The 114949-nt window shown below is 61.6% G+C and carries 104 protein-coding genes and 2 pseudogenes; 74 read left to right on the top strand and 32 right to left on the bottom strand.

Annotated elements, in window-relative coordinates:
• The first annotated feature begins 133 nt into the window (after positions 1-133).
• The gene (locus L0U84_RS36650; RefSeq protein WP_233859805.1) at positions 134-1537 is read left to right on the top strand and encodes a replication initiation protein; all 1404 of its coding nucleotides are present in this window, start codon (positions 134-136) and stop codon (positions 1535-1537) included.
• A 128-nt stretch (positions 1538-1665) separates the two neighbouring features.
• On the opposite strand, the gene L0U84_RS36645 is transcribed toward L0U84_RS36650, so the two are convergent.
• Both L0U84_RS36645 and L0U84_RS36640 read right to left on the bottom strand, forming a co-directional pair.
• Positions 1666-3162 (bottom strand): GntP family permease, encoded by a 1497-nt coding sequence (locus L0U84_RS36645; RefSeq protein ID WP_233857841.1) that lies wholly within the window; start codon positions 3160-3162, stop codon positions 1666-1668.
• Between the two features lie 2 nt (positions 3163-3164).
• On the bottom strand, positions 3165-4208 hold the full coding sequence (locus L0U84_RS36640; RefSeq protein ID WP_233857839.1) for a patatin-like phospholipase family protein: 1044 nt from the start codon (positions 4206-4208) through the stop codon (positions 3165-3167).
• 610 nt (positions 4209-4818) lie between these two features.
• Between L0U84_RS36640 and L0U84_RS36635 the strand changes: the two genes are divergently transcribed.
• The 8 genes from L0U84_RS36635 to L0U84_RS36605 all read left to right on the top strand — a co-directional run bounded on the left by L0U84_RS36635 (position 4819) and on the right by L0U84_RS36605 (position 12051).
• Entirely contained in the window at positions 4819-5190 is a 372-nt protein-coding gene (locus tag L0U84_RS36635; protein WP_233857837.1) for a GFA family protein, read from the top strand.
• On the top strand, positions 5187-5309 hold the full coding sequence (locus tag L0U84_RS43920) for a hypothetical protein (protein ID WP_267940127.1): 123 nt from the start codon (positions 5187-5189) through the stop codon (positions 5307-5309). Before L0U84_RS36635 ends, L0U84_RS43920 begins: the two co-directional genes overlap by 4 nt.
• A 7-nt stretch (positions 5310-5316) precedes the next feature.
• On the top strand, positions 5317-6057 hold the full coding sequence (locus L0U84_RS36630) for a response regulator (RefSeq protein WP_233857835.1): 741 nt from the start codon (positions 5317-5319) through the stop codon (positions 6055-6057).
• Positions 6054-7397: an ATP-binding protein gene (locus L0U84_RS36625; protein ID WP_233857833.1), complete on the top strand. Its 1344-nt coding sequence runs from the start codon at positions 6054-6056 to the stop codon at positions 7395-7397. Before L0U84_RS36630 ends, L0U84_RS36625 begins: the two co-directional genes overlap by 4 nt.
• Before the next feature lie 707 nt (positions 7398-8104).
• The gene (locus tag L0U84_RS36620) at positions 8105-9526 is read left to right on the top strand and encodes a basic amino acid/polyamine antiporter (protein WP_233857831.1); all 1422 of its coding nucleotides are present in this window, start codon (positions 8105-8107) and stop codon (positions 9524-9526) included.
• A 50-nt stretch (positions 9527-9576) separates the two neighbouring features.
• Entirely contained in the window at positions 9577-10836 is a 1260-nt protein-coding gene (arcA, locus tag L0U84_RS36615; protein ID WP_233857829.1) for an arginine deiminase, read from the top strand.
• Positions 10837-11106: 270 nt separating this feature from the next.
• Positions 11107-11421, top strand: a complete 315-nt coding sequence (locus L0U84_RS36610) for a Na+/H+ antiporter NhaC family protein (protein WP_233857827.1) — start codon at positions 11107-11109, stop codon at positions 11419-11421.
• Positions 11422-11712: 291 nt separating this feature from the next.
• Complete coding sequence (locus tag L0U84_RS36605; protein ID WP_233857825.1) at positions 11713-12051, top strand: RcnB family protein; 339 nt, start codon at positions 11713-11715, stop codon at positions 12049-12051.
• Positions 12052-12154: 103 nt separating this feature from the next.
• Here L0U84_RS36605 and L0U84_RS36600 read toward each other — a convergent pair whose 3' ends face one another.
• The 4 genes from L0U84_RS36600 to L0U84_RS36585 form a co-directional block, all read right to left on the bottom strand.
• Positions 12155-13411, bottom strand: coding sequence for an MFS transporter (locus L0U84_RS36600; RefSeq protein WP_233857823.1), 1257 nt, complete (start codon positions 13409-13411; stop codon positions 12155-12157).
• Positions 13408-13971: a GAF domain-containing protein gene (locus L0U84_RS36595; protein WP_233857821.1), complete on the bottom strand. Its 564-nt coding sequence runs from the start codon at positions 13969-13971 to the stop codon at positions 13408-13410. The genes L0U84_RS36600 and L0U84_RS36595 overlap by 4 nt, the downstream gene beginning before the upstream one ends.
• Positions 13972-14009: 38 nt before the next feature.
• Positions 14010-15437, bottom strand: a complete 1428-nt coding sequence (locus tag L0U84_RS36590) for an MFS transporter (RefSeq protein ID WP_233857819.1) — start codon at positions 15435-15437, stop codon at positions 14010-14012.
• 69 nt (positions 15438-15506) lie between these two features.
• Positions 15507-17291 (bottom strand): gamma-glutamyltransferase family protein, encoded by a 1785-nt coding sequence (locus L0U84_RS36585; RefSeq protein ID WP_233857817.1) that lies wholly within the window; start codon positions 17289-17291, stop codon positions 15507-15509.
• Positions 17292-17511: 220 nt separating this feature from the next.
• Here L0U84_RS36585 and L0U84_RS36580 point away from each other — a divergent pair, with 220 nt between their 5' ends.
• The gene (locus tag L0U84_RS36580; RefSeq protein WP_233857815.1) at positions 17512-18189 is read left to right on the top strand and encodes a FadR/GntR family transcriptional regulator; all 678 of its coding nucleotides are present in this window, start codon (positions 17512-17514) and stop codon (positions 18187-18189) included.
• Positions 18190-18192: 3 nt separating this feature from the next.
• Here L0U84_RS36580 and L0U84_RS36575 read toward each other — a convergent pair whose 3' ends face one another.
• The 3 genes from L0U84_RS36575 to L0U84_RS36565 all read right to left on the bottom strand — a co-directional run bounded on the left by L0U84_RS36575 (position 18193) and on the right by L0U84_RS36565 (position 20472).
• Positions 18193-19518 (bottom strand): type II toxin-antitoxin system HipA family toxin, encoded by a 1326-nt coding sequence (locus L0U84_RS36575; RefSeq protein WP_233857814.1) that lies wholly within the window; start codon positions 19516-19518, stop codon positions 18193-18195.
• A 2-nt stretch (positions 19519-19520) separates the two neighbouring features.
• The gene (locus L0U84_RS36570) at positions 19521-20072 is read right to left on the bottom strand and encodes a helix-turn-helix transcriptional regulator (RefSeq protein WP_233857812.1); all 552 of its coding nucleotides are present in this window, start codon (positions 20070-20072) and stop codon (positions 19521-19523) included.
• A gap of 100 nt (positions 20073-20172) precedes the next feature.
• Positions 20173-20472, bottom strand: a complete 300-nt coding sequence (locus tag L0U84_RS36565; RefSeq protein WP_233857810.1) for a hypothetical protein — start codon at positions 20470-20472, stop codon at positions 20173-20175.
• Between the two features lie 513 nt (positions 20473-20985).
• Here L0U84_RS36565 and L0U84_RS36560 point away from each other — a divergent pair.
• The 3 genes from L0U84_RS36560 to L0U84_RS36550 all read left to right on the top strand — a co-directional run bounded on the left by L0U84_RS36560 (position 20986) and on the right by L0U84_RS36550 (position 23628).
• The gene (locus L0U84_RS36560) at positions 20986-21363 is read left to right on the top strand and encodes a hypothetical protein (protein WP_233857808.1); all 378 of its coding nucleotides are present in this window, start codon (positions 20986-20988) and stop codon (positions 21361-21363) included.
• 11 nt (positions 21364-21374) lie between these two features.
• Positions 21375-21590, top strand: a complete 216-nt coding sequence (locus L0U84_RS36555; RefSeq protein WP_129958011.1) for a YMGG-like glycine zipper-containing protein — start codon at positions 21375-21377, stop codon at positions 21588-21590.
• A gap of 472 nt (positions 21591-22062) precedes the next feature.
• The gene (locus L0U84_RS36550; RefSeq protein WP_233857806.1) at positions 22063-23628 is read left to right on the top strand and encodes an alpha/beta hydrolase; all 1566 of its coding nucleotides are present in this window, start codon (positions 22063-22065) and stop codon (positions 23626-23628) included.
• A gap of 113 nt (positions 23629-23741) precedes the next feature.
• Here L0U84_RS36550 and L0U84_RS36545 read toward each other — a convergent pair whose 3' ends face one another.
• Positions 23742-24926 (bottom strand): endo-1,4-beta-xylanase, encoded by a 1185-nt coding sequence (locus L0U84_RS36545; protein ID WP_233857804.1) that lies wholly within the window; start codon positions 24924-24926, stop codon positions 23742-23744.
• A 338-nt stretch (positions 24927-25264) separates the two neighbouring features.
• On the bottom strand, positions 25265-25573 hold the full coding sequence (locus L0U84_RS36540) for a BON domain-containing protein (RefSeq protein ID WP_129958008.1): 309 nt from the start codon (positions 25571-25573) through the stop codon (positions 25265-25267).
• A gap of 844 nt (positions 25574-26417) precedes the next feature.
• Between L0U84_RS36540 and L0U84_RS36535 the strand changes: the two genes are divergently transcribed.
• From L0U84_RS36535 to L0U84_RS36495, 9 genes are all read left to right on the top strand, one after another.
• Positions 26418-27572, top strand: a complete 1155-nt coding sequence (locus L0U84_RS36535; RefSeq protein ID WP_233857802.1) for a porin — start codon at positions 26418-26420, stop codon at positions 27570-27572.
• Between the two features lie 199 nt (positions 27573-27771).
• The gene (locus tag L0U84_RS36530) at positions 27772-28863 is read left to right on the top strand and encodes a LacI family DNA-binding transcriptional regulator (RefSeq protein WP_233857800.1); all 1092 of its coding nucleotides are present in this window, start codon (positions 27772-27774) and stop codon (positions 28861-28863) included.
• 204 nt (positions 28864-29067) lie between these two features.
• A complete protein-coding gene (locus tag L0U84_RS36525; RefSeq protein WP_233857797.1) occupies positions 29068-30315 on the top strand; it encodes an ABC transporter substrate-binding protein in 1248 nt (415 codons plus the stop codon).
• A 129-nt stretch (positions 30316-30444) separates the two neighbouring features.
• A complete protein-coding gene (locus tag L0U84_RS36520; RefSeq protein ID WP_129958004.1) occupies positions 30445-31479 on the top strand; it encodes a carbohydrate ABC transporter permease in 1035 nt (344 codons plus the stop codon).
• A complete protein-coding gene (locus L0U84_RS36515) occupies positions 31476-32306 on the top strand; it encodes a carbohydrate ABC transporter permease (protein ID WP_129958003.1) in 831 nt (276 codons plus the stop codon). Before L0U84_RS36520 ends, L0U84_RS36515 begins: the two co-directional genes overlap by 4 nt.
• Positions 32307-32364: 58 nt before the next feature.
• The gene (locus tag L0U84_RS36510; protein ID WP_233857795.1) at positions 32365-33702 is read left to right on the top strand and encodes a GH1 family beta-glucosidase; all 1338 of its coding nucleotides are present in this window, start codon (positions 32365-32367) and stop codon (positions 33700-33702) included.
• A gap of 112 nt (positions 33703-33814) precedes the next feature.
• A complete protein-coding gene (locus L0U84_RS36505; protein ID WP_233857793.1) occupies positions 33815-34945 on the top strand; it encodes an ABC transporter ATP-binding protein in 1131 nt (376 codons plus the stop codon).
• Positions 34946-35803: 858 nt separating this feature from the next.
• Entirely contained in the window at positions 35804-36034 is a 231-nt protein-coding gene (locus L0U84_RS36500) for a type II toxin-antitoxin system Phd/YefM family antitoxin (RefSeq protein WP_129957999.1), read from the top strand.
• Entirely contained in the window at positions 36034-36423 is a 390-nt protein-coding gene (locus L0U84_RS36495) for a type II toxin-antitoxin system VapC family toxin (protein ID WP_233857791.1), read from the top strand. Before L0U84_RS36500 ends, L0U84_RS36495 begins: the two co-directional genes overlap by 1 nt.
• Here L0U84_RS36495 and L0U84_RS36490 read toward each other — a convergent pair.
• The gene (locus L0U84_RS36490) at positions 36402-37451 is read right to left on the bottom strand and encodes a LacI family DNA-binding transcriptional regulator (RefSeq protein ID WP_184045177.1); all 1050 of its coding nucleotides are present in this window, start codon (positions 37449-37451) and stop codon (positions 36402-36404) included. The genes L0U84_RS36495 and L0U84_RS36490 overlap by 22 nt on opposite strands.
• 335 nt (positions 37452-37786) lie before the next feature.
• On the opposite strand from L0U84_RS36490, the gene L0U84_RS36485 reads away from it, so the two are divergent.
• From L0U84_RS36485 to L0U84_RS36435, 11 genes are all read left to right on the top strand, one after another.
• Complete coding sequence (locus tag L0U84_RS36485; protein WP_233857787.1) at positions 37787-39019, top strand: extracellular solute-binding protein; 1233 nt, start codon at positions 37787-37789, stop codon at positions 39017-39019.
• Positions 39020-39079: 60 nt separating this feature from the next.
• Positions 39080-39997: a carbohydrate ABC transporter permease gene (locus L0U84_RS36480; protein WP_233857785.1), complete on the top strand. Its 918-nt coding sequence runs from the start codon at positions 39080-39082 to the stop codon at positions 39995-39997.
• A 3-nt stretch (positions 39998-40000) separates the two neighbouring features.
• On the top strand, positions 40001-40831 hold the full coding sequence (locus L0U84_RS36475; protein WP_233857783.1) for a carbohydrate ABC transporter permease: 831 nt from the start codon (positions 40001-40003) through the stop codon (positions 40829-40831).
• Positions 40832-40900: 69 nt separating this feature from the next.
• Positions 40901-42031, top strand: a complete 1131-nt coding sequence (locus L0U84_RS36470) for an ABC transporter ATP-binding protein (RefSeq protein ID WP_233857781.1) — start codon at positions 40901-40903, stop codon at positions 42029-42031.
• A 284-nt stretch (positions 42032-42315) separates the two neighbouring features.
• Positions 42316-44721 (top strand): glycoside hydrolase family 3 N-terminal domain-containing protein, encoded by a 2406-nt coding sequence (locus tag L0U84_RS36465; protein ID WP_233857772.1) that lies wholly within the window; start codon positions 42316-42318, stop codon positions 44719-44721.
• A gap of 65 nt (positions 44722-44786) precedes the next feature.
• On the top strand, positions 44787-45554 hold the full coding sequence (locus L0U84_RS36460; protein WP_233857770.1) for an SDR family NAD(P)-dependent oxidoreductase: 768 nt from the start codon (positions 44787-44789) through the stop codon (positions 45552-45554).
• The gene (locus L0U84_RS36455) at positions 45551-46435 is read left to right on the top strand and encodes an SMP-30/gluconolactonase/LRE family protein (RefSeq protein WP_233857769.1); all 885 of its coding nucleotides are present in this window, start codon (positions 45551-45553) and stop codon (positions 46433-46435) included. Before L0U84_RS36460 ends, L0U84_RS36455 begins: the two co-directional genes overlap by 4 nt.
• A gap of 156 nt (positions 46436-46591) precedes the next feature.
• Positions 46592-47587, top strand: a complete 996-nt coding sequence (locus L0U84_RS36450; RefSeq protein WP_442794129.1) for a LacI family DNA-binding transcriptional regulator — start codon at positions 46592-46594, stop codon at positions 47585-47587.
• A 349-nt stretch (positions 47588-47936) separates the two neighbouring features.
• Positions 47937-49721: an IlvD/Edd family dehydratase gene (locus tag L0U84_RS36445; RefSeq protein ID WP_233857765.1), complete on the top strand. Its 1785-nt coding sequence runs from the start codon at positions 47937-47939 to the stop codon at positions 49719-49721.
• An 83-nt stretch (positions 49722-49804) separates the two neighbouring features.
• Positions 49805-50992 carry a fumarylacetoacetate hydrolase family protein gene (locus tag L0U84_RS36440; RefSeq protein WP_233857763.1) on the top strand — a complete coding sequence of 396 codons (1188 nt, stop codon included), beginning with the start codon at positions 49805-49807 and terminating at the stop codon, positions 50990-50992.
• A 39-nt stretch (positions 50993-51031) separates the two neighbouring features.
• Positions 51032-52474: an aldehyde dehydrogenase family protein gene (locus L0U84_RS36435; RefSeq protein ID WP_233857761.1), complete on the top strand. Its 1443-nt coding sequence runs from the start codon at positions 51032-51034 to the stop codon at positions 52472-52474.
• A gap of 153 nt (positions 52475-52627) precedes the next feature.
• On the opposite strand, the gene L0U84_RS36430 is transcribed toward L0U84_RS36435, so the two are convergent.
• From L0U84_RS36430 to L0U84_RS36420, 3 genes are all read right to left on the bottom strand, one after another.
• Complete coding sequence (locus tag L0U84_RS36430) at positions 52628-52894, bottom strand: DUF4148 domain-containing protein (RefSeq protein ID WP_233857759.1); 267 nt, start codon at positions 52892-52894, stop codon at positions 52628-52630.
• A 200-nt stretch (positions 52895-53094) separates the two neighbouring features.
• Positions 53095-53928, bottom strand: coding sequence for a DUF2182 domain-containing protein (locus L0U84_RS36425; RefSeq protein ID WP_233857757.1), 834 nt, complete (start codon positions 53926-53928; stop codon positions 53095-53097).
• Positions 53925-54689, bottom strand: coding sequence for a DUF899 domain-containing protein (locus L0U84_RS36420; RefSeq protein ID WP_233857755.1), 765 nt, complete (start codon positions 54687-54689; stop codon positions 53925-53927). Before L0U84_RS36420 ends, L0U84_RS36425 begins: the two co-directional genes overlap by 4 nt.
• A gap of 167 nt (positions 54690-54856) precedes the next feature.
• Here L0U84_RS36420 and L0U84_RS36415 point away from each other — a divergent pair, with 167 nt between their 5' ends.
• Positions 54857-56086, top strand: a complete 1230-nt coding sequence (locus tag L0U84_RS36415; protein ID WP_233857753.1) for a helix-turn-helix domain-containing protein — start codon at positions 54857-54859, stop codon at positions 56084-56086.
• A 14-nt stretch (positions 56087-56100) separates the two neighbouring features.
• A complete protein-coding gene (locus L0U84_RS36410) occupies positions 56101-56775 on the top strand; it encodes a Vgb family protein (protein WP_233857746.1) in 675 nt (224 codons plus the stop codon).
• A gap of 32 nt (positions 56776-56807) precedes the next feature.
• Here the strand turns inward: L0U84_RS36410 and L0U84_RS36405 are convergent, their stop codons facing one another.
• Genes L0U84_RS36405 through L0U84_RS36375 form a run of 7 tightly spaced genes read right to left on the bottom strand, consistent with a single transcriptional unit; the run spans position 56808 to position 62363 of the window.
• Positions 56808-59903 carry a proton-conducting transporter transmembrane domain-containing protein gene (locus L0U84_RS36405; RefSeq protein ID WP_233857744.1) on the bottom strand — a complete coding sequence of 1032 codons (3096 nt, stop codon included), beginning with the start codon at positions 59901-59903 and terminating at the stop codon, positions 56808-56810.
• Positions 59897-60271, bottom strand: coding sequence for a sodium:proton antiporter (locus tag L0U84_RS36400; protein WP_233857742.1), 375 nt, complete (start codon positions 60269-60271; stop codon positions 59897-59899). The genes L0U84_RS36405 and L0U84_RS36400 overlap by 7 nt, the downstream gene beginning before the upstream one ends.
• Before the next feature lie 16 nt (positions 60272-60287).
• A complete protein-coding gene (locus L0U84_RS36395; RefSeq protein ID WP_233857739.1) occupies positions 60288-60992 on the bottom strand; it encodes a Na(+)/H(+) antiporter subunit B in 705 nt (234 codons plus the stop codon).
• On the bottom strand, positions 60989-61333 hold the full coding sequence (gene mnhG / locus L0U84_RS36390; protein ID WP_233857737.1) for a monovalent cation/H(+) antiporter subunit G: 345 nt from the start codon (positions 61331-61333) through the stop codon (positions 60989-60991). Before mnhG ends, L0U84_RS36395 begins: the two co-directional genes overlap by 4 nt.
• A 3-nt stretch (positions 61334-61336) precedes the next feature.
• Positions 61337-61579 (bottom strand): hydrogenase subunit MbhD domain-containing protein, encoded by a 243-nt coding sequence (locus L0U84_RS36385; protein ID WP_008918956.1) that lies wholly within the window; start codon positions 61577-61579, stop codon positions 61337-61339.
• A gap of 3 nt (positions 61580-61582) precedes the next feature.
• Positions 61583-61843 carry a monovalent cation/H+ antiporter complex subunit F gene (locus L0U84_RS36380; RefSeq protein WP_233857735.1) on the bottom strand — a complete coding sequence of 87 codons (261 nt, stop codon included), beginning with the start codon at positions 61841-61843 and terminating at the stop codon, positions 61583-61585.
• Positions 61836-62363 carry a Na+/H+ antiporter subunit E gene (locus tag L0U84_RS36375; protein WP_233857733.1) on the bottom strand — a complete coding sequence of 176 codons (528 nt, stop codon included), beginning with the start codon at positions 62361-62363 and terminating at the stop codon, positions 61836-61838. The genes L0U84_RS36380 and L0U84_RS36375 overlap by 8 nt, the downstream gene beginning before the upstream one ends.
• Here L0U84_RS36375 and L0U84_RS36370 point away from each other — a divergent pair.
• From L0U84_RS36370 to L0U84_RS36360, 3 genes are all read left to right on the top strand, one after another.
• A complete protein-coding gene (locus L0U84_RS36370; protein WP_233857731.1) occupies positions 62350-62595 on the top strand; it encodes a hypothetical protein in 246 nt (81 codons plus the stop codon). The two genes, L0U84_RS36375 and L0U84_RS36370, sit on opposite strands and share 14 nt — an antisense overlap.
• 323 nt (positions 62596-62918) lie before the next feature.
• Positions 62919-63701 carry an ABC transporter substrate-binding protein gene (locus tag L0U84_RS36365; RefSeq protein WP_233857729.1) on the top strand — a complete coding sequence of 261 codons (783 nt, stop codon included), beginning with the start codon at positions 62919-62921 and terminating at the stop codon, positions 63699-63701.
• A 212-nt stretch (positions 63702-63913) separates the two neighbouring features.
• Positions 63914-64240: a DUF190 domain-containing protein gene (locus L0U84_RS36360; RefSeq protein ID WP_233859802.1), complete on the top strand. Its 327-nt coding sequence runs from the start codon at positions 63914-63916 to the stop codon at positions 64238-64240.
• A gap of 39 nt (positions 64241-64279) precedes the next feature.
• On the opposite strand, the gene L0U84_RS36355 is transcribed toward L0U84_RS36360, so the two are convergent.
• Both L0U84_RS36355 and L0U84_RS36350 read right to left on the bottom strand, forming a co-directional pair.
• On the bottom strand, positions 64280-65710 hold the full coding sequence (locus tag L0U84_RS36355) for a DUF2252 domain-containing protein (RefSeq protein ID WP_233857727.1): 1431 nt from the start codon (positions 65708-65710) through the stop codon (positions 64280-64282).
• A gap of 158 nt (positions 65711-65868) precedes the next feature.
• A complete protein-coding gene (locus L0U84_RS36350; RefSeq protein ID WP_233857725.1) occupies positions 65869-66297 on the bottom strand; it encodes a VOC family protein in 429 nt (142 codons plus the stop codon).
• 191 nt (positions 66298-66488) lie between these two features.
• On the opposite strand from L0U84_RS36350, the gene L0U84_RS36345 reads away from it, so the two are divergent.
• The 5 genes from L0U84_RS36345 (at position 66489) to ggt (ending at position 71420) form a co-directional block, all read left to right on the top strand.
• Positions 66489-67172 (top strand): GntR family transcriptional regulator, encoded by a 684-nt coding sequence (locus tag L0U84_RS36345; protein WP_129957973.1) that lies wholly within the window; start codon positions 66489-66491, stop codon positions 67170-67172.
• Positions 67173-67258: 86 nt separating this feature from the next.
• Entirely contained in the window at positions 67259-68080 is an 822-nt protein-coding gene (locus L0U84_RS36340; protein ID WP_233857723.1) for an ABC transporter substrate-binding protein, read from the top strand.
• A 13-nt stretch (positions 68081-68093) separates the two neighbouring features.
• On the top strand, positions 68094-68861 hold the full coding sequence (locus L0U84_RS36335; protein WP_233857715.1) for an amino acid ABC transporter permease: 768 nt from the start codon (positions 68094-68096) through the stop codon (positions 68859-68861).
• Between the two features lies 1 nt (position 68862).
• Entirely contained in the window at positions 68863-69675 is an 813-nt protein-coding gene (locus tag L0U84_RS36330; RefSeq protein WP_326491233.1) for an amino acid ABC transporter ATP-binding protein, read from the top strand.
• 152 nt (positions 69676-69827) lie between these two features.
• The gene (gene ggt, locus L0U84_RS36325; RefSeq protein WP_233857713.1) at positions 69828-71420 is read left to right on the top strand and encodes a gamma-glutamyltransferase; all 1593 of its coding nucleotides are present in this window, start codon (positions 69828-69830) and stop codon (positions 71418-71420) included.
• A gap of 77 nt (positions 71421-71497) precedes the next feature.
• Here ggt and L0U84_RS36320 read toward each other — a convergent pair whose 3' ends face one another.
• Positions 71498-71950, bottom strand: coding sequence for an SRPBCC family protein (locus tag L0U84_RS36320; RefSeq protein ID WP_233857705.1), 453 nt, complete (start codon positions 71948-71950; stop codon positions 71498-71500).
• A 106-nt stretch (positions 71951-72056) separates the two neighbouring features.
• Here L0U84_RS36320 and L0U84_RS36315 point away from each other — a divergent pair, with 106 nt between their 5' ends.
• The gene (locus L0U84_RS36315) at positions 72057-73082 is read left to right on the top strand and encodes an MFS transporter (RefSeq protein ID WP_233857703.1); all 1026 of its coding nucleotides are present in this window, start codon (positions 72057-72059) and stop codon (positions 73080-73082) included.
• Between the two features lie 150 nt (positions 73083-73232).
• Here the strand turns inward: L0U84_RS36315 and L0U84_RS36310 are convergent, their stop codons facing one another.
• Positions 73233-74288, bottom strand: a complete 1056-nt coding sequence (locus L0U84_RS36310) for a LacI family DNA-binding transcriptional regulator (RefSeq protein WP_233857701.1) — start codon at positions 74286-74288, stop codon at positions 73233-73235.
• Between the two features lie 230 nt (positions 74289-74518).
• Between L0U84_RS36310 and L0U84_RS36305 the strand changes: the two genes are divergently transcribed.
• The 11 genes from L0U84_RS36305 to tal all read left to right on the top strand — a co-directional run bounded on the left by L0U84_RS36305 (position 74519) and on the right by tal (position 87163).
• The gene (locus L0U84_RS36305; RefSeq protein WP_233857699.1) at positions 74519-75511 is read left to right on the top strand and encodes a substrate-binding domain-containing protein; all 993 of its coding nucleotides are present in this window, start codon (positions 74519-74521) and stop codon (positions 75509-75511) included.
• 118 nt (positions 75512-75629) lie between these two features.
• On the top strand, positions 75630-77198 hold the full coding sequence (locus L0U84_RS36300; protein WP_233857697.1) for a sugar ABC transporter ATP-binding protein: 1569 nt from the start codon (positions 75630-75632) through the stop codon (positions 77196-77198).
• On the top strand, positions 77191-78207 hold the full coding sequence (locus tag L0U84_RS36295; RefSeq protein WP_233857695.1) for an ABC transporter permease: 1017 nt from the start codon (positions 77191-77193) through the stop codon (positions 78205-78207). The genes L0U84_RS36300 and L0U84_RS36295 overlap by 8 nt, the downstream gene beginning before the upstream one ends.
• On the top strand, positions 78204-79235 hold the full coding sequence (locus L0U84_RS36290; protein ID WP_233857694.1) for an ABC transporter permease: 1032 nt from the start codon (positions 78204-78206) through the stop codon (positions 79233-79235). Before L0U84_RS36295 ends, L0U84_RS36290 begins: the two co-directional genes overlap by 4 nt.
• Positions 79232-80107: a sugar phosphate isomerase/epimerase family protein gene (locus tag L0U84_RS36285; RefSeq protein ID WP_233857692.1), complete on the top strand. Its 876-nt coding sequence runs from the start codon at positions 79232-79234 to the stop codon at positions 80105-80107. The genes L0U84_RS36290 and L0U84_RS36285 overlap by 4 nt, the downstream gene beginning before the upstream one ends.
• Positions 80108-80257: 150 nt before the next feature.
• Positions 80258-80878: a nucleoside/nucleotide kinase family protein gene (locus tag L0U84_RS36280; protein ID WP_233857690.1), complete on the top strand. Its 621-nt coding sequence runs from the start codon at positions 80258-80260 to the stop codon at positions 80876-80878.
• Between the two features lie 90 nt (positions 80879-80968).
• Complete coding sequence (locus tag L0U84_RS36275) at positions 80969-81946, top strand: hypothetical protein (protein WP_233857688.1); 978 nt, start codon at positions 80969-80971, stop codon at positions 81944-81946.
• A 141-nt stretch (positions 81947-82087) separates the two neighbouring features.
• Complete coding sequence (gene zwf / locus L0U84_RS36270) at positions 82088-83554, top strand: glucose-6-phosphate dehydrogenase (RefSeq protein WP_233857685.1); 1467 nt, start codon at positions 82088-82090, stop codon at positions 83552-83554.
• 11 nt (positions 83555-83565) lie between these two features.
• Positions 83566-84048, top strand: a complete 483-nt coding sequence (locus L0U84_RS36265) for a hypothetical protein (protein WP_233857683.1) — start codon at positions 83566-83568, stop codon at positions 84046-84048.
• Between the two features lie 16 nt (positions 84049-84064).
• Positions 84065-86095: a transketolase gene (gene tkt / locus L0U84_RS36260; protein WP_233857682.1), complete on the top strand. Its 2031-nt coding sequence runs from the start codon at positions 84065-84067 to the stop codon at positions 86093-86095.
• A gap of 117 nt (positions 86096-86212) precedes the next feature.
• Positions 86213-87163 carry a transaldolase gene (gene tal, locus L0U84_RS36255; protein ID WP_233857680.1) on the top strand — a complete coding sequence of 317 codons (951 nt, stop codon included), beginning with the start codon at positions 86213-86215 and terminating at the stop codon, positions 87161-87163.
• Between the two features lie 232 nt (positions 87164-87395).
• Here tal and L0U84_RS36250 read toward each other — a convergent pair whose 3' ends face one another.
• The 3 genes from L0U84_RS36250 to L0U84_RS36240 all read right to left on the bottom strand — a co-directional run bounded on the left by L0U84_RS36250 (position 87396) and on the right by L0U84_RS36240 (position 89498).
• Entirely contained in the window at positions 87396-87818 is a 423-nt protein-coding gene (locus L0U84_RS36250) for a hypothetical protein (RefSeq protein WP_233857678.1), read from the bottom strand.
• Between the two features lie 245 nt (positions 87819-88063).
• The gene (locus L0U84_RS36245; protein ID WP_233857676.1) at positions 88064-89194 is read right to left on the bottom strand and encodes a WD40/YVTN/BNR-like repeat-containing protein; all 1131 of its coding nucleotides are present in this window, start codon (positions 89192-89194) and stop codon (positions 88064-88066) included.
• A gap of 34 nt (positions 89195-89228) precedes the next feature.
• The gene (locus L0U84_RS36240; protein WP_233857674.1) at positions 89229-89498 is read right to left on the bottom strand and encodes a MoaD/ThiS family protein; all 270 of its coding nucleotides are present in this window, start codon (positions 89496-89498) and stop codon (positions 89229-89231) included.
• Positions 89499-89962: 464 nt separating this feature from the next.
• Between L0U84_RS36240 and L0U84_RS36235 the strand changes: the two genes are divergently transcribed.
• From L0U84_RS36235 to L0U84_RS36225, 3 genes are all read left to right on the top strand, one after another.
• Positions 89963-90439: a hypothetical protein gene (locus tag L0U84_RS36235; RefSeq protein WP_233857672.1), complete on the top strand. Its 477-nt coding sequence runs from the start codon at positions 89963-89965 to the stop codon at positions 90437-90439.
• Between the two features lie 959 nt (positions 90440-91398).
• A complete protein-coding gene (locus tag L0U84_RS36230) occupies positions 91399-94818 on the top strand; it encodes an adenylate/guanylate cyclase domain-containing protein (RefSeq protein WP_233857670.1) in 3420 nt (1139 codons plus the stop codon).
• A gap of 90 nt (positions 94819-94908) precedes the next feature.
• Positions 94909-96060: a branched-chain amino acid ABC transporter substrate-binding protein gene (locus L0U84_RS36225; RefSeq protein ID WP_233857668.1), complete on the top strand. Its 1152-nt coding sequence runs from the start codon at positions 94909-94911 to the stop codon at positions 96058-96060.
• 48 nt (positions 96061-96108) lie between these two features.
• On the opposite strand, the gene L0U84_RS36220 is transcribed toward L0U84_RS36225, so the two are convergent.
• Positions 96109-96795, bottom strand: a complete 687-nt coding sequence (locus L0U84_RS36220) for a TetR/AcrR family transcriptional regulator (RefSeq protein WP_233857661.1) — start codon at positions 96793-96795, stop codon at positions 96109-96111.
• A gap of 182 nt (positions 96796-96977) precedes the next feature.
• Here L0U84_RS36220 and L0U84_RS36215 point away from each other — a divergent pair, with 182 nt between their 5' ends.
• From L0U84_RS36215 to L0U84_RS36150, 14 genes are all read left to right on the top strand, one after another.
• Positions 96978-98492 (top strand): acyl CoA:acetate/3-ketoacid CoA transferase, encoded by a 1515-nt coding sequence (locus L0U84_RS36215; RefSeq protein WP_233857659.1) that lies wholly within the window; start codon positions 96978-96980, stop codon positions 98490-98492.
• Positions 98493-98528: 36 nt separating this feature from the next.
• Complete coding sequence (locus tag L0U84_RS36210; RefSeq protein WP_233857657.1) at positions 98529-99311, top strand: enoyl-CoA hydratase/isomerase family protein; 783 nt, start codon at positions 98529-98531, stop codon at positions 99309-99311.
• 22 nt (positions 99312-99333) lie between these two features.
• On the top strand, positions 99334-100002 hold the full coding sequence (locus L0U84_RS36205; protein ID WP_233857656.1) for an amino acid ABC transporter permease: 669 nt from the start codon (positions 99334-99336) through the stop codon (positions 100000-100002).
• A gap of 10 nt (positions 100003-100012) precedes the next feature.
• Complete coding sequence (locus L0U84_RS36200) at positions 100013-100660, top strand: amino acid ABC transporter permease (RefSeq protein ID WP_442794128.1); 648 nt, start codon at positions 100013-100015, stop codon at positions 100658-100660.
• Between the two features lie 62 nt (positions 100661-100722).
• A complete protein-coding gene (locus L0U84_RS36195) occupies positions 100723-101559 on the top strand; it encodes a transporter substrate-binding domain-containing protein (RefSeq protein WP_233857652.1) in 837 nt (278 codons plus the stop codon).
• 46 nt (positions 101560-101605) lie between these two features.
• Positions 101606-102343, top strand: a complete 738-nt coding sequence (locus tag L0U84_RS36190; protein WP_326491232.1) for an amino acid ABC transporter ATP-binding protein — start codon at positions 101606-101608, stop codon at positions 102341-102343.
• Positions 102344-102514: 171 nt separating this feature from the next.
• Positions 102515-103648 carry a porin gene (locus L0U84_RS36185; protein WP_233857650.1) on the top strand — a complete coding sequence of 378 codons (1134 nt, stop codon included), beginning with the start codon at positions 102515-102517 and terminating at the stop codon, positions 103646-103648.
• A 209-nt stretch (positions 103649-103857) separates the two neighbouring features.
• Entirely contained in the window at positions 103858-105939 is a 2082-nt protein-coding gene (locus L0U84_RS36180; RefSeq protein ID WP_233857648.1) for a hydantoinase/oxoprolinase family protein, read from the top strand.
• A gap of 18 nt (positions 105940-105957) precedes the next feature.
• A complete protein-coding gene (locus L0U84_RS36175) occupies positions 105958-107679 on the top strand; it encodes a hydantoinase B/oxoprolinase family protein (RefSeq protein ID WP_233857646.1) in 1722 nt (573 codons plus the stop codon).
• A gap of 11 nt (positions 107680-107690) precedes the next feature.
• A complete protein-coding gene (locus L0U84_RS36170) occupies positions 107691-108539 on the top strand; it encodes a sugar phosphate isomerase/epimerase family protein (protein WP_233857644.1) in 849 nt (282 codons plus the stop codon).
• Complete coding sequence (locus L0U84_RS36165) at positions 108539-109012, top strand: RidA family protein (protein ID WP_233857642.1); 474 nt, start codon at positions 108539-108541, stop codon at positions 109010-109012. Before L0U84_RS36170 ends, L0U84_RS36165 begins: the two co-directional genes overlap by 1 nt.
• 227 nt (positions 109013-109239) lie before the next feature.
• Positions 109240-110022 carry an SDR family NAD(P)-dependent oxidoreductase gene (locus tag L0U84_RS36160; protein WP_233857636.1) on the top strand — a complete coding sequence of 261 codons (783 nt, stop codon included), beginning with the start codon at positions 109240-109242 and terminating at the stop codon, positions 110020-110022.
• Positions 110023-110322: 300 nt separating this feature from the next.
• Positions 110323-110508, top strand: coding sequence for a hypothetical protein (locus L0U84_RS36155; protein ID WP_233857634.1), 186 nt, complete (start codon positions 110323-110325; stop codon positions 110506-110508).
• A 211-nt stretch (positions 110509-110719) separates the two neighbouring features.
• A complete protein-coding gene (locus L0U84_RS36150; protein ID WP_233857632.1) occupies positions 110720-111484 on the top strand; it encodes a GntR family transcriptional regulator in 765 nt (254 codons plus the stop codon).
• A 281-nt stretch (positions 111485-111765) separates the two neighbouring features.
• Here L0U84_RS36150 and L0U84_RS36145 read toward each other — a convergent pair.
• Positions 111766-111920 (bottom strand): annotated as a pseudogene (locus L0U84_RS36145) (DDE-type integrase/transposase/recombinase); the annotation flags it as partial.
• Positions 111921-111984: 64 nt separating this feature from the next.
• Here L0U84_RS36145 and L0U84_RS36140 point away from each other — a divergent pair.
• Both L0U84_RS36140 and L0U84_RS36135 read left to right on the top strand, forming a co-directional pair.
• Complete coding sequence (locus L0U84_RS36140) at positions 111985-112626, top strand: plasmid pRiA4b ORF-3 family protein (RefSeq protein WP_233857630.1); 642 nt, start codon at positions 111985-111987, stop codon at positions 112624-112626.
• A 13-nt stretch (positions 112627-112639) separates the two neighbouring features.
• Positions 112640-113415, top strand: a pseudogene (locus L0U84_RS36135) (ISKra4 family transposase); the annotation flags it as partial.
• Between the two features lie 81 nt (positions 113416-113496).
• On the opposite strand, the gene L0U84_RS36130 reads toward L0U84_RS36135, so the two are convergent.
• A complete protein-coding gene (locus tag L0U84_RS36130) occupies positions 113497-114648 on the bottom strand; it encodes a branched-chain amino acid ABC transporter substrate-binding protein (RefSeq protein WP_233857628.1) in 1152 nt (383 codons plus the stop codon).
• Between the last annotated feature and the right edge of the window lie 301 nt (positions 114649-114949).

The following is a 114949-nucleotide window of genomic DNA, read 5'->3' as shown; positions in this document are numbered from 1 at the left end:
TCTGTGTGCGAAATCGCTGAATCGAAGCGAAAACCGACTCCGCGCTACGGCCGTTCTGATGGTGAGGTTCTGTGTGTTGACAGCTCACCACCACCTGCTTACAGTCCCGTGAGCGAAAAAGTGGATGAAGAACATGGGCGCGGACAATCCGGAAGAGAGCAGGTCGAAAGCGACGTCACGCCAGATGGCGCTCGCACTGTTCGAAGACATGTTCGATCAGGGATTGCGCATCAACGAGGCCAATCGTGAGATCGGTTATCAGCGCAACGATTTCTTTACCGAAATCGTCAATATGGGCCTGCCGGCACGGCGCTTTCTTGATGCCGCGTACTTCATCGTCGCGCAGGAGCCCGAGCAGCGCGATCAGTACGACGTCGAACTCAACTACTTCAAGTGGCTGATGCGATACGACAGTCGCAACCTGAAGCATTTGCGCACGATTGCCGACGAAGCCCAGAACGCCAAAGTTCGCGTGACGAATACGCCCGCGGACCGTGATCCCAGTGAAGACGATCTGTGGGTGCAGGTTCAGTTGATCGGCATGGTCGGCTTTCATCGCGGACGTATGCGTTTCGACGTTCATCCGCGGCTCGTGCCACACATCCGCGATCCGCAGAAATCGCACTGGCTGAGCTTGCGCATTTCCACCGCGTTTACGCGCAGCCTCGCGCGCGCGATCTACGACAAGGTTTTGCCCAACGTGCCCGCGGGACGCACCGATTGGATCCAGCTCGAGGAGATGCGCAACTGGCCCGGCAAGATGGGCGCGAACGCCGCCATCTTCAAATACTTCAAGCGCGACTGGCTCGAGCCGGCGGTCCGCGAGATCAATGAAGTGTCTGACGTCGAGATGTCCTACGAGACGCGGACTGCTTCCACGACGTCGAAGAAAATCGACCGCATCCGCTTCCTGCTCAAGCGCAAGGACACAGCTGACGCGGTACTTGCGAGCCTTGCCGACGCGAGCCATCTGTACAAGATTCTCACCGACGAATTCGGGCTGTCGACCAAGCAGTTCAGCGAGATTTCGGAGAACCGCGAACTCTGGACCGACGAACGCATCCAGCAGGCCGTCGAATACACGCGTTTCAGGATCAAGCGCGGCCAGGTCAAGAAGAGTCCCGCGGGCTATCTGATGCGCGCGCTACGCGACAACTGGAAGATCTCCGACGCCGAGCGCACGATGGTCGACGTGCAGGCCAAACTCCTCGCCGACGAAGCGCAGGAACAGGCGGTCAATACCGAAACGAGAAAGACCGTGGCGCACAGCATCGCGACGCGCGAAGAAGAAGTGCGCGCACGCATGAACGAAGATTCGCGCAAGGGCCGCGACCATTTCAACGCCTCGGATGCGAAGACGCGCAAGGAACTGATGCATGCGTGGACGACGTCGCGCGAAGGCAAGCTGATGCTGCGTCGGATGAAGCTCGAAGCGTCGACGGTCACCGAAGATGCGATCTTCGCGAACACGGAGCTGGTCTGGTATCTGGGGCAGTTCGTGTTCGGCCGGATGAACGCGGCGCGCGCGGCCGCGTGAAGTGAGCCGGAAAACACCAGCAAAGCGGCCCAAACCCTGCCGACCGGCAAATAAAGAAACGGGGTCTTGCGCTGACGCACAGCAACGTCAGTACAAGACCCCTTGATACTTCAGAACGCTCAAAGCGCTCAGAACGAGCCGAGCAGAGAGCCCAGCACGATCACCACCACCAGCGCGAGCAACGCGCCGAGAATCCCGACGACCACGATGTCGCGATAGCTTTCGCGGTGGTTCGAGCCGCATACGGCCAGAAGCGTCACGACCGCGCCGTTATGCGGCAGGCTGTCGAGAGTGCCGGAGGAGATCACGGCCACCCGATGCAGCAGCGCGGGGTCGATGCCGTATTGCGCCGCCAGTTGCAGATAGGTGCTGCCGAGCGCGTCGAGCGCGATGGTGAGACCGCCGGAGGCCGACCCGGTCAATGCTGCGAGCAGATTGGTCGCGACCGCGAGCGATACGAGCGGACCACCGCCGATGCCGAGTACCCATTCGCGCACGAGCGCGAACGCGGGCAGCGCTGCGATCACCGCGCCGTAGCCGACCAGACTGCCGACGCTGAGCACCGGCAGCACCGATGCATTCGCGCCCGCGTCGATCGTCTCGCGCAGCGCCGGCAAGCGACGCCGATTGAGCAGCACGAGCACGACGATCGCGACGGTGAGCGCGACGCACACGCCCCACACACCGCCGACCGCCGCAAGCGACGTCTCGCCCCAACGGACGTCGGCCAGGTAGTCGGCGTCGATGCGCGGCAGCACGATCACGTTCATCAAGAAGTTCGTCAACACGACGAGCACGAGCGGCGCGACCGCCACGCCGAACGACGGCATAGCCTCGCTGATGTGCCCGCGCTTCGCTTCTTCCGGATCGAAACTCTGCGATACGCTCGCGCGCTCGCGCACGAGGTTGTCGCTGGCCGGCGCGCTGGTGGATTTCACCGCCGTGCCGGGTCCGTCGAATCCTTCATTGGCCGCCTTCGCGCGCGATTGCTGCAAGGACAACCACCAGAGCCCGAACGCGACCATCACGATACTCGCGATGATGCCGAGCCCCGGCGCCGCGAACGGCGTCGTACCAAAGAACGGCATCGGGATCGCGTTCTGGATCGCCGGTGTGCCGGGCAGCGCGGACATCGTGAACGTCGACGTGCCGAGCGCGATCGCGGCCGGCATCAGACGGCGCGGAATATTGGCCGCCTGGAAGAGGGCGGTGGCCATCGGCGCGAGCACGAAGAACGCGACGAAGAGGCTGACACCGCCATAGGTGACGAGCGCGCCACCGATCACGACGGCGAGAATCGCCCGATGCGCGCCCAGCTTCTGCGTCATGTAACTGGCGATCGCCTTCACCGAGCCGCTGTCTTCCATCAGCTTGCCGAACAGCGCGCCGAGCAGAAACAACGGAAAGAACTGCGCGAGAAAACGCGCGGCGCTCAGCATGAAGGTCTGGGTCCAGTGCGCGAGAACCGGCTCGCCCGAAATCGCGGCGGCCAGCATCGCGGCGAACGGCGCGAGCAGCAGCACGGTCCAGCCGCGATACGCGAAGCCGATCAGCAGCGCGAGACTCGCGAGCATGCCAAAAAGCCCGAGACCGATCGCGAGCGGTGACAGGGTGATGACGTCCATGGTCAGACTCCGTCGAGCAGCGCGTCGAGATCCAGCGAGGAGCGCACGCCGATCGAATCGGCGTGCTCGGCGAGGAACGCATCCGCCGCACGTCGGCCTTCGTCGCGCAGCATCGTCAGAAAGCTCCACTCGGCGTTCAGCTTCGACGAGTAGCCGAGTTCGGTCATCAACTCGCTCGAGATCCGATGGATGCGCATCTCCGCCCAATGGCGGCCTTCGTCGCTGCCGGCGTCCGCCGCGCGGCGCAGTAGCGCGATCATGCGCAACTCTTTGAGCAGCGGTGCGTTGAAGGCGACCTCGTTCAGGCGGCTGATGATGTCGCGTGCCGTGCGCGGTGTTTCATTGCGCTCGACGGGATTGACCTGGATCAGCAGCGTATCGCTCGACGAGCATTCGCGCACCAGCGGCGTGATCGTCGGATTGCCGGCATAGCCGCCGTCCCAGTAGTCTTCACCGTCGATCTGCACCGCCTGGAACAGCGTGGGCAGGCAGCCGGACGCGAGTAGCACGTCGGGCGTCAGGTCGGCATTGCGAAACACGCGCGCCTGGCCCGTGCGCACCCGCGTCGCGGTAATGAACAGCTTGATCGGCGCGTCGCGCAGATGCGCGAAATCGATCGAGTCCTCCAGAATCTTCGCCAGCGGATGCACGCCGCGCGGATTCAGATCGTATGGCGAAAATACCCGTGCCGCGAGGTCCATCGCAATGAACAGCGGCGAGTAGTCTAGTGTCCAGCGGCCCATCAACACGTCGAACGGGCTGCGGCGAAACGGGCTGTACACCGATGCTTCGAATACCCGCCGCCAGAACGCTTCGAGCGCGGCGCGCGCGCCGGCCGCGCCGTCGACCTGGTAGCCGCTCACCAGCACCGCGGCGTTCATCGCGCCGGCCGAAGTGCCCGATATACCTTCGATCTGCAGCCACGACTCTTCGAGCAAACGGTCGAGGACGCCCCATGTGAAAGCGCCGTGCGAACCGCCGCCTTGCAACGCAAGGTCGATGAGGGCGGTTTCGCGGTGGGCGGGTTGGTTTTTTGTTGCAGCCAAGACGACTCCGGTAGTGAGGAGTGCTCCATTCCGCGAGCTGACGCCGCATGCACGGCGGACGATTGAATGCTGGCCAATGCTTTGAACTACCGAATGACGTGCGGCGTGTTTCAAAAGACAAACATCGCACTGCACCATGGGTATTGGAAGTGGCCCGTGATTAAAAGTCAAGCGTATTCAACTTGATTCACCGAGCTTACGAGCGGTGTATGTGCGGCGCCATTGCCCACTGGCTTACACCGCACGGTTGTGGTTGGCAATGCCGGTCGATCCGACCAGATATATAAAGCCGCCTGGTCATGCCGAGGTCAAAATCAGCGTGTAGAGCGCCCGGCCGGCGTGCCCCGCCGCGCCCCTTACCTATTCATGTGCAAGCGGAGTATCTTTGCAGGGAGAACACGACAATGCGGCGGCATCGAAGTCGCCCGTGCTATTCGCTTGCGCGTGCCGCTTAAATGCTAATTCGCGCATTTATTTTTGCTGTTTCGCCTTGCGCTAATCGCGGCTTATTGCAATGTAATGTATCGTCTCGGCGGCCGGATACATTACGACATAATTCGACTGATGAACCAGGCTATAAAGCAGGCATCGTCAAATCACGGAGAGCATCATGAGCGCCGAGTTGCTGCAAGGTTCCTGTCACTGCGGGGCCGTCAAGTTCGAAGTTCGCACCGAAATCGTTCCGGCCGGCCGTTGCAACTGTAGCCTGTGCCGCCGCAAGGGCGCGCTGATGACACCGCTCTTTCCCGCCAGTCAGTTGAAGATTCTGAGTGGCGAGGATTCGCTGACGCTGTACCAATTCAACACCAAGGTCGCCAAACACTACTTCTGCAAGCATTGCGGCATCTATCCTTTTCATCAGACGCGCAGGGATCCGCAGCAATGGCGCGTCAATATCGGCTGCCTGGACGGGGTCGATCCTTATGCGCTCGAAGCCAGCGTGGCCGACGGCGCGAGTCTTTCCGTGCTGGAGGACGCATGAAACGCCTCTTTGCCATCGTCGTGTTCGTCGCGGGTGGCTTCGCCGCCGAACTCGCGCATCCGTTGCAGTGTTCATTGGTCCAATCGAGCGGCGTGCAACTCAAACGCCGCAGCAGATGATCCGTCGATGGAAACCTCCGACCACGTACTGATCGTCGATGACGATCGCGGCATCCGCGAACTGCTTGCGGGATACCTCGAGAAAAACGGCGTGCGCGTCACGCTCGCGGCCAATGGCCGCCAGATGCGCAGCGCGCTCGAGAACGGCGCGCCCGACCTGATCGTGCTCGACCTGATGCTGCCCGGCGAAGATGGCCTCGCGTTGTGCCGCGAGCTGCGCGCGGGCAAATTCCGCACGGTGCCGATCCTGATGCTGACGGCGCGCAGCGAGGAAGCGGACCGGATCGTCGGCCTCGAAATGGGCGCCGACGATTACCTGACCAAGCCGTTCGCCGCGCGCGAGCTGCTCGCGCGAATCCGCTCGGTGCTGCGCCGCGCGCGCATGCTGCCGCCCGGCATGGAGGTGACCGAATCGGCGCCGATGCTGTGCTTCGGCGACTGGCGGCTCGACACGACCGCGCGCCATCTGCTCGACGCGGACGGCACCGAAGTCGCGCTGAGCGGCGCGGAATATCGTCTGTTGCGCGTGTTTCTCGATCATCCGCAGCGCGTGCTCACACGCGACCAGCTGCTGAACCTGACCCAGGGGCGCCAGGCCGATCCGTTCGACCGTTCGATCGATCTGATGGTGAGCCGCCTGCGTCAGCGCCTGCGCGACGGTGCGCGCGAGCCGCGCTACATCAAGACGTTGCGCAGCGAGGGCTATGTGTTCTCGGCGGCGGTCACCGCGATCGGAGATCCGGAATGAACGTATCTGCGTCACCGTCGCTGCTGCGCTGGCCCCATTGGCCGCGCACGCTGTTCGCGCGGCTCGCGGTGATCCTGTTCGTCGGGCTCGCGCTCGCGCAGTCGCTGTCGTTCTGGCTCACGATGACCGAGCGCGACCAGACCATGACCAACATCATGATGGGCTACATCGAGCGCGAGGTGGCGAGCTCGGTCGCGCTGCTCGATCATCTGCCGCCCGACGAGCGCGCCCAGTGGCTGCCGCGGCTCGCGCGGCGCAGCTATGAGTTCGTGCTCGGCCCGGGCGTGCCCGGCGCACCCGTCGACGCGAGCCTGTCGGAGCGCGTCGCGCAATCGATCGGCGAGGGCATCGGCAAGCGATATCCGTTGACCGTCAACGCGGTGCCCGGCGATCGCGAGCGTCTGCAGGTGCACCTGAAACTGAGCGACGGCTCGCCGCTCACAATCGACCTGCGGCCGATGCCCGGCGCTCCGTTGTCGCGCTGGCTGCCACTCGTGCTGGCGCTGCAGCTGCTCGTGCTCGCTGCCTGCTGCTGGCTCGCGGTGCGGCTCGCGACGCGCCCGCTCAATCAGCTCGCCGTCGCGGCCGACACGCTCGGCCCCGACCTGAAGGCCGAGCGTCTACCCGAAGCCGGTCCGTCCGAAGTGGCGCGCGCCGCGCGCGCGTTCAACGCGATGCAGGACCGGATCGCCACGTACATGACCGAACGGATGCAGATTCTCGCGGCGATCTCGCACGATCTGCAGACGCCGATCACGCGCATGCGTCTGCGCGTCGACACGATGGACGACGACAGCGAGGCCGCGAAGCTGCGCCAGGATCTGCAGGAAATGGAAGCGCTGGTCAAGGAAGGCGTCGCGTATGCGCGCACGATGCATGGCACGACCGAGGTGCCGCGCCGCATCGATCCCGATGCGCTGTTCGACAGCCTCGTCTGCGATTACGTCGATGCGGGTCAGCAGGTGTCGCTGCAGGGCCAGTTCGGCCAGTCGCTGACGATGCGTCCGCAGGCGTTGAAGCGTATCGTCGGCAATCTGGTCGATAACGCGCTGAGGTACGCCGGCGCCGCGCAGATCGATATCGGCGCGTTGCACGATGGCGAGGCTACCGTGTCGGTGCTCGATCGCGGTCCTGGTATTCCGGCCGAGTCGCTGGAGACGGTGTTCGAGCCGTTCGTTCGACTCGAAGGTTCGCGCAATCGTCAAACGGGCGGCACGGGGCTGGGGCTCGCGATCGCGCGGCAACTCGCGCTCGCGATGGACGCGACGCTCACGCTGCATAACCGCGTCGGCGGAGGGCTCGAAGCGCGGCTGACGTTGAGGAAGTTGCGCGAGTCTTAGTTCCATCGTGCGACAAGAAAAAAAAAGCCCGCCACAATGAGTGTCGGGCCAAAGCCTGAAGGTGAGGGAACCCGACAGGCGCGAAGGTCGTAGCACATGCGATCGTTCCATGAAGCGCTTTGACGTGTGTCGCGATCGGCATTCAGATGCGCGGGCAATATCCTATGGAAGATATTGTCCAAGTAGTGATCCCGTCAGAAAAATTCACAAAGCCGCCACTGCGAAATCGTCATCCGGTTTGTACTGTTGATGATCTTCGCGCGCCATTATCAAGCAGCCGATCTGGCGTTTCTCAGTAGCTCTGAGCGACCACCGGTTTAGCTGACTTCAGCCATTCCCCATCATTTGAGAAACGCGCTGGTGATGCGGCGGGTCGCATCATTGTCAAATCGATCGAAATCGAATGCGATTTACCGGTGCGAACGATTCAGATGCGTGCTTCGTATGTCATATGACACAAGGGGCACGGTGAATTGTTAATTCGCCCATTCAACGAAATTCGGCAATGCAGCATTGATCGATACGACCGTATAGCGCGCGTTACCTTGCTTTGCGATTAATTGACAAACGCGAACGGACAGACCATTCTTTTCGTGTGGTGGTTGCAGAGTAACGCGGCTGATCAACAGCAAGATCGGCCGAGAGACACGTTTCGTTCGAGTCTGATTTCAGATCCTTGTTAAAAAGGTAACTAAAAAGGAATCCGAATGGCGTCCACTCCACAGAAGATGTCAAAGATGCAACTCACCGGGATGGTGGTGGGCGGCATGGTGGGAGCCGGGATATTTTCCCTGCCGCGTACTTTTGCCAATGCCACCGGTCCGTTAGGCGCCGTTCTTGCGTGGCTTATTGCGGGCACCGGTATGTATATGCTCGCCCGCGTGTTTCAGGCGCTGGCGGAACGAAAGCCCGAACTGGACGCAGGCGTGTTTGCGTACGCGAAAGCGGGCTTTGGCGACTATCCGGGCTTTCTTTCCGCATTTGGCTATTGGATCAGCAGTTGTATCGGCAATGTTTCTTACTGGGTGCTGATCAAGTCGACGCTCGGCGCGTTCTTTCCAGTGTTCGGCGACGGTAATACGGTCGTCGCCATCGTCGTGGCATCGATCGGCATCTGGCTATTTCATTTCATGATCCTGAAGGGCGTGCAGCAGGCGGCCTTCATCAACAGTATCGTCACGGTCGCCAAGATCATTCCGATTCTGGTATTCATCCTGATCCTGATCTTCGGTTTCCGGATGGACCTGTTCCAGGGCAACCTCTACGGCGGAGGTCTCGAAGGCAACATCTTCGAGCAGGTGCGGGCCACGATGCTGGTCACGGTGTTCGTGTTCATCGGTATCGAGGGAGCGAGCGTTTATTCGCGCTACGCAAAGAAGCGCTCCGACGTCGGGCAATCGACGATACTCGGCTTCATCGTCGTGACCTCGCTGATGGTGCTCGTGACGATGCTGCCTTATGCGGTGCTCCATCGCGCGGACATCGCGACCATGCGGCAGCCGTCGATGGCCGCGGTGCTCGAAGCGGTGGTCGGTCACTGGGGCGCGGTTTTCGTCAGCATAGGTCTGCTGATTTCGGTGCTCGGTGCTTATCTCGCCTGGTCGTTGATCTGCGCCGAAGTGTTGTTCACGGCGGCGAGGACCGAAGACATGCCCTCCGTCTTCGGCAAGGAGAACGTCAACAAGACGCCGGCTAATGCATTGTGGCTGACCAACATCGTGGTGCAGCTGCTCGTCATCAGCACGTACTTCTCGCGCGACGCGTTCGCGCTGATGCTGAATCTGACTAGCGCGATGTCGTTGATCCCATACCTGTTCGTCGCGGTGTATGGAGTCATGAACGCGAATCGCGGCGACGGTTACGACGTGCGTCCCGAAGAGCGCCGGCGCGACCTGATCATGGCCGCAATCGCCGTGATCTATACGGCGTTCATGATCTGGGCGGGCGGCCTGAAATTCATTCTGCTTGCTGCAGTACTGTACGCGCCCGGGACGGTTCTTTATTTCTGGGCGCGACGCGAGCGGAACAAGAACGTCTTCATCACTTCCGACTGGTTCATCTTCACCGTCATCGTCATTGGCGCGATCATCGGCGTCTATGCCCTCGTAACCGGAAGGATCACGATCTGACGACATCGGATTGAACAGAGCGGGTCAACACTGGTATTCAGGAGATCATCATGGCGAATACGGACGCGAAAGCGGGTGAATTGGGTGTCTACTCGGAAGTCGGGCAACTGCGCAAAGTGATGGTCTGCGCACCGGGGCTCGCGCATCAGCGTCTTACCCCGAGCAATTGCGACGAACTGCTGTTCGACGACGTGCTGTGGGTGGAGAACGCGAAGCGCGACCACTTCGACTTCGTCACGAAGATGCGCGACCGCGGCGTCGAAGTGGTGGAGATGCACAATCTGCTCGCCGAAACGGTCGCGGTGCCTGAAGGCAAGAAGTGGATTCTCGACAACCAGGTGGTGCCGAATCAGGTCGGCCTCGGTTTTATCGATGAATTGAGAAGCTATCTGGAAGGGCTCGACAATCGCAAGTTGGCCGAAACGCTGATTGGCGGGCTATCCACGCACGACTTCCCTGAAGCGCACGGCGGCAAGGCGCTGGAGGTCGCGAAGGAAGCGGCGGGCGGCACGGAATATCTTCTGCCGCCGCTGCCGAACACGCTGTACACGCGCGACACGACCTGCTGGATCTATGGCGGCGTCACGCTCAATGCGCTGTATTGGCCGGCCCGCCATGAGGAGACGATCCTGACCACGGCGATCTACAAGTTTCACCCGGACTTCGCGGGCAAGGTCAACGTGTGGTGGGGCGACCCGACCCAGGACCACGGTCTCGCCACGCTGGAAGGCGGCGACGTGATGCCGATCGGCAAGGGCGTCGTGCTGATCGGCATGAGCGAGCGCACCTCGCGTCAGGCCATCAGTCAACTGGCGGCAACGCTGTTCAAGAAGGGCGCGGCCGAGCGCGTGATCGTCGCGGCGATGCCGAAGATTCGCGCGGCGATGCACCTCGATACCGTGTTCACGTTCGCCGATCGCGATTGTGTACTGGTCGCCCCGGACTTCATGGCGAAGACGCGCACCTATTCGTATCGCCCGAGCAGCCATCCGAGCGGTGTCGAATTGCACGCCGAAAACAAACCGTTTACCGACGTCGTTGCCGAGGCGCTCGGGCTGAAGCAACTGCGCGTGGTCGAGGCGGGCGGCAGCGACTATCAGCGCGAGCGCACGCAGTGGGATAGCGGCGCGAACCTGGTGTGCGCGGCGCCGGGCGTCGTCTATGCGTACGACCGCAACACGTACACGAACACGCTGCTGCGCAAGCAGGGCATCGAGGTGATTACGATCGTCGGTGCGGAGCTGGGCCGTGGACGTGGCGGCGGTCACTGCATGACCTGCCCGATCATCCGCGATGCGGTCGACTATTGATCGGTCAGGCGATTCAATCTGAAGGGTGCGCCGGCAAAGTGCCGCCCGCTCGCTGAAGTAGCGAGCGGGCGACGGCAGCGACGCGGCAGTCGTAGCCGATAAAGGGACAAGCTTAAATCAACAAGCCCGAATCACCGGAGCCGGTCACCCTGACCGAGGCGATCATTCCGGTCGCGCCAGCCTCGTTGTGCTGGTCGGTCTGTGGTGCTTCCTGTTCGGCGATGTGGGCGCGAGCGGCCCGAACCAGATCGGGCTCACCGTCGCGCGATCGTGCTGCCCGCGCGCATGTTCAAGGCGGCGTTCGCGCACCGCGGCTTTGCTTCGGTCGTATTGTCGCGGTCGGTCGGCGATGCGGCCACGCCGACCGGTGCGCTGATTCCGTGCAATAGCTGCGGCGCATATATGGCCGCCACGCTCGGTGTTGCCACGTTCAGTTACGCACCCTACGCGGTGTTCTGCTTCGTGAGTCCGCTGTTGACCGTTGCGATGGCCTATGCGGGCATCCGGATGACGCGCACGGCGAGCGACACCGCCAGGCCCGCGTCGGCCGCTGTGGAAGGTGGCGCGACCCGTTCAGACGATTGACTCGGCGAATCGAAAGCCATGGTCATCGTCGAGTGGACATATGCGGTAGCGCAGTAGCGATAGGCGGGTCCGGCTTGAAGTCGAACTTCCTTTTACTATACTTTTTAACGACTTCGGATCGCGCCTGAATTATCGAATTTGATATCTCGCGATTTGCAAATATTGCATTCGATAGACCAGCGATCGCTGCAATGAAGTTCGAGTTAATGAATCTGCGAGTAGCTGGACGACTACTTTCACGTCGATCACGTGAATGCCCGGAGCTTTCTTCCACCGCACGGAGGTTCGAACATGAATAATCGCTTTGTTGCGCAACTCGTCGCGTTGTCGTTTGCCGGTGTGTCGGCGTTCGCGATTGCGGCTGGACCGCCGCCGAAGGACGAGGGCGGTGGCCAGATGGCCGGTACGGGCCGTCAGCAGGTGATGCCAACCATTCCGCATCGTGATTGGCATAAAGGTCAACGTGTGCCGGCCGAATACCGTAATTACAATTTCATGATGGACGACTGGCGCGGGCACGGCCTCAATGCGCCACCGCGCGGCCAGAAATGGCTAGGCGTCAATGGCGATTATGTGCTCGTATCGACGAACAACTGGACCATTTCCAACATCGTCGCAGGAAACGAGTAATGCTTCATCGTGGTGCCCAGGTTATCCGGTGGCGACCAGGTTCTAGCGCCGGAACCTGGGCAATTCATTGCCACGACATCGCTTTGTCATTTTCGACGCGGATTTAATGCTGCGTATCGTATAGCCGGTCAGGAACGAACAATGCAGTCACGCCGCTCAAAAAGAACACCGCACCGACCACGAGAAAGCCGAGTCCGATTGAGAACTGCGTGGCGATGAAACCGATGACGATCGGCGCCGCCCCCGAACAGAAGCGCCCGAGATTATACGAGCCGCCCACCGCGGTGCCGCGCACCGACGTCGCGAAGCTCTCCGACATGAAGGTGCCGATGGTGCCGAGCGGCACGCCGTACAGAAAGCCGAAGAAAAGCATCAGCGTGGAAATGTTGTCGCGGGTGTGCCAGAAAATGATGATGGGCAGAAAGAGTGCCGCACCGATGCAGCCGAGCACGTACACGCCGCGCCGGCTCCAGCGATCACCGAGCCAGCCCGCGAAGATCTTGCCGATGAAGGCGACCACGTATGTGCCGATCATATAGCCGGTCAGCGAGCTGAACTTGATGTGCAGTTCCTTCTCGAGGTACGTGGGCAGCCAGTTGTTCAGGCCGTAAAAGCCGGACAGCACGAAGACCGACGCGAAGGTCCACAGGATGAACATCGTGCGTGCCTGGCGGTCGCGGAAAATCTGCGCGTAACGATTGTCGACGCGCCGCGTTTCGCCCATGCGGTCGGCGGCCCGGCTTGCGAGCCATGCCGCCGGTTCGGGAACCGCGAACTTGATCGCGAACGCGAGCAGCACCGGCACGGCCGACACGTAGTACAGCGTGCGCCAGCCGTACTGCGGCAGGATCCAGCTGCTGAGCGCGATCACGACGATGTAGCCAGCCGAAATGCCGGTTTGCAGCATGCCGAGCACCAGCGAGCGCCGCTCGGTCGGCACATATTCGGCCACGAGCGTGGTGACCAGCACCATGCAGCCAATGCCGAGCGAACCGATAAAGCGTACCGCCGCGAATTGGACGAAGGTGTGCGTGAACCCGAGCATTCCCGCGCCGAGCGAGAACAGCGCGAGCGCCCATGCGACGACCCGCACACGGCCAAGACGATCGCTCGCCCAGCCGCCGACGATGCCGCCGATCGCCATGCCTAGCAAGGTCAGACTGCCGAGCGCGCCCGCTTCGACATTGGTCAGCCCGAAATCGTCCTTGATGCGCGACAGGGTGAGGCCGTACATCATCACGTCGGCGCCATCGGCGATCAGCGCGAGGTAGCCGAGTACGAAGACCAGCACCCAGCGGCCTTGCGAGACGGTGGGACGGGTCACGGCCTGATAGTGTTGCAGATCGGATGGTGTTTTCATGAATGGGCGGCGCAAGCGGGGGATTCCGTATTCTGCTGGAGCAGAGCGGGGGCAAGAAAGGCACCGATCAGGACGCCTATGCTTTCATGACGGCTCGTGTACCAGCCTTCCTTGTGCGTCAGGTTCATCGTACCGATGCACACGCCATCATAGGCGATCGGAATGTTCAGGATCGAACCGAGACCCAAACCGGTCATCACCGCATGATCGTCGAAGGCCTCGCGAATGCCTTGCGACGTGGCGGCACGAAACGGCTTCAGCTCCTGAAGGATCTGTCGCGCCCACGCGGTGCCCTGCTTCCTCTTGCGTCCGCCCAATGGATAGACGTCCGGCATGTTCGTATAGACCCGTTCGACCTCGTGACGCTGTGCATCGTAGGACATGATCGTGATCAGGCTCAGGCCTATCGCCTTCGCCGCCACCGCGTGAACCGCGCGGAACAGTTCGAGCGGTTGGTCTTTCAGGCGCATCGCCAGCGCGAGGCGCTCGAGGTCAGAGATATCCAGCATCTGCGTATCGTGCGGTGCGGGTTCGGTCAGGTTGCATTGCGTCGTTTGCATCGCGTTCGCATCGGAAAGTGTGAAAAGTCGCAGTGCGTTCAGCCGTGCATGCGGGTGGAGTTCAGCTGGCCTTGCGCGTCGCGAGCCGGTTCGAGCTCGCTCGCTTCGATATCTTCGAGCGAGCGGTTGCGCGTTTCGATGCCGAGGAAGAACACCACGCAGGCGCCGATCACCAGCACCGTGGTCGTCATCGCGAACACACCGAGGAAGCCGAACAGCGGATAAACGAGGCCGACGAGGATGGGTGCGCTGACCGAACCAATCCGGCCGAACGATGACGACGAGCCCGTGCCCGTCGTGCGCACCGCGGTCGGAAACACTTCCGGCGTGTAAGCGTAGACGCCGGCGAACGCGCCGTTCATGAAGAACGACAACGCGATGCCCGCGCTCATGATCTGTATGCCGGTGTGAGAAAACGCGAGCGTGATCGCGGCGATGCCGCCGAGCAGCATGTAGGAAGCGACCACCGCCTTGCGGCCGATCTTCTCGTTGAGCCACGCCGCGGAGAAGTAGCCCGGAATCTGCGCGCCATAGATCGCGATCGAATAGCCGAAACTCTTCGTCATCGTCAGTCCTTCCTTGACGAGCAGGCTCGGGATCCACGAGAAGAACGAGTAGTACGCGAATGCGACCGAGAACCACATCAGCCAGCTGACCGCGGTCGTGCGCGCGAGTCGCGGCGACCACAGCGTGAGCACGTTGCGCCATGCGTTGCCGCGAGCCGTCGTCGAGGCCGGGATAGGCGCTGCGTGAAGCGCGTTGCTCGCACTCACGGGCGCAAGCGCAATGCCGCGCTCGACGAACGCCGCTTCGATGCGGCCGACGATGCCGTTCGCCTCAGCCGTTCGGCCCTGGCTTTCGAGCCAGCGCGGCGATTCGGGCAGCGTGCGGCGCCACCACAGCAGCATTACGACGGGCAGCGACGTGATCACCGCCAGATAGCGCCAGCCGTCGGCGAAGTTGCGCACCACCGCGAAGCCGAGAATCGACGAGGTCAGATAGCCGAACGACATGAAGCCGACCAGCGCGCCGCAGAAAATGCCGCGATAGCGGCGTGGCACGAATTCGGCGAGAAACGGCGCGATCACGACGGTCTCCGCGCCCGAACCGAACCCCGCGACGACGCGCAGCGCGAAGAACGTGTGCCAGTCCTGCGCGGTCGCGCTCGCGAGCGACGCGACGCAATAGATCGCGAGCGCGCTCATCATGATGCGGCGCCGTCCGATCACGTCGGCGAGCACCCCCGACAGGAAAGCGCCGAAAAAGTAGCCGATATAGGTACTGCTCGCGACGAGCCCGGTCTGAGCGGTCGTCAATTGCCACAGCTTGCTGACGACCGGCAGCAGGAACGCGAGCGACGACGAATCAAGTCCGTCGAACATGTACCCCAGCCCGCCGATCAGCAGCAGTCTGCGGTGAAAGCTCGATAGGGGCAGTCTTTCAAGACGGGCGGCGACGGCGGACACGGCAACTTCTCCTGAAGGAAATGGCGCGGCGTGGCCGCGCGTTCTGCGCTGATGGTTGCGTCGGGCTGCTTATCGGCCGATCGCATAGGCCTGCATCTGACGCGGCGTGGCCGCGCCTCGCAGCAGACCGTTGCGGATCGCGACCGCGCATACGCGGCCGAGCGCCCACGGTTCCGCGACGGTGAGGTCGTGGCCGCGCGCGCGCAGTTCGGCGAGCGTGCTGTCCGGAAAGCGCGACTCGGCCGACATTTTGCCGAGCTGCATCGCCCGAGGATAAAACGAGCCGGGGAAGTGCGCGGTCTGGAACGAGGGCGCGTCGGCGGCGGCCTGGAAGTTCATGCCGCCATGCACGTGCTTGAGGAACAGCTGCAGCGACCACTGATCCTGCTGGTCGCCACCCGGCGTGCCGAAGGCCGCGTACGGCTTGCCGTCGCGCGTGACGAGCGTCGGCGACAGCGTAGTGCGCGGGCGGCGGCCCGGGCCGAGCGACGAAGGCAGGCCTTCTTCCATCCAGAACATCTGCGCGCGCGTGGTGACGTTGAAGCCGAGACCCGGCACCGCCGGCGATGCCTGCAGCCAGCCGCCCGACGGCGTGGCTGACACCATGTTGCCCCAGCGGTCGACCACGTCGAGATGCACGGTGTCGCCGCGCAATTCGGGCAGCGGCGCGAAGGTCGGCTCGCCTTGGCCGAAGCCGCCAGCCTGCTCACGCCCGGCATTCGCCACGATGCGCGCGGCGCGTTGCTCGCTGTCCCCGAGCAGCCCTGGGCGGAATTCGAACGACGCGTGGCGCGGATCGATCAGGCGGCGCCGCTCGTCGTTGTAAGCGTCGCTCAGCAATACATCCATCGGCACATGCGAAAACGCCGGGTCGCCATAGAACACTTCTCGATCGGCGAACGCGAGCTTCGAGCACTCGATCACCGTGTGCACGAAATCGGGTCCCAAGGGGTCCATCGCGCCGAGATCGAAACCCTTCAGCAGCGCGAGCTGTTGCAGGAACATCGGGCCCTGGCCCCACGGGCCGGTTTTGTGAACGCGCATGCCAGCGTAGTCGTACGACACCGGGTCTTCGTAGGTCGGCTCCCAGCGCGCCAGATCGCCGGCATCGAGCAGGCCGCTGTTGCGCAGGCCCGAGGTGTCGAGCACGGCGGTCGAACGGAAGTACTGGTCGATTGCATCGGCGACGAAGCCGCGATAGAAGACATCGCGCGCCCGTTCGCACTGCTCGGCGCGATCGCTGCGCGTATTCGCTTCGCGCAGGATGCGCTTGTAGGTTTCGGCGATCGCGGGATTGGCGAACAGCTGGTTCTGCTTCGGCGCCTCGCCGTTGCGCAGCCATTGCTCGGCCGAAGTCGTCCATTCGGTGCGGAAGAAGTCCTGAATCGCGAGAATCGACGCTGCCATGCGCGGCAGCACCGGATAGCCGTTTTCCGCGTAGCCGATCGCATAGCTCAGCACGTCTTCGAGCGGCAACTGGCCGTAGTCGCGCAGCAGCGCCATCCATGCGCCGAATGCGCCCGGCACGACCGCGGGCAGCAGGCCCGTGCCCGGCACCACGTCGAGCCCCATCTTGCGCATCCGCTCGATGGTCATGCCCGCAGGCGTCACGCCCTGCCCGCACAGCACGCGCACGCGTTCTTCGCGCGCGCTGTAAAACACCACCGGCAGTTCGCCACCCGGACCGTTCAGATGCGGCTCGACGATCTGCAGGACGAAGCCGGCCGCGGCGGCGGCGTCGAACGCATTGCCGCCTTTTTCGAGGACCGCCATCGCCGATGCGCTCGCGAGCCAGTGCGTCGAGGCCACCATGCCGAAGGTGCCGATCAGTTCCGGGCGGGTTGTAAACGACATGCGCGACTCCTTGGCGGCGACGGGAGGATTGAGAGAACCAATAATGAATGGTTCGACTTGAGAAAGTGAAAGCGTAAGACTAACGAACTCGGGTTGCACCCGGTGTTAACCCGTGATGTGCGACCCAGTATAGCGGATCAAAAATCATCGGGCGCTGCTGTATGGTGCCGCCGAGATTCTGGTATTGTGTGAACCAATATTAATTGGTTCAGTGAGCGACATGGACAAACCGGTACTGGATGCGCTGCTCGACTACATCGCCGAACATCAGTTGAAGGACGGTGACGCGCTGCCGCCCGAAAGAACGCTCGCCGAAGAACTGGACGTGAGCCGCCGTGAGTTGCGCGCGGCGCTCGCTTCGCTCGAGGCGTCGGGGCGCGTGTGGCGCGGCGTCGGCCGCGGCACCTATCTGGGCGCGCGGCCGCTGAAGTTCGCGCCGACGCTGCGCGGCTTGCGCGCCGGCACCAGTCCCGCGGACATCGCCGAAATGCGACTGCTGTTCGAGCCGGCGCTGGCCGCGCTGGCCGCGACGAAAGCGAGTGGCGACGATCTGCAGGAACTGGAGAAATGCGCACGCAAAAATGCCGCCGCGAAAAACGACGACGAGTGGCAGCAATGGGATCACCGCTTTCATTTGCTGATTGGACATGCGACGCGTAATCCCGCGTTGATTGCGTTGATGGAGGTGATCAACGGCATGCGGGTGAAGCCGGAGGTTCGCGAGAAAACGTCCGCGCAGGAGACGCGGCAGTTTTTCGCGCAACAGCATCAGGCGATCGTCAATGCGCTGAAAGCGCGCGACGCGGACGCGGCCGCGCAATGCATGCGCGAGCATCTGCTGAGCGTGCAGGGGCGCGCCACGGCGATGACCCATGCAGGGGCGGAGCGGCGTGCGTGAGCGTTACTGGGCAAGCTTGCGGTTCAGCCGGCGCATGCCGTCGAATACCGCATCGGCCACGTCCAGCGGAAAGTCGGCGGGCAATCGCGACGCGACTGTGTCGATCACCGTCTCCGTTAGCTCAGTCAGCTCATCGATCAGCGTATCGATATCCGCGGCGGAAAGGCCGACGCGCTGCCCTTCGTCGACCCAATGCCGGCGCTGGATCTGATTGAGCAGGTAGTGGACGTTCTTGCCGCGAACCGCCATCGCCAGTTTCACTTTCTGCGGTGCGAGGCGGCCCGCGCCGCTGCCGATGATCGGATGCGCGGACAGCACGTCGTAAAGCGGCGTGGATTCGTAGCGATTGCCGGGCAGATGCGCGATGCTGAAGTTCTTCGCGTGGCCATCGGTCGCGGCGAGCAGCCAGAAGACCAGTTGCGTCGCGAAGAAGTTGCGCCGGTCCGTCGTCGCGCGCGACGACCCCGCGAGTATCTCCATGATCGCCTCGATGCCCGGACCGCCGTCGGACTCATACTTGCGCAGCGCCGACGTGCCAGTGGCCTGACACATGTCCTCCTGCGGCAGACGCACGATCCACGTGGCGTCGCTCGACAAACGGCGATCGAAGCGCTCGACGATCAATACCTTCTGCTCGTCGAATCGCGCGATTTCGCAATGTGCGACCGGGAGCCCGTAGGCCGCGACGATCTGCGAGCACAGCCATTCGTTTTCCACCGAGGTGCGCATATCGGCGCGCATGTTGCCGACGAGCCCGAGCGGCAGCTTGAAGATGTGGGTGGTCGGCGTGCTGCCTTCTGGCAGCAGCCAGCGGTTGCGATGACGCAGCAGCGCGGTTTTTTCCTGCGCGCCGGCGATCGACAGACGCAGGTCTTCGAGCGGATCGTGCTGCCCGAGCGGCGCCCCCGACGTCGTGCCGCGCAGCAGCGCGGCGATGTCGCTGTTGCTGAGTTCGCGGCCGTGGATGCTCGTCAGATCGCTCGGTTCTTCGTCCGGCTGCAGCAGTTGCAACGCGCCGACGCAGTCGCGCCCCAGCGCGGTGAGCAACGCAAACGGCGCAGCGCTGCCGGTGCGGTAGCGCGCGGCGATGCGGCGTCGGATCGGCTCGCTGTCGGGCAGCAGGTTGTCGAAATAGTCGGCGACGATCTGGCCGCGATATGGCTGATTGCCCGGTGTGAACGGCAGCGACAGCGATAGCGGGCGTCCTTGCGGATCGTTGGTCCATTCGTCGACATAAGTCAGACGTTCGCCGCTGCGTGTCGTTTCCCACACGCCGACCCGCAGGCCGTTCATCCACAGATTCAGACGGTTCGGGGTGCCGCGCGCCATGCTTACCAATCCTCCCGTTTCTTGCTGGTGCTGGTCGCTTTGGTTGCCCTGGCGGTTTTGACTGCTTTGGGCTTTTGGGCGGTGCTGGCGGATCTGGCCGCTTTGATCCCGGTGCCCGATGCTTGAGCGGCGGTGCGCTCGCTGGCCGCGCTGGGCGATCCCGGCGTCGCGCGCCGCACCGGAGCCTGCGCGCGCGTGGCAGGTCTGGCGTTGCCTTTTGCTGCGGCTGGCGTTCCGGCGGCCGGCGCTCCGGCGGCCGGCGCCCCGGTCGCGGTGCGGCGCGAGAGGGTGCGCTCCGGCGGCGGCACGGCGTCTTCCACGGCAACGCTTTGCGTCGATCCGCTCTGCGTGAGTTTCAGATCGACCTGCAAGACCCGCAACACCCTGAAGAGCCGTTCGATGCTGACGGCCGCCGGATTCGCTTCGAGTTGCGCGTAGGTCTGTTGCGTGACTCCGAGATGCGCGGCCATCGCGGCCTGAGTGAGGCCGGCGGTCTTCCTGAAGCCCTGCAGGATCGGTCTGAGCTGGCTCAGTGTCTTGATGGCGTAGTCCACGGTCGATCTCCGGTTCGGCTGCGATGGCGTAACAGGCCAAAGTCTGTAAATAGCAGATACAGTTTATACCCTGTATTTAGCAAATACAAGCTAAAGGCTGTTAGTGATAAACGCGGACGCATTTGAAGCGGTGTCCGGTTACCTGGTCATCAACGCAACTAACCGTCAACCGCGCGCGACCCCTCCCTTCGCTGCTGCGCAGCCACTCGACCGCAAGCAAAATGTGATCGACCGAAGTCCGTTCGGCGGCAGACGCAGGCGTGAGATCCGCACAGTCACCGAAAAACATGCCGACAAACGCATCAATAAAATTCGCACCTGTTTCACTATTGGTTGGTACTGCGTAAATAGATAAAATCCAATCGTTGTCGATTGACAATCTAATCAGGAAGCCGAACATTCAGTCAAAAAAAAGCCGCTTCGCATTGCAGGGATAGAACACTGAATAGTCGACGATAAGAAATCGATAGCAATACCACCCGCGCTCCTCGAGCGCAGGATAACTGATGAGCGTTTACACGCATGGCATCGCATCATTTCGCTAGTCGAATGAAATTTGACACAAATGTCACGCGGTGGGCATCGAGCCGAAATGGGCTTGGAAAATACAGAAAAGGCTGTAGACTCTATAGCGTGTCTTACGCGACGAGGCCAACACAAGTCCAGTCGTTACGCGCAAACAGCATGTGCGCAAATCACTCCAATCCGCCATGAGACTTTCTGTCACCAGGGCGTCTATTCGCTGATACAGCTCAACGCCAATAGAATCCGAACCGATGAACCACGCCGATCGGTGAACCTGAAAGGAGATGCGACGAGACACACAGACCATTCTTCCAAATAACGCGATCGACACCGCCGGATGCGGTCGCCCGGCGGCCCGCTGGAGAACATAACTTCCCTGGAGTATGTGATGGCAATCAAACCACAATGGCGAACGCTGTTATCTCTGACTTTCCTGTCGCTGGCAATGATGGGCAACGTCGCGCGCGCGGAAAGCATTCCGATCGTCACGGGCCAGCAATGGATGCAGTCGACCGATGAGCAGAAGAAAGCGTATCTGGTCGGTATCTCGAACGTGATCGACATCGAGCGTGCCTATGCCGGCAATATGGCGAACAGCAACGACATGTCGCAACGCTTCGGCAAGGGCATGCAGGGCCAGACGCTCGACAGCGTGCGTCAAGGCCTCGACAGCTACTACGCCGCCAATCCCACGATGATCCAGCATCCGGTGATCGAGACCCTCTGGTTCCAGATGGTCGTGCCCGGCCTGAAGAAAAATCAATAAGGAGAGCGATCATGAAACGACTTGGGTGGATCGTCAGTATTGGCGCGCTGGCCGCAATGATCGGTTGCACGGACATGAGCCCGCAGGCGCAGGGAACGATGAGCGGCGCGGCAATCGGCGCGGGCGCCGGTGCGGGCATCGCGGCAATCTCCGGCGGCGACGCGTGGACCGGCGCGATCATCGGCGGTGCGGCGGGCGGCGTGGCCGGCAATATGCGCGGCCGTTAGTCATCACCAGCGAGCAGGCAACGCCGGGTCGCGACGCGGGTCGCGCCCCGGCTTTTCGTTACTGAACCGCATGGCCCGGTCCAGACTTGATCAGGCATCCCATGGCCGTTACGGAACGCGCATCTGGAAGCGTCGCAGAAGGACCGTTCTTGCATGGGGCAGGACTTCGTTCTCCGCAGCGTCTCGAACATTCCGTGTCATTTTCTTCACGTCGAACGTCAAACAGCGCGGCGAATGGGACGAAATCATTCGCACTGGCGATATCGCGCCTCGTCAGCTTGTCATGCAAATCATCGGTTCATATACGGGCCGTTGGCGATGCCGCGTCGCGCGACCGGCCGACAAAGTTTGAACCGGTGATTAAAAGCCCTTAGGATATCCACACCGGAAGCCGTCGCGATGACGGCATGCGCACACCACGCAGAGAGCAGCCTGCGCGCGGTGCAACCTTCATCTCATCAAGAGAACACGAATGCTGCGCACGTCACTGAAGGTAATAAAGATAAGTGCATGGGTTCTGGTGCTGCTGGCGGTGCTCGCATTCGGGCTACGCGCGTGGTATTCGCAGCGCGGGCCGGAGCTGTCGGTATGGCACACCTATGTGCCGCGCGAAATGACCGTCGAGGAAATGGACACCGCCGACTGGAACGCGTATATCAAGGCGGAAAACCGGATTTTCGAGGACGTGCGCGTCAATGTCGTCGAAAAGCTGCAGCCGTCCGAGCGCATTCCGGCGAACCGTTATTACGAGGGCTCGCCGATTTTTCCGTGGCATTTCGCCGAAAACTGGAATCACTCTTACATTCTCGAGCCGTCGGGGCCACCCGTCGGCGCGGTCGTGCTGCTGCACGGCATGACGGATGCGCCGTACAGCATGCGGCATATCGCGCGTCGATATCGCGATCGCGGTTTCGTCGCGATCGGCATCCGCTTGCCGGGGCATGGCACGGTGCCGGCGGGGCTCGTCGACGTGCACTGGCAGGACTGGACCGCGGCAACGCGGCTCGCGGTGCGCGAAGCGCGCCGTCGCGTGGGGCCGGACAAGCCGATCGAACTGGTCGGGTTTTCGAACGGCGGCGCACTCGCGCTGCAATATGCGCTCGACGCGATCGAGAATCCCGCGCTCACGCGCCCGACGCGCGTCGTGCTGATCTCGCCGATGATCGGCGTCACGCGTTACGCGCGCTTTGCCGGTCTCGCCGGGTTGCCCGCGGTGCTGCCGCCGTTCGCGCGCGCCGCGTGGCTCGGCATCGTGCCGGAGTTCAATCCGTTCAAGTACAACTCGTTTCCTGTGAATGGCGCGCGCCAATCGTTTCTTCTCACGAGCGTGATTCAGGACCAGATCGCGCGACTCGAGCGCGAGAACAGGCTCGATACGTTGCCGCCCATTCTGACGTTCCAGTCGGTGACGGATTTCACGGTCAGCACGCCCGCGGTGATGACGTCGCTCTACGACAAGCTGCCTGAGAACGGCAGCGAAGTCGTGCTGTTCGATGTGAACCGCAGCGTGCGCTTCAGGACCTTCCTGCGCGTCGCGTCGTACACGGCGCTGTCGCGGCTGCTGCGCCTCGGTCCGCAGAACTATCGCACGACGGTGATCGCCAACGTGTCGCCGGATTCGGCGCACACCGTCGAGCGCAGCGTTTATGCGGGCGAAGTGCAAACGCGCGCCAAACCGCTGGATATCGATTATCCGCAAGACATTTTCTCGTTGTCGCACGTCGCGATTCCATTCCCGATCACCGACGCGCTGTACGGCATCGCACCGGACGATTCGGAGAACTTCAACGAGAACCTCGGCACGCTCGCGCCGCGCGGCGAACGCGGCACGCTGATTCTGACGCTCGATTCGATGTTCCGCATCGCGTCGAATCCGTTCTTCCCGTATCTGCTGCAGCGTATCGACGAAGGCATCGGCAAGATGCCGCCGCCGGTCGTCAAGTCACCGCCGCGCACACATGAAACCGCGGACGGTCAGCCCGACGATTTCGCCGAAGATCTGAACGCGCTCGAGCAGGTCGGCTCGGACGAGCCTTGAGATGCGAATGGTTGAATCGAGCTGACGGCAATCGCTCTGCCGCTTTCACGAGATGTGACCAGATGGCCCGCAGCTTACCGCGGGCCATCTGCTTTTCGGCTCGTAGATCGACGTTACGGTTGATACGACGAATCGACGATCGCCCACAGGGCCGCTTTCGGCTTCAGGTTCGCATCGAAGGGCAACGGCAGGTTGTTGCGTGGCACCGGCGTCGACGTCAGCCACGTGTGCTTGTCCGAGTAGCCCCAGAACGTCACCGCCTTGATGCTCGACTCCTGCTCGAACAGAGCGAACACCGCGCGATAACGCTCGGCCTGCGCGCGCATGATGTCGTTCGGCACCGGACGGCCGAGGTCCGGCAGACATGCGTGCGGGTTGCTCCAGCATTCACCGCGATCGGTATAGAGGCTCACGTCGAGTTCGGTCACCTGGTTTTCGAGACCTAGCGCGGCGACGTCGTCGAATGCCTGCTTGATGTTCGGCAGCGGCGGCCAGTTCACGCTGATGTGCATCTGATGGCCGACACCGTCGATCGGCACGCCCTGCGCGCGCAAATCGCGGATCACCGCGAGCAGCTTCGCGCGCTTGCCCGGATCGTCGGTGTTGTACTCGTTGATATAGAGCTTCACGTTCGGGTCGGCCGCGCGCGCCGCGCGGAAGGCGATCGCGATGTAGTCCTTGCCGAGCGCCCGATACCACGGACTGTCTTCGCGATACACCTGGTGCGGGTCGTCGCTGATCACTTCGTTGACCACGTCCCACGCATAGACCTTGCCCCGGAAGTGTGTGACGACGTCGGTTACATATCGATCGAGCCGCTTCGCGACGACGTCGTGATAGTGCGGATCTTTCGGATCGCCGGCGAAGAACCAGTCCGGCGCCTCGGTCCAGTCGCCGGCCTTGAAGTGCCACACGAGCGTATGACCGCGCATCGCAATGCCGTGCGCCTGTGCGAATGCGACGATCTCGTCGGCCGGCTCGAAGTTGTACTTGCCTTGCGCGACGCCGATCGTGCCCGGCTTCATCTTGTTCTCGGCGGTGAGGCTCGAGAACTGGGCGGCGATGAGCGCCGCGTCGGCGGGATTGTCGATCGAATCAGGTTCGATCGCCGCGCCGACCTTGAAGTGCGCGGCCATCACAGTGCGCAATGGCGGCAGCGCTTCAGCGGGCGCCGCGGCGAGCGGCGGGCCGTCATGAGCGGCGAGCGCCTGGTTGTGCGCGCAGCCCGTGGCTCCTGCGAATGTGCAAACGGCGACGGCCGCGCAAAGCATGCGCATCGAAGTCCTCAAAGGACGCACTGCTGGTCTCCTTGTGATGGCAAGCCGGTTCGGGTGGCTTTCTAACTTAGTATAACGTTAGCGGTAACAATCACGATGGTAAGCAGCACCTGACAGTCCCGCCATGAGGGATTCACCTGACGTATCAATGGGACGGTGGAAAGTGAATGAGCGTCGGTTCGACCGGTTCGACACGGCGCAAGATGAAAGCGCTTTCAAACGGGGATTGCACTGAGCGGACGCGCGGCTAACGGCGCGAAACAGAGTGCCAGTGCTCAATCCCGACTGGCGAGACGGGAAAACCGGATCCCTTCAACGCGCGGCTGCTTCAATCGTCCGCGCGACGATCCAGTTTGATTTCAATGCCCGTTCAACGAGCCTCCGTCGGGCGAGAGCCGGTTGTCCACCGAGGTGACACCGGGCACCGACATCGCAGCCTGTTCAGCACGTGCGACATGGTCCCGCTCGGGCACAAATCCGAGCAGCATGATCTGCCCCGAGTGGGCAAAGACAAACACGTGTGACATCCCAACGCCGCTGTGCGCCTCCGCGACCCGCACGCTATGGGCCAGTTGCTGGTCGGTGGCTTGTGAATCCTGCGCATAGGCCGCCGGCGCAATTGCGCCTGAAATCAGCAACGCGAGTGTAGAAACAAGGGCTGTTTTCACGATACCTCCTTAGAGTGCCAAGGTGTGCCGGCAAAATCCGCCGGCAAATCTTCCGGTCCGACTCGATGCGAGGCGTCGGAAGCGTGCTGGACAAAATCCTCTTTCCACTGCATGCGTCGCGGTGATCGCGGCTGCGCGGCGAGGTTTTGCCAGTCGGGGCGATGGGCGGTCGTGCCGTCGCCCGCAGATAAGTCCGCAAGGGCAGCGTGTTCGAGCGGGACGCTGCATGCGCGGCGTGGCGGCGAACAGCGAGAGCCGAGGGATGTGAGCTGGTTGGAGCGTTCGTGATGGAGCGCGAGAGCCAGACGGATGCACTGACAATCCCGCACTCAGCCGTCTACGCGACTGAGCCCGGCTCCTTGCCCGGCATCGTATGCATTGATGATAGTCGCTAATGTTCGCTACTGCTGGCGGCTCCGCCGCCGGTTCGTCAAGCCCAAACCGGCAATGCAAGCGAGTCGGGTCGTTGCATCTTCACAACATCAAGCGCGAAATTTTTCTTGCATTCGGGTGGGTTTTGCTTGTTAAGCAAGCGCTGAGCGACGCGCGAGACGGGTCCCCGCATTGTTTCGGTGCATGAATTTAAACGCATTTCCGACGCTTGTGACCATCACGCAATGGTCACAAAGCAGGGTGCTACAGGGGGATCGGCCGGCGCGCAACTGTTATCGATAACAGCGTTTTCCCTGAGCCGTTAGTTCGATGCGCGGCGCGAGGTCATCCCTATAATCGCCTCGAAATGTGAAGCAAATGAGAAGCGAGCATTTCGGCAAGAGGGGAAACGTGTGAGAACGCGTGCGTCCTTTGCGGCTTGGAGACGCCAAAATATATATAGGATATCTAAATGAAGAAGAAGCTTATTGCTGTGTCGGTGATGGCAGCCGCTGCGACGGCGGCCCATGCGCAGAGCAGCGTCACGTTGTACGGCCGTATCGACAACGGCATCCAGTTTGAAACCGGCCTGCCGGGCGGCCACCAGTGGTCGGCCCAAAGCGGCGACTGGGGTTGTTCGTGGTTCGGCTTGATGGGCTCTGAAGACATCGGCGGCGGCACGAAGACGGTCTTCCAGCTCGAAGGTCAGCTCAACACGATGACCGGTGCATCGGCGGGCAATCTGTTCGGCCGCCACGCAACGGTGGGCCTGACGAACGACCACTGGGGTTTGTTCAAGATCGGTAACCTCGGTGCTGGCGAACTGGCGCAGGACAGCTGGGGCACCGATCCGCAGGTGATGCAGCGTTACGCAATCTCGACTCTGGTGCGCGGCCGTAACTGGACGAGCACCAGCAACGGCGCGGAGTACAACTCGCCGGTGCTGTTCGGCGGCCTCGTGCTGAAGGGCCAGTACTCGCTGACCAACAACACGAGCTGGAACTCGGCGCCTGTCAACTCGGCGGGTGTGCCGACCGGCCAGGGTCGTACGAACGCGGTCGAAGGTGTGTACACCTGGGGCAGCGGCGACTTCCGCGTGATTTACGACGAAGTGCGCGGCGCCAACGGCTCGTTCAACAACGTGTACTCCGCTTCACGCGATATTCTCGTCGGCGGTACGTACGTGATCGGTCCGGTCAAGCTGTACGCGGGCTACCAGCACCTGAGCGCGCCTGACGCGACCAACGCGAGCGTCGGCGTGACCGATGCGTCGCAGCCTCTCGGTGTGAGCGCGCCGACCAGCGTGAACCACGAATGGTTCGGCGCCGCATGGCAGGTCAATGCCCCCGTGTTGCTGACGGCTGCGGTCTATCACGCGAACGCGAACAACGGCAACGGCAACGCGACGCTGTTCACGCTCGCCGGTACGTACGCGCTGTCGAAGCGCACGTTCCTGTACACGGAAGCCGGCTATGTGCACAACAGCTCGACGTCGAACCTGAACCTCGGCAACGGGCCGTACGGCAACAACAACTTCGATCCGACGACGGGCACGTCGTCGAACAGCAACCCGAACTATGGTCACAGCCAGACTGGTGTCTTCGCCGGGATCATGCATTCGTTCTGAGTTGAGGTTGCCTGATCAGCAATCGTAGTGATCTCTTTGTTTCAAGGACTGCTTAATTCTCTTTCATAGAGAGGCCGGTGCGACGCCTCCTCCACCCTCGTCGCATCGGCTGCTTTTTCTTTTTTCCGAATTCATCACCCGACGTACTGCGTTTATTCATATCTGAAAGCGCTTTCATCACAGGATTCAGGCAGAACTCATGACCCACGACGGCTCAAACGATAAACCCGGCGCGCCCAAGGTACCCAACGTACCCGTTGCGCCCAACGTGACGCTCGAAGCCATCGCGCGCGCGGCCGGTGTTTCTCCGAGCACCGTGTCGCGGATCCTGAACGGTTCTGCGCGCGTGCTTCCCGCCAAGCAGCAGGCGGTGGAAGCGGCAATCGCGCGTTTCAACTATCGGCCCAACGTGCTCGCGCGCGGTCTCGCGAGCGGCCGGACCGAAACGATCGGCGTACTGACGCAGGCGGTGTCGAGCCCGTTTTATGCCGAGTGGCTGCGCGGTATCGAAGAGTCGCTGTCCGAGCCGGGCTTTACGCCGATCTTCGTGAGCAGCCGCTGGAACATCGACGACGAAAAGGCGCGCCTCGAGCAGTTCATCTCACGGCGTGTCGACGGAATCATCCTGCTGCACGCGCAACTCGATGAGCCGACCTTGACCGACTATTCGCGGCACGCGCCGATGCTGGTGCTCGGCCGTTCGGTCCAGAACAGCGCGACGCTGGCGGGCCTGCCGATCGACAACATGCAGGGCGCGCGCGACGCGACGCGTCATCTGATCGAGCAGGGTCATCGCGAGATCGCGTTCATCGCCGGGCCTGCCAGTCACGAGGATGCGATCGAGCGCCTCGTCGGCTACCGGACCGCGCTCGAAGACGCAGGCATCGGCTTCGATGCCGATCTCGTCGAGCAGGGCGATTACCTCGAAACGGGCGGCGTCGCCGCCATGGAACGGCTGATGGCGCGCCATCCGTCGTTCAGTGCGGTGTTCTGCGCGAACGATCAGACCGCGTACGGCGCGCGCCTCGCGATGTTCCGCCGCGGTGTGAGGGTGCCGGACGACGTGTCGCTGGTCGGCTTCGACGATCTGCCGACTTCGTCGTACATGACGCCGCCTTTGACGACGGTCCGCCAGCCGACTTATGAAATCGGCCGACTTGCCGCGCAGGGCATCGTGCAGATGATCCGCAAGCAGTCGATCGCGCTCAGCCCGATTCCGCTCACGCTCGTGACGCGCGAAACCACGCGGCGAATCACGCCGCCGGTCAAGCGGGGCGATACGCGTACGTAGTGGGCATTTTTTTGGCGTTGGCGTGAAAGCGCTTTCAGCCATCGGCAGTCAGGCAGAAATGCAGCAGCACATTCAGCACCGAGTAAGCAGCACCAAGCAACGCAGCACCAAGCAAAGCAGCAACAAAGACAACAGGGGAAGTAGGTCGCAGCAACCGGTTAGTCATCGAATGCAATTCAAACAGGGTTCTTTAGGAGACGAGTAATGAAATTCCGCTTTTCAGGCTCTGCCGCCGCCGTTCTGCTCAGCCTGGCCGCAGTCGGCGCGCACGCCAACACCACGTTGACGGTCGCGGTCTTTCCGAAGCTGGATCAGGAAATCAAGGACGCGCTTCCGGCGTGGAAGAAGCTGCATCCGGACGTCGACATCAAGGTGTCGTCGCTCGCGATTGGCGATCACCACAATGCAATGACAACGGCGCTCGCGACGAGCTCCGATCTGCCGGACGTGATGGCGGTCGAGGTCGGCTTTATCGGCCGCTTCGCAGCGGGCGGCGGTCTCGAGGACCTGTCGAAGCCGCCGTATAGCGCGGGCCAGTACAAGAGCCAGTTCATCAACTACACGTTCGCGCAGGCGACCACGCAGGATGGCGCGATCGTCGGCATGCCGGCCGATATCGGTCCGGGCACGCTGTTCTATCGCAAGGACATTCTCGACAAGGCGGGCGTCACCGAAGCCGATCTGACCAAGTCGTGGGACTCGTATCTGGCCTCCGGTGTAAAGATCAAGAAGGCGACGGGCGCATACCTGATGGCATCGTCGCGCGATATCGAGGACATCTATATTCGCGCCGACCTGAAGGAAGGCGACGGCGTGTACTTCGACAAGGCCGGCAACCCGGTCGTCACGTCGCCGCGTTTCGTGAAGGCGTTCGAGCTCGCGAAGAAAGCGCGCGAGCTCGGTCTCGACGCGAAGATCTCGCCGTGGTCGAACGAATGGGCCGAGAGCTTCAAGCGCGGCACCGTCGCGACGCAGATGATGGGCGCGTGGCTCGGCGGCCACCTGTCGTCGTGGATCGCACCGGACACGAAGGGTCTGTGGCGCGCGGCCAATCTGCCGAACAACGCGTACGCATCGTTCGGCGGCACGTTCTGGTCGATTCCGGCCAAAGCGACGCAAAAGCCGATGTCGTGGGAATTCATCAAGTTCCTGACGACGCGCAAGGACACGCAGCTCGCATCGTTCCGTTCGATCGACGCATTCCCGTCGCTGCTCTCCGCGCAGAACGATTCGTTCTTCGCCGAGCCGGTCTCGTTCCTCGGCGACGAGAAGGCGCGTCTGATCTGGCGTGATGCGGCTTCGCACATCCCGGCGATCCAGCGCAGCAAGTATGACCAGGTCGCTGAAGAAGCGGTGCACTCGGCGCTCGACAAGGTCGTCGACGACGGCGCGGACGTGCATGCCGCGCTGCAGGAAGCGCAGGACCAGATCGCACATCGGGTCCGCCGTTAAGCGGTATCGATGCAAGGTCGCGGCACGCTGCATGCCGCGACCGACGTGTGTCGCAGTGCGTTGCAAGTCTGCTGCAAACAGCGTGGCCGGTCATCGATCCCGGCCACGCCCGACTGGACGGAACTATTGATGAACACTCCGCTGCCCACGACCGAAGAGGTCGCCCGCGATGCGCGCGCGAGCGATGTGCTGAGCTCGCCCACGCCGTTCGCCGCGCCGCGCAAAACGTCGCGGCTCGACCCGGTGAAGGTCGCGCCCTACCTGTTTCTCGGCCCGTTTTTCCTGCTGTTCGCGCTCTTTATGGCGTTCCCGCTGCTGTTTTCGTTGTTCCTGTCGTTCCAGAGCTGGGACGCGACGGCGGGTCTCGCAAGCATGAAGTGGGTGGGTCTGTCGAACTTCACGTTCACGCTGACCGACCCGTGGTACTGGAAGTCGCTGTACAACACCGCGTCGATGGCGATCATGTCCGGCGTGCCGCAGCATCTGGTGGCGCTGCCGCTCGCCTTCTTCCTGCAAACCGCGTTTCGCCGCTGGCGCAACCTGATGGTCGGTCTGTATTTCCTGCCGTTCATCACGTCGAGCGTCGCGATCGCGCTGATTTTCTCGTCGCTGTATTCGACCGACTTCGGCATGATCAACCTCGCGATCGCCGAGATCGGCAAGCTGCCCGGCTTGCACTGGCTCGTCCCCGCGCATCCGATCGAGTGGCTGTATAACCCGAAGAACGTCAAGCCGGCCGTTTCGGTGGTGATCTTCTGGCGCTATGTCGGCTGGAACACGGTGCTGTATCTGTCGGCGCTGCAAACCATTCCGAAGGACCTGTACGAGGCCGCGCGCATCGACGGCGCGAACGGCTGGCAACAGTTCACGCGCATCACGATTCCGCTGATCAAGCCGATGATTTTCTTTGCGGTCACGCTGTCGATCATCGGTGGGCTGCAGCTGTTCGAAGAGCCATTCATCCTGCTGCCGAACGAAGGCATGGGTACCAGCCAGTCCGGCCTGACGACGGCCGTCTATATGTATCGCACCGCATTCCACGACGGCGATTTCGGCACCGCGAGTTCGATCGCATGGCTGCTGTTCATCTCGATCGGCGCGTTGATGTGGTTGAACACGCGGATCTTTCACCGCAGCGGCATGAACGAGGAGACACAGCGATGAAATCGTCGAACAACAAAGGCCGTTATATCGGTTACGCGGTCGTGGTGGCCGGCGCGCTGCTGATGTTCTCGCCGTTCTACTTCATGTTCGTGTTCGCGACGCACACGAGCTCCGAGATCTTCTCGATGCCGCCCCCGCTGTGGTTCGGCAGCGCGTTTCTCGACAACATGGCCTCGCTGATGCGTCACATCCCGTTCTGGCGCAATCTGGGCTGGAGCTTCTATACGGCCGCGATGCAAACCGTGCTGACGCTGCTCGTCACGTCGATGGCCGGCTACGCGTTCGCGATGTACGAGTTCCGCTTCAAGAAGACGCTGTTCGCGATCGCGCTGACCGCGATGCTGGTGCCGCCGTTCCTCAGCATGATTCCGACCTTCATGACGATGAACCTGCTCGGCTGGATCGATCAGCCACGCGCGCTGTACGTACCCGGCGCGGCCGCTGCGCTCGGCGTGTTCCTGATGCGCCAGTACGTCGCATCCGCGATTCCGTCCGAGCTGATCGAGGCGGCGCGCATCGACGGCTGCGGCGAATTCCGCATCTACTGGAGCATCGTGATGCCGCTGCTGGGACCGGCGCTGGGCACGCTTGGGCTGATCAGCTTCATTCAGGCGTGGAACAACTTTCTGTCGGCGCTCGTCGTGCTGCGTTCGCCGTCGATGTACACGCTGCCGCTCGCGCTGCGCATTCTGCAAAGCCCGACCAATTCGGATTGGGGCGCGGTGATGGCGGGCTCCGCGGTCGCGGTGCTGCCGCTGCTGGTGCTGTTCGCATTCACTTCGCGGCGGTTGATCGACGGTCTGACGACCGGCGCGGTCAAGGCCTGAGATTCCTCTATTCAATTTCACGCCCTCGCGGGCACGATCATTCAGGACAACATCATCTATGTCGACGTATCGATTCAACGAAGACTTCGTCTGGGGCGTGGCCACCAGTTCCTACCAGATCGAAGGCGCAGCGCATGAGGACGGCCGTGGCCCGTCGATCTGGGACGCGTTCTGCAACGTGCCGGGCAAGGTCGTGAACGGCGAAAACGGCGACGTCGCATGCAATCACTATCACCTGCTCGAGGAAGATCTCGATCTGATGGCTGAACTCGGCGTCAAGGCTTATCGCTTTTCGATCGCGTGGCCGCGCGTGCAGCCGACTGGCCGCGGCGCATTCAACGACAAGGGTCTCGCGTTTTACGAGCGGCTCGTCGACGGTTTGCTCGAGCGCGACATCCAGCCGTTTGCGACGCTGTATCACTGGGACCTGCCGCTGTCGCTGCAGCACACCCAAAACGGCTGGGAAAACCGCGACACCGCTTATCGCTTCGCGGACTACGCGCGCAAGATCGGCAGCGTGCTCGGCGATCGCGTCGCGTCGATCGCGACGCACAACGAGCCGTGGTGCACCGCGTGGCTCGGCAACGCAACCGGCTATTTCGCGCCGGGCAACGCCGATCTGAAGAAAGCCGCGCACGTCGCGCACCATCTGCTGCTGTCGCACGGCCTCGCGTTGCAGGCCCTGCGCGCCGATGGCGTGAAGGCGCCGCTCGGCATCGTGCTGAACCAGTCGCCGGCGGATGGCGCGACGGATTCGCCCGAAGACCAGGCCGCCGCGTCGCTCGAATACGCGAAGTTCGTGCGCTGGTACATGGACCCGCTGTTCAAGGGCGAGTATCCGGCCGAGGCGCTCGAATGGTATGGCGCGAACGGTCCGCAAGACGTGATCCTGAGCGGCGATTTCGACGTGATCGGCACGCCGATGGATTTCCTCGGCGTCAACTACTACACGCGGATCTTCGCGAGCGCATCGGGCGACAAGCGTCCGCCGGGCGCACTCGGCTTCACCGACATGGATTGGGAAGTCTATCCGCAAGGCCTCACAGAATTGCTGACGCGCATCAACGCCGACTACAAGCTGCCGCCGATCTACATCACCGAGAACGGCTGCGCGGCGAAGGACGTGCTCGCTAACGGCCGCGTGCACGACGCCGAGCGCGTGCGCTTCTACGACCTGCATCTGGCCGCGTTGTCGGACGCGGTGAAACAGGGTGTCGACGTGGCCGGCTATTTCGCCTGGAGCCTGATGGACAACTTCGAATGGGCGTCGGGATACGACAAGCGCTTCGGCATGGTCTACGTCGACTATGCGAGCCAGGAGCGCACGCTGAAGGACAGCGCGTTGTGGTATCGCGACGTGATCGCGCAACACGCCGGCGTCGCGCTCGCGCGCTGAGGCGCGCGCACGGCGGCGGGCGCAACGGACCTCGCGTGGCGCGAAAGTAGTGGGGCAGTGGGATAGCGTCACGCGGGGTACTGCAAGTACAAGGATTGAGGAGGAGGCATCAATGGGCGAACTCGTATTGCGCAACGTCACGAAGACGTATGGCGAAGGACCGCAGGTCATCCAGGGGATCGATCTGCATATTCCAGACGGTCAGTTCACGGTGTTCGTGGGACCGTCGGGCTGCGGCAAATCGACGATGCTGCGGATGATCGCGGGGCTCGAGTCGGTAACGGGCGGCGACGTTCTGATCGACGGCGTACGCGTCAACGATCTGCAGCCAGTGGACCGCGGCATCTCGATGGTGTTCCAGAGCTACGCGCTTTACCCGCACATGACGGTCGCGGAAAACATGGGCTTTTCGCTGAAGCTGTCTGGCAAGTCGAAAGCGGAAGTGCGCGAGGCTGTCGGCCGTGCCGCCGAGATTCTGCAGATCACGCATCTGCTGGAGCGCAAACCGAAGGCGCTGTCGGGCGGCCAGCGTCAGCGGGTCGCGATCGGACGGGCGATCGTGCGCAAGCCGCGCGTGTTCCTGTTCGACGAACCACTGTCGAATCTCGATGCGGCGCTGCGCGTGCAGATGCGTATCGAACTCGCGAAGCTGCATCGCGAACTCGGCACGACGATGATCTACGTCACGCACGACCAGGTCGAGGCGATGACGCTCGGCCAGCAGATCGTCGTGTTCAACAAAGGCCGCATCGAGCAGACCGGCGCGCCGCTCGATCTGTATGAGCGGCCGGCGAACCGCTTCGTCGGCGGCTTCATCGGCTCGCCGCAGATGAACATGCTGGCCGCGACGCTGGTGTCGCGAAGCGATACGCACACGGAGGTGATGCTTGCCGGCGCGAGCCAGCGCATCGCACTGCCTGGCCGATTGGAGAAGCCCGTCAGCGGCGAGCTGACGCTCGGGGTGCGCGCCGAGCATCTGGGCATCGGCTCGCTCGACGACGGTCTCGCCGCGCGTGTCGAACTGGTCGAGCATCTGGGCGACGTGTCGCTGCTGCATGCGCGACTCGACGGGATGGCGCACGCGATCTCGCTGAAGCTCGACAAGAAGGATGCGCAGCACGCGGTCGGCGCGCGCGTCGGGATCAAGGTGGCGTCGTCGTCGGTCACGCTGTTCGATGCGAACGGCGCCGCGCTGAGCCTCGCGCGACCCGAAGTCGGCGAGGACGTCGACGCGGTCGTTTGACAGGCCGAGGCGACGAGCGAACGACGGCACAGCGATGGCGGACAGCGCGATGGAGAAAAATGGAGCGAAGGGCGATGGCGAGGCCGCGGCGAGCGGCCCGTCCGGGCAAGGGTACGGCGGGACGCCTGGTGAAGCGGCTGCCGCCAGGGATCGCGGGCAACCGGCTATCGAACGAGAGCCGCAGCAGCGCGGCAGGCTGAATAAGCCGCGCGAATCACTGCATGCGTGGATCGTGCATTTCGATGCGGAGCCTTCATCGAGGCCCCCTGCATCGAACGAAGAAGAGTGATGCGAGTGAGGATGACGTTAGCCAGCTTGCATCAAATATTACGCAATGCTTTCCATGCCATTCATGGAGCTTTCTCCTTGTCTGGCCTGGTTTAGAGGGTTGATTCGGTTGGTTCGGGTAGTGGTTCGGAGCTTAGGTAAACTCCGCATGGCGGTGGTGAATATGCGCCATTAACATCCGCTAACGTTAAGGGTAACGTTCACAGTGCTTACATCTATTCGAACATCTATAACACGCAGCGAAGCATTGAAACCCAAGACGCGCCGCGCTGCTATCCGGCACGACCCTGCATGGCCAGAGCGGTCTATGTAATACGCATTCAGTAGATAAAAGTGCAGCGGTTGCGCGCACGGATTGGCGCTGCCGACGCAGGCTGTGGCGCGGTTACGGTAGTCGTCGCCGCGAGTTGGGCAGGAGCTCGAGGGGAGCTCCTGGCAGTAGGTTGGGAAGCAACGACAGAGAGCAAGGTTGATAAAGAATGTCGGGCCACGCATCGCAGGCATTTGCCTGCGGGCGCAACGGCCCGATACAAAAAATAACCGTTGAAATTTTGCTGGGTGGAGAGCGTCATGGAAAAGCGAGTATCTAAAGCCATTTTCAAATCCCGGGCCTGCGAGCTGTTCCGTCAGGTCGAGGCATTGGGCGAAACCGTGGTCGTCACCGACCGCGGACAACCCACCATCGAGATACGGCCGTATCGCAGCAAGCAGGAGAATCCGCTCGAGCTGCTGCGCGCGTCGATTACGCATTTCAACCTGAAGCACGCGTTGCAACCTGTCACGGCCGATCAGGACGAGTAATGATCACGCTCGACACGCTTGCTCTCGTGTGCTGGCTCGGCAGGCAGAAAGCACTGAGTCAGGCCGCGCACGACGCGATCGATCAGGAGCTCGCCGGTGGCGAGATCCTGATTTCGGCGATCAGCGCGTTCGAAATCGCGGAGTTCGTGAAGGTGGGAAGTCTCGGGCTATCGATGGATGCGCGCAGCTGGATGTCGACGTTTCTTTCGCTCGACGGCGTGCGGATGATTCCGGTCGACGCCGAGATCGCGTTTCGGGCGGCGACGCTGCCGCCCACACTCACCTTGCATCAACGCCTGATCGTCGCGACCGCGCGCACGCATGGCGGCGCGCTGGTGACTTCGGATGCGAAGGTGCGCGCGTCGACTTACGTCGAAACGATCTGGTGACGGCCGCGGCGCTGCCTGGTGCGGACTGGGCCGGTGGAATCACGCACCACCAGTTCCGCCGGCAGCGTGATGCGCTGCGAAGCGGCGTCGATCCCAGCGATCTGCGCGAGCAGCGTGTTGACCGCGGAGCGCGCCATTTGCTGGAACGGTTGGCGGATCGTGGTGAGCGCGGGGTGAAACTGCTCGGACATCGGGATGTCGTCGAAGCCGATCACCGAGATGTCGTCCGGCACGCGCAGGCCCGCTTCGCGAATTGCGGCGATCACGCCGAACGCGCTCTGGTCGTTGGCCGTGAAGATCGCGGTGGGCGGCTCGGCGAGGTTCAGCAGGTCGAACGTGACGTCGAACGCCATCATTTGCGACAGGTCGCCCGCGGCGACCAGCGCATCTTCGCGCGGCAGGCCGAGGCGGGCCAGCGTGTCGTGATAGCCGCGTTGCCGGTCGCGCACGCCTTCGATCGTTTCGTCGCCGGCCAGAAATGCGATGCGCTTGTGACCGAGTTCCGCGAGGTGCTCGACCGCGAGACAGGCGCCGCCGTAGTTGTCGACCGATACCGACGGGAAGCCCGTCAGCGTACCGCGCTGATCGACGACGACGACCGGCACCTTCGCGGTGGCGAGCGCCTCGAGGCACAGCGACTCGCGCGGAAGAATGGCGAGGATGCCGTCGGAGAATTGCTGGATGAGCCCGAGCAGGTCGTGATGCGTATGACGGTCTTCGTCGAACACCGTGTAGACCAGCATCTCGCAGCCCGCACCACGCGCCGCGCGGCCCGCGCCGAGAATCAGCTCGCTGGAAAATTGCGTGTCGAGTGTCGGGGTGATGATGCCGATGATGCCGTTGCGACCGCCCGACAGCTTCTGTGCGGTGCGGTTGACGACGTAACCGATGTCCGACGCGATTCGCAGGACTTCGTCGCGGGTTTCGCGCGACACGCCGGGACGGCCGTTGAGGGCGCGCGACGCGGTCATCTGGGACACCCCGGCAAGCTTGGCGACGTGCTCAAGCGTGGGGGTTTGCCTGGCCATGCGGGGCGAAGGTGTGCGAGAGGTCATTGGATGGGTCGACTCGCTAATCGCGTTAGCGATACCGTTTATGTAGTCGCTATTCTAGCAGAACCCTTTATATTTCAGCTTCCTCATAATCGGTCAATCTTATAGGGCAGTTGCGTTGCACCCCGCGGGGACCAGGTAAAATCCCGCATAGCCTTACTTCTCGCATCCACCTAACATCCACTAACGTTAAGGCTAACGTTAACGTTCCGGCGGTTTCTTGAAAATCCAGAAGAGGGGACACACACATGGCGTACCCGGCTTTGTTTAAAGCGCGGTCCATCATCGGCGCGACGGCGCTGCTTTTTTCGATGTCTGCAGTTGTTTCGAGCGCCGTAGCGGCGGAGTCCAAGACGATCACGGTGTGGGACCAGCAGACCAATGCGTCGTCGAGCAAAATCATTCGTGATGCGTCGGATCGCTTCGAAAAAGCGGACCCGGGCTACAAGGTCGAGAATTCTCACGTCCTGAACGAGGCCTACAAGACGAAGCTGAAGGTCGCATTCGGCGCGAACCAGCCGCCGTGCGTGTTCGAGAACTGGGGCGGCGGCGGCCTGCACGAGTACGTGAAGTCCGGCCAGATCGTCGACCTCACGCCGTATCTGAGCAAGGATCCGTCGTATCGCGGCCGCTTCATGCAATCGTCGTGGGATGTCACGACGTTCGACGGCAAGACCTACGGTGTTGCTGCCGAAAACGCAGCGGCCGCAGTGATCTTCTACAACAAGGAAGTCTTCAAGAAGTACGGCATCACGCCGCCGAAGACGTGGGATGAACTGATGCACGTCGTCGACGTGCTGAAGCAGCACAACGTTGCAGCGTTCTCGCTCGCGAACAAGAACAAGTGGACCGGTTCGATGTACTACATGTACCTCGTCGACCGTATCGGTGGTCCGCAAGTCGTGAAGGACGCGATCGCAGGCAAGGGCAAGGGCTTCGAAGATCCGGCGTTCGTCGAAGCCGGCAAGCGCATTCAGGAGCTCGTGAAGGCTGGCGCGTTCGCACCGGGCATCAACGGTCTTGATTACGACTCGGGTGCGTCGCGCCGTCTGCTGTACACGGGCAAGGCCGCCATGGAGCTGATGGGCGCCTGGGAAGCTTCGACGATCGCAAACGAAAATCCGACCTTCTCGAAGGATCTGGACTTCTTCCCGTTCCCGAGCGTGACGGGTGGCAAGGGTGATCCGCGCGACCTGATCGGCACGGTCGGCGACGGCTTCCTCAGCATCTCGGCCGAGTGCAAGACGCCGGACGCAGCATTCAAGCTGATCCAGGCACTGACCGACGAGCAGGCGATGCAGGCTCGCGCGACGGATGACCACAAGCTGCCGCCGGTCAACAACGTCAAGATCGACGATCCGTTCACGCAGCGTCTGCAGCAACTGCTGGCCGCGGCTCCGAGCGTGCAGCTCTGGTACGACCAGGCACTGCCGCCGGCGCTCGGCGAAATGCACAAGGACACGACGCAGGCGCTGTTCGGCTTGTCGGTGACGCCTGAAGCTGCTGCGCAGCAAATGGAAGCCGCTTCGAAGAAGGGCGGTTAATCTCCAGTCTCAAAGAAAAGTCCGGCCGGCACCGCAAGGTGCCCGCCGGCATACAAGCCCGTGAATATCGCACTTTCCGCCACACCTGAACGCCGGCTGAGATTCTCGTCGCAAACGCTCGTCACGGTCGTGTTCCTTGCGCCGTCGCTGCTGCTGCTGGCCGTGTTCCTGCTTTATCCGCTCGTCTCCAGCCTGCGGCTGTCGCTGCTCGACTGGAACGGCCTCGGCAACACTGCCCGTTATATCGGGCTCGCGAACTGGGAGCGGCTCGCGCACGACACGGTGTTCTGGCAGTCGCTGAAGAACAACGTGATCCTTGCTGTCGCGTCGATCGTCGTCCAGCTTCCGATCGCGCTCGCGCTCGCCGTGCTGCTGGAAAAGGCCGGCCGTGGCTCGCGCCTGCTCAAGGTTCTCTATTTCCTGCCGCTGCTGATGTCGAGCGTGGCGATCGGCGTGCTGTTCAAGCAAATCTACGATCCGAATTTCGGTCCGGTCAACGTCGCGCTGCAGGCATTCGGGCTTGATGGCCTCGCAAAGGACTGGCTGGGCGACCCGCATTTCTCGCTGGGTGCGACCATCGCCGTGATCATCTGGCAGAACGCGCCTTTCTACATGATTCTGTTCCTCGCCGGCCTGTCGTCGATGCCGGCCGAGGTCAACGAGGCCGCGCTGCTCGACGGCGCATCCGAGTGGACGATTTTCTGGCGCATCAAGCTGCCGCACCTGCAAGGCACGGTGCGCACTGCCGTGCTGCTGTCCGTGCTCGGCTCGCTGCGTTACTTCGATCTCGTCTTCGTCATGACCGGTGGCGGCCCCGAAGGCTCGTCCGAGGTGATGGCCACCTACATGTATCGCACGGTGTTCAGTTCGTTCCAACTCGGCTACGGCAGCACCATCGGCTCGGCGATGTTCCTTATCGTCATCACGGTGGCGGCGGTCTCGATGTACTTCACCCGCCGTTATGCAACCGAGGTCTGAACCATGAACAAGAAACTACGCTTCCCCCGCGTTGGGGTTCCACTGCTGGCACTGATCTGGCTGGCAGTCACGACGATTCCGTTTCTCTTCATGGTCGCGTCGAGCTTCAAGAGCCAGGAAGAGACCTTCGCGACGTCGGTGTGGGCGCCGCCGAGCCACCTGTATCTGGGCAATTACGCGGCTGTGCTGCAGGGTCCGTTCTTCACCTATTTCCGTAACAGCGTGTTCACGGTGGGCGTGTCGGTGCTGCTAATCGTCGTCATCAGTGCGATGGCGGCCTACGTGTTTGCGCGCTTGCGCTTCTCGCTGAACAAGACGCTCTTCGGTCTGGTGGTCGCCGGCATGATCGTGCCGCTGCATGCGACGCTCGTGCCGATCTATCTGCTCACGCGCAACCTCGGTCTGTACGACACCGCGTTCGCGCTGCTCGGCCCTTATGTGGCTCTTAGTCTGCCAGTGTCGATCTTCATCCTGACCGAGTTCATGCGCCAGATTCCGCGCGAGCTCGAAGAAGCGGCGCAACTCGACGGCTGCAGTCCGTTCCGCATCTTCTGGCGGATTTTCTTCCCGCTGTCGGCACCGGGGCTCGCCACTGTGACGATCTTCAATGGCATCGGTCTGTGGAACGAGTTCATCTTCGCGTACATGCTCACGTCGACGTCCGAGCACCGCACGCTGCCGCTCGCGATCTGGGACTTCATGGGGCAATACGCGTCGAACATACCGTCGATGCTGTCCGTGCTCGTGCTCACGTCGTTGCCGCTGATCGTTGCCTACGCGTTCGGTCAGGAGCGCGTGATCAAGGGGATGATGGCTGGCTCGTTGAAGGGCTGATCCGCATCGCATACCACCTCGAATCGTGTGGGCTCACGTGGCCCGCACACCGAACTTCGCACAAACGATATGGCAAGCATCTCTCTCACTAACGTACAGAAGTCCTATACGAGCGGCAACTCGGTGATCCGCGACGCCAACCTCGAAGTCGGCAAGGACGAATTCTGCGTGTTCCTCGGGCCGTCGGGCTGCGGCAAGTCCACGCTGCTGCGCATGATCGCCGGTCTCGAATCGATCACCGACGGCGAACTGCGCATCGACGGTCAACTGATGAACAACGTCGAACCCGCGAAGCGCCAGGTCGCGATGGTGTTCCAGAACTACGCGCTCTATCCGCACATGAGCGTGTACGAGAACATGGCGTTCGGTCTGCGTCAGGCGAAAATCGATAAGGCCATCATCGACAAGAAGGTGCGCAGCGCCGCTGCCGCACTGCAACTCGACAGCTATCTCGAACGGCGCCCCGCGGCGCTGTCCGGCGGCCAGCGCCAGCGCGTGGCGATCGGACGCGCGATCGTGCGCGAGCCGGGCGTGTTCCTGTTCGACGAGCCGCTGTCGAATCTCGACGCCGCGCTGCGCGTGCAGACGCGTACCGAAATCGCCCGTTTGCATCGCGAGTTCAACCGCGCGAGCGCGGTGTACGTGACGCACGACCAGATCGAAGCGATGGCGCTCGCCGACAAGATCGTGCTGCTGCACGCCGGCGCCGACATGGAAAAACACGGCAGCATCGCGCAGATCGGCGCGCCGCTCGATCTGTATCACCGGCCGAAGAGCCGCTTCGTCGCGGGCTTCATCGGTTCGCCGAAGATGAACTTCATGCCGGGCACGATCCTCGCCATCGACGACAAGGGCATTCAGGTCGAGCTGACCACGGGCGAGCGCGTGCGTGCCGAGGTCGACGGCCGCAGGCAGCGCGTCGGCTCGCAGATCACGCTCGGCATCCGTCCGGAGCACCTTGCGCTGCCATCGACGCAGCCCGGTGTGCAGACGATCCGCTGCGCCGTGCGTCTGGTCGAACGGATGGGCGAGCACAGCTACGTGCACGTGGACGGCGGCGTACGCGACGGCAACGCGATGATCGCCAAACTTCCCGGCGACGGTGGCGTGACGCACGACGAGCGCGTCGAGCTGGCGTTCGCACCGCACGCGTGCCACGTATTCGACGACAAGGATTTCGCGCTGCCGCGTCTGCACTGATCCGCTTGCGATCGCGTTGTCTGCTCGACGCGAGCAAGCGCGGTACCACTGCATCGCGTCGCCAGACCCAACGAACGACCCGTAGTCGATCAAATGCGACGAATTCCGAGCCGTGGTTGCATTCGATCGATTAGCAGGACTGCGAAGTACGGAAAGGTATCTGCAATCCAAGGGGATGGCATCGGGGCCGAAGCAACGCCCTGCCGCACGCTTGTCAGGAACAACGGATTTTGTCGGCGCTACATGCGCTTCGTACACACCAGGATAAGAAAAAGGAGTTTTCGATGTTGCTTCGCCAAAGTGAGGTCCCGCTCTACCGCAATCCAGCGGCAGCCGTGGAAGAGCGCGTGGCCGACCTGCTCGCGCGCATGACGCTCGACGAAAAGATTGCGCAGCTTCACGCCGCGTGGCTGAAGCTGTCGGCCGATGGCAAGCACAAGGCGCGTAGCATCGATTTCGCAGGGAGCGCCAACCAGATCACGGTCGACGAGATCCTGCAGCACGGCCTCGGCCAGATCACGCGTCCGCTCGGCACGCATACGGTCGATCCGAAGGAAGGCGTGCGCGCGCTCAACGAACTGCAGCGCAAGATGGTCGAAGACACGCGCCTCGGCATTCCGGTGATGTCGCACGAGGAGTGCCTCGTTGGACTGATGATCAAGGACGCGACGCTGTTCCCGTCGCCGTTGAACTATGCGGCGACGTGGAACCCGCGACTGGTCGGCGAAGTGGGCACGATCATCGGCGAGCAGGCGCGCTCGATCGGCTGTCACCAGGGGCTCGCGCCGGTGCTCGACGTGTCGCGCGACCCGCGCTGGGGCCGCACCGAGGAGACGCTCGGCGAAGACCCGTATCTGGTCGGCGTGCTCGCGTGCGATTACGTGAAGGGCCTGCAAGGCGAACAGCGCGATCTGCTCGCGACGCTCAAGCATTTCGTCGGTCATTCGGCGAGCGAAGGCGGCCGCAATCATGCGCCGGTGCACGTCGGTCCGCGTGAGCTCAACGACGTGTTCATGCTGCCGTTCGAAATGGCCGTGAAGCTCGCGAACGCGGGCTCGGTGATGCCCGCCTATCACGACGTCGACGGTGTGCCCTGTCATGGCGATCGCGCGCTGCTGAACGACACGCTGCGCGAGAAATGGGGCTTCGACGGTCTCGTCGTCGCCGATTACGCGGGCGTGGATCTGCTGTACAGCCACCATGCGGTAGCGCGCGACAGCGCGTCGGCCGCGGCCCTCGCGTTCAACTCCGGCCTCGACGTCGAGCTGCCGGGCCACGAGTGCGCGGTACATCTGAAGGAAGCGCTCGAGCGCAACGAGATCACCGAAGCGACGATCGACACCGCCGTGTCGCGCGTGCTGCGCGTGAAATTCCAGCTCGGCCTGTTCGAGAATCCGTACGTCGATGTCGAACGCGTCGACGTCAAGAGCGCGGCCGCGGGCGATACCGCGTATCAGGTCGCCGTCCAATCGGCGGTGCTGCTGCGCAATCAAGGCAACGTGCTGCCGCTCGACGCGAACGGCGCCGACAAGATCGCGGTGATCGGCCCGACTGCCGACGATCCGCTCGCGCTGCTCGCCGGCTACAGCTTCCCGGTGCATCTGATCAACAGCGGCGAGCAGTCCACTGCCGCGATCGCGACGCCGCTGCGCTCGCTGCGCGCGTTGCTCGGCAACGAGCGCGTGATTCACGCGCAGGGCTGCGACATCATCAAGGAACGCCGCGCCGGCGCGCCGGTGTTCCCGGGCGACGTGTCGCTCGATCTGACCGGCGACGCGCATTGCGACGAGCTGATCAGCAAGGACACCGACGGCATCGCCGCCGCGGTCGAGGCCGCGCGGCAAGCTGGCGTCGCGCTGGTGTTCGTCGGCGATCTGGCGGGCCTGTTCCAGTCCGGCACGGTCGGCGAAGGGTCCGATACCGACAGCCTCGACCTGCCGGGCGTGCAGCAGGCGTTGCTGCAGGCGGTGGTCGATAGCGGCACGCCGACGGTGGTCGTGATGACGGGCGGCCGCCCGTACAATCTGGGCGGTCTCGAAGAGCGCATCGCCGCGCAGATCATGGCGTTCGCGCCGGGCGAGCGTGGCGCCGAGGCGCTGGCCGATCTGCTGGTGGGCCGCGCCAATTTCAGCGGCCGTCTGCCGCTGTCGGTGCCGAAGAGCGCGGGCGCCGTGCCGTACGTGTATAACCATCGTCTGAAGAGCGCTGGAACGCCGATTGCATACCATTTCGGCTGCCGCTATCCGTTCGGTTTCGGTCTCGGTTATTCGCAGTTCCGTTACGGCGATCTCGCGCTCGCGCACAGCGAAGTGCCGCTCGAAAACGGTACGATCGAGTTGAGCTTCACGCTCGAGAACATCGGTGCGCGCGATGGCACCGAGATCGTGCAGATCTACGTGCGCGATCGGCATGCGTCGGTTGCTCGGCCGGTACGGGAGCTGAAGGCGTTTGCGCGCGTGCCGCTCGCGGCTGGTGCGTCGGCGCGTGTGCGCGTGAAGCTGCCGGTCGACATGCTGAACTTCACCGATGCGCGCGGCGAGCGTATCGTCGAGCCCGGTGACTTCGATCTGCTGGTCGGCAGCTCGAGCCGCGACATTCATCTGAGCGGCACGGTTACGGTCGCGGGCTCTGCGACGAGAACGCTCGAGCGCAACTGGCGCATGCTGAGCGAAGTCGAGATCGTGGCCTGAGCGGCGGGGCAGGGCGGCGTGTGCCGCCCTGCGTGTGATCCTACTCGTTACAAGTGGAATATCTGATGTCGTACGCAACCTATCCAAGCCTGGCGGACAAAACCATCGTCGTGACCGGCGGCGGCAGCGGGATCGGCGCCGCGATCGTCGAGGCCTTCGCGCAGCAAGGCGCGCGCGTGTTCTTCCTCGATGTCGCCGAGCACGATTCGCTCGCGCTGCAGGAAACGCTTCGCCACGCGAAGCATCCGCCGCTGTTCCGCCGCTGCGACCTGAAAAATGTCGACGCGATCAACAGCACGTTCGCGGCAATCGAAGAGGCGGCGGGCCCGATCGATGTACTCGTGAACAACGCCGGCAACGACGACCGGCACGAAATCGGCGAGCTCACCGCGAGCTACTGGGACGACCGCATCGCGGTGAATCTGCGCCACCAGTTCTTCTGCGCGCAAGCCGCCGCTAACGGCATGCGTCGCGCGGGGCGCGGCGTGATCCTGAATCTGGGTTCGGTGTCGTGGCACGTCGCGCTGCCGAACCTCGCGATCTATATGACCGCCAAGGCCGGCATCGAAGGGCTCACGCGCGGTCTTGCGCGCGATCTCGGCGGCGCGGGCATCCGCGTGAACTGCATCATCCCCGGTGCGGTGAAGACGCCGCGGCAGATGCAGCTGTGGCAATCGGCGGAAAGCGAAGCGAAGGTCGTCGCGAGTCAGTGTCTGCAACTGCGCATCGAACCCGAACACGTCGCGCGCATGGCGCTGTTCCTCGCATCCGACGACGCTTCGCGCTGCTCGGGCCGTGATTACTTCGTCGACGCAGGGTGGTACGGAGAATGAGCATGCCGGTCCCTGTGTGCGTATGGGCGGTCGGCGCCGAGCTGGCCGAAGGGCCGCTGTGGCAGGCTGCCGAAAACGCCGTGTATTTCGTCGATATCAAGGGGCGCCGGATTCATCGGCTAGCCGTCGCGACCGGCGAGCAGCGGACGTGGCAGGCGCCCGACCAGCCCGGCTTCCTGGCGCCGCTCGCCAACGGCACGTTCGTGTGCGGGCTGCCGTCCGGCTTGCATCGCTTCGATCCGGCGAGCGGGGAGTTCAGCAAGCTCGTCGACGTCGAACCGCATCTGCCGGGCAACCGCCTGAACGACGGTTTCGTCGATGCCAGGGGACGCCTGTGGTTCGGCTCGATGGACGATGCGGAAGAGGCGCCGAGCGGCACGCTGTATCGCGTCGACGAGCAAGGCGCGGCCATCGCGCAGGACGACGACTACGTGATCACGAATGGCCCGGCGATGAGCCCGGATGGCCGCACGTTGTATCACAACGACACGATGCGGCGCGTGGTCTATGCGTTCGACGTCGCCGCGGACGGCACACTGTCGGGCAAGCGCATCTTCGCCGCGATCTCGGGCGACGGCCATCCCGACGGCATGGCCGTCGATGCCGACGGCTTCGTGTGGATCGCGCTGTTCGGCGGCTGGCGGATCGAGCGTTACTCGCCGGCGGGCGAGCTGGTCGATCAGGTGCCGTTGCCGTGCGCGAACGTGACGAAGCTCGCGTTCGGTGGCGACGATCTGCAAACCGTCTATGTGTCGACCGCATGGAAGGGGCTGACCGCCGTCGAACGGCAGCACCAGCCGCAGGCGGGCGGCTTGTTCTCGTTCCGCGCGCCGGTGGCGGGGCAGGCTCAGGCGCGCTGCACGGTGGGTTTCGAGCGTTAAAACGACAAAACACAGCGACAGAACAAACTGCATAACGCAACCCTGACGTTGCCTGGTCGCTCCGAAAGGAGCGGCCCGCTATCATGTGCGTTCCGTGACTTTCGCGCATTCGCCCCGATTCCTATCATGACGTCCAGGCCGCCAGTCCCGCCCCGCATGGCCGATGTTGCCGAACGCGCGGGCGTCTCGAAGATGACCGTGTCGCGCGTGCTCGCGGGTCGCAACGTGTCGCAGGCGACCCGCGAACGCGTGCAGAAGGTGATCGACGAACTCGGCTACGTCGCCGATGCCGCGGCCGGTGCGCTGTCGTCGGGACGCTCGGAGTTCGTCGCGGTGCTGGTGCCGTCGCTGTCGAGCTCGAACTTCTCCGACACCGTGCGCGGCCTGAACGCCGCGCTGGGTCCGCACGGTCTGCAACTGCTGCTCGGCGACACCGACTACCGCCTCGAACAGGAAGAACTGCTGGTGCGCTCGATGCTGCGCCACCAGCCGCGCTGCGTCGCGTTGACGGGCAGCCGCCACACTGAGGCGACGCGCATGCTGTTGCAGCGCGCCGGCATTCCGATCGTCGAAATGTGGGATCTGCCCAGCGATCCAATCGATACGGTGGTCGGTTTTTCGAACTCGGCGGCGGCGCGCGCGATGGTCCGGCACCTGCATGAGCGCGGTTATCGGCGGATCGGCTTTATCGCAGGCGCTAGCGAGCGCGACCGGCGCGGGCACGACCGGATGCGCGGCTACGTTGCCGAAGTCAAGGCGCTGGGCCTCGGCGAGCCGCGCGTGATCCGGCTCGGCGATTCGCCGATCACGATGAGCCACGGCGGGCCCGCGATCGGTGCCCTGCTCGACACGTGGCCCGATACCGAAGCCGTGATGTGCGTGAGCGACATGTCGGCGTTCGGCGCGATCATGGAGTGTCATCGACGCGGGCTGTCGGTGCCGGGCGACATCGCGGTTGCCGGTTTCGGTAACTTCGAGGTGTCGTGGTGCTGTCAGCCGAGCATCACGACGGTGTCGGTCGACGCGTACGGCATCGGCCTGCGCGCCGGCGAAACGCTGCTCGCGGCGCTTGCCGATCGCGAAGCGGGCGAGGTGCATCGCCGCAAAGCGGTGAAGATCGATTTCACGGTGATTGCGCGCGATAGCGCGTAGCTTTCGCGTCGCTGAATTCGCAAGCCGCGAACGCGTCGAACTCCCCTTAATTAAACAGCTCAGGGATATCCCTTGGTTGTCCGCATGGTAAGCCGGGCGTAACATCCACAACCAGAAATGTTACCGGTAACGTACTCTCGGATCGCAGGCAAACCGGCGAGCGGGCGGCCGCGTGCGGCGAGTCTGGCTCGGCCTGTCGGAATCGGCCTGATCACGAGCGCGACATTGGCGCATCATGTGGTGGAGACGGCCACGTTTCCGACGATCACCGCCGCGGCCAAAGACCTGACCGGCAACATCAATAAATGCACGCATAAGCAACCCTCACCAAGACAGAGAGACAAGCACCATGTCAGCATCCACCCCGCGCCGGCTGCGCAGCCAGGAATGGTTCGACGATCCCTCGCACGCGGATATGACGGCGCTGTACGTCGAGCGATTCATGAACTACGGTTTGACGCGCGAAGAGCTGCAGTCGGGCCGGCCGATCATCGGCATCGCGCAGACGGGCAGCGATCTCGCGCCGTGCAACCGGCATCACATCGAACTCGCGGCGCGCACGAAGGCCGGCATCCGCGACGCGGGCGGCATTCCGATGGAGTTTCCGGTGCATCCGCTCGCCGAGCAGAGCCGCCGGCCGACTGCCGCGCTCGACCGTAATCTCGCCTATCTGGGCCTCGTCGAAATCCTGCACGGCTTCCCGCTCGACGGCGTCGTGCTGACCACCGGCTGCGACAAGACCACGCCCGCGTGCCTGATGGCCGCGGCCACCGTCGACATGCCGGCGATCGTGCTGTCCGGCGGCCCGATGCTCGACGGCTGGCACCATGGTGAGCGCGTCGGCTCGGGCACCGTGATCTGGCATGCGCGCAATCTGCTCGCGGCCGGCGAGATCGACTACGAAGGCTTCATGGAGCTGACCACCGCGTCGTCGCCGTCGATCGGTCACTGCAACACGATGGGCACCGCGCTGTCGATGAACAGCCTTGCCGAAGCGCTCGGCATGTCGCTGCCCGGTTGCGCGAGCATTCCGGCCGCTTACCGCGAGCGCGGCCAGATGGCTTACGCGACCGGCAAGCGCATCGTCGACCTCGTGCGCGAGGACGTGCGGCCGTCGCAGATCATGACGAAGGAAGCGTTCGAAAACGCGATCGTCGTCGCGTCGGCACTCGGCGCGTCGACCAACTGCCCGCCGCATCTGATCGCGATCGCGCGGCACATGGGTGTCGAGTTGAGTCTGGAGGACTGGCAGCGCGTCGGCGAGCAGGTGCCGCTGATCGTCAACTGCATGCCCGCCGGCGAATATCTCGGCGAGAGCTTCCATCGCGCGGGCGGTGTGCCGGCGGTGATGCGCGAGCTCGCGAAAGGCGGCCTCGTGCACGAGGAATGCCTGACCGTGTCGGGCCGTACGATGGGCGAAATCGCGGCCGCCGCACCCGCGCCGGATCGCGAGGTCATCAAGACGACCGCCGAACCGCTGAAGCACGGCGCGGGCTTCATGGTGCTGTCGGGCAACTTCTTCGACAGCGCGATCATGAAGATGTCGGTGGTCGGCGATGCGTTCCGCAAGACCTATCTGAGCGAGCCTGGCGCGGAAAACACCTTCGAAGCACGCGCCATCGTGTTCGACGGTCCCGAGGACTATCACGCGCGCATCAACGACCCGTCGCTCGAAATCGACGAGCATTGCATTCTCGTGATTCGCGGCACGGGCACGGTCGGCTATCCGGGCAGCGCCGAGGTCGTCAACATGGCGCCGCCGGCGGCGCTCGTACGCCAGGGTATCACCTCGCTGCCTACCCTGGGCGACGGCCGTCAGAGCGGCACGTCGGCGAGCCCGTCGATTCTGAACATGTCACCGGAAGCGGCGGTGGGCGGCGGTCTTGCGCTCCTGCGCACGAACGACCGTATCCGGGTCGATCTGAATTCGCGCAGCGTCGACGTGCTGGTCGACGAAGCCGAACTCGCGCGACGCCGCGAAACCGTGCACTTCGAGATCCCGCCCGCGCAAACGCCGTGGCAGGAGCTGTACCGCAAGACGGTCGGCCAGCTTTCGACCGGCGGCTGTCTCGAACCGGCGACGCTTTATCTGAAGGTGATTGCCGAGCGCGGCAATCCACGCCATTCGCATTGACATGCAGGTGACAAGGCCGGGCTTCGCACCCAACGCGACGCCCGGCCTTGCCCGTTTCCCACTTATTCGAAAGAGCCCATCCCATGTCCGCAACTTCCTCCTCCAGCTTTCTTCCCGATGATCTGAACGACGCGCTGCTGATCGGCCGCGTGTGGCGCAAGACCGAGCAGCATGAAGGACCGTGCGTGGTCGTCGTGCGCGGCGGCGAGGTGTTCGACATCACCGCGACCGTGCCGACCACCGCCGATCTGTTCGAGCGCGACGATGCCGCGCAACTCGCGCGCAGCGCGCCGGGCGTGCCGCTCGGGCAGGTTGCGCAGCTGATCGCGGCGAATCAGCCTGGCGCCGGCGCGCCCGCCGTGCGCCTGCTCGCGCCGTGCGACGTGCAGGCGATCAAGGCCTGCGGCGTGACGTTCGCGGTGAGCCTGATCGAGCGCGTGATCGAGGAGCAGGCCGGCGGCGATCCGGCGAAGGCGAAAGAAGTGCGCGAGACCATCGCGTCGACGATCGGCAGCGACCTGTCGAAGATCAAGCCGGGCTCGGAAGCCGCAATGAAGCTGAAGGCCGAGCTCGAACGACGCGATGCGTGGTCGCAATACATGGAAGTCGGCATTGGTCCGGATGCCGAAGTATTTTCGAAGTCTCAGCCGATGTCGGCGGTCGGCTTCGGCGCGGACGTCGGTCTGCTCGCCGCGTCGGTGTGGAACAACCCGGAGCCGGAGATCGTCCTCGCCGTGAATAGCCGCGGCGACATCGTCGGCGCGACGCTCGGCAACGACGTGAACCTGCGCGACATCGAAGGCCGCTCGGCGCTGCTGCTCGGCAAGTGCAAGGACAACAACGGCTCGTGCGCGATCGGTCCGTTCGTGCGGCTGTTCGACGGCACGTTCTCGCTCGACTCGGTGCGCAGCTCAAGCGTGTCGCTGCGCGTCGAAGGCGCGGACGACGACTTCGTGCTCGACGGCGTGAGCCACATGAGCGAGATCAGCCGCGACCCGGCCGACCTGGTCGCGCAGACGTGCGGCCGTCACCACCAGTACCCGGACGGCTTCATGCTGTTCCTCGGCACGATGTTCTCGCCGATCAAGGACCGCGACGCGCCCGGCGGCGGTTTCACGCACCACCTCGGCGACCGCGTGACGATCTCGACGCCGCAACTCGGCGCGCTGACCAACACGGTGCGCCTGTCGACCGAAATCGAACCGTGGACGTTCGGCGTGCGCGCGCTATATCGCAACCTCGCCGCTCGTGGCTTGCTGGGCGTCGAATAACAGGATTGTCGCCGCAGTTTTCGAAAGGAGAGTCAGGACATGAGTCAATTTGCAAACTACATCGACGGACAGTGGGTCGACGGCGCGAGCGTGTCGCGCAACGTCAGTCCGTCGAATCTCGACGACGTGATCGGCGAATTCGCGCAAGCCGACGCCGAGCAGACGCATCGCGCGATCAGCGCCGCGCGCAAGGCGTTCGCGACGTGGTCGCTGTCCACGCCGCAGCAGCGCTTCGACGTGCTCGATCAGGCTGGCAGCGCGATCCTCGCGCGCAAGGCGGAGCTCGGCAAGCTGCTCGCGCGTGAAGAGGGCAAGACGCTGCCCGAGGCGATCGGCGAAGTGGGCCGCGCCGGGCAGATCTTCAAGTTCTTCGCGGGCGAAGCGCTGCGCCTCGGCGGCGAAATCGTGCCGTCGGTGCGGCCGGGCATGACGGTCGAAATGACGCGCGAGCCGGTCGGCGTGGTCGGCCTGATTACGCCATGGAATTTTCCGATCGCGATTCCGGCGTGGAAGATCGCGCCGGCGCTCGCGTACGGCAACACGGTCGTGATCAAGCCGGCGGATCTGGTGCCGGGCAGCACGTGGGAGCTGGTCAAGATCATCGCCGAGGCGGGCGCGCCGGCGGGCGTGATCAACCTCGTGATGGGGCGCGGCTCGGTGGTCGGCGAAGCGCTCGTGTCGTCGCCGGATGTGGATGCGATCAGCTTTACCGGTTCCGTCTCGACGGGGCGCGCGATCGGCGCGAAGTGCTTCGAGTCGGGCAAGAAATTCCAGCTCGAAATGGGCGGCAAGAACCCGATGGTCGTGCTCGACGACGCCGATCTCGACGTCGCGGTCGAAGCCTGCGTCAACGGTGCGTTCTACTCGACGGGCCAGCGTTGCACGGCGTCGAGCCGGCTGATCGTGACCGCGGGGATCCATGACCGTTTCATCGACGCGATGAAGGCGCGCATGCGCGCGCTGAAGGTCGGCGATGCGCTCGCGGACGGCACGCAGATCGGCCCGGTCGTCGACGACAAGCAACTGGCACAGGACGAGCGCTATCTGGCGGTCGCGCGCGAAGAGGGCGGCACGGTGTTCGGCGGCGAGCGCGTCGAAGGCGCGACGCAGGGCTACTTCCTCGCGCCGGCGCTGGTCACCGAGACGACCTCGGCGATGCGCATCAACCGCGAAGAGGTGTTCGGGCCGGTGGCGTCGGTCATCAAGGTCAAGGACTACCAGGAAGCGCTCGCGACTGCCAACGATACCGAGTTCGGCTTGTCGGCCGGCATCTGTACGACGTCGCTGAAGTACGCGAGTCATTTCCGCCGTCATGTGCAGGCGGGCATGGTGATGGTCAACACCGCGACGGCGGGTGTCGATTATCACGTGCCGTTCGGCGGCCGGAAGGGGTCGAGCTACGGTCCGCGCGAACAGGGCGCCTACGCGCGGGAGTTTTATACGTCGGTGAAGACTGCGTATATCAACCCGGGCGCGGTCTGACGCGAGACTGACGGCGCACCCCAGAACGGAACTGGCCCGCCATCGCATTGAATCGCGATGGCGGGCCAGTAGGGGAAACTGCGAGAGCGCTAAGGCAGAGCGCTCAGGCAGGTACAGCTACGTCAACAGCAACTTTCCAACCGGGAGCGCGGCTTACTGCGCTGCGCGGCCTTGCTCCGACGAACCGCTGGTCACGCCGCCGACAGCGCTGTTTTGCGCCGCGACGCGGGCTTCAGCAGCCTGAATGTTCGACGGATATTCGTTCGGGTTCGAACGTGCCGGGTTGTAGCCGGCCTTTTCGATCTGAGCCAGCTCTTCACGGACTTGCGCGCGGGTCAGCGGCTGGTTCGATTGAGCGAAAACGGCAACCGGAGCAGCGAGGGTAGCGGCGATAACGACAGCTTGAACGAGGGATTTCATTTTTAACTACCTCCAGGTTTTGTCTTGTTAGGCTGCGAAACTCGTTTGTTTGCAGCAGTGATGACAGTCTAGGGGGAGCAAGAACTAGGGTAAATACCTAATTCCTGAACTCACTGTTTCCAAAATTAAAACAATATCGGGACAGTACGGCTGCCGAGCATCGATTCACGACGCGATCGACGGCGGCTGGGGCGCATGCATCACCCGGCTGACACGGCCTGAGCGAGCAACCAGCCGGCCGCGCCAACAGCTATGGCGCCGATCGCCCGTGCGACGCGCGCGCCGTCCGGCGCAAGGCGTTCAGCGGTGATGGCGACCGTCACGGCGGCCATCGAGCGCAGATCCATGATGCCGACGACCAGCAGAATGGCGGTGAGACCCAAACAGCAACCGCCGCAGTCGATACCGATGCGCAGACCGTATCGCCACGCGCTTGCCGCATCGGCGGCGAGGCTCGGGGTCGCGCGAGAGCAGGCGAGGCGGCGGGCTTTCCACGTGCTGAACTGCAACGCGCCGGCGAGCAGGACGACCACGCTGGCCGCTAGCGGCACCGAACGCGCGAGCGCGGGCCACCGCAATTCGAGCGCCGCGAGCGACGCGCCCAGCCCAAACACGGCCGCGCCAAGCGCCGTCCAAACGACGGCGTACGCGCCGCTCACGAGCATCGTCAGTAGGGCCAGTCGGCCCGCACCCATGCGCGAGCCGATCGCGTCGCGATAGCGCAGCAGCGTCGGCAGCAACGACGGCAGCATCATCGCCGCCATCATCACGATCCACATACCGATGAACGACGCCGCCGCGCGGGCCCACGTGCGCCCGCAGGTCGGCATCCACAGCGCCGACATCGACCAGCCGCCGGGCATCGGCAGCGTGCCCATCGCCGACATCGACGCGTTGTGCGCGAGTGTCGCCGCGACGCTCGCGGCGAACACCAACACGCAGACGCCGACGAACACGCGCTGCGATGTGCGCGCCGCGCGCCAGGTGGCGAACTGCTGCCCGCTCGCGCAGACAGCGCGCACGAGCGGGCTCATGACCGCTCGTACTCGTCGTGACGGCGCCACCAGATGCCCGTCTCGTTGCGTCCCTTCGGCGCGCGATCGAGCCACTGATACATGCCCCACAGCGCATCGACGCCGCGCGCGTAGGTCGAGTACGTGTGATAGACGACGCCGTCTTCGAGCACGAACGCGCTCATGCCGGGCCGGTCGCGCGTATAGGTGGCCGCGTCGGTGCCGCAGGTCGCCGCGAATTGGGCGACGGGTTCGGGCGCGGGACTCACGTCCATCGCGTGAGCGTTGCGTGTGTAGTTGTACTCGATATCGCCGTCGCGCTGCTGGGCCTCGGTGAACGACACGTTGAAGTCGAAATTGAAATCGCCGCTTGCCGACGACGCCCAGGGAAACGTCCAGCCCATGCGCCGCTTGTATGTCAGCAGCTTCTCGAGCGGCGCGCGCGACACCGCCATCAGCATCACGTCGTGATGCGCGAGATGCACGGCGAAGCCGCCGAAACCGTCCGCGATCGACGAGCACGACGGGCAGCCCGCCTTGTAGTCGGGGCCGAACATGAAGTGGTAGACGAGCAGCTGAGAACGTCCTCTGAACAGATCGGCGAGCGATGCGCTGCCTTCGTCGGTATCGAAGCGATAGGCCTTGTCGACCCTCACCCACGGTAGCGCCTGGCGTTGCCGCGCGAGCTCGTCGCCGTGTCGCGTGTGGGCTTTTTCCGCGTCGAGCAGCGCGCGTCGCGCGTCGAGCCACTGTTCGCGTGTTCCGGTCGGATGCGTAGTCATCGTGGGTTCCTCCGTGGGTCGTACCGCGCCGAGCGAGCCCTTGCCCGACGGCGTCGGTAACGGTTGATGGTCATGCTAGATTAGGGGTGGACATCGACCGGGTGGGAGTGACAAGTGTGGCGGGATTCGCTTGATGCAAAGACGTGCTACGCGCGGACTCGCACGCCGTGGACGCGCTGATTTCGGCGGCGGCGCGCGCGCTCGCGGCCGGCGATCCGCTCGGCGCGCTCGACCGCGTCGCGTTGCGCGACGACGCGCCGGCGCTCGCGCTGCGCGGCATCGCGATGGCGCAACTCGGCGACTTCGTGCGCGCCAAGGCGCTGGTGCGCGGCGCGGCGCGCGGGTTCGGCGCGCAGCATGCGGTGGCGCGCGCGCGCTGCGTGGTCGCCGAAGCGGAGATCGCGCTCGCGTCGCGCGATCTCGCATGGCCCGCCAGAACACTCGACGCCGCGACCGCCACGCTCGACACGCACGGCGATCGCGTCAATGCCGCGCATGCGCGGTATCTGGCGGCGCGGCGTTTGCTGCTGATCGGCCGTCTCGACGAAGCGGAGCGCAAGCTTGCCGCGCTCGATCCGCGGCTGTTTCCGCCCGCGTTGCGGGCCGCGCATGAACTGGTGGTCGCAGGCGTCGCGCTGCGCCGTTTGCGCAGCGGCGCTGCGCGAGCCGCGCTGGCGCGGGCGGCACGCGCGGCTCGCGAGGCCGGTATTCCGGCGTTGATCGCGGAAGTCGAAAGCGCCTCGGTCGCACTGAGCAAGCCAGCGGCGCGCATCGTCGCGCATGGCGAAGAAGAACCGGTCCTGCTCGATGAAGTCGAGAAGCTGCTGACGTCGAACCAGGCGGGCGGACCGCTGGTCGTCGACGCTTGCCGCTACGCGATCCGCGATGCGAACGCGGCGGTCGCGCTCGCGAGCCGACCGGTTCTGTTCGCGCTCGCCCGTATGCTCGGCGAGGCATGGCCCGACGACGTGCCGCGCGACGCGCTCGTCGCACGCGCGTTTCGCGCCAAACGCGCCGACGAATCGCATCGCGCGCGGCTGCGCGTCGAGATCGGCCGGCTGCGCGCGGCGCTCGGCACGCTCGCGAGCGTCAGCGCGACGGCGCGCGGCTTCGCGCTCGCGCCGCGTCATGCGCGCGAGGTCGTCGTACTGGCGCCGCCCGTCGAAAGCGAGCATGCGGCGCTGCTCGCGTTTCTGTCGGATGGCGAATCATGGTCGAGTTCTGCGCTTGCTCTCGTGCTCGGCGCGAGTCAGCGCACCGTGCAGCGCTCGCTCGACTCGCTCGCCGCGGCCGGCAAGGTGCAGCCGGTGGGCGACGGGCGCGCGCGCCGCTGGATGACGCCGCCCCTCGCCGGATTCGCGACGGCTTTGTTACTCCCTTCCCCGTTCCCTTCGTGATTAGGATGGCAACCATGAACCGCTCAGCCGCCAGAATCGTCCGCGAATATGGGCCCTTTACGGGCGTCGATAAAGTGCATGGGGTCACCTACGACGGCCGACAGGTGTGGATCGCGACCGGCGACAGGCTCGACGCGTTCGATCCGGCGAGCGGCGAGACGCTGCGCTCGATCGCGGTGCCCGCCGACGCGGGCACGGCCTTCGACGGCGAGCACCTGTTCCAGATCGCGGACGGCCGCATCCAGAAGATCGATCCGCAAAGCGGCCAGGTACTGTCGACGATCGCGGCACCCGGCGACGGCGGCCAGTCGGGGCTGACATGGGCCGAGGGTTCGCTGTGGGTCGGTCAGTATCCCGAGCGAAAAATCTATCAGGTCGATCCGGAGACGGGCGCGGTGCTGCGCACGATCGAATCGAATCGCTTCGTGACCGGCATCACGTGGGTCGACGGCGAGCTATGGCATGGCACGTGGGAAGGTGACGAGAGCGAACTCAGGCATATCGATCCGCGCAGCGGCGAGGTGCTGGAGAGCGTCGAGATGCCGGCCGGCGCGGGCATCTCCGGACTCGAATCGAATGGCGCGGATCTGTTCTTCTGCGGAGGCGGCGGCAGCGGGCTCGTCCGAGCCGTACATCGTCCCGCGCGAGAGAGCGGCGCGGAACTACCGGTCGATTCGACGATGGAGTGAGTGATGACGCGAGTCGCGCGGCGTCGTTGCCGTCATTGCGTCCCCGCCGCGCCCAGGCCCGTGCTCGCGAAATAGATCACGAGAAAATACAGCAGCACATAAAGCGCGTAGGTCTGCCCGTTGCCGGTATAGACGCGCCGCATCCATGCCGCCGCCGCGAGCGCGAAATGCGATAGGCCGCGCCAGAACATCTGCGCGACCGGCGGCACCGTGCGGCTCAGGATCGGCCTGTAGAAGTGGTAAAAATCGGGGCCGTTGCGCGCGTTGCCGCGGCGGCTGCGGTAGTACAGCACACCGAGCCCGAACACGATCGCCGTGACGATCAGCACGACGATCACGACCGGCGTCGGATTCCAGAACCCGTAAATGCTTTCGAGCGACATGCCGCCCCACACCAGCGTCGCCGCGAACTGCGGATCGATCGCGGCCGACACCGGCTCGATCAGCAGCTTCGGGAAGAACGACAGGATCACGATGCCGACCACGAACAGGAACTGCGGAATCAGCAGCATGATGGGTGCTTCGCGCACTGCCTGCCGCTGCGGCGGGCGCGGTTTCAGGAAGATGCCGTTCAGCAGCCGCAGCATGTACAGAAAGCCGGCACAGGTCGCGATCAGCCCGCACACGGCGAGCCCGTACCAGCCTTTGTCGGTCATTGCGCTCAGCAGCAGCCATTTGCCGCCGAAGCCCATCAGCGGCGGCAGGCCCGACATCGACACGAGCGCGACCACGACCATCGCGAACGTTAGCGGCATCTCGCGCGCAAGGCCGCCTACATCGGCGAAGTTGCGCTTGCCGGTGCGCAGGATCACGCCCGCGAGCGCGAGGAACAGGATCCCCTTCACGAACATGTGATTGGCGACGAGGTACAGCGCGGTGACCCAGCCGAGATGGCTCATCAGGCCGATCGCGGTGACGATATAGCCGATCTGGCTCATGCTCGACAGCGCGAGCATGCGTTTGAAGTCGTTCTGCCGCAGCGCCATCAGCGCGCCGAGCAGCGTCGTCAGCATGCCTATCCAGGTCATCACGTGTGCGAGTTCGAGGCCGACCTCCGAGCGTATGGTCAGGTAGGTGCCGATCAGCAGGCCGAACATCGCGACCTTGCTGACCACCGCGGACAGCATCGCGGTCACGTCGTCTTCCGCTTCGGTGTAGGCGCCCGGCAGCCACACGTGCACGCCGATCGCGCCGGCCTTGATCAGAAAGCCGGTCGCGAGCAGCACGAACGCGCGGTTCGCTTCGGGTCCCGAGTGAATCAACGCCGATAGCGCGATGGTGTCGTCGATCGCGGCGACGTTGGCGAAGCCCGCCAGCAGGAAAAACGCCGCAAGCAGCGAAAACAGCAGGAAGGTCAGCACGTGCGGTCCCGCGCGCCGGCACTTCGCGATCAGGAAACACGACGACAGCGTGATGATTTCCCAGCTATAGAAGAATTCGAGCGACGTCGATGAGCGCAGCAGCGCCGGGATCGACAGCGACAGCACGACCAGCATCGGATAGAAGCCGGTGCGTACGTCGTCGCGATAGAGGCTCGCCGCGGCGATTACGAGGCTGCCCGCGAGCAGCAGCCATGTGAACAGCCCGGCGATACCACCCGAGCCTTCGCAGAGCAGACTGCCGATCAGCCCGATCGCGATCAGCGCGAGCACGCCTTTCACGCGCCCCGGCAGACGATCGGCCGCATAGAACAGCGCGCCCGCCATGAGCGGCGAGAAGATCCAAGGTGACGCGACGCCTGAGAACACGGCTGCCATATAGCCCGCCGCGATCAGCAGCACGGCGACGCCGAACAGCGGCAGCAGCGCGGCGAGGTTGGGGCGGGCTTTGGCTTCGACATCCGACGGAGCCAGCGCGCGCACGAACCAGTGGAACATATAACCCGCCTCGAGCAGCGAGCCGGTCAGGATCAGCACGATCCAGTAGGGCTTGCCGGCGGCGGTCAGGCGCATCACGAGTTCCCACTTCGCCCAGAAGCCGGGGAACGGCGGCAGCCCCGCGATCGCGACGAGGAACAGACCGAGCAAGCCGATCAGCAGTGGGCTGCGCGACAGGATCGCGCGCGCATCGTCGCCGTGGCGCCGCAGCACGCCGATCATCCAGAACAGCCCCGCCTTCGCGAACAGATGATTGATGAAGAGGCCGCCGATGACGAGCGGGATCGATGTATCCGCGCCGATCTGGCGCAGCAACGCGAGCGATAGCATCAATAGCGCCATTTGCCCGATCGACGAATAGCCGAGCACGCGTTGCGGTTTCGTCTGCTTGATCGCGAGCAGATTCGAAAACAGGAACGTGACGCCGCCTGATACGGCGAGCAGCGTGAGCTGGCCGTCGAACAGCGGCAGCAATTTCAGCAGCGCGAAAAATACACCCGCCGATACGCCGACCGATACCATCGCGGCGACGCCGCTCGGCGCGGTCTCGTAGACGTCGAGCCCCCAGCCGTTGGCCGGAAACGGCTTCAGCTCGATCACGAGGCTCGCGAACACGAGCAGGATCGCCGTCGTGCCGATCGGGCCGCCGATCCGCTCGCGCAGCGACAGCAGATCGTCGATGTTCAGCGTGCCGGCCACGTAGTAGAGCAGCACCGCGCCGAGCAGGAACAGGGTCGACGCGATCACCGTCGCGAAGATGTACTTGAACGCGGCGGCGAGCGCGGCGGGCGTGCGCTCGAGCCCGAACAGGCCGTATGTCGCGATCGACACGATCTCGAGAAACACGAACAGGTTGAACAGGTCGCGGGTCATCACCATGCCGTCGATGCCCATCACCAGAATCAGGTACAGCAACAACGCCGCGTAGTTGCCGCGCAGGCGATCCCACAGATGCAATGCGCCGAGCAGCGCGACCACGTTGACGCTGAACGTGAAAAAGCCTTCCCACAAGCCGAAGCGCAGATTGATCGACACCGGCGGCGGCGCGCCCGCGGTCAGGATCTCGATCGTGTCGCCGCCGTCGAGCAGGCCGTAGAACGACACGCCGGACACGAGCACGATGCCGCACAACGCGATGAAAAAGCCGAGCGTGAGCCACGGCTTGCCGAGCCGGTACAGCAGCGGAATGAGGAAGCCGCCGCCGAGCCCGAGGATGAAGATATGCAGCGGATGAAAGAGCGCGGCTACCATTTCGACTCGGTGAAGGCGTCGATGGAGAGGGTTTTTTTGGCGGCGTAAAGACGGATCGCGAACGACAGCATGATGGCGGTGACCGACAGCCCGATCACGATCGCCGTGACGACGAGCGCCGATGGAACCGGATCGATCGCGCGGTGCGCGGCGGCGGATTTGCTGAGCGCCGCGTCGATGATCGGCGCGGTGCCGCCCGTGATGTAGCCCGTCGCGACCATCACGATGTGCAGGCCCGTGTCGATCACCGCGAAGCCGATGATGATGCGCAGGATGTTGCGGTGGGTCAGCATGCCCCACAGGCCGATCAGCGACAGGCAGAAGCCCGTGATCAGCAGGATCTTCGAAACCGGGATGCCCGTGCTCATGCGCTCTCCTTGTCGCTCAGCTTCTGAACCGGTCGATGATGACGCTGAGCTCCGCGCCGACCTTGACGCCGAGCAGCGCTGAAATCAGCGGGATCGCGCCGGCGCTGAAGAACGCGCCGAACTCGCCGCGCGGTAGAAAGCGCGCGTCGAGAAAGCCGCCCGCGAGCACGAGGCCCAGAATGCCGATGCAAACATAGATCACCCCCGCGAGCGACTCGACGACGCTCAGCAGCGCGACGTTCAGCGTCGAGCGGGGCCGCGCGAGCAGCATCAGCATCACGGCGGACGCGACGATCGCGCCGCCCTGGAAACCGCCGCCCGCCGACAGATGGCCGTTGACGATCACGTAGCCGCCGAACGTGAAGATCATCGGCAGCAGCACCTGCTTGCCGGTGTGCACGATCTCGCCGGCGGGGCGGCGCGCGGCCGCGGTTTCATCTGCCGGATCGGCGGAGGTCGCGGTGCTTTCCTCTTTCAGCAATACGCCGACGCTCGCCGCGACCATGAACAGCACCGCGACTTCGCCGAGCGTGTCGAAGCCGCGAAAGGTGATCAGGATGCCGGTCACGATGTTCGGCGCGCCGAGTTCGAGCGGCCCTCTGACGACGTAGTACCAGGCGAGCGGACGCAGCCCCTGCAACTCCACATAGCCGCCGATCAGCCGCCAGAACACGACCGCGAACAGCAACACCGTCAGCAGCGCGAACGCGCGACGCATCATGATTCGGCCTCCCCCGCCGTGCGGCCGTCGTCGTCGGCCAGTGCGTCGGTGACCGTGGACGAGGTCATCGGCGTACGGATCAGCCAGGCGGCGCGCGACAGCGCATGCGAGGACACCGGGTTGGTCACGAGCACGAAGTAGATCAGCAGGATCAGACGAAAGGTCCAGTTCGGGTGGTAGAACGCGAGGCCGATCAGCACGAGCATGTTGCCGAGCGTCGACGCCTTGGTGCCGGCCTGAATACGCGTATACGCATCCGGCATGCGCAACAGCCCGAGGCCGGCGGAGAACAGAAAGACGGCGCCCACGAGGATGAACACGCTGCCGATCAGTTCGAACATGCGCTAGCCCTTTTGATAGCCGGTTTTGCGGATCGCGTACAGAAAGATGAAGGTCGCGAGTCCCGAGCCGATCGCGGCTTCGGCCATCGCGACGTCGGGCGCGGCGAGCAGCAGGAAGGCCACCGCCGCGAACAGGCTCGCGAGTCCCGAGCTGACCATCGCGGCCAGCAGATTCTTCAGGCAGACAGCCAGTACGCCGCTCACGAGGATGCTCGCGCACATCAGCAGCAGGAGCAGTTCGAGCATGGCTCACAGCCCCCTTTCGAGAAAGCGCGCAATCGCGAGCACTGCGAGAAAGCTCAGCAGTGCGTAGACGAGTGCGACGTCGATATAGACGAAACGACCGGAGACCTGCGCGTACAACGCGATCAGCGACAACGAGATGACCGTCAGCATGTCGATCGCGACGATGCGGTCGACGAGGGTTTTGCCGATCACGAGACGGATCACGCCGAACAGGATCGCGAAGAAGATCAGCACCGCGGCGATCCGGAGCATGATCTCAGCCAAAGATCTTCTCCAGATGCTTTTCGAACGGTGCGACGAGCGCCTCGGTCGCTTCGTCGATATCGGTCGTCTTCACGTCGAGCCAGTGAATGAATAGTATGTCGTCCCGAATATCCATCACGAGCGAGCCAGGTGTGAGCGCGATCGAATTGGCGAGCGCAAGACGGCCGAGCGGTGTCTGGAGGCGGGTGCGAACCTTGACGATGCCGGGCTTGATGTCGATTCGCGGCGAGTACACCAGCGCCATCACGTTCAGATTGGCGCGCACCAGTTCGACGACGAAGGTCGCGCTATACGCGGCGAAGTGGTAAAGCGAGCCCGGCGTCAGACGCAGGCGCTGCCATGCTTCGCTCGAAGACACGAAGACACGCGCGATGACGAAGGTAATGACGAGACCGACGAGAGCGGGTTCGACGGCGAGCGATGCATTGGCGATCATCCAGATGACGAACAGGACGATCCAGAGGCCGGGCATTCCTCGAGGAACGAACGACGACACCGGTTTTCCGTTGTTCGAAGCCATGTCATCGGTTCCTAAGGAGGCCTTGCGGAAAATTCTAAGTGACAATTTATGGCAAATCAACCGGCGCGATTATCCGCCGGTGGTTGCTTTCGCAGGTATGGATAAGCTACTCGAAACGGAAGAAAGCTATGTGAATGACGAGCTTGCACGCGCTTTGATATTGCGGGAAGGTGCGCGAGCGCTTATCGGCTGTGCATCGAATCAATTAGTGTTATTGCGATCTTTTCAATAAAATGGCGCGCCAAAACCCGACACCGGGCAGCGCTCGTTTATTAAAAGAGACTGCGTCGCCGAGATAAAGCATGTTCGTCTGGACAATCGGAATGCCAGGCAGAACGACCTTGGATCGCCCAACGGCACGCACTGTTTTTGTTGACGCTTGAACGATCGAACCTTCGAAGCCCTATGCAGGTCTATGCGTCGGCCGCATGAATTGATTTTTTTAATGAATTTGTGCGGGCGACCGGATCACGGTCGAATGTCGGGTTTCGCGCGGAGCGCGTGTATCGCCGTGCCGCCCGTTTGAATTCTTTAAATGACCGATAAGGAGCAACAATGAAAGCCATGCTGGCAACCCTGACGATTGCGCTGCTGGCCGTATCGTCCGCAAGCGCAATCGCCAAGGATTGGTCGACCGTGCGGTTCGGGGTCGACGCGAGCTATCCGCCGTTCGAATCGAAAGCCGCCGACGGCAAACTCGTCGGCTTCGATATCGATCTCGGCAATGAGATTTGCCACCGGCTCAATGCGAAATGCGTGTGGATCGAGAATTCGTTCGACGGCATGATTCCCGCGTTGAAAGGCCGCAAATTCGACGGCGTATTGTCGACGATGTCGATGACGCCGGCGCGGCAGGCGCAGATCGCGTTCTCGTCGAAGGTGTTCCGCATTCCGACGCGTCTGGTCGCGAAGAAGGGCTCGCCGATCGAGCCGACGCCGGAAGCGCTGAAGGGCAAGCGCATCGGCGTCGAGCAGGGTTCGATTCAGGAAACCTACGCGAAGACGTATTGGGAGCCGGCCGGCGCGGTGATCGTGCCGTATCAGGATCAGGATCTGGTGTATTCGGATCTGCTTGCCGGCCGTATCGACGCGTCGTTGCAAAATGCGGTGCAAGCCGATATCGGCTTTTTGCGCACCCCGCGCGGCAAGGACTTCGGATTTGCCGGCAATCCGCTTTACGACGCGAAAACGCTCGGCAGCGGCACGGCGATTGGCTTGCGTAAAGAAGATACCGATCTGCAGGAAAAGATCGACAAAGCGATTGCCGATATCCGCGCCGATGGCACTTACGACCGCATTGCGAAAAAGTATTTCGATTTCGACGTGTACGGTCAGTGAGTCGGGACCGCGCGGCACGTGGCCAGTTTCGACCTGGCACTCGCGCGGGGCGACATCTAAACTTGTCTCATGACCGTCCGGAGCCGTGATGCGGCGCTGCCGAAGTTTCCGCTTACGAAAGTAAGCGGGCAGGGGACGGCGCAATGCGGCTGCCCATCCGCGCGCGCATCGCTTTGCGCAGGCGGCGCGATCCGCATTGGGGAGACACCGACATGCACGGCTTTCAGGTCACGTTCTTCACCCAGCAGGGGCGCAGCCATCATGGCAAGCCGCTCGCCGACTGGCTCGTGCGTCTCGCGAGCGAGCTCGGCCTGCGCGGCGCGACCGTGATTCCGGCTTGCGAAGGCATCGGCCATCATCATCGTATTCACTCCGCGCACTTCTTCGAGCTTGCCGATCAGCCACTGTCCGTCCTGATGGCGGTGACCGCCGACGAAGCCGATCGGCTGTTCGAGCGGCTGCGCGCGGAGGGCTTGCATCTGTTCTACGTGAAAACGACGGCCGAGTTCGGCGTCGTCGGCGAGGACGACGGCGCTTGAACGATTGGGCGTCAACGGCGGGCGCGACGGCTCGTGCGTCTAGGCGACGAAGTCCGCCGCCATGTCCGTGTCGGTGCGTGCTTCGAGCTTGCCGCTGCGGCACGCGTGGCGGAATATCTCAAAGTCCTTCTCGACCTGGTCCGCGTACGCGCGCGAGTACAGGATCAGCGCGTCCGTCATCTGATCGCCGTTGCCGAGATAGGCGTCAACCTCGGTCGCGAGCCCGCCCGCTTTCGCGTGCGCCCGCGCGAGCACCCAGCCACACATGGCCGCGTACTGGCGGAACGTTTCCTTTGCAAACAGTTCGAGCGTCGCCGAGATCTTCATGTCGCGTAGCTGGCGGCCGTAGATCGAGCGCCCGAACGGTCCCGTGGTCCAGCCGAGAAACGGGTCGCTCGCGCCCTGCATCAGCCGCTGTCCGTCGACCACCCGCTGCCCCTGATGCTTCGGCCCCGCCGCCTTGAAGTAACGCGACACGACCGAGGTCGACGCCTCCTTGAACTGGATGAACAAGGGCTTCTCGTGCTGATCGACCATCAGCAGGATCAGGCAGCGGGTGCCGACGCTGCCGACGCCGACCACCTTGAACGCCATGTCGTGCATCGAGAAGTGATCGAGCAGCGTGCGGCGCACCGTGCCGAGCGACTTCAGATAGTCCTCGTAGATCGGCGCCATCAACGTCCGCCAGTCGCCGAGGCCGACCCAGTCGTCCTTGTGCGTGAACAGCGTGTTCTTGCCGTGCACATGGAAGACGGTGGGCGGCACGTCGCGGATTTGCCATAGACCTTCGCGGTGGCTCGCAAGCTTCGGCAGGATCGTCTCGTGGGTGCGGCGCGACGCTTTGGCGATGCTGTTGCGAATGCGTCGACGCGCGTCGTCGGTGGGGGAGATTTCCTCGAGACGCGCGAAGGTGATCAGCTCGCACCACAACTCGAGCGGACTCATCTGCGCGTATTCCGAGGTCCAGTGCTGATAGCTCTGCACGCACGACGCGACGGTCTCGTCCGCGAGCCGATCGCCATGGCCGAGATGGCGGACTGCGATATGGAGGCTCGCCGTCAGGCGCTTCAGGTCCCATTCCCACGGGCCGATCGCCGTTTCGTCGAAGTCGTTGATGTCGAACACGAGCGCGCGCTCGGGGGTTGCGAAGCCGCCGAAATTCATCAGGTGGCAGTCGCCGCAAATCTGGAAGTGAAAGCCGCTGTTCGCGGTCTTTGCGAGGTCGTGCGCCTGGATGATCGCGCTGCCGCGATAGAACGTGAATGGCGACTCGAGCATGCGACCGTAGCGCAGCGGTACGAGGGACTCGACGCGCCCGCGACTGCTTTCGCGCAGCAGGCGAACCGGATCACGATGGGTGTTGCCGATGTCGGAGTTGGCGCTGCGCGGCGTGTTCCTGCGTGCATTGCGGCCGTGTTCGCGGCGCTCCGCGAGCGTTTCGGGTGGCGTCATCGTTTGCCCCTTGGTCATGCGGCGTTATTCGATTCGTCTTGCGGTGCGGGTCCCGTGAAAGGTGCCGGACGACGTTCTTGCCTGCTCCAACTCTAGCGTGTCCGCGCGGCGATTGCCATAGAGCGCGGCGTAGTGGCGAGCGAGCGGGCGCGAGGCAACGCTGCCCCGCCCGAATGCTATGCCGCGGGCTCCTCGTGCCGCACATTGACCATCCAGGGCACGCCGAAGCGGTCGATCAACGTACCGAAGCCGCTGGTCCAGAAGGTCTGCTGGAACGGCATCGTGATCTGTCCGCCGTCCGACAGCGCGTTGAAATATCGCTCGCCGGAGGCCTGGTCGTCGGCGGTGACCGACAGGTTGAAGCCCGCATGCACGGCGTCGCCGCCGCGGCAATCGCCATCCGACATCAGCACGTGCGTATTACCGATGACGAGCGTCGCGTGCAGAATCTTCTCGGCATGTTCGGGCGCCACCGGCCGAGCCGGATCGGGCGGCGCGTCTTTCATGCGCAGCTTCAGCAACTCCTGCGCGCTGAGCGCCGAACAATAGAACGCAATGGCTTCCTCACAACGGCCATTGAAGAGCAGATAGGGCTGGATTTCCATGCTGATTTCCTGCGACGGGTGAGGGTGGGCAGACGATTCTATCAGCGTGATTTCGCGCACGGACGGCGGCTCGCGAGCTTGCGATGCCGACCACCCCCTCGGGACATTCCCTGATTTGTTTTTGAAAAACTGGATACAAAAAGCCAATTTAAGTATTCTGCCTCCGTGTTCCTGCAACTGCGTCCCGACTCATGCCGACCTCCGCCGCGTCCCGCAAACCCGACCACAGCACGACCGCCGAGCAGGTGGCCTACCGCTACCTGTTCGATGCGATCTCGCAGGGCCGCTTCGCGACCGGTCAGCGGATCGTCGCCGAGACGATCGCGGCGGAACTGTCGATGAGCCGCATGCCGGTGCGCGAAGCGCTGCGCCGGCTGCATGCGGAGGGCCTCGTGATCCTGCGTCCGAACCGCGGCGCGATCGTGCGCGGCCTGAGCGCCGAGGAACTGCAGGACATCTTCGACATGCGCGTCGCGCTCGAAGGCCTCGCGATGCGCGTCGCGGCCTCGCGCTGCACCGACGAGCATCTGCGCACGCTCGAGCGCCTGCTCGAAGACATGGACACGTCCGTCGGCGATACCGACCTGTGGGTTCAGCGTCACTGCGCGTTTCACGAATACCTGTGCGGCATCAGCGGCCGCACGCGTCTGTACGAACAGATCTGCTCGCTGTATGCGTTGATCGAAGGGCCGATGCGGCTCTGGATCGAGCAGACGACCTTCAGACGCAAGAGCGCACGCGATTACCACCAGCTGCTGATCGATGCGCTGCGCAGCCGCAACCCGGAGCAGGCTGAGCTGGCCATGCGGGAACACATCGAATCGACGGTGCCGCGAGTGCTCACGCTACTCGGGACCCCCCAACCTCGCGACTGACGGCGATGCCCCGCGCCGGCATCGATGCTGGCGCAGGCCACTGCCGCGTACGGTCCGAGCTCGCTTATCACACCAGGAGCAAGCCCATGTCAGCAAAGAAGAACACGCGTTTTCGTCTCGCCGCCGCATGCGCAGGCGTTTCCATGCTGTTGCACGCGGGTATGACGTACGCGGATCAGGCACAGCCGGCGGGCCTGCTCAAGAACGGCACGCTGACCTATTGCGCGAGCATGGACGCGCCGCCGCTCGCGTTCTACGACGAGCAGCAGCAACCGCAGGGCTTCTCGGTCGACGTCGCGCGCGATGTCGCGAAGTCGATGGGCAATCTGAAGGTGGATTGGCATATCGTGCCGTTCAGCGGACTGATTCCCGCGCTGAAGGCGCATCAATGCGATCTGATCATCGGCCAGTTGTTCGACAAGCCCGAGCGGCGCGAGATCATCGACATCATCGACTACATGTACTCGAGCCAGTCGATCATGGTGCCGCGCGGCAACCCGCGCAAAGTGCACTCGCTCGACGATCTGTCCGGCCAGAAGGTCGCGGTGATCAATGGCTCGACGATGCGCTCGCTGCTCGAAAAGGAAAACGACAAGCTCGCCGCCGCGCATAAGCCGCCGATGAACATCGTCGTGTACAACACCGATGCCGACGCGTTCCAGGCGTTCCGCCTGCAGCAGGTCGACGCGTACGGCACCACCGCCGAAAGCGCCGGGCAATTCCAGAAAGTGTCGGGCAACTCGTTCGAGCAGGCGGTCACCGGCTTCGCCCGGATCGCGACGGGTATCGGCGCGCGCAAGGGCGAACCGCTGTCCGGCGCGGTCGCGAAGGCTACCGCCGACCTGACGAAGAGCGACCGCTACACGCAGATGCTCGGCAAGTGGAATCTCGAGAACGAACGCTTCTGAGCGGGATGACGCCATGAACTTCAGCTGGGAGATTTTCCGCAAGTTTCTGACGACGCCCAGTTCCGCGTATCTGCATGGACTGTTGCTGACTTGCGGAATCAGTGTCTGCGCGATTCTGCTCGGCGTGGCGCTCGGTCTTTGCATCGCGCTGATGCGGCTGTCGCCGAGCCGTCCGCTGCAGTACCTCGCGCGCGGCTACATCTGGGTCGTGCGCGGCACGCCGCTGCTCGTGCAGATCGTGTTCCTGTACACCGCGTTCGCGGCCGCCGACATCTTCCGCTTTCACGACCTCGAGTTCGGCGTGTTCACGCTGCCCGGCAACATTCAGGCGGCGGTGCTCGCGCTCGGCATGAACTCGGCCGCGTACATGGCGGAGATCATCCGCGCGGGTCTGAGCGCGGTCGATCGCGGCCAGTTCGAGGCGTCGCGCTCGCTCGGCATGACCTCGGTGCTGCTGATGCGACGCATCGTGCTGCCGCAGGCGCTGCGCGTGATCGTGCCGCCAATGGGCAACGAGTTCAACGTGATGCTGAAGAACACGACGCTCGTCAGCGTGATCGGCGTGCAGGAACTGATGTTGAGCACGCAGATGATCACCTCGGTCAATTTCCGCGTGTTCGAGCTGTACCTCGTTCTCGCGATCTATTTCCTGCTGCTGACCACACTGTGGAGTTTCGTGCAGCGCCGCCTCGAGGCGCACTTCGGTCGCGGCGAAGCGCATGCGTCGTCGGGTCAGCGGCTGTTCGGCGCGCAAACCATCAAGCTTCTGAGAGGGCGTTGACGTGAGTCAGACAGACGAAGTCATTATCGAAGCGTCGGATATTCACAAGTCGTTCGGCGCGACGAAAGTGCTGAACGGCATTTCGCTGAGCGTGACGAAAGGCGAGGTGGTGGTACTGATCGGCTCATCGGGATCGGGCAAGACCACCTTCATTCGCTGCCTGAATCTGCTCGAAACGTTCGACGCCGGCCGCGTGCGCGTGAATGGCCGTCTGCTCGGTTTCGTCGAGCGCGCCGACGGCAAGGTCGTGCGCGATTCGGCGCGCGAGCTGGCGCGGCAGCGTCGCGATATCGGCATGGTGTTCCAGCGCTTCAATCTGTTCCCACACATGACGGCGCTCGAAAACGTGATCGAGGCGCCGATCCATGTGCTGAAAGTGTCGCGCGCCGAAGCGGTTCAGCAGGCTCAGCGCCTGCTCGCTCGCGTCGGGCTCGCGGAACGCGCGGATCACTACCCGTCGCAGTTGTCGGGCGGGCAGCAGCAGCGCGTCGCGATCGCGCGGGCGCTCGCGATGCAGCCGAAGGTGCTGCTGTTCGACGAGCCCACCAGCGCGCTCGATCCCGAGACGGTCGGCGAAGTCCTGCAGGTGATGAAGGAGCTCGCACGCGACGGCATGACGATGGTCGTCGTCACGCACGAAATGGAGTTCGCCCGTGAGGTCGCGCATCGTGTCGTCGTGCTCGATCAAGGCGAGCTGATCGAACACGGTCCGCCCGAACAGATCTTCACCGCGCCGACCCATGCGCGCACGCGTGCGTTCCTGCGCCGCACGCTGAAGACGGCACCAGTGCTGGCGCCGGAGTCGTCGCTTTGAGCGTCGCATGATGGCGCGCTGGTGCCAGTCGCTGTCGATGCCGCCGCCGCCCGCACGGCACGGCATAACATTATTCGAGGCGCGCGCGTTTGCCCAGACGACGAGACTCTACCCGCCGCGCGCGCCGCTTCAATGAATTGGAGAACGTTCCTATGCGTAACTTCGAGAAGCCCGGGCGTTCGCTCGCCTTCGCCCGCAACGGCATGGCGGCGACATCGCACGCGGCGGCCACACTCGCGGCGCTCAACGTGCTCGCCGCCGGCGGCAACGCGATGGATGCGGCGATAGCCGCCTGCGCGGTGCAGTGCGTCGTCGAGCCGGGTTCGACGGGCGTCGGCGGCGATTGCTTCGCGTTGTACTCGCGCGGCGGTAGCGACGATATCGTTGCCTACGACGGTTCGGGCTGGGCGCCAGCGGATGCGACGGTCGAGCGCCTGCGGCAGCTCGGCGTGAATGCGATCGAGCGTCATTCGCCGCACGCGGTGACGGTGCCCGGCGCCGTGCATGCGTGGACGACGCTGCATCGCGATCACGGCCGCCTGCCGCTGCGCGACATTTTCGCGCCGGCAATCCGCTATGCAGAGGAGGGCTATGCGCTTACGCCGCGCAGCTCGTCGGACTGGGCGGATGAAGTGGACACGCTCGCGCGCGACGCCGAGGCACGCACGACGATGCTGGTCGACGGTGCCGCGCCGAAGCAGGGCACGGTGCACCGGCAGCCGCATCTCGCGGCCACGCTGCGGCTGATCGCCGAGGAAGGCCGTGACGGGTTCTATCGCGGACCGCCCGCCGAGAAGATCGTCGCGCATCTGCGCGAGCATGGTGGCCTGCATTCGCTCGATGACTTCGCCGACTACCACGGCGAATACGTGACGCCGATCCGCGCGAGCTTCCGCGGCTACGAGGTGGTCGAGTGTCCGCCCGGCGGACAGGGCGTAGTCGCGCTGATGCTGCTGAAGATCCTCGAGAAATTACCGGCCGACGGCGATCCGCTCGACGCCGACCGCATCCATCGCGAAGTCGAGGCGGCGAAGCTCGCGTATGCGGTGCGCGACGCGGTATTGGGCGATCCGCGTCAGCGGCCCGTCGACGTCGACTGGCTGTTGTCCGATGCGCTCGCCGACGAACTGCGCGGCCGCATCGATGTTGCGCGCGCATTGCCGCCCATGCCGACGCTGACGCCGGTCGAGCACAGAGACACGGTGTATATCACCGTGGTCGACAAGGATCGCAACTGCGTGAGCTTCATCAATTCGCTGTTCCATCCGTTCGGCAGCGGCTTGATGGCGCCACAGTCGGGCGTGCTGCTGCATAACCGCGGACAGAGCTTCGTCGTCGAGCCGGGGCATCCGAATGCGATCGGGCCGCGCAAGCGCCCGATGCACACGATCATCCCCGGCATGGTCACGCAAGGCGGCCGCGTGCGCATGAGCTTCGGCGTGATGGGCGGCCACTATCAGGCGATGGGGCATGCGCATTTTCTGTCGAAGGTGCTGCACTACGGCGTGGACATGCAGTCGGCGATGGACCTGCCGCGCATCTTCCCGCGTCCGGGTACCGACTCGGTCGAAGTAGAAGCGACGATGCCCGCTTCAGTGTGCGCGGCGCTCAGCGAGCGTGGGTTCAAGCTCGCGCCGCCGTCGTCGGCGATCGGCGGGTCGCAGGCGATCTGGATCGATTGGGAGCAGGGTGTGCTGGTTGGCGCGTCGGATCATCGCAAGGATGGTTGCGCTTTGGGGTATTGAGCACAGGAGAGAGCCGCCACCCGAAATGAACGAGGCGGCTCTCGCCGGGTGACGGCCGCGACTTTGTTTGAGCACGCTCAGTGCTGCGAATGACTTCCGGCATTGGCCGGATAAGCCTCCTGCAACGCAATCGAGCCTGTTTCCAGCAGCGATTTGAGGTTGGACATGATCTTCGGCCAGCCGCCCGACACCGCCTCGATGAATTTGGAAGGATCGCGCTCGATCGTATGCGTGAGCGTCAGCTTGACCGCCGTGCCGCTCGGTTCGAGCTCCATCGTGCAGCGCGAATCGCCTTCGGCCTGCAGCTCTGGCCGCTTCTGATGCTGCCAGCGAATCACGAGGCGCCGCGGCGGCACAGCCTCGATGATCTCGCCCGCGTCGAAAGTCTCCCCCGCGCTCGACACGAGTTTCCACGACGAACCCGCCGTCCACTCGCTATCGCAGTGCATGCCGAACCAGTACTGCTTGATGAACTCCGCGTCGGTCAATGCCGACCACAACCGTTCCGGCGTGGTGCGGATGTAGGTCACGTAGCTGAATCGCCCGGAAACCCTGTCCTGGCGGGGGGGCGTCTGGAATTCGTCTACTATTGTCGTCCTTCCCGAGGAACTGGTCGGTTTAGGGCGCCCTGCCCTGATGATTGCGATGCCGATGATGGGCTTAGGCACACTCGCGATCGGGTTGTTGCCTACCTACGCGTCCGTTGGAATCGTCGCACCAATGCTGCTTACGCTTTGTCGGCTAGTGCAAGGATTTTCAACGGGCGGTGAGGCCGGCACCGCCGTTGCATACCTGGTTGAGTGGGCACCGGAGGGTCGCCGCGGCCTTTACAGCAGTGTTTCACATGCAACGGGTGTTGGAGGCACGTTGATTGCCGCCGGCCTTGCCGCTAGCCTCTCGACGGTTCTTGATAGCGCGTCGCTGCATGCTTGGGGCTGGCGTATTCCGTTCCTTATCGGAGGCTTGGTGATTGCGCCTATCGGCTATTACCTTCGAACGAAGGTTGACGAGACCCCGTCTTTCTCGGCGGCTTTACGCGATGATGACGCTACGTCGAGACCGATGCCGAATGGCCCTGTGTGGCTTCACTGCCTGAAGGCAATTGCAATATCTAGTGTGTGGTTTGTTTCCTACAACGTTTTTATGGTCTATGTGCCAGCCTTTCTACCAACGCATGGCCACATCAGAGGCGGAGATGCTTTGTGGATTACTACAGTCGGCTTCGTGGGGATGCTCGTGTGTATCCTGGCGGCGGGCATGTTATCGGACAAGATGGGCAGAAAGCCTCCGCTTCTCGTCGGGGCTATCGGTTTCATCGTATGCGCCTACCCGATATTTCTGCTTTTCTCGACCAGCTCTTCCGTGGTCCTTGTGCTGTTGGCAGTACTTTTCTGCAATGCGTTGATCGGCTTGATCGCGGGCAGTTGTACAGCGGCAATAGCGGAAATGTTCCCTACGCGCGTGCGAACTACAGGTGTTTCGATTGGTTACGGGATATCGGTCACAGTCTTTGGGGGATTTGCCTCCGTGGTTTCTGAGGCGCTCATAAAATTTACGGGATCGCCGCTATCGTCAAGCTATTTTGTGATTGCGACTGCGGTCATCTCTCTTTGCGTTGTTCTGTCCTTGAAAGAGACTGCACATCGGCCGCTAGTAGTCTAGCCGTTGAAGAGGAATCGAACCCCACTGAGAGGGTTGCGATGCACACAGCAGTCGGCTACGCCAACTCGAAGTCGACGACGTCGAAACTAGATGACTTCGTTCCAGCGAAGCACTATCGCGCTCGCGCCGCAAAGCGCGATAGCATCGCGGTCAACGGTCAAACTCCTTCGTTTGTTCAGCCTCTTCAAACTGCTTCCCAAAGGCCGTGGGCACCAGAATAAGCGAGCGATCTTGCGGGTCGTATTTCTCGGTCAACGCGAATGCTTCCGCGATGATCCCCTGCACGTCCTGCCGCAACATCGTGACGTCAAAGGGCAGGTAAGCTGCGAAGGGATCCCAGTCGAAACAGCCGACAATCGCGGCCTTCCAAACATCGGGCGGCAAGGTGGCCGTGAACTGAACCGTACCTTCGAATGCGGTAATCGAATTCAACAGAAGTCCCGTTGGAAGCCGTCCATGCTTTTCGTAGCGTCTCGCGAGCGCCTGCTTCGCAGCTGCGGCGTTGTATCCGCAGCACTCGATTGCATCAGGTGATGGAGCGATCTTGCGAGCCTCAAACGCATCGCGGAATCCCGCGATGCGCATCTCCGTTGCGTATTCGTCGGCGACCCCGCCGAGCAGGACCAGGTCGTCCGGAGCCTCACCGCGTGCCAGTAATTTATCAATCAGCACGTCGGTTATTGCGCGGGCGCCCGCCCGGTTATCCGAGACAACGGATGGCGCGCCGTCCCCAGGCAAGTCGAGATTGATACAGGGCACGCCCGCGGCGGAACACAGCTCGTTGAGCGGTGTGGGATTGCGCACCCCCGCGATGAAAAGCAGTTCGACACGTTGAGAAAGAAGCGTTTCGGTGACGCTGACCTCGACTGCGGGGTCTCGCTGGGTGCCGACCACAATGGGGCACAGCCCCCGGCTACGCGCCTGGTCTTCGAAGGTTTGAGCAAGCCCGGCAAAGAACCGGTTTCGATAATGAGGGACAACCATCCCGGCAAGCCCTGAGCGCGATAGCCGCAATCCACGCGCTTTCATATTCACGTTGTATCCGAGCTCGCGCGCACTCTCGAGGATTCGGTTCGCCGTTTCTTCCTTGATCCGATAACGGGCCCAGGTGCCATTCAGCACCATGCTCACGGTGGCCGTAGAGGCGCCCGTCGCCTTTGCGACGTCATAAATCGTGGACTTTCGTCCCTGGTTGGTGCTGGCCATCACGGTGACTCCGGGGTATTTCCGCCGTTCATGGGTGTGAAGGTAGCGGGTTTGTAACAACGGCGAACACCAGGGTTTGTCCCGGGTGGACCAGTTTGCTAAATAGATTCAGCATACACCCAACCGAACCGCTGAATGGATTTAGCAAACTTTAGCAAACGTCGGTAACCCAATTTTTCACCACTCACCCCGCGTCTGATGGGGCAAATCAGGCTCTCAACGGAGGAGACATGTTCAAGAACATCATTCGTAGTTTGGGCGCGGGCGCAGTGGCGTTCGCGCTGGCAACAAATTTCGCGTCGGCGTCGCCCGACAAGCCGGTCATCGGCGTGGTGGTGAAAATTGGTGGAATCCCATGGTTCAACGCCATGGAGCAAGGGATCAAGAAGCGCGCTGACCAACTGGGAGTGAAGGCGTTCATGATCGGTCCGACGAGCTCGGATCCTGCCCTTCAGGTACGCGCAATCGAAGACCTGATTGCTCAGCATGTCGATGTCATCGGGGTCGTACCTAACGATGCGCAGGTACTGGAACCCGTGCTGCAGCGCGCCCGCGCCGCTGGTATCAAGGTCATCACCCACGAGTCCCCGAAACAGCAGAACGTCGACTGGGATTTTGAACTCGCGTCGGCCAAGGGTTTCGGTGAAGCCTACGGCAAGCGCCTGGGCGAAGCGCTTGGAGGCAAGGGCGAGTACGCGGTATTCGTCGGTTCGCTGACAGTGCCGCTCCATAACGCCTGGGCCGATGCAGCAATCGCTTACATCAAGGCCAACTATCCCGGAATGAAGCTCGTTGGTGACCGCTATGGCGTTGCCGAAGACGTCGACGCCTCGCGTAAGACCGCGCTGGATCTGATGCGCGCTCATCCTGACCTGCGCGGCATTCTCGCGTTCGGCAGCCAGGGTCCGATCGGTGCTGCCCGTGCGGTCGACGAGCAGCAAGCTAAAGGCAAAGTCGTTGTTCTCGGCCCGTTCTCGCCTGGACAAGGCCGGCGTCTCGTGCACGACGGCGTGCTCACCGGTGGCTACATGTGGAATCCGGAAGTGGCCGGAGAAGTCTTCGTGACACTCGGCACGATGCTGGTGAAGGGGCAGCCGATCAAGGACGGCACGAACATCCCGGGTCTGGGTGTGGTTCATCCCCAAGGACACACCCTGATCGTCGACCAGCTGGTGGACCTCAATGCCAAGACGGTCGACGACCTGGCGAAGATGGGTCTCTGACGACAACCTCTTTTGCCGAGCGGGTGAGCGCGGATATATCGCCGCTCACCCGGCAGTTACCGGTACATCACATCTGGTCGAGTGCATGGCCACATGCCAGTACCATCGGAGCGCTTCCATGAGTCAACCAGCACCCACGAATGCTCCCGGTTCCCAACCGGGTGACGCAAGCGTCGCGCCGGTCCCATCCGAGGCCGGGCAAACGCCCCTTCTCAAGCTTGAGAACATTTCCAAAGTCTTCGGCGGCGTCAAGGCGCTGCGGTCAGTGAAGTTTGACATCATGCCCGGCGAAGTTCTCTGCCTGGCAGGTGAGAATGGCTGCGGCAAAAGCACCATCATCAAGATTATCAGCGGCGTCTACACCCCGGAACCCGGCGCAGTCATGCTCATGGATGGCGAGTCCATTGAGGGCCTCGACCCGGCGCGGGCTCGTGATCTCGGCATCCAGGTCATCTGGCAAGACCTGGCACTTTTCCCCGAGATGACCGTCGCGGAAAACATCGCCTTCGAGCAGAACCTCGGGCCCCGTCCGCGCGTTGTGAACTACGGGAAGATGAAAGAGGCAGCCCGTCGAATTCTCGAGCGACTCGGTGTGTCCATCGACCTCAATCGTTCCGTGCGCTCGCTGTCGATTGCGCAGCGCCAGATCGTGGCGATTGCCCGTGCGCTGGTACGCGATGCGCGCCTTGTGTTCATGGACGAACCGACCGCATCGCTCAGCCATGCTGAAACGGAAGCGTTGCTGAAGATTGTCCGCCGACTCTCAGCTGATGGTATTGCGGTGGTCTTTGTAAGCCACCGGCTCGCCGAAGTGCTGGATGTCTGCACTCGTGTGACTGTCTTCCGCGATGGCCAGTATGTCGGTACGTTCCCGACCAGGGGCATGACGCAAACGCGGCTAACCGAACTCATGACGGGTCGCACCTTCGACTATGAGGTGCGACAGACAGACCTGTCGGCTGCGACCGTAGTTCTTGACGTTCAGGGCCTTTCCCGTGGACGCGAATACCGGGACGTGTCCTTCAAAGTGAGGAAGGGCGAGATTCTTGGCCTCACGGGACGACTTGGCGCAGGCCGCACCGAGGTCGCGCTATCTCTCTTTGGCATGACTCGTCCTGGCGCGGGCTCGATCCGAATCGAAGGAAAGGAACTGTCGCTGCGCTCCAATCGCGACGCAATCCGTGCTGGTCTTGCTTACGTTTCCGAAGACCGACTGCAGCTTGGACTCGTGCAGCCGCAATCCATCGGCGACAACACGGTCGCAACCGTGCTGGACGACCTTCTGGACGGCACTAATCTTATCGCTTCGAAAAAGCGAAACGCCCTGATTCAGGACTGGATCAAGAAGCTCGCAGTAAAGATCGGGAAACCGGACGATGCGGTTTCGACATTGTCGGGCGGCAATCAACAGCGCATCGTGCTCGCCAAGTGGCTCGCAACAAACCCCAAGCTTCTCATCCTCGATTCGCCCACAGTGGGTGTCGACGTGGGCGCCCGAGCCGGCATCTTCGACATTATTCACAAGCTTGCCGCGGAGGGTATGGCCATCCTGCTTATCTCTGACGAGATTCCGGAGGTCTACTTCAACTCCGACCGAATTCTGCATATGCGCGATGGTCGCATTGTTACAGAGTACGTGCCGGGAACGACAACCATGGAACAAATCGAGAGAGACGTCCATGCCTGACTTTCGCAAACTCGGAATCGGCTCTGTAGAGGCCCTGCTGATTCTCGTCATCGCCATCATGGTGATTGGCCTCAGCCTGACAACGTCGACCTTTCTGACATTCCCCAACGTGTTCGACCTGATCAACCAGAGCTCGGTCAACATCATCTTCGCAGTCGGGTTACTGGTGGTACTGATTGCTGGCGGGATCGATATCTCCTTTGCCGTCGGGGCATCGGTGGTTCAGTACCTGACTGCATTGACGGTCATCCATTTGTTTGGTGGCGGAAACTGGGCACTTGGATTCATTGCGGCAGCGTTCTTCGGATTCCTGCTGGGTGCCATTAATGCCACCATCATCTACCGCTTCAAGATTGTCTCCATCGTTGTGACGATTGCGACCTTCAACGTGTTCTTCGGCGGGTTGATGTTCCTCACGGATGGCGTGTCGATTTATGACCTGCCGGACTGGTGGGTTGACCGGGTCTCCATCATTCATTTCAGCACAGCGAGTGGCAATGCAAATCTCGCTCTGCCGGTGGTCGTCATGGTGGTGATGGTCGCAGCGACATGGTTTCTGCTTCGCCGCACGACGACTGGACGACAGCTTTATGCGATGGGTGACAACCCTGAAGCTGCCCGCCGTGTGGGCGTCAACATCGGCGCAATGCATTACATCGCTTTTGGCTGGCTCGGAATGATGGCGGGAGTCGCCGGCCTCATGCAAGCCCACTACGTGCAGGAAGTCGTGCCCAACGCGTTGTACGGTCGCGAACTGGACGTCCTCGCTGCTGTGGTGCTTGGAGGCGCGCGGCTGGGTGGAGGACGCGGGACCATCCTCGGCGCCATCCTCGGCATCCTGCTGACGGCGATCACCGCGAACGGCCTGAACCTGCTCGGTATCTCGCCCTACGCGTTCAAGATGATCATCGGCGCCATCATCCTTATCGCCATTACGTTGTCGAGCGGCGGCTTCGCCAAGCTCGTCGGCACGCGATTCACGTCACAAAGCGCAAAGGCCTCGTCATGAACATGTTCTCATCCAACCGTTCGTCTGCGCCGCTTGTGCCAGCAGACGTCGCCGGGCTGCTCGGGTTTCTGGTCCTGGTCATCGTAGTCCTGAGCTTCTCTACGGACCGGTTTTTCACGGGTAGCACTTTCGTCTCGGTGGCGTTCCAACTTCCTGAGCTTGGGTTCTTTACGCTGGCCATGCTAATGCCGTTGATTTCGGGCGGCTTCAACCTCGCGGTGACGTACACGGCGAACATCTCGGGGTTGGCGATGGCATACGTTCTTCAAACGCACGGCGGAGCTGATGCCGGCGCATTCGCCATCATCCTCGGCATCATTGCGGCATTGGTCGTCGGCTCGGTTTCAGGTTGGGTGATGGGGGTCGTCATTGCGCGTACCGGTGCAAGCCCGATCCTGGTGTCCCTGTCTATGATGATTTTCCTGCGTGGTCTCGGAGAGTTCCTCACGCGTGGGGGCGACATCTCTGGCTTCCCACCGTTCGTTCGCCAGATGGGTAACGGTGAAATCATCGGCGTGCCCATTCCGCTTCTGATTTTTCTTGGCTGCGCATTGGTTTGGCACATTGTCATGACGCGCTCGCGACTCGGTTTTGCCACGCGCATGATTGGGTCGAATCTCGAGGCAACAAGATACTCAGGCATTGCTACCACGCGCGCGGTCACCCGAATCTACATGCTTTCTGGACTGATGTGCGGCGTCGCGGGTGTGGTGATGGCTGCCCAGTTCAACTCGGTCCGCGTAGGCCATGGCGCAGCGTTTTTGCTCATCTCGGTGCTTGCCTGCTTCCTTGGCCGCGTCGACCCGTTTGGCGGTTTTGGGCGCGTGGTGCCTGTGGTGATAGCGCTGGTCATCCTGCAGGTCATCGCCTCCGGTCTCAATCTGCTCGGTGCTAACCAGCATCTCGCCACGGCGCTGTGGGGTGTCTTCCTGCTTGCCGTGATGCTGATCCGCTGGGCATGGGCAAACGGCATTTCGAAAACTTTGGTCCGCAAGCGCGTGACCGCTTCTCAAGGAGTTGCACAATGAATAAGCTCGGCGTACACGCACTGGTTTGGGCTGGCGACCTTACCCCCGAATCGACCCGCAAAGTTTTGAGCTCGACGAAGGAAGCCGGGTTCGATCTCGCCGAACTGTCGTTGCATGGCCCGAAGGTCATGGACCTCGCTCTCACTCGTGATCTGCTGCAAGAGTATGGACTCGAGGTTGGTTGCTCGCGCGGGCTGACCTTCGAGGCGGACGTGTCGAGCGAAGATGCGGCCACAGTCGCCCGTGGGGTGGCGCTGCTGGAGGAAGCAATCACCATCACGTCGGAAATCGGCGGCAAATACTTCGGCGGGATTCTGTATGGTGCGATGGCCAAATACAACGCACCCGTCACGAAGAAAGGCCGCCAGAACGCTATCGACTCCATCAAGCATATCGCGGATTTTGCACTCAAGAAGGACGTGAAGTTGGGCCTGGAGGTCGTCAACCGCTACGAAAGCAACCTGCTCAACACGGCGTCGCAAGCCTTGGCATTGCTTGATGAAGTCAACGCTCCCAATGTTGGCGTCCACCTCGACACGTACCACATGAACATCGAGGAATCCGATTTCATGCAACCGGTTCTTCAATGTGGCGACCGCCTTGCCTATGTCCATATTGGTGAAAGCAATCGCGGATACCTGGGCTCAGGCACGATCGATTTCGCCCAGTTCTTCCACGCGCTTGCGATGATCGACTACAAGGGCGTGGTGACGTTCGAGAGCTTTTCGTCGACGGTTGTCAGCGAGCAGTTGTCTAACGCGCTGGCAATCTGGCGCAATCTTTGGGACGACGGTATGGACCTGGCGAAACATGCGCGTGGGTTTATAGCCGGCGGAATCAACGCCGCAGCAAAAGCGAAGTCACACCACTAACCAGCTGCCCAGAAGACGCAATCAGGGTAAGTGGCGGCGGGTAGGGCGCGTCGGAGGGATTGACGCGAGCGGCTTGTCAATCAGACGTCGACAGGAGCGTGGGTGCGCTCTCACCGGCGCCACTTTTCTGAAAACCCCAGGATTATGTTGATGATTCAAGACCACTACCTCGCGCGCCTACGCTCCTTGACTGCTGATGGCCGGCGCCGCATCCTCGGCCTGGTCGGCGCACCCGGCGCGGGAAAATCAACACTGGCACAGGCCATTCTTGAGGCGCTCCCAGGAAAGGCCGTTGTTGTCCCAATGGACGGATACCACCTCGCGAACGCAGAGCTTGCGCGGTTGGGTCGCGCATCGCGCAAGGGTGCCGAAGACACGTTTGACAGCGCAGGCTTCGTGGCACTTCTCAAGCGTCTGCGTGAGCAGCGTCACGATGAAATCGTCTACGCGCCACTGTTCCGTAGAGAAATCGAAGAGCCAATCGCCAACGCGATCCCCGTTTTGCCTGATGTTCCGCTGGTTATCACCGAAGGCAACTATCTTCTTCTTGACCGCGGTCACTGGAAATCCGTTCGCCCGCTGCTTGACGAGGTCTGGTACGTCAACGTTGACCCGGACCTGCGCCGCGAGCGGCTCGTTACCCGGCACATGAGCTTCGGCCGGGACGAGAGCGCGGCGAAGGACTGGGTCGAGACAACCGACGAAGTGAATGCCGTCCAGATCGATTCGACCCGCGACCGCGCGGACGTCCAGTTCCACTGGGCATCATAGTAGACGCGAGGTCGGGTAGATCGCTTCGGTCGATGGCGGAGCCGTCATCTGTACATCGAAAATTCCGCTGCACATTGTCAAAGCCTGCAAATGGACTCAATCAAGCGCTGGACCTTGAAATGGAAACACGGCGAAGCTGAGGTTCAGTCACTCGGCGGCATGCTCGCGCCGGTCCGATTTGACCTCGGCAGCGGCCGTTCGGTCTCTCCAATGCAAGTTGCGTGGGAGGACGACGGCAGCCAGGTCGGGCTCATGCGTGCGTTGCGTGGAGAGTGGCCCTGCCTTCCGTTCGGAATGGTCGACGCGCCGGCGAACCTGCCTGCCGAGCTGGCGCGACACAAAGCGGACGACGGATGGGTGCACGGGTACGGCGCAAATCACATGTGGGAGTCAGTGGAGCAGGGCGATCACTCCCTGACTCTTCGAATCACCTACCCGAAGGATAGTGCGATTGAGCGACTCGAGCGCACGATTGAAGCCGATCCCGATGCGCCCGCTCTCAAGGTCTCCCTCACTGTTTTCGCTCGTCGCGACGCTGTACTGCCGTTCGCCCTGCACCCGACCTTCGCTGTTCCCGTGTCCGGGGTCGAAATCCTTGCCTGTCCATTCGAAGCGATTCATACCTATCCGGTCCCTCAAGAACCCGGAGTCTCGCGAGTCATTCCAAACCGCAGTGTCGCGTCGCTGCAGCGCATTCCAACGACACAGGGACCCATGGATGCAACCTGTCTTCCAATGGTGGATAAGACTGAGGAACTGTTGCAAATCGCAGGCTGCGAACCGCCATTTGTGCTGCGATACGTTGAGCAGCAAGCGGATGTCTTCCTCGACTGGAATGCCGAGGAACTCCCCGATGCGTTGCTGTGGATAAGCAACGGTGGACGTGCTCACAAGCCTTGGTCAGGACACCATTACGCGGTGGGTGTCGAACCCGCGAACAGCTTCTATGACCTGGGTCGCGTAGCGACTCCAGCCGCCAATCACCCGCTGGCCGACCGCAAAGGCCTGGCATTTTCAGCGGGTCAAGCGCGGACGATTTCGTATCGTCTGTCGGCGCTTGCCTTGTAAGACCTAGGCAGCGGCTGCGCTAGCAGCCTTGTTGCAGGGAAAACAAATCGGCTCGCGATAGCGATGGTGCAGCGTCTACCCAACGGGACGCGAGGCCGCCGCGCGCCCCGTTTTCATCTCAATCTCAGTTTCGAGAGAGCCATGAATAAACGTCCCCTTGGGAAACTCGGATTCGCATTTGTTCTGTTCGGAGGAACCGGCGATCTCGCCAAGCGCAAGATTCTTCCGGCCTTGTTTGCGGCTCACCGCGATGGAATGCTCGAACCGGCATGCCGCATCGTCGCCGTGGCGCAGCCAATGCTGGCTCGAACAGACTATCTGGACCTCATTGGTGAACCGGTCAAGGCCAATGTTCAAGGGCCTGTCGACGTCGTTGCATGGGACTCCTTCGTCGAACGGGTGAGCTATATCGGCGGTGATCTGTCGGATGCGGATGTTTTCGCCCGCCTCGCCGAAGATCTTCGTCCGCTAACCGGCAGCAATGTGTTCTACCTCGCAACGGGACCGTCTTTGTTCGTTCCCGTCTGCCGGGCACTTGCGGCAAGCGGGCTTTCTGAAGGCGCGAAGCTTGTGCTGGAGAAGCCACTTGGCCACGACCTGGAATCCTCGCGCGCGATCAACGATGAGGTCGGCCGTATCTTTCGCGAAGACCAGATCTTCCGGATCGACCACTACCTTGGCAAGGAAGCTGTCCAGAATCTGCTCGCGCTTCGGTTCGGAAATTCGATGTTTGAGCCCCTGTGGCGCCGCGAGTGGATTGAAAGTATCCAGATTACCGTCGCGGAGGAACTGGGTGTGGAGGGTCGCGGCAACTTCTATGACCAGACTGGCGCGCTTCGGGACATGATTCAGAACCACCTCCTGCAGTTGCTTTCCATCATTGCGATGGAGCCGCCGCACTCGATGGAGGCGGACGCCGTACGGGACGAAAAGCTGCGTGTACTCCGGGCACTTGTTCCGCTAGATGACGAGACGGTCGCTCGGAACGTCGTGCGCGGACAGTACCAGTCAGGAACAATCCACGGCGCGCCTGTTCCTGAGTATCAGGCAGAAGCCGGTGTTGGACAAGGCAGCGACACTGAGACGTTTGTCGCGCTCAAAGTCGAAATCAGCAACTGGCGCTGGTCGGGCGTCCCGTTCTTTTTGCGTACGGGGAAAAGACTAGGCGGCAAAACGGCCGAAATCATTGTCAACTTTCGGGGCGTACCGCATTCCGCACTCGGGACGTTACCTTCGCGCCCTGGCGCGAATCGACTCACCATCAAATTGCAGCCGGAAGAGTCGATACGCTTGAGCACCCTCGCCAAGATGCCCGGCCTTGGCATGGAGTTGCGGGGCGTGAATCTGGACATGGTGTCGGATGGGTTGCCACATCTGACTGCGATGGAGGCGTATCAGCGCCTGCTGCTCGACGTCATGGCGGGACGACTTGCGCTTTTTGTCCGGCGCGACGAGCAGGAGGCTGCATGGCAATGGGTCGCGCCGATCCTTTCTGACTGGAGCAAGCGGCACAACCCGCCGAAGCAGTACCGCTCCGGAACCTGGGGACCACCAGCATCAAGCGCACTGCTTGCCCGCCACAACACCTGCTGGCATGAAGAGGCGTAGGAGGTTGAATCATGCCGCGCTCGAAATCGCGAAAAACGGCACACCCGGGAAGAGTCAGGCTTCCCCGGCAGGTACTGTTGCCGCTACCGGATACCTATGTTCGTGGCCAGTCGCTGGCTTCGCATCTGGCGTTAGCCGGATGCGGCGCTGCCGACGGAAATCAGCACTCACTCAACGAACTGATCCGAATCACCTATCTCGCCTTCCTCCTTTGGGAAGCTGGCTATGGGGATGCTGATGCACAACTCTTTTTCGACAGTGAGACCGCACTCGACACAGCGGTCGTCCGCGCTCAGCAGAACGCCTCGTGGCGGCTGGAAGAGACCGAAGCGGCGCTCATGAAACGGGTGTTGAGGTTGTACGACGAACAGCTTTCGGGCGTACCCACCCGGTCGTTCCTCATGGCGGAGGCACGGTTGGGAAACTTGTTGAGTAAGGCCGGCAACGCTTCGCCAATCAGCCGTAAAGCGCCGTCGCCCAGGCAGTCAGTCTAATTTTCAGGAGAGTTTCATGGGTTTCGAAACATCGCAAGGCGACCGAGAGTTGGCGAATGCCCTCAGATTCCTCGCCATGGACGCGGTACAACAGGCAGGCTCGGGTCATCCTGGTATGCCGATGGGCATGGCTGAGATTGCTGTCGCGCTATGGTCGCGACACCTACGACATAATCCGGCGAATCCGCATTGGCTCGATCGGGACCGCTTCGTCCTTTCGAACGGCCATGGCTCGATGCTGCTTTACTCGCTGTTGCATCTGACCGGCTACGACTTGCCGATGGAGGAACTGAAAAACTTCCGGCAACTTCACTCGAAGACCCCGGGACATCCTGAGTATGGCATGACGCCTGGTGTCGAGACGACGACGGGACCTTTGGGTCAAGGACTCGCTAACGCTGTGGGCATGGCACTCGCAGAATCTCTGCTGGCCAATGAGTTCAACAAGTCTGACGCGAGGATCGTGGACCACCACACTTACGTCTTCGTCGGTGACGGCTGCCTGATGGAGGGCATCTCGCACGAAGCCTGTTCGCTCGCGGGCGTCCTGAAGCTCAACAAGCTCATTGTCCTCTACGATGACAACGGCATTTCCATCGACGGCGACGTCGTGCATTGGTTTCATGACGACACACCCAAGCGTTTTGAGGCATACGGCTGGAATGTGATTCGAGCGGTCGACGGTCACGATATCGATGCCGTGGATGCCGCCATCAAGGCGGCAAAAGCCTCGGACAAGCCTACGCTCATCTGCTGCAAGACGGTGATTGGCGAAGGCGCGCCGACCAAGGCTGGTAGCCACGACGCTCATGGTTCGCCGCTGGGCGACAAGGAAATTGCCGCCACGCGCGAAAATCTTGGTTGGACTGCACCGCCGTTTGTCATCCCGGGCGAAATCTACGCGGCCTGGGATGCGAAGGAAATCGGAGCGAACGTCGAGGCCGAATGGAGCGGACTTTTCGACGCTTATCGCACGAAGTATCCGCAGGACGCAGCCGAGTTCGAGCGCCGGATGGCCAACAGGCTGCCCACGGACTGGTCCGACAAAGCTCGGGCCATCATCGCCGCTGCAAATGAGCGGGCGGAAACGGTGGCGACCCGGAAGGCCTCGCAGCAGGTAATCGAAGGACTAGCGGCGGCGCTGCCGGAGCTTCTCGGCGGCTCGGCCGACCTTACGGGGTCTAATCTGACGAACTGGAAAGCCGCCAGGAGCGTCCGGGTCGGCGAAAACGGTGCCTCCGGAAACTACGTGAGTTGGGGCGTCCGGGAGTTCGGCATGAGCGCGGCCATCAACGGTCTTGCAGTACATGGCGGTCACAAGGTGTTCGGTGGCACTTTCCTAACGTTCTCAGACTACAGCCGGAATGCATTGCGTGTCGCCGCATTGATGAAAGCGCCGTCCATCTTTGTGTTCACACACGACTCAATTGGCCTTGGCGAGGACGGTCCGACCCATCAGTCGATCGAGCATGTTTCCAGTCTGCGCCTCATTCCGCAATTGCAGGTATGGCGCCCAGCTGACACCGTCGAAACTGCCGTCGCGTGGACGCAAGCAATCGAGCATCAAGGCCCGTCGTGCCTGATCTTCAGCCGTCAGAATCTCGCGTTTAACCTGCGCACCGATGCACAGATCGCGAACATCGCAAAGGGCGGCTATGTTCTCAAGGACTGGAATGACACTGCAAACGAACGCAAGGTGATTCTTATTGCGACCGGTTCGGAGGTCGAGCTTGCCGTGCAGGCGGCCGAGGCGCTGACCAGGGAGGGAGTCGCAGCGCGGGTCGTTTCCATGCCATCGACCACCCTGTTTGATAAGCAGGACGCGACGTATCGGCAAGGAGTGCTTCCGCATGGAGTGCCTCGCGTAGCGGTCGAGGCTGGGGTGACCGACTTCTGGCGCAAGTATGTTGGGCTTGAGGGTGGTGTGGTCGGCATCGACGTCTTTGGCGAGTCAGCGCCGGCGGCCGCGCTCTACAAGCACTTCGGTATCACTGTCGACGCCGTTGTAAAGGCAGCTGTGGAAACTGTCGGCAGGAAGGGGCACTGACGTCGGAAGCGTTGAAGCACGAGGTGGCCGCCGTTCCGCGGAGCACGGACGCTCATTGTGTGAAGGCGGCAGAAGGTGTCACCCAACCATTAGCGAAGTAAGCATAGGGATTTAAAGATGACGAACTCTCTCGACCAACTGAAGCAATACACGACTGTCGTCGCTGATACTGGTGATTTTCAGCAACTCGCGCAGTACAAACCGCGTGATGCGACGACGAATCCCTCCCTCATTTTGAAAGCGGCGCAGAAGGATACGTATCGTCCGCTCCTCGAGAAGGTCGTTCGCGACCACAAGGGAAAGACGACTGCCGCGGTCATCGACAATCTACTGATCGCGTTCGGTTGCGAAATTCTGAAGGTCATACCGGGGCGAGTTTCGACGGAAGTGGACGCTCGTCTGTCGTTCGACACGAAGCGCTCTATCGAGAAGGGGCGTGAACTCATTGCGCTGTATGAAGCCGCGGGAGTAAAGCGTGAACGCATTCTGATCAAGCTTGCCTCAACCTGGGAAGGGGTCCGAGCGGCCGAAGTGCTTCAGCAGGAAGGCGTCAACTGCAACATGACGCTGCTTTTTTCGACGGTTCAAGCTGCCGCCTGTGCGGAAGCAAACGCGAAGCTTATCTCTCCTTTCGTAGGGCGCATCTATGACTGGTACAAGAAGCAGGCGGGCGCAGCTTGGGATGAGACGAAGGACGGCGGTCAGAACGATCCCGGTGTACGGTCAGTGCGTCGCATCTACGCGTACTACAAGCACTTCGGCTACCAAACGGAAGTGATGGGTGCGAGCTTCCGTACGGTCAGCCAGATTGTCGAACTCGCCGGGTGCGACCTGCTAACGATTAGCCCTGAGCTTCTGCAGAAACTGCAAGACAGCAGCGAGGTCGTCCAACGAAAGCTTCATACAGAGATGACCCTGGAAGGGGGAACCGAGAAGCTTGCGGTTGATGAGCCCTCGTTCCGCTTGCATTTGAACGAGGACGCAATGGCGACCGAGAAGCTTTCAGAAGGCATTCGCGCGTTTGCAGCGGACGCTGTGAAGCTCGAACAGCTCACTGATGCGATGTAGGCGGAAGCCATGCGTCGACCTCGTCCCGGGTCTTCGCCCTCGCGCAGGCACGCGTTTCTGTCTATGATGCGGACGCGTCTCAGAGTTAGCCACCCCAGACGATGCAAATCATGTTGGCCGACCGACCGTGCTGCTTGACGCTGTCCAGCCAGAGGAGCTTAACGCCGGCGGTGAAATTGCAGCGCAAGCGCCGCTAGCGCTGCCCCTTCGGCGGGGAAAGGCTGAGCGCCTGTTACGCATGCTGACTCGCTTGGCGCGCGTGCTCCTCGGCAGCCAGCGCTTCCCGCATGAATGGCATCTCCCTGAAGCGAGCGCCCAAACTCGCGCGATCCGCAGGATCTACCGTGACGGTGAAGTACGTCTGGTCGGGTGCGCCACGGCGTTTGCCGGATTGATCTGCATATTCCCCGAGCAGTTGGTTGTACACCTCCACCGAGAGGTCCATGATCCAGTATTGCAGTCGCCCTGGCGCGGTTGTGAGCGGCCCCGCAACGGCGTCCAACTCGTCGAGCGCGGCTTGCGTTATCGCCGGGCGATGGATGAACGGCGCAGCTGCAGGTTCCGCGCAACGCCACTGAGAGAACGCTATCGACCAGAAAGATGATTCGATAGAACGTAATACAACCGCGACAACAAAGGCGTGCGAAGCTCTCATTCCATCAGTGTTTGGCCAAGCCGCCTAAAGGATGTCTCTCGCTCAGGCGTGTCCGCGCGACTGCGGGTGCTGCTCACGCGTTCGGCGGAGAGTCAAAAGTCTCTTCTGACAAGTCGAGCCACGCGAAGCGGTTTGCGGGCGCGTGATGGCTCGAAGTATCGATCCATCACGCCGATGCACGCATTTAAGCTATCTCCGGCGCATGAATGGCAATGTAGGCGTTTCATGTCTCACGCCACGCGCCCTCATCCAAACCGAACGCAATATACCGGCGGCAAATGCGCTGAAATCAAATGCCAGCTTTCGCCGCCATCGTTGGACGTCCATAGCCCGCCTGTAGTCGACCCCATCGCGAGGTGCGTGCCGGAGTCATCGACAGCGAGCCCGTGCCGATACACGAGGTCATATGCCGGTGCTGGCGGCAAGCCGTTCGAGAAACGCTCGAACGTGCGGCCGCCGTCGCGTGTGCGCGTAACGACGAGCTGGCCGTCTACCGGGATCCGGTACTGGTCTTTAACGGCGGGTACGAACCACGCAGTGTCCGGCTCGCGCGGATGCACGGCGACCGCGAAGCCGAAACTCGATGGCTGCGCTTCGATCCGCTGCCAGCGGGCGGCGCCGTCGATCGAGCGGAAGATGGCGCAGTGATGCTGCGTCCACAGCACATCCGGGTTTGCCGCACATTGCACGACGCGGTGCGGGTCTTGCACATTAGGGTCGCCGCGCCGTTCTGGCGGCATGTAGTCGGCCTCCATGCCTTCGGCACTCACGCGCCAGGTCGTACCGCCGTCGGCAGTTTGCCAGACGCCGCCGCACGACACGCCGATCGTCACATGCCGGCTGTTGCGCGGGTCGACCATCACTGAATGGATGCCGGGCGCGTCGTAGCCGCCTCCGAGCCATTCGCGGCGCTCCGGGCTATCCCACAGCGCACGGTTGAGGACCCAGGTGTCGCCGCCATCGTCAGAACGGAAGAGCCCACCGGGAATCGTGCCGGCCCACAACACACCCGGCTCGTCCGGGCCGCCGGTTTCGAGCGCCCAGATCTGCTGAAGCGTCCAGGGCGGCTGAGGGTTGGGCGCGGCCGCGCTCGTGTCCGCGCCGTCACCTCTACGCGTCTCGTCGGCAGGCTGCGGCGGGTAGACGGGGACCGCGCATTCTTCCCAATCGGCCATGCCCGCGCGCCGGCGATGCAGCTTCACGCCGAAGTGGCCGAGATTGAGCGCGGCATACAGCGATCCGTCGCGTGGATCAGGCAGCACCATGCTCACCGGCTCGCCGATGAAATACGGCTCACCGACGGTCCAGCCACCGTCGCCATCGGCTCGCAGAACGAACAATCCTTTGCGGGTTGCAACAAGCAATCGATCGCTCATGTCTAGAGTCTCCCGGAGTGCAAGTGGAACCTTCTTATCCGCCCGACAGCGCCTGTATGACGTAAACCCGGCTTTGCTCGCTGAGTGCATCGGACAGATGTCGTCGGTCGCGCACCGGCCGGCCGTCGACAAACACGGCCAGATGCCTGCGCAGTGAGCCCTGATCGTCAAGGATGTAGCCGCGAAGTCGAGGTTGCGTGGCGAAGACGGCCTCGAGTGCGTCGCCGAGCGTGCGCGCATCGATCTCGCGCTCGGGTGTTGCGATATGCCGTTGAATCGAAGGAGCGAAGAAGATGTGCGCCATGGCGGGGTAGCCGAGCAGTAATGTCCTTGTTCGTCAATTCTGCAGTTTAGATGATCCGCCCGTGTGGTTCGAGGCATCGCCTTACCGGCGACAGCCGTGGTGCTCGGCCGGACCGGCTGGCTCAGTGGATCATTTTAGATATGAACGCCGAACTCTCTTTATCTTTGTGGGGTTTTTGCCGGGCATCGTGCACATCACTCCGCACAAGAGGCGAGAAAATGCCTCGTCTGGAATCGCGTTATAAACCGTTGATTTTATTTGGTATCGCTTGTGCATTTCAGTCGCTATCCGCATAACTCAAAATGCCGGCTTTCTTTCATATAAACAGCAGCTTGCATCACTTTATGAAATCTGCAGGTCACGTAACTGAATCGCCCGGAAACCCTGTCCTGGCGGGGGGCGTCTGGAATTCGTCTACTATTGTCGTCCTTCCCGAGGAACTGGTCGGTTTATGACGCCCTGCGATGCAGCACTGGTGGCGGGGCTATCTGCAGCAATTGGCAATGTCAAACAGGACGTTGATTCCTGGTGTCGATCTGGAGGAGGAGGGTTCCGATCCCGGCCGGGCGATCAGTGGCGAAGCCTTCCTGCGGTACACCGACAGTGCCGTGATCGTCGGAGCGGGTGATGGACGCTTCGACAGCCGTCAACCTGCGCCGGTGGGATTGTGGCGCCCATGGGCCAGTGTGAGCGCGAGTCTCGGTAGCTTGATGCAGCCTTATCTGAAGATTGCTGGCCGACGCGTCGCGTTTTCCATTTGCTACGAAGATTTCCTGTGGTGGCCGCATTGGCGCCTGCTGATCGATCGACCCGATCTCCTGGTCAGCATGTCGAATAGCTGGTTCAGTGCCGGTCTATCCATCGCGCACATTCAACGGCAGAGCGTGTATTCGATCGCACAGCTCACCGGCGTATCGCTGCTACGAGCAGTGGATCGATAACTTCCCCATGAGTGCTTTCATTGACGATCGGAAAGTCATCGAGGTCTGGCGGTGTGCAAGAGTATTCTCTTCGTTCGCTTGCGTCGAGCCCGTCTCTCTGAGGCCGGGCTTTTCTTTTTCAGTCTTGTCTGTTGCGATCCCGGTGGTGTTTCGTATGCTCTTCGTGGATGGCCTGCCTGAGGTCAGTTTCGCCGCGATGGCGGTGCATCACCGAGCCCGGGGGGGCTGGTCGGGCCACAAAAACGTCATAGAAAGCATAAGTGCGTGAGGATGCGTTGTCCGCGCCCAATCCGTGCACGTGGGACGCTCGCGCCGCGTGTCGTCATCCGGGCAAGGCGGCCAGTCAACGCCGGCTGCTCTCCGTTCGCTCGACTTGCGTGGGCCCGACCGGGCAGTGGCTGTCGTTCTTCCATGATCACAAGCCGACGAAACAGGGACACGGTACGCGCAGAGCTCGGGAAGGAGAGTGCGGTGCCGATTGCATCGGGCCATCCAGGCCGCTGAATCCCGCTGTTGGGATCAGAAAACTTATCTCAATAGTACGGTTTGCTTTTCATTTTTTCTGAAATTTTGGCCGCTCACGCAAGTAAATCTATGGTCCGTCCCAGCCTTCGGATGCCGCCGAACGCCAAGATCGAGATGGCACCCGAAATTGCCAATCTTTGGGCACGGCTTAGCTGAGCCAGCGACCCGGCGGCGCTTGAAATAGACGCAGCGACGACCAACCCTGATGTAAATCCTCTGGCAGCAAGTGGAACCGTCGCCTCGCCAATTCTTCCAATCAGCTGAATCTGATGAGTATTTACCCTTACCATCAACATCCGCGCGTGACGCTCATAATTTCAAAAAGGGTTGCAGATCTCAGGACCGTTCGCGGCACATGCCGCGCAGGCTTTTCGGGATCGCAGTGAGCCGGCGAAGTCGGACATCCTTCCAGGTGAATTCAAGGGTAAACACCTATGCGCTGCACAAGATGCGGGTTCGAGAATCCGAGCGGCGTTAAGTTCTGCGAGGAATGCGGAGCCAAGGTGAGACATGCATGCCCTGCCTGCGGGCATGAGATAAGCGCGAACGCCAGGTTCTGTGGCGAATGTGGCGCGCCTACCCAACGGTCGAGCGCGGCACCTGACGTGCCGCTTATTGCCCAAGCCCCCGTCGAATACACGCCGCCTCATCTGGCAGCGCGCATCCGGTCGGAGTTTGCTGCGATAGAAGCTCGAGGAGATGCGGACGGCGAACGCAAGACGATCACTGCGTTGTTCGCTGACATAGCCAGCTCGACCGCACTGATCAACGATCTCGATCCCGAAGAGGCTCGCCGTCTGATCGACCCCGTTTTGGCATTGATGATGAGGGCCGTGCATCACTATGAAGGGTATGTGGCCAAATCTATGGGCGATGGCATTCTCGCACTATTCGGCGCGCCGATTGCCCATGAAGATCACGCACAACGAGCCCTTTATGCAGCTCTGCGGATGCAGGACGAAATGCGCAGTTACGCCGACCGAGTGCGCCTTGCAGAAGGGATCACGCTGCAGATCCGGGTTGGTGTTAACTCTGGCGAAGTAGTGGTTCGCGGTATTCGCTACGACGACTTGCACGCCGACTATGATCCGGTGGGTCACTCGATCAACATTGCCTCACGGATGGAGAGTATCGCGTTGCCCGGCTCCATCGTCGCGAGCGAACACACCCACAAGCTGGCCGAAGGCTATATCGCGTTCAAGACACTCGGCGCAACTCCCATCAAGGGACTATCCAAACCTCTGACTGTCTTCGAAGTGCAGGGTCTCGGTCCACTACGTACCCGGCTGCAGATCGCGGCGAGCCGTGGCCTCGCTCGCTTCGTTGGCCGTAAAGATGAGCTTGCGCAACTGGAGCACGCTTTCACACAGGCCGCGGCCGGGCACGGGCAGATCGTCGGCGTGGTTGGTGAGCCAGGCGTTGGAAAATCTCGATTGTTCTACGAATTCAAGCTGCATCCGCCAGGCGAATGCCTGGTTCTGGAGACCTTTTCCGTCTCCCACGGGAGAGCCTATCCATACCTGCCGCTGATCGAACTGCTGAAGGACTACTGCCAGATCAGTATGCAGGACGATGAGCGCCGCCGGCGGGAGAAGATCACTGGAAAGGTGCTGACGCTTGACTCCGCGATGCAAGGGAGCCTGCCCTATTTTTTCCATCTCATTGGGGTCACCGACTCCGGCTCGGCTCTGGCGCAAATGGACCCGCACATCCGTCGGCTTCGCATGTTTGAGGCGATCACGCGGCTTCTGGTGCGCGAGAGCCTGGATCATCCAATTGTGCTGATCGTCGAGGATCTGCAGTGGCTCGACAGCGAGAGCGCCGCCTTCCTGGATTTCCTGTGCGGGAGCGTAACGAACACCCGTATCCTGCTGCTGGTCAACTATCGGCCCGAGTATCGGCATGACTGGGGTCACAAGAGCCACTACACCCAGCTGTGGCTTAATCCCCTCGGTGAAGGCGAGGCCGACGAGCTCTTGAGCACGCTGCTGGGCAATGCCACCGAATTTGCTGTGATCAAGCAGTTGATACTGGAGAAGACGGAAGGTAACCCCTTCTTCATCGAAGAAGTCGTGCAGACGCTGATCGAGGAAGGGGTTCTGCGTGGTGGCTTGGGGCAGTATCAACTCCAGAAGAATCCCGTCACCTTGCATATCCCGACAACAGTTCAGGGTGTTCTAGCTGCGCGAATCGACAGGCTGGCACCACTCGAGAAGACGCTTCTGCAAACCCTCGCGGTGATAGGAAAGACATTTCGCTTGAGTCTCCTTGTGCGTGTCGTCGATGAGCAAGAGGACGATCTAAGGAGCGGCCTGGCGCGACTGAAGGATGGCGAATTCATCTTCGAGCAGCCTTCATTTCCTGAGGTGGAGTACACCTTCAAACACGCACTTACCCAGGAGGTGGTCTACGGCTCACTGCTGAGTGAGAGGCGCCATACCTTGCATGAGCGCACGGCACAAGCGATTGAGAGTCTTTCTGACACGCACCTCGAAGAACACTACAGTGAGTTGGCGCATCACTTTAGTCGCAGCGGTAATTCGCCGAAGGCAGTGGAATACCTTCACTACGCCGGGCGACAGGCGCTGCAGCGCTCCGCCAATGCCGAAGCTGTAACACACTTCACAACAGCACTAGCATTGCTCGATCGCTTGCCCGAAAATCGTGAGCGTGCTGTGCAGGAACTAGAACTCCAGATCACCCTTGGCCCTGCCTTGATGGCTGCCAGAGGCATCGGTGCATCTGAAGTGGAGAAAACCTATACCCGAGCACTTGCGCTGTGCAGGCAGCTTGGCGAGACGGACCAGCTTTTCCCCGCCTTGTTGGGACTGCGTACGTTTTTTATCGCCAGGGGGGCGGTCCGACCCGCGTGCGAGCTAGGGGAGGAACTCGTTACGTTGGCCCGCAAGGCGCATGATCCGGCGCTGCTCATGCAGGCCCATCGTGCGTTGGGTTCCAGTCTGCTCCATCTCGGAGAGCTGGAGGCAGCGCGGGCCCAGCTCGAGGAGGCCCTGGCCTTGTACGATCCGCAACAGCAGTATTCGCTTGCCTTCTTCCATGGCATCGAACCCGGAGTGCTGGCCCCTGGCTACCTTTCCCAGGCTCTGTGGTTCCTCGGCTATCCGGATCAGGCCCTGGCGCACAGCCAACGAGCGCTTGCTCTGGCTCAGACTCTTTGCCATCCTGCCGCATCAGCGAACGCGTTGATCTATGCCGCTGAGCTTCACTTGTGCCGCCGGGAGGTGCAGTTGACGCATGATCTAGCGGATTCCGTCCTCTCGCTCGCGACAGAGCACGGGTTTCCGTTCTGGTCGAGTTATGGAACCGTTCTTTTGGGCTGGTCACTGGCTGAGGAGGGGCGCACTCAAGAGGGAATCGAGCGGATGCGGGAGGGTTTGGCGGCCCACCGGGAAACCGGAGCGCAACTTCTAACGCCCCATTTCCTTGCACTACTGGCTGAAGCCTATGGACGAACAGGGCAAGCCGAAGCAGGGCTACAGGCGTTGACCGAAGCGCTGGACGCGGTGGATCAAACGGACGCGCGCGTGAATGAAGCGGAGCTGTATCGCTTGAAGGGGGAATTGACGTTGAGACTGTTGGGCCAGGAAACGGTGGAATCTGAGGGCGAGGGCGAAGCAAGCTTCCTCAGAGCAGTTGCGATTGCCCGCCGGCAGGGTGCCCGGTCGCTGCAGCTGCGTGCCGTGACGGCGCTGGCCCGACTTTGGCGACAGCAAGGAAAGTCGAGTCATGCACGCGAAATCTTGTCCACGACATATGGCAGCTTCTCCGAAGGGTTCGATACCAGGGATCTGCAGGAGGCCAAGACGCTGCTCGATGAGCTCGGGGGAAAGTGAGAAGCCCGGGTAACCCTGTCAGTTTTAAGCGCGCCGAAGTCATATAACGAAACCGGAAATAAAGTTGACCAATGCCCATGGAGCGACTCGATGATGTCTCGCAGTTTGATGAAGGTGGGTTTCCCTCTGCTGTGCTTTCTGGCGGTTACCTGGGCATACGCCGAACAAATCAAGGTTGTAAAAATCGGTATCGTCGGGCCCTTGACGGGTTTTTCGGCGTCGTATGGCAAGGACGAGGAGAATGGTGCCAGGCTTGCATTCGAAGAGGCCAATCAGGCAGGTGTCGTCATCGCAGGTCAAAAGGTTCGATTTGAAGTCGACGCTGAGGACGACGCGGCAGACCCAAAAACAGCGGTTCTGATTGCGCAGCGGTTTGTAGACGAAGGTGTCAGCGGCGTAATTGGCCACCACAATTCCGGATGCTCCATTGCGGCATCCTCGATCTATCAGCGGGCCGGTATCCCCCAAATATCTCCGGCCTCCAGCTCCCCCTTGTACACCGCACAAGGCTTCAAGACTACGTTCCGCACGATCAGCAATGATGACCAGATGGCTGTACTTGCCGCGGACTATTCAGTCAAGCAACTCGGGGCGAAGAGAATTGCGGTGATTGACGACAGTACCGACTACGGGACGAACCTTGTTACCGAGTACGTGAAAGCGGTCCAGAAAGATGGCGGTGAGTTGGTGTCGTGGCAATACACAACCACCAGGTCCATTGATTTTCGCGCAATTCTGACAACGATCAAGGGCGTCACGCCTGACCTGATCTTCTACGTGGGCCAGGATGTGCAGGCAGCTGGTCTGGTGAGACAGATTCATCAGCTCGGTATCCGGTCCAAATTTATGGGCGAGGGCGGCTTCACCAACGAGAGTTTTCTGAGACTGGCCGGGCCAAGTGCGCAGGGGATGTACAGCTGGGACTATGGATTGCCACTCGACAGGATGCCACGTGGAATGGAACTGGACAGAAAGATGCAGGCCCGATTTGGCGTGGGCATCGTCCAGTATGCACCTCTCGCGTACGACGCCTCCTGGGCGCTGATTAACGCCATGAAGAAGGCTGACTCTACAGACCCGAGCCGATTCGGTGAGGCATTGCGGAACAGCACGTTCGAGGGAGTATCAGGAAGTATTTCGTTTACTCAAAGCGGGGATCTGAAAGCCGCTTCGGCTACGTTGTATCAACAGCAGGACGGCCGATGGGTGGTGCTCGCGGTCGAGCAAGCCGGCTCGAAGTAACGCACCGGCGCTGCGCTCATAGATCTGACCGAGTGACTCATGCCGCTCTTACGGTGCCAGGATGCGTAATACCGTATCGATGTTGAATGCGAGCCGTTCCGCGCGTCTGTCCTTGTCGACGAAATTGAAGCCGAAAATGACCTCGTTCGTGTACCGATTGTTGAGGTAGTAGTAGGCGATCGCGGCCAGAGTAATGTGAAGCTGGCGAGCGTCAACGCCGGGACGAAACTCGCCCGCAGCCACTCCCCGGTCCAGAATGTCCTGAAGCATGTCGATGAAGCCGACATGGAGCTCCTTGAATCGCTCCGAGTGTGCAACGTGCTGCGCGCGATGAAGATTGGCACTGTTCACCAATGACATGAAGTCCGGATTCTTGAGATAGTAATCCCACGTAAATGTCATCAGTTTCTTGATGGCTTCGGTCGGGCTCAGATGTTTGAGATCCAGCTCAGCTTCCGCTTCCCGTATCCCCCTCCAGGCCTCTTCGAGCACCGACTGGAACAACTGGTCCTTGTTCTCGAAATATTCGTAGATCAGCCGCTTGTTGACGCCAGCTCTTTCGGCGATCGAGTCGACGCGTGCACCTCCGAGGCCGACCGTGGAGAACTCATCCCTGGCGGCGGCCAGAATTTTTTCCTTCGTGAGCGCCGGATTACGGATTTGCTTGACACGTGGCTCAGGGTGCTCACTGGCGGCACGCAGTTTTCTGGCTCGGATTGCTGCGGATGTAGACATCTCAAAAGTTCTATTCGCGGGACGGACCCAGTGTAAGGGAGTTGGCTGGGGCTGAATCTATCGTTTACCCCATCCTCGAGATCTTTGCTTGACACGCATTTTCTTCCAGAGCACGATGTTTCACAAGTAACGATCCAGTTCGGTATTTAACAGCGCACTGAGTAATCTGCTAGGAGGGTGGTGTGGCTCAATGGAAAAACCTGCACGAGGCTGTCGCTGACATTCCCGACGGCGCAACGATCGCCATCACGGGGTCCGGAGGTGGACTTCTCGAAGCGGATGCCGTGCTGGCGGCGCTCGAAGAGCGCTTTCTGCGCACGGGGCATCCGCGCAACCTCACGCTGGTGCATTCGCTAGGAATCGGCGATGGCAATGGAAGCGGGGTCGGGCGCTTCGCGCATCCCGGTCTCGTCAAGCGCGTCATCGGTGGTCACTGGAGATGGTCCAGCGTCATGCAGGATCTCGCGAAGAACGAAGAGATCGAAGCGTACAGCTTTCCCGCAGGCGTGATCGCGACGCTTTTCCGGGAAATCGGCGCAGGGCGTCCGGGTGTGATCACGCGTGTTGGATTGCGCACCTTTGTCGATCCGCGCTTTGGAGGCGGCAAGATCAACCGTTCAGCGACCGAAGAACTGGTCGAAGTTATCGAACTGGACGGCGAAGAGTTCCTGCGATTCAAGCCTTTCAAGATCGATTTTGCAATCGTGAAGGCCTCTTCGTCGGACAGCAAGGGCAACCTCACGGTTCGTCACGAGCCGGCGGATCTCGACATCTATGCGGTTTGTCTCGCGGCACACAATTCCGGCGGGAAGGTTATTGCGCAGGTCAAGACGATGACGCAAGGCCATGTTGCAGCGCGTCTGGTCTGTGTGCCGGGGATCGTGGTCGACACCCTCGTAGAAGTGCCATCCCAGCAGCAGTGCGCGATCACCGAATACGACCCGACATTGAGCGGCGAACTGCTCTCCACAGAAGGACGGGGCGAATTCGAAGCGCCGGAGGGTATCCGCCGGATCGTGGCCGAACGTGCAGCGCGCGAGATGAAAGCGGGCCAGTCCGTGAACTTCGGATTCGGCTTCCCTGGCGCTGTCCCGGCCATCCTGGCAGACCAGAATCTGCATGGTCGCTACTGGGGTACGGTTGAACAGGGCATCCACAACGGCGACATGCTGGATGGTGTGATGTTCGGTGCCGCGCGCAACGCGGACGCGATCATCCCCAGCGTTGAACAGTTCGACTTTTACAGCGGTGGTGGCATTGACGTGACGTTTCTCGGCATGGGTGAACTGGACCAGGAAGGAAACGTGAACGTTTCCAAACTAAACGGTACGGTCGTTGGGCCCGGTGGATTCATGGACATCACGCGCGGCTCCAAAAAGATCGTGTTTTGCGGCGCGTTCGAAACAAAAGGTCTTCAGGTTGACATCGGGCACACCGGCGACCTGCAGATCAAAAATCCTGGTCTGGTGCCAAAACTCGTCGACAAGGTTGCGCACATTACCTTCAGTGGCGCGCAGGCGCTTCATGAGGGCAAGGAGGTTCTCTACATCACCGAACGTGCGGTGTTCCGTCTGTCCGAGCGTGGTGTTCACCTCGTCGAAGCTGCAACGGGGGTCGACGTGCAGCGCGACATCCTGGACCGGATGGGGTTTGCGCCCATTCTTGACGAGCAGATTGCGGCGACGGTGTCGCAATAGTTCGTGCTCGACCTTCGATGATGCAAGGAATGGGAAATGGAAATGACTATTGAAAATCCTGTGCTCTTCCAGCGTATCGGGACCACGGCAGTCTTGACGTTGAACCGGCCGGCACGGCTGAACGCGTTGACACTCCAGATGCTGGATGACATCGACGTGATTCTGGACGAGATCGAATCGGACAGCGAAATCTCAGTGCTGGTATTCAGGTCGGCGAGTCCGCGTTTCTTTTGCGCGGGCGCTGATGTCAACGAGTGGGGTGCAATCGATCCCGAAAAGATGGGAAGCCGCTTCATCCGGGCCGGCAACCGAGTTATGCGGAGGATCGCTGAACTGGACAAACCGACCGTCGCGGTCCTCAGCGGCAGTGCCTTGGGCGGTGGGCTCGAACTGGCTCTTTCGTGCGACCTGCGGTATGCGCTGTCGTCCATACAGGTTGGCTTCCCGGAGGCTGCCGTTGGCGCGATCCCCGGATGGATGGGTTGCCAGCGACTGGCAAACCTCGTGGGACCTGCGCGCGCACGACAGATGATCCTGGTCGGCGCACCGATTTCCGCGGCCACCGCGCTGGACTGGGGAATCGTGAACGGTACCAGTGAAACACTCGAACAGCTTGATCAGCAGATACAGGAGACCTGCGACCTCCTTGCGAAGCGCTCGAGCGTATCGATATCCGTCGCCAAGCGACTGCTGCGTCTCATCGAACCGTCGGGGACCGAGGCCGCGCACGAGTTTGCCGCCACGGTTTGCAAGTCAACGCCGGACGCGACAGAGGGCGTCGCTGCTTTCCGTGAAAAGAGACCGGCGATCTTCCGCTAACGCACAGTATCTGAGGTTTGCCATGCACTATCAATTTGACTTCAGTGCGATCGCACAGTACAGGCAGCTCCTTGTCGACGGCACCATTGAGACCCTCAAGATGTCCCTGGTCTCTATGGCTCTCGCATTGGTTGCCGGGATCATTGTGATGCTCGCCAAGAAGAGCACTATCCCGCCACTCCGGTGGATGGGGACTGTATTCATTGAGGTTATCCGCAATACCCCGTTTCTGGTGCAACTGCTCTTCATCTACTTCGGTCTTGCTTCGCTCAGTCTCAAGCTGAGCGTGACGCAGGCTGCAGTCACTGCGTTAACCGTCAATGCAGCGGCATACGTGGCCGAAATTGTTCGCGGCGGTGTCGAAGCTATCCACAAGGGACAGATAGAAGCGGGTGCTGCGCTGGGCCTCAAGTCCTACCAGATATTCTGGAACGTCGTCTTGCGACCTTCGATTCGCTCGGTGTATCCGGCGCTATGTAGCCAGTTCATCCTGCTGGTGCTCAGTTCGAGCATCGTTTCGTCAATCTCGGCAGCGGAATTGACCTCAGCAGCCCAGCAGGTTGAATCGGCATCCTTCAGAAGCTTCGAAGTCTATCTCGTTGTGACTGCTATCTATCTGGCGCTGTCGATCACTCTGTCGACCATCTTCAAGTTGTTCGGCCGCGTCTACTTTGCTTATCCGACCAAGTGAGGCACGAATGATTCCGGAATTTGGCATGAGCAACCTCTTCCTGCTTCTGCAGGGATTGAAATGGACGATCGCACTGGCGGTGATTGCAGTAATAGGTGGCGGTGTGATGGGGCTGTGTATCGCCCTCCTGCGTACCTCGGATTACCCGTTCCTTCGCTGGTTGACTACGGGCTACATCGAGATATTCCAGGGCACTCCTCTCCTGATGCAGCTGTTCGTAGTCTATTACGGCGTCTCACTCCTGAACCTTGACATCAGTGCCTGGGCTGCGGCGGCGCTTGGGCTGACGGCACATGCAAGTGCATTTCTTGGCGAGATCTTGCGTGGGGGAATCGAGGCAGTTCCGAAAGGACAGGTGGAGGCAAGCAAGGCTCTCGGCCTGAAATATTTCCCACGGATGCAGGCGATTGTTTTGCCTCAGGCTTTCCGGGTCTCGCTGCCTGCGACGGTCGGGTTCGTCGTAGGCCTCATCAAAGGTACATCGCTGTGCGCCATTATCGGTTTCACGGAATTGACGCGCGCTGGGCAGGTTGTGGCCAATACGACGTTCGAGCCGTTCATGGTATTCGGGATCGTCGGTGCACTTTATTTTCTGTTGTGCTGGCCGCTCTCGAATTTTGGAACCCGGATCGAGCGGAGACTGGCTGCGGGACGGTGAATTGACGCTGTTTTAACTGTTGTTGACTTTACATGCCGGGAAGGCAGATAGGGGAACGCGAAATGAAGAGCTCATTGAAGGTAGACCGCCGCACATGCGTCAAGGCGCTGTGTGCTGTCCTGGCTGGTGTGATGTTGCCGCTTGCCGCCGTGCATGCCGGCGAGATCGACAGCCTGAAGTCGAAGGGGAAGATGGTTTTCGGCATCGTCACAGATCAGAATCCGTTTGGTTTCATCAACGGCAATGGAAGCAATGACGGATACGACATCGAACTCGCCCGCGACATGGCCAAGAAACTGGGTGTAACAGCCGAGTTCGTGCCCGTGACTGCGGCAAACCGTATTCCATTGCTGCTGACCGGCAAGGTTGACGCACTCATCTGTGTTCTCGGCATGTATCCGGACCGTGCCAAGGTGGTGCAGTACACGGAACCGTATGCCGTCATCAGCGCCTCGATTTACGGGAAAAAGGACGACAAGATCTCGACAGTGAATGACCTTGCGGGTCAAAGTATCGCAGTCGCCCGTGCCAGCTCCATGGACAAGGCAATTTCGCAAGTTGCACCGAAGACCGCTACGATCCGGCGCTACGACGACGACTCGTCAGCAATTCAGGCACTGCTCTCAGGGCAAACGCAGGTACTTTCTGGATACAGTCACTATTTTCCGGTGCTGAACAAGGCGGCGCCCAACCAGTACGAACAGAAGGTCATCCTCAGCCAGGAGTTTCTCGGCATCGCCGTGCGTCCTTCCGACAAGGATCTCGCCGTATGGATCAACGCCTATCTGGACACCTCCGATAAGGATGGGAGCTGGAATTCGCTGTACAAAAAATGGTTCGGAGTCGACAAGCCGTCGTTGCCCAAATCGCTGCCAAATATTCCGGTGGCGTCCAACTAAACGCAATTTCCTATTGCGACTCTGATTTTCTGGTTCCGGAGACATCATGGATGACGTAATCCAAATGGTAGGCGTGGAGAAGTGGTATGACAAGGCGCATATCCTCAAGGGAGTGAATCTGACGGTAAAGCGCGGCGAACACCTGGTGCTCTGCGGACCGTCCGGATCAGGGAAGTCAACCCTGATCCGGTGCATCAACTATCTTGAGAAGACACAGGGCGGCAAGATCATCGTCAACGGCGTCGAACTCGGCACGCACGGAAAGGGCGCCGAGAAAGTCCGGAACGACGTGGGCATGGTTTTTCAGCAGTTCAACCTGTTTCCTCACCTGACGGTGCTCGAAAACTGCATGCTGGCGCCCCGGCGCGTACAAAAGGTCAAAGCCAGCGAGGCGAAAGAAAGGGCGATGAAGTATCTGTCGCGCGTGAGGGTAGCTGACCAGGCGCACAAGTATCCTGCACAACTCTCCGGCGGCCAGCAGCAACGCGTTGCGATTGCGCGTGCACTGTGCATGGATCCCAAGATCATGCTTTTCGACGAGCCGACGTCTGCCCTCGATCCGGAAATGGTCAAGGAGGTACTGGATACGATGATCGGCCTCGCCGATGACGGCATCACGATGATCTGCGTTACCCATGAGATGGGTTTTGCCAAATCTGTCGCACATCGTGTGCTGTTCATGGACGGCGGTCAGATCATCGAAAGCGGTTCGCCCACGGAATTCTTCAGCGCCCCAAGTCATCCCCGCACCCAGGCGTTTCTGGCCCAGATTCTCGCGCACTAAGGCGATTGCGAACCTGATGGGGTAAGTCTGCATCGCCAGACCGGAGTTGTGTCTTGTCTATTCCACGAAGGTGGGGTAGCGAAATTTCAAGCATGCATGAAGTTGGTCGTTTCGCCGCTCAAGCTTGTTGTCTAAATAAATAGTTATACATATTAAGTGCCGGAGAAAAAAATGGCGAATGTTGTGAAGACGGGCATCACATTGGCAGTAGCAGGCCTGGCATGTCAGGCGCATGCCCAGAATTCAGTGACCCTGTATGGTGTCATTGACACCGGCCTTATGTACATTCATAACAGCGGCGGCTATTCGACCCAGGTTTCGATGACGAGCGGCAGCGTGTCTGGTTCGCGGTTTGGCCTGAAAGGCAGTGAGGACCTGGGCGGGGGGCTGAAGGCGATCTTTCAGCTCGAAAACGGCTTCAATTCGGACAACGGGAAGCTAGGCCAGGGAGGCCGTATGTTTGGTCGTCAGGCGTTTGTGGGACTGTCGGGTGATAGCTGGGGTACTGTGACGTTGGGCCGTCAGTACGATCCGTTGGTCGATCTGATTCAGCCTGTCCAGGGTGACAACTGGCTCGCCGGCTTTTTCACGAGTCCGGGAGACATCGATAACGCCGACAACAGCGTGCGTTTCAACAATGCTGTGAAATGGGCAAGCCCAAAATGGTCGGGCTTGCAGCTGGAGACAATGTACTCGTTCGGCGGCGTCGCGGGCTCGCTGGGTTCAGGCCAGACGTACAGTGGCGCAGCGTCGTATAGCAACGGTGCACTCTCACTGGCGGCGGGTTACCTGCATATCGATAACGGCAACCCCTCGGTTTCGACACGAGGTACAACGTCCGCCGATTCCATCTTTAACAGCTCAGTTAATAACGCGTACGCTTCCGCGCGTTCGATCAACATCACTCGGGCAGGTGGCAACTATGTAATTGGCAGCGTCACCCTCGGTGGTTACTACAGCTTCTCGCAGTACAACCCGGACGCGAGTTCGACCTTCACGGAATCGCAGAAATATCAGGTTGGCTCACTGTACGGTGTATGGCAGATCGCGCCAGCACTACTGACAGAGTTAGGCTACACCTACATGAAGTCGTCCGGCGACTCCTCGGCGAAACAGAATCAGTTCTCGATCGGTGCCGACTACAACCTGAGCAAGCGTACGGATATGTACGCGATTGCGTCCTATGCGCTCGCAAGTGGACAGAACGGGGCCGGGCAAGCGCAGGCGGTGATTGGTTCGAACGATGTTGATTCGGGGTCAAACAAACAGGCGCTCGTCACAATTGGCTTGAGGCACAAGTTCTAAGTCCCGGAAAGGAAGGACTGTTGAAAGCCGTTGTGACACACCAGTCCGCCCTGGTATCGCGCAGTCGTACGTGGCACTGAATCACTCGAGGTAGTAGGAAAACGCGGTGGTGGCCGAAGGCGCATTCTGGGGAATTTCACCTTGACGTTGTGGGCGCCGGCAACAGTCACCAAAGGCATCAATTCGGCAAATATTGGACGGATGAAACTATGGCAAGCGCACGCATCGGCGTAGATATCGGCGGTACCTTCACTGACCTCGTACTTCTCGACGACAAAGGTCAGGTTACCTTCACGAAGGTTTCGTCGACCCCCGCAGCTCCCGAGGAAGCGGTTCTCACGGGTGTCGAACGCATCCTGCAGCAGGCTGGACTGAAGACCGACGATGTCACAGAGGTCCTTCATGGCACGACGGTCGGATCGAACACCATGCTTCAGAAGGTCGGAGCGAAATCTGGTCTGATCACCACGAAAGGATTTCGCGACGTCCTCGAAATTGGCCGTGTTCGCACGCCCACCATGTTCGATCTGACGTGGGACAAGCCGGTTCCGCTTGTCGAGCGCCGATATCGGCTCGAGGTCGACGAACGCACACTGGCTTCCGGGGAAGTGCACCGCGCTACGCCGATCAATGAGGTGCTGAAAGCAGGCGAGTTCTTCCGCAGCGAAGGCGTCGAGTCCGTCGCTGTCTGCTTCATCAACTCGTACAAGAATCCGGAAAACGAGGCTGCCGCGCTCGCCGCCTTTCAGGCGAAGTTTCCCGAGATCAGCGTCACTGCGTCCATCCAGGTGCTGCCGGAACTGCGCGAGTATGAGCGCACGTCGACAACCGTCGTCAACGCTTATGTCCTGCCCGCATTGCGGACCTATCTCCAGCGCCTTGAGAGCGGCCTGAAGCGCATCGGCGTGAACGCCCCGTTGCTGGTCAGTAATTCAAATGGCGGCCTGTCCAGCGCCCGCATCGCCCAGGACACACCCGTGTTCTTCATCTCGTCGGGCCGGTCCGCTGGCGTCGTCGGAGCGGGACGCCTTGGCGAAGCACGCCACGATACTGATCTCGTCGTCTTCGACATGGGTGGCACGACCGCCTCCGCATCGCTGATTCATGACGGCCAGCTGGCGCGCACCAACGAATACGAGTTCCGCGCCGGTATCTCGACACCGAGCCGCTTTATCAAGGCCGGTGGTTACATGATGCGGGTTCCCACGATCGACGTTGCTGAAGTCGGTAGCGGCGCAGGTTCGATTGCCTGGATCGATGCGGGCGGTCTGCTGAATGTCGGTCCGATCTCAGCGGGCGCCTATCCGGGCCCCGTGTGTTACGGCATCGGCGGCGAACGCCCGACCGTGACCGACGCAAACGCCGTCCTCGGCTTCCTGCCGCAAAAGCTCGCCGGCGGAACGATGGAACTCAACCTGATGGCTGCGCGCGACGCGATCGGTCAGATCCTTGCAAAGCCGCTCGGCATTTCAGTCGAAGAGGCTGCCGTCGGTATCCGTGAAGTCGTCAACGTGAACATGGCGCGCACCATCAAGGCCGTCACGGTCGAGCGTGGCGTCGATCCGCGCGACTTCACGCTGATGGCGTTTGGTGGCTCCGGTCCCGTGCACGCCTGTGACCTCGCCCGCACGCTGGAAATGAAGCGTGTCGTGTTCCCGGCCGCACCTGGTGTGTTCACAGCGATGGGCATGCTCGCCGGCGCCGTGGAGAGATACTTTGTCCGCCCGTTCCTCCATCATCTCGACTCGTTCGATCTCGACGCTCTGGCACAGCACGTCTCGTCCATGCGGAAAGACGCAGCCAAGGCGCTTGCGAGCGAAGGCTATACCGCAGACCGTATCCAGTACGTCTTCGAACTCGATATGCGGTTCCGCGGTCAGGACTATGAAATCCCCGTGGCTGTCCCCGAAAAGCTGGACGAAGCTGGCCGCGAGCAACTGCGTAAAGGCTTCCTCGACGCCTACACGGCAATGTATGGCTATGCATCGAATGACGCGATCGAATGCGCGAATATCCGGCTGCTCGCGCGCGGCATCGCCACCAAAACACTTGATTTCCGCGATATTCGAAGTGCCGCCAACAAGACGGGCGAACAGACGCGGAGCACCCGACGGGTCTATTTCAACCGTGATTCAGGATGGGTCGACACGCCTGTCGTCCCGCGCGCCTTGCTCGACAAGGAAATCCTCGGTCCCGTCATTCTCGAAAGCTCAGATACGACGATCGTCATTCCCCCTGGCTGGCGCGTCAGCACTGACAAGGTCGGTAGCGTCATCGCATCGCTCGACTGAACCCCAACGGAGTAGAACATGGCACAACGTAAAGTCGATCCCATTACCTTTGCTGTCGTCAAGAACGCCCTCGATACGATCGTCGACGACATGGCATTTGCCGTGATGCGTACCGCACGCTCACCGATCATCCGCGACGTCCTCGACTATTCCGTGACGATGTGTGATGCCGCCGGCCGCATTCTCGCCCAGGCCAAGACTGTCGCCCTGCACCTCGGTGCGGTACCGGACGCCGTCGATGTCGTCATCAGGAAGTTCTCGAACAACGTCCAGCCGGGTGATGTGATCATTTTCAATGATCCGTACGAAGGCGGCATGCACCTGCCGGACATTTTCATGTTCAAGCCGATCTTCTTTGAAGACAGGCTTCAGGGCTTCTCCGTCGTCATTGCGCACCATTGCGACGTCGGCGGTCGCGTTCCGGGCTCCAACGCTGCTGACTCGACCGAAATCTTCCAGGAAGGCTTGCGCATTCCGCCGACCAAGCTGTACACGCGGGGCGAAGTAAACGAGACCCTGGTAAGCATCATCAGGAAGAACGTCCGTCTGCCTGACCTCGTGATGGGCGACCTGGACGCACAGCTGGCGACCTGCAATATCGGTGAGCGCGAACTTGTGAAGATGATCCGTCGCTACGGCGAGGCGGAGCTTCGCGAGTATTTCGATGAATTGCTGGACTATGGTGAGCGTCTGACGCGTCAAGCCATCGCCGCATGGCCGGACGGTGTCTACGAGTTCATGGACTATATCGATAATGACGGTTTTACCAAGGATGCAATCCCGATCAAGTGCGCGATCACCGTGAAGGGATCAGGCGTGTCGGTGGACTTTGCAGGGTCTTCGCCGCAGGTGCGCGGTGCAATCAACTCGACGCTGTCGTTCGTGAAGTCGGCGACCTACCTGGCGATCCGCTGCGCGCTCGAAGCCGACGTGCCGAACAACGCTGGCGTCTATCGCTGCATCGACATCACGGCGCCTGAAGGCTCGATTCTCAATCCCCGTCTGCCTGCGCCGGTTGCCGCGCGAGCACTCACTGGCTATCGCGTGGTCGACACCGTGTTCGGCGCCCTTGCGCAGATCGCGCCGACCAAGGTCATGGCTGCAGGCGAAGGTGGCAACACCGTGATCGCGCTCAGCGGTTATGACAAGGAGGCCAGTGAGCCGTTCATCCTGGTGGACATGATCAACGGCGCCTGGGGTGGACGGTTCAACAAGGACGGAATCGAAGGTGTGACCAATCCGTCCCAGAACATGTCGAACATGCCGATCGAAACGCTTGAGGCGCGCTACCCGATCGTGATGGAGGCGTATGGCTTCGCTGAGGACTCGGGCGGCGCAGGCGAGTATCGGGGCGGTCTCGGGCTCGTGCGGGAATACCGGATTCTTGCTGAAGAAGTCGTCGCACAGGTCCGTTCTGATCGCAGCGACCATGCGCCCTATGGTCTTTTTGGCGGATGCAAGGGTGCCCCGTCGTCGAACTTCCTCCACACAGACGGAGAAACGAAGCCGCTGCCGAGCAAGTTCACGATGACGCTCCATCGCGGTGCGTCGGTCCGTCACGAGCAGGCGGGTGGTGGTGGATATGGCGATCCGGCGAAGCGCTCGCTCGATCTCATCGAGGCCGATCTCGCGAATGGAAAGATCACGCGCGATTACGCCGAGCGTTTCCACAAGGTTGCGTTCAAGGGCGAAAAGCTGGATCGCGACGTGTCCGCGAAACTGCGCGGCACAAAGGCATGATGGGGGACGACATGGACTTTGATCTTTCGCGATTCGCGATTAACCAGATCACGACGCCCAAGTGGTCGATGCCGGAAGCCATTGAAGGCTACAGGCGCCACGGCGTGAGCGGTATCGCCGTGTGGCGGCAGTTTCTCGAAGCGTATGGCGTCGCGCAGACACGCCGACATCTGAGCGAGCTTGACATGTGGGTCCCATCGCTGTGCACGAGCGAATGGTTCAACGTGTCGGTCGACAGCAGCATGGCGGAAGCCATCGACACCAACCGTCGCCTGCTCGATGCAGCGGCTGAAATCGGCGCGCGCTGCCTGATGATGGTCGTGGGTGGCATGCCGCCCGACAGCAAGGACATTGCGGGCCAGCGAGCACGCGTGCGCGACGCACTTTTCGAGCTCGCACCTCACGCACGTGATGTCGGCGTCAAGCTGGGCCTCGAACCACTGCACCCGATGTACGCGGGCGACCGCAGCGTCCTCAATTCGATCAAGGTCGCCAACGACCTTTGCGACGAGCTGGGAGATGCCGCCGGCCTGGTTCCTGACGTCTACCACTGCTGGTGGGATCCAGCGTTCGAGGCCGAGCTGAGACGTGCAGGCCCCGATCGGATTATCACGTTCCACTACTGTGACTGGCTGGTGCCGACGCGTAATCTGCGCGATCGCGGCATGGTCGGTGATGGTGTCGTTGACATCCAGTGCATCAAGGGATGGCTCGACGATATTGGCTACACCGGTCCCTTCGAACTCGAGATCTTCTCCGAACTCGACTGGTGGGAGCGGCCGCCCGAGGAAACCACGCGCATTGCAATCGAGCGATGTGGTCCGTACGTCCAGCCTGTTGATTCACATGGAGGTGTGTGATGGGTGCAACTCTCGAACAGCGGTTACGCGAGGTCGGTATCGAGCTCTCCTCCCCCGTGACACCGGGCGCGAATTTCGCCGCGACAAAGCGGGTTGGAAATCTGCTCTATGTCTCCGGTCAGGTTCCCGTGTCCGGAGGTGTTGATCGATACGTAGGCAAACTTGGCGCAGAGCTTTCGCTTGAGGACGGACAATCTGCGGCGAGATTGTGCGCGGTCAACATCCTGACGCAGGTCAACCAGGCGGTCGGAGGAGACTTTGATCAGGTTGTCGGTTGCGTCAGGCTTGGAGGGTTCGTCAACGCGTCCCCTGAATTCAAGGACCATCCCAAAGTCCTGAACGGAGCATCGGATCTGATGATCTCGATACTGGGTGACGCAGGTCGCCACACTCGTGCTGCCGTCGGGTGCAATTCTCTTCCGCGCAACGTCGCCGTGGAGGTTGACGCAATCTTCGAACTGGCAAGCCGCTAGCGTCTGGGAGAGTGGAACTGTCGCGAGTCGGGTTCGCACGGAACGCTGGCCACTGATGCAAACGACCCCGAAAATCGTGCGCAAGACACAGTTCTGTTCTCACTACATTGCATCGAGGGTTTCGCAGTTTTTCGATGCAGAAGGAAGTCGGCTCGCACGATGGAGTGCGGACAGCAAAATCCGACTCTCGGTTGATCAATGAAGCAGCCACCTATTGAGGTTTAAACATGGGCAGTGATACGAAGCTGGTAGTGGTGACTGGCGGGGCAAGCGGTATCGGCGAGGCGACAGCCCGCCGCTTCGCAGCTGCTGGGATGACGGTCGTAATTGGCGATCTGAATTCGGAGCGTGGCAAGAGGGTGGCTGCCGAGCTTTCCGAGGTAGGACGGGACGTCTTCTTTTATCCGCTCGACCTCGGGTCCGACAATTCGATCGAGTTGTTCGCTGAGAAGGTTTTCAATTTGCATGGCGTACCCGAAGCATTGGTCAACTCGGGTGGCATTCTTCAAAATGCCGTACGTCTGCTCGACATGCCCATCGCCGAATTTGACCGGCTCTTCGACATTAATGTACGAGGAACACTCATGGTCTCCCGCGCGTTTGGCGCCGCCATGTGTGACGCTGGGAAGGGAGCGATCATCAACCTCTGTTCATTGACGACATTCAGAGCGTCAGCGCAGATCGGTTACGCGGTCGGGAAGGCGGGCCTCAAAATGCTTACGGAGGTGATGGCGGCTGAATGGGGGCCGAAGGGGGTTCGCGTCAATGCAGTGGCACCGGGCTATACGTTGACGCCTGCGATGCAGGCTCGAATTGATTCAGGCGAGCGCGATCCGGATGCCGTTGTTCAGAAGTCCGCTCTGCGGCGATTCGTTCGTCCCGACGAAGTTGCAGATACGATCTTCTTCCTGTGTTCTGAGAACGCATCCGCTATTACCGGGGTGACTCTTCCGATCGATTGTGGCTGGCTTGTCACGACCGCCTACTCGTCATATGCCGCTCAGCCTTGAATGGTTACGCAAATCGCCGAGGTGAAGCGCTGTTACGGGCATGCAGGTACTCATCCGTGAAATCGATTCCTCCAATTGGCCTCGTGGCGGAATTCCGGCCTAAGAGAGCGTTTGAAGTGCTTTTAGATCGCGTGGCACGATGTCTTTCGATCTCGAGGTGGCATTGCGAGAATACCATCTTTCGTCACAGCCAAAAAAGGTCATTGTGCAGTATGTAGTGTCATGTCAATAGGCTGGGTGCAGTTTGTTTCAAATGGCTGGAAGAGACAGGCGATTATCCTCCATGGATCAGGAGTCAAAATGTGCTACGGCACCAATATGAGTCAATCACGACTTGCCGACGATGATATGGACGTGCAAATTCAGGATCGACGCACCGTCGATGGAATCGCGGTCAAACCCAATCGCGTCTCGAACTGGGCATGGGTGGACAATGGTCGCTACGACTGGATGGATTCGCACGTTCCATCGGCGAGCCTTGAATAGGTTTCGAAGAGCGCTTGCATGGCGGTGTCACGCGAAGTACCTGAAGTCACGGGAAGGAGCGACCTGATGCGGTCCAGCGGCGGCTGCCGGCAGACTCGTTCTCCGTTTTGATACCGTCTTGAGCATGGGGATGACGAGGCAATGGATCGGCCGCCCCCAGTAGCGCTGCACACAAGTGCTATATCGAGAGCAATATTTTTCAGGAAGGATCATGGCGAAGCCATCAGTTGAACACCAGCCAGGCAAAGAAACGGGTGCTGCTCGTGTTTGCAGAATACTGCGAAATGAGATTCTGGCGATGAAACTGGTGCCAGGGATGCCACTTGATGAGGTCGGTCTGGCAGAGCGTTTCAATACATCGCGTTCTCCGGTGCGGGAAGCGCTTGTTCGGCTTTCAGCAGATGGCCTCGTCACTATTCTCGCCAATCGCAGCACGGTCGTGACTCCAATGGATTTCGCGCGCGTCCCGGAGTTTCTTGATGCGCTCGACCTGCTTCAACGAGTCACCACGCGACTCGCCGCGCTAAACAGAACTCCCGCGGATCTTGTCAAAATCCAGGAGGCGGCGAGGGCCTACGAAAAGGGCGTCGCAGCAAGTTTCAAATCAGGAAACAGCCTGGCAATGGTCGAGACCAGTTACGAATTTCATATGACGATCGCACGAGCCGGACGCAATGTCTATTTCGCGGACCTGTACCGACGCTTGCTGGGCGAAGGTCAACGTATGCTGCATCTGCATTTTGGATTCAAGGCACTGGACCCTGAGATCTCCGCTGAGAAGATGGCTAGCGACCATGCGGAAATGCTGGACGCGATTGAACGCGGCGATGCAGACAAGGCAGAAGAATACGCACATCGGCACGCTGTGCGTTTCAAGGGCAGGTTCATGCAGTTCATGGACCGGAATCTCACCGCAGATGTACCTTTGAATTACAGCCTGCCGTCTCAGGAAGAGGCACCCATACCTGTCGAGTAGTCCGCTATTTCAGGTCGGATCCGAAGCGTGATGTCGATCGCGCGGCAACATGCACCATTAACGACCTCCGTCGATCAAAGGGAGTCGCTGAGGCGCTATGCGGTGGTCTACCTGATATGTGTATTTTGAGGCCACGGGCTCTGCCAGCGTACCGCCAACCGACCACATCGGGCTTTGTCGCAGTAACGCTCGCAGAACGAGCGAAATCGATATGCAAAGTACTGCTTATGTTGCTAGACCGTGGAATCGGTCAGCAGCCAGAATGGCGCGCCCGAGACAGTACGCCGGGCTGCAGCCTTGTCCCGATGGGCGCGCAGCGGGAGTCGATAGTGTTGCCGTCCCTGTCGACTGCCCGAGAGAGATATTTCCAGCCGCCCCTGACGCGGATGTAAGTCTCATCCATTCGCCAACTTGTTCCAACCGGCCGCTTGCGACGGGGAGAGCGGAACAAAGTGGGGGCTGGAAGGTATGGCCCTGAATTTTGGTAAGCTTGTGTGATCATGGACGAGGAACCGGGCGTCGGTATTTATCGGCTCCACGTATGGCTTCACCAGATCAGTCCGATGATCTGGCGACGACTTCTGGTGCGCAGCGATACCACGATCACCGATCTGCACTACATCCTGCAGATCGCCTTTGGCTGGAGCGATGAGCATCTGAACCGCTTTCATATCCATGGCCAGGACTACGGCGTTTCCCATGACGGTGGAATCGACTTCTCGACCGATCCGGAACACGTCCGGTTGGGCGATTTCCGTTTTCACGTCAACGAACGGTTTCTCTACGAATACGATTTCAACGATGGATGGGCACGCCAGGTGCGCGTTGAGGCGCGCTTGGGGCTGGAAGAGAAACGCATCTATCCGTGCTGCATCGGTGGCAAGCGCCGGGCGCCGCCAGAGGACTGTGGCGGCCCGTTTGCCTTCATGACCCGCCGTGACGAATTCCCGCTGCGAGTCGAGGAATTGGTTGAAGAGATCCGGGGCGACCTCGACGCCAACGATCTGGAATCGATTCGCAATCGGGTCGGGGACATCGACGAACTGCGCGAATGGCTGAACCGGGACAGCTTCGACCGGCGCGCGGTCAACCGCCTACTCAAGCAATACGTAACGGACGACGAATCCTGGAGGCGGCAGTAGAAAGGAGCAGGCCGTGAAGATCCGAATACAGGTGGTGATTGACGCCGAGGATGGCGAAGCGGAAAAAATCGCGGAGGTCGTGCGGCTGGAACGTAGCTCGCTACGACCAGAGGATCTGGGCCTGACGCTTGCGGAGGCCAGGTCGCTGCTGCGCGGCATGCAGCAAACCATCGTTACCGCGCAGGTCGAGGAATACCTCGCGCGGTTTGCGACCTGTCCGCACTGTGGCCGCCGTCGAACCCACAAGGGAAAACATACCGTCATCTATCGAACCGTGTTCGGCAAATTGAACCTCGCCAGTCCCCGGCTCTACGATTGCCCCTGCCAGAAGTCGGGCCGGCGGCGCCGGAATTGCTGTATCTGGAAACCAGGTTTGCGTCGCTCATGTCCTATGGCCTGAGCGTCGAAGTGCTGAGCGAAGTCTTGCCCATCGCCGACAAAATCACACCTGCGACGGTACGACGACAACTCCATGCCGTCGCGGAACGGATCGAGAATGAGCTGGGCGATGAACAGTTCACGTTCATCGAAGGTAGTCCAAGCGAGTGGGCGAAACAGCCGCCGCCGGGGCCGCCCTTGACGGTCGGACTGGATGGCGGCTATGTTCACGCGTCGGACCAGAAATCCAGAACGGAGGGATGGTTCGAAGTGGTTGCTGGCAAGAGCGGCCAGACCGAAGGTGGCGCCAAGGTCTTTGCCTTCGTCAACCAGTATGACGAGAAGCCCAGGCGCAGGTTGTATGAGGTGCCTACAAGCCGTTGTTTGTCGAGCGCGTCACCCGCCTTATTCGCGAAGACATTCCCTGAAAATGAGTGACTCAGCGAGCGCGCGACGCCGCTCATGTTGTCTGCTGGAGCCACTCAAGTAATGTCACTTACCGCCTGTCTGTGCCACGTCGAGAACTTGCCATTTGCCATTCTGCTCCTGATACAGGGTTGCACTGGCGCCCGCGCGGTCGCCGTTCTTTGTGAATGAGACGGGACCTGTAACGCCCTCGAAACTAACCGTATGCAATACCGGGAGATACTTCTTTGGATCAGTGGAGTCTGCCTTTTTCATCGCGTTTATCAGAGCCCATGTGGCGTCGTAGGATTGCGGGGCATATTGCACGATTCCCACTCCGAAGCGCGCCTTCATTTTGGTTTCCAGTTCGGCAGCACGGGGCATTCTATCGAGAGGAAGACCATACTCCCAGCTGTACATGCCCTTGGTAGCCTCGCCTCCAAGCTTCAGGAAATTCTCGTTTGTAAAGCCGCCTTCGCCCATGAACTTGATCGTGATGCCCAGTTGACGGAGTTGCTTTACCAAAGCAGCTGCCTGGGCGTATTGCCCGATATAGACAATCAAATCTGGCTGCTCACCTTTGATGATCGTGAGAATCCCCCGGAAATCCACTGAATTCGCCTGCGTATACTGACGGGTCGCGATTGTTCCGCCGGTTTTCTTCACCGCTTTGCCGAACTCAGTTGCGAAGTTCGACCCGTAATCGGTGCTGTCGTCGATCGTCGCGATGCGTTTGGCGTTGAGCTTCTTGATGCTGTAATCGGCGGCAAGAGTCGCCATCTGATCGTCGTTGTTCTGAATGCGGAAAGTCGTATTGAGGCCCTGTGTCGTATAGGAGGGGGAACTCGATGTCGGCGACATCTCAGGGATTCCAGCCTTTGCATAGACAGATGCTGCCGCGATCGAGCAGCCCGAGTTGTAGTGGCCAATCACACCGGCGACTTCTTCATCGGCAAAATGTTGTGCAACCAGGACGGCGGTCTTCGGATCGCCAGCGTCGTCTTGAGAATCAAGTTGAAACTGCACCTTCTTTCCGCCGATGACCAGGCCCGCCTTGTTCGCGTCGTCGATTGCGATCCGTGCAGCATTCTCCATATCCTTACCAGATTGCGCGGAGAACCCAGTCAAGGGGCCGGCAAAACCCAATTTAACGATTTGCACATCCTGGGAATGTGCTCCGACCGAAGCTGCGCAGAACAACGAGAGGACAGTCAGCTTCAATGCACTTCGACGCAACATTTTCGACTCCTGTTAATCATTTGGACCGTGGCGCGTCGGTAAAGCGACGCACCGCGCGGCACCACGCTTGTGACACCGTTTGAAATCGATAACTTTACGAAGTACATTTCTGCGCTCATCCTTGCCCCGCGAACTGTCAGGGGAATGGTGGCCGTCCATAGAACCGGGCGATGATCTCGCAAGCTTCACGGGGAGGTAGCAGCTTCTACGCATTCGGTTGTCAGCCATTGAGAGAATTATCTATCTGCTCATTCAGACTTTTTCTGGGGTGAAACTGACCCATGACGAGCCGTCCTCCAAC

It is taken from the genome of Paraburkholderia sp. HD33-4, from assembly GCF_021390635.1.
In the GTDB taxonomy this organism is placed as follows: domain Bacteria; phylum Pseudomonadota; class Gammaproteobacteria; order Burkholderiales; family Burkholderiaceae; genus Paraburkholderia.
The sequence above is the reverse complement of the archived record's forward strand: the minus strand, read 5'-3'. Positions and strand labels throughout refer to the sequence as shown.

What these genes read in the sequence shown, in the direction of transcription:
- L0U84_RS36300 (WP_233857697.1), top strand. Translation starts at nt 75,630, where the DNA reads ATGAGTCAACCAGCACCCACGAATGCTCCCGGTTCCCAACCGGGTGAC.
- tkt (WP_233857682.1), top strand. Translation starts at nt 84,065, where the DNA reads ATGGGTTTCGAAACATCGCAAGGCGACCGAGAGTTGGCGAATGCCCTC.
- L0U84_RS36230 (WP_233857670.1), top strand. Translation starts at nt 91,399, where the DNA reads ATGCGCTGCACAAGATGCGGGTTCGAGAATCCGAGCGGCGTTAAGTTC.
- L0U84_RS36205 (WP_233857656.1), top strand. Translation starts at nt 99,334, where the DNA reads ATGCACTATCAATTTGACTTCAGTGCGATCGCACAGTACAGGCAGCTC.
- L0U84_RS36385 (WP_008918956.1), bottom strand. Translation starts at nt 61,579, where the DNA reads ATGCTCGAACTGCTCCTGCTGCTGATGTGCGCGAGCATCCTCGTGAGC.
- L0U84_RS36520 (WP_129958004.1), top strand. Translation starts at nt 30,445, where the DNA reads ATGAACACTCCGCTGCCCACGACCGAAGAGGTCGCCCGCGATGCGCGC.
- L0U84_RS36635 (WP_233857837.1), top strand. Translation starts at nt 4,819, where the DNA reads ATGAGCGCCGAGTTGCTGCAAGGTTCCTGTCACTGCGGGGCCGTCAAG.
- L0U84_RS36445 (WP_233857765.1), top strand. Translation starts at nt 47,937, where the DNA reads ATGTCAGCATCCACCCCGCGCCGGCTGCGCAGCCAGGAATGGTTCGAC.
- L0U84_RS36290 (WP_233857694.1), top strand. Translation starts at nt 78,204, where the DNA reads ATGAACATGTTCTCATCCAACCGTTCGTCTGCGCCGCTTGTGCCAGCA.
- L0U84_RS36175 (WP_233857646.1), top strand. Translation starts at nt 105,958, where the DNA reads ATGGCACAACGTAAAGTCGATCCCATTACCTTTGCTGTCGTCAAGAAC.
- L0U84_RS36645 (WP_233857841.1), bottom strand. Translation starts at nt 3,162, where the DNA reads ATGGACGTCATCACCCTGTCACCGCTCGCGATCGGTCTCGGGCTTTTT.
- L0U84_RS36155 (WP_233857634.1), top strand. Translation starts at nt 110,323, where the DNA reads ATGTGCTACGGCACCAATATGAGTCAATCACGACTTGCCGACGATGAT.
- L0U84_RS36305 (WP_233857699.1), top strand. Translation starts at nt 74,519, where the DNA reads ATGTTCAAGAACATCATTCGTAGTTTGGGCGCGGGCGCAGTGGCGTTC.
- L0U84_RS36295 (WP_233857695.1), top strand. Translation starts at nt 77,191, where the DNA reads ATGCCTGACTTTCGCAAACTCGGAATCGGCTCTGTAGAGGCCCTGCTG.
- L0U84_RS36435 (WP_233857761.1), top strand. Translation starts at nt 51,032, where the DNA reads ATGAGTCAATTTGCAAACTACATCGACGGACAGTGGGTCGACGGCGCG.
- L0U84_RS36165 (WP_233857642.1), top strand. Translation starts at nt 108,539, where the DNA reads ATGGGTGCAACTCTCGAACAGCGGTTACGCGAGGTCGGTATCGAGCTC.
- L0U84_RS36490 (WP_184045177.1), bottom strand. Translation starts at nt 37,451, where the DNA reads ATGGCCAGGCAAACCCCCACGCTTGAGCACGTCGCCAAGCTTGCCGGG.
- L0U84_RS36245 (WP_233857676.1), bottom strand. Translation starts at nt 89,194, where the DNA reads ATGAGCGATCGATTGCTTGTTGCAACCCGCAAAGGATTGTTCGTTCTG.
- L0U84_RS36460 (WP_233857770.1), top strand. Translation starts at nt 44,787, where the DNA reads ATGTCGTACGCAACCTATCCAAGCCTGGCGGACAAAACCATCGTCGTG.
- L0U84_RS36160 (WP_233857636.1), top strand. Translation starts at nt 109,240, where the DNA reads ATGGGCAGTGATACGAAGCTGGTAGTGGTGACTGGCGGGGCAAGCGGT.
- L0U84_RS36315 (WP_233857703.1), top strand. Translation starts at nt 72,057, where the DNA reads ATGATTGCGATGCCGATGATGGGCTTAGGCACACTCGCGATCGGGTTG.
- L0U84_RS36465 (WP_233857772.1), top strand. Translation starts at nt 42,316, where the DNA reads ATGTTGCTTCGCCAAAGTGAGGTCCCGCTCTACCGCAATCCAGCGGCA.
- L0U84_RS36310 (WP_233857701.1), bottom strand. Translation starts at nt 74,288, where the DNA reads ATGGCCAGCACCAACCAGGGACGAAAGTCCACGATTTATGACGTCGCA.
- L0U84_RS36550 (WP_233857806.1), top strand. Translation starts at nt 22,063, where the DNA reads ATGCTGCGCACGTCACTGAAGGTAATAAAGATAAGTGCATGGGTTCTG.
- L0U84_RS36150 (WP_233857632.1), top strand. Translation starts at nt 110,720, where the DNA reads ATGGCGAAGCCATCAGTTGAACACCAGCCAGGCAAAGAAACGGGTGCT.
- L0U84_RS36250 (WP_233857678.1), bottom strand. Translation starts at nt 87,818, where the DNA reads ATGAGAGCTTCGCACGCCTTTGTTGTCGCGGTTGTATTACGTTCTATC.
- L0U84_RS43920 (WP_267940127.1), top strand. Translation starts at nt 5,187, where the DNA reads ATGAAACGCCTCTTTGCCATCGTCGTGTTCGTCGCGGGTGGCTTCGCC.
- L0U84_RS36350 (WP_233857725.1), bottom strand. Translation starts at nt 66,297, where the DNA reads ATGGAAATCCAGCCCTATCTGCTCTTCAATGGCCGTTGTGAGGAAGCC.
- L0U84_RS36580 (WP_233857815.1), top strand. Translation starts at nt 17,512, where the DNA reads ATGGACAAACCGGTACTGGATGCGCTGCTCGACTACATCGCCGAACAT.
- L0U84_RS36275 (WP_233857688.1), top strand. Translation starts at nt 80,969, where the DNA reads ATGGACTCAATCAAGCGCTGGACCTTGAAATGGAAACACGGCGAAGCT.
- L0U84_RS36510 (WP_233857795.1), top strand. Translation starts at nt 32,365, where the DNA reads ATGTCGACGTATCGATTCAACGAAGACTTCGTCTGGGGCGTGGCCACC.
- L0U84_RS36455 (WP_233857769.1), top strand. Translation starts at nt 45,551, where the DNA reads ATGAGCATGCCGGTCCCTGTGTGCGTATGGGCGGTCGGCGCCGAGCTG.
- L0U84_RS36240 (WP_233857674.1), bottom strand. Translation starts at nt 89,498, where the DNA reads ATGGCGCACATCTTCTTCGCTCCTTCGATTCAACGGCATATCGCAACA.
- L0U84_RS36450 (WP_442794129.1), top strand. Translation starts at nt 46,592, where the DNA reads ATGGCCGATGTTGCCGAACGCGCGGGCGTCTCGAAGATGACCGTGTCG.
- L0U84_RS36575 (WP_233857814.1), bottom strand. Translation starts at nt 19,518, where the DNA reads ATGGCGCGCGGCACCCCGAACCGTCTGAATCTGTGGATGAACGGCCTG.
- L0U84_RS36185 (WP_233857650.1), top strand. Translation starts at nt 102,515, where the DNA reads ATGGCGAATGTTGTGAAGACGGGCATCACATTGGCAGTAGCAGGCCTG.
- L0U84_RS36170 (WP_233857644.1), top strand. Translation starts at nt 107,691, where the DNA reads ATGGACTTTGATCTTTCGCGATTCGCGATTAACCAGATCACGACGCCC.
- L0U84_RS36355 (WP_233857727.1), bottom strand. Translation starts at nt 65,710, where the DNA reads ATGACCAAGGGGCAAACGATGACGCCACCCGAAACGCTCGCGGAGCGC.
- L0U84_RS36235 (WP_233857672.1), top strand. Translation starts at nt 89,963, where the DNA reads ATGCAGCACTGGTGGCGGGGCTATCTGCAGCAATTGGCAATGTCAAAC.
- L0U84_RS36420 (WP_233857755.1), bottom strand. Translation starts at nt 54,689, where the DNA reads ATGACTACGCATCCGACCGGAACACGCGAACAGTGGCTCGACGCGCGA.
- L0U84_RS36410 (WP_233857746.1), top strand. Translation starts at nt 56,101, where the DNA reads ATGAACCGCTCAGCCGCCAGAATCGTCCGCGAATATGGGCCCTTTACG.
- L0U84_RS36535 (WP_233857802.1), top strand. Translation starts at nt 26,418, where the DNA reads ATGAAGAAGAAGCTTATTGCTGTGTCGGTGATGGCAGCCGCTGCGACG.
- L0U84_RS36360 (WP_233859802.1), top strand. Translation starts at nt 63,914, where the DNA reads ATGCACGGCTTTCAGGTCACGTTCTTCACCCAGCAGGGGCGCAGCCAT.
- L0U84_RS36375 (WP_233857733.1), bottom strand. Translation starts at nt 62,363, where the DNA reads ATGGCTTCGAACAACGGAAAACCGGTGTCGTCGTTCGTTCCTCGAGGA.
- L0U84_RS36505 (WP_233857793.1), top strand. Translation starts at nt 33,815, where the DNA reads ATGGGCGAACTCGTATTGCGCAACGTCACGAAGACGTATGGCGAAGGA.
- mnhG (WP_233857737.1), bottom strand. Translation starts at nt 61,333, where the DNA reads ATGTTCGAACTGATCGGCAGCGTGTTCATCCTCGTGGGCGCCGTCTTT.
- L0U84_RS36650 (WP_233859805.1), top strand. Translation starts at nt 134, where the DNA reads ATGGGCGCGGACAATCCGGAAGAGAGCAGGTCGAAAGCGACGTCACGC.
- L0U84_RS36405 (WP_233857744.1), bottom strand. Translation starts at nt 59,903, where the DNA reads ATGGTAGCCGCGCTCTTTCATCCGCTGCATATCTTCATCCTCGGGCTC.
- L0U84_RS36365 (WP_233857729.1), top strand. Translation starts at nt 62,919, where the DNA reads ATGAAAGCCATGCTGGCAACCCTGACGATTGCGCTGCTGGCCGTATCG.
- L0U84_RS36430 (WP_233857759.1), bottom strand. Translation starts at nt 52,894, where the DNA reads ATGAAATCCCTCGTTCAAGCTGTCGTTATCGCCGCTACCCTCGCTGCT.
- L0U84_RS36425 (WP_233857757.1), bottom strand. Translation starts at nt 53,928, where the DNA reads ATGAGCCCGCTCGTGCGCGCTGTCTGCGCGAGCGGGCAGCAGTTCGCC.
- L0U84_RS36210 (WP_233857657.1), top strand. Translation starts at nt 98,529, where the DNA reads ATGGAAATGACTATTGAAAATCCTGTGCTCTTCCAGCGTATCGGGACC.
- L0U84_RS36395 (WP_233857739.1), bottom strand. Translation starts at nt 60,992, where the DNA reads ATGATGCGTCGCGCGTTCGCGCTGCTGACGGTGTTGCTGTTCGCGGTC.
- L0U84_RS36190 (WP_326491232.1), top strand. Translation starts at nt 101,606, where the DNA reads ATGGATGACGTAATCCAAATGGTAGGCGTGGAGAAGTGGTATGACAAG.
- L0U84_RS36220 (WP_233857661.1), bottom strand. Translation starts at nt 96,795, where the DNA reads ATGTCTACATCCGCAGCAATCCGAGCCAGAAAACTGCGTGCCGCCAGT.
- L0U84_RS36470 (WP_233857781.1), top strand. Translation starts at nt 40,901, where the DNA reads ATGGCAAGCATCTCTCTCACTAACGTACAGAAGTCCTATACGAGCGGC.
- L0U84_RS36500 (WP_129957999.1), top strand. Translation starts at nt 35,804, where the DNA reads ATGGAAAAGCGAGTATCTAAAGCCATTTTCAAATCCCGGGCCTGCGAG.
- L0U84_RS36600 (WP_233857823.1), bottom strand. Translation starts at nt 13,411, where the DNA reads ATGAAAACACCATCCGATCTGCAACACTATCAGGCCGTGACCCGTCCC.
- tal (WP_233857680.1), top strand. Translation starts at nt 86,213, where the DNA reads ATGACGAACTCTCTCGACCAACTGAAGCAATACACGACTGTCGTCGCT.
- zwf (WP_233857685.1), top strand. Translation starts at nt 82,088, where the DNA reads ATGAATAAACGTCCCCTTGGGAAACTCGGATTCGCATTTGTTCTGTTC.
- L0U84_RS36130 (WP_233857628.1), bottom strand. Translation starts at nt 114,648, where the DNA reads ATGTTGCGTCGAAGTGCATTGAAGCTGACTGTCCTCTCGTTGTTCTGC.
- L0U84_RS36140 (WP_233857630.1), top strand. Translation starts at nt 111,985, where the DNA reads ATGGACGAGGAACCGGGCGTCGGTATTTATCGGCTCCACGTATGGCTT.
- L0U84_RS36525 (WP_233857797.1), top strand. Translation starts at nt 29,068, where the DNA reads ATGAAATTCCGCTTTTCAGGCTCTGCCGCCGCCGTTCTGCTCAGCCTG.
- L0U84_RS36630 (WP_233857835.1), top strand. Translation starts at nt 5,317, where the DNA reads ATGGAAACCTCCGACCACGTACTGATCGTCGATGACGATCGCGGCATC.
- L0U84_RS36180 (WP_233857648.1), top strand. Translation starts at nt 103,858, where the DNA reads ATGGCAAGCGCACGCATCGGCGTAGATATCGGCGGTACCTTCACTGAC.
- L0U84_RS36565 (WP_233857810.1), bottom strand. Translation starts at nt 20,472, where the DNA reads ATGTTCGGCTTCCTGATTAGATTGTCAATCGACAACGATTGGATTTTA.
- L0U84_RS36625 (WP_233857833.1), top strand. Translation starts at nt 6,054, where the DNA reads ATGAACGTATCTGCGTCACCGTCGCTGCTGCGCTGGCCCCATTGGCCG.
- arcA (WP_233857829.1), top strand. Translation starts at nt 9,577, where the DNA reads ATGGCGAATACGGACGCGAAAGCGGGTGAATTGGGTGTCTACTCGGAA.
- L0U84_RS36280 (WP_233857690.1), top strand. Translation starts at nt 80,258, where the DNA reads ATGATTCAAGACCACTACCTCGCGCGCCTACGCTCCTTGACTGCTGAT.
- L0U84_RS36485 (WP_233857787.1), top strand. Translation starts at nt 37,787, where the DNA reads ATGTCTGCAGTTGTTTCGAGCGCCGTAGCGGCGGAGTCCAAGACGATC.
- L0U84_RS36605 (WP_233857825.1), top strand. Translation starts at nt 11,713, where the DNA reads ATGAATAATCGCTTTGTTGCGCAACTCGTCGCGTTGTCGTTTGCCGGT.
- L0U84_RS36265 (WP_233857683.1), top strand. Translation starts at nt 83,566, where the DNA reads ATGCCGCGCTCGAAATCGCGAAAAACGGCACACCCGGGAAGAGTCAGG.
- L0U84_RS36335 (WP_233857715.1), top strand. Translation starts at nt 68,094, where the DNA reads ATGAACTTCAGCTGGGAGATTTTCCGCAAGTTTCTGACGACGCCCAGT.
- L0U84_RS36400 (WP_233857742.1), bottom strand. Translation starts at nt 60,271, where the DNA reads ATGAGCACGGGCATCCCGGTTTCGAAGATCCTGCTGATCACGGGCTTC.
- L0U84_RS36530 (WP_233857800.1), top strand. Translation starts at nt 27,772, where the DNA reads ATGACCCACGACGGCTCAAACGATAAACCCGGCGCGCCCAAGGTACCC.
- L0U84_RS36495 (WP_233857791.1), top strand. Translation starts at nt 36,034, where the DNA reads ATGATCACGCTCGACACGCTTGCTCTCGTGTGCTGGCTCGGCAGGCAG.
- L0U84_RS36595 (WP_233857821.1), bottom strand. Translation starts at nt 13,971, where the DNA reads ATGCAAACGACGCAATGCAACCTGACCGAACCCGCACCGCACGATACG.
- L0U84_RS36555 (WP_129958011.1), top strand. Translation starts at nt 21,375, where the DNA reads ATGAAACGACTTGGGTGGATCGTCAGTATTGGCGCGCTGGCCGCAATG.
- L0U84_RS36515 (WP_129958003.1), top strand. Translation starts at nt 31,476, where the DNA reads ATGAAATCGTCGAACAACAAAGGCCGTTATATCGGTTACGCGGTCGTG.
- ggt (WP_233857713.1), top strand. Translation starts at nt 69,828, where the DNA reads ATGCGTAACTTCGAGAAGCCCGGGCGTTCGCTCGCCTTCGCCCGCAAC.
- L0U84_RS36440 (WP_233857763.1), top strand. Translation starts at nt 49,805, where the DNA reads ATGTCCGCAACTTCCTCCTCCAGCTTTCTTCCCGATGATCTGAACGAC.
- L0U84_RS36560 (WP_233857808.1), top strand. Translation starts at nt 20,986, where the DNA reads ATGGCAATCAAACCACAATGGCGAACGCTGTTATCTCTGACTTTCCTG.
- L0U84_RS36285 (WP_233857692.1), top strand. Translation starts at nt 79,232, where the DNA reads ATGAATAAGCTCGGCGTACACGCACTGGTTTGGGCTGGCGACCTTACC.
- L0U84_RS36620 (WP_233857831.1), top strand. Translation starts at nt 8,105, where the DNA reads ATGGCGTCCACTCCACAGAAGATGTCAAAGATGCAACTCACCGGGATG.
- L0U84_RS36225 (WP_233857668.1), top strand. Translation starts at nt 94,909, where the DNA reads ATGATGTCTCGCAGTTTGATGAAGGTGGGTTTCCCTCTGCTGTGCTTT.
- L0U84_RS36585 (WP_233857817.1), bottom strand. Translation starts at nt 17,291, where the DNA reads ATGTCGTTTACAACCCGCCCGGAACTGATCGGCACCTTCGGCATGGTG.
- L0U84_RS36475 (WP_233857783.1), top strand. Translation starts at nt 40,001, where the DNA reads ATGAACAAGAAACTACGCTTCCCCCGCGTTGGGGTTCCACTGCTGGCA.
- L0U84_RS36195 (WP_233857652.1), top strand. Translation starts at nt 100,723, where the DNA reads ATGAAGAGCTCATTGAAGGTAGACCGCCGCACATGCGTCAAGGCGCTG.
- L0U84_RS36340 (WP_233857723.1), top strand. Translation starts at nt 67,259, where the DNA reads ATGTCAGCAAAGAAGAACACGCGTTTTCGTCTCGCCGCCGCATGCGCA.
- L0U84_RS36345 (WP_129957973.1), top strand. Translation starts at nt 66,489, where the DNA reads ATGCCGACCTCCGCCGCGTCCCGCAAACCCGACCACAGCACGACCGCC.